Raw genomic sequence first — 111,308 nt, forward strand, 5'->3', positions numbered from 1 at the left:
AAGACGACGCTGACGGCAGCGATCACGACGGTGCTGACGAAGAAGTTCGGCGGCGAAGCGAAGGCATACGACCAGATCGACGCGGCACCGGAAGAAAAGGCGCGCGGCATCACGATCAACACCGCACACGTCGAGTACGAAACGGCTAACCGCCACTACGCACACGTCGACTGCCCGGGCCACGCTGACTATGTGAAGAACATGATCACGGGCGCAGCGCAGATGGACGGCGCGATCCTGGTTTGCTCGGCAGCAGACGGCCCGATGCCGCAAACGCGTGAGCACATCCTGCTGGCGCGTCAGGTTGGTGTTCCGTACATCATCGTGTTCCTGAACAAGTGCGACATGGTGGACGACGCTGAACTGCTCGAGCTGGTCGAGATGGAAGTTCGCGAACTCCTGTCGAAGTACGACTTCCCGGGCGACGACACGCCGATCGTGAAGGGTTCGGCCAAGCTGGCGCTGGAAGGCGACACGGGCGAGCTGGGCGAAGTGGCGATCATGAACCTGGCAGACGCGCTGGACACGTACATCCCGACGCCGGAGCGCGCGGTTGACGGTGCGTTCCTGATGCCGGTGGAAGACGTGTTCTCGATCTCGGGTCGCGGCACGGTGGTGACGGGTCGCGTCGAGCGCGGCATCGTGAAGGTCGGTGAGGAAATCGAAATCGTCGGTATCAAGCCGACGGTAAAGACGACCTGCACGGGCGTGGAAATGTTCCGCAAGCTGCTGGACCAGGGTCAGGCAGGCGACAACGTCGGTATCCTGCTGCGCGGCACGAAGCGTGAAGACGTGGAGCGCGGCCAGGTTCTGGCAAAGCCGGGTTCGATCACGCCGCACACGCACTTCACGGCTGAAGTGTACGTGCTGAGCAAGGACGAAGGCGGCCGTCACACGCCGTTCTTCAACAACTACCGTCCGCAGTTCTACTTCCGTACGACGGACGTGACGGGCTCGATCGAGCTGCCGAAGGACAAGGAAATGGTGATGCCGGGCGACAACGTGTCGATCACGGTGAAGCTGATTGCGCCGATCGCGATGGAAGAAGGTCTGCGCTTTGCAATCCGCGAAGGCGGCCGCACCGTCGGTGCTGGCGTCGTCGCCAAGATCATCGAGTAAGCCAGTTATTCGTTGATCGACAGTTTTGGGGCTGGCGCCAGCCGGCCCCAACAATGGTCTAGGGGTATAGCTCAACTGGCAGAGCGTCGGTCTCCAAAACCGAAGGTTGGGGGTTCGATTCCCTCTGCCCCTGCCAAAAAATAGCCACGTGTCCAGCGTGGCGTTTGTTTTAAGGTGTTATGGCGAATCCATCCGTCGAAACTGTAAATACCTCCGGCGATAAGCTGATGCTGGCCCTGGGCGTATTGTTGGTGTTGGCCGGATTCGTGGGCTTCTTCTGGCTCGGTGGCCAGCAATGGTATGTCCGCGGTGCCGCATTGGCGGTAGGTTTGATCGCCGGCGTGGCCGTCGGGCTGATGTCCGCGCCTGGCAAGAGCCTGATCGCTTTTGCCAAGGATTCGTACAAGGAAGTCCGGAAGGTCGTTTGGCCCACCCGCAAGGAAGCAACGCAAACCACACTCGTCGTGTTCGGTTTCGTGCTCGTGATGGCAATTTTCCTCTGGTTGAGCGACAAATCCATCGAGTGGGTGATTTTCTCGGCGATTCTGGGTTGGAAATGATATGAGCGATATTCCGGCATCCCCGAGCGGAAAGCGTTGGTACGTAGTGCACGCCTACTCCGGCATGGAGAAGAGCGTGCAACGTGCGCTTCAGGAGCGCATCGAACGTGCTGGCATGCAGGACAAATTCGGTCAGATCCTGGTTCCGACCGAAGAAGTGGTCGAAGTCAAAGGCGGCCACAAGGCTGTGACAGAGCGTCGTTTCTTCCCCGGCTACGTGCTGGTGGAAATGGAAATGACGGACGAAACGTGGCACCTCGTGAAGAATACCGCGAAGGTCACCGGTTTCGTCGGCGGTGCGCGTAACCGCCCGACGCCGATTTCCCCCAAGGAAGTCGAGAAGATCATGTCGCAGATGCAGGAAGGCGTCGAGAAACCGCGCCCCAAGACCTTGTTCGAGGTCGGCGAGATGGTGCGGGTCAAGGAAGGCCCGTTCACGGACTTCAATGGCACCGTCGAAGAAGTGAACTACGAAAAATCGCGTGTGCGTGTGTCGGTCACGATCTTCGGTCGCGCTACGCCGGTCGAACTCGAATTCGGCCAGGTCGAAAAAGTTTGATCCCGATTCGGTGGGCAGCCTCGGCTGCCCACCTTCGCGCTTACGGCCCGCGTCATGGCTGTTGAGGAGCGTCAGTAGCCAGCGGCGAACGCGCGTTATCACTCACCGAACGCCGCTTGGCGTTCCAACGAGGTTTTCAAATGGCAAAGAAGATTGTCGGCTTTATCAAGCTGCAGATTCCTGCAGGTAAAGCCAACCCGTCGCCGCCGGTCGGTCCGGCACTGGGCCAGCGCGGCCTGAACATCATGGAGTTCTGCAAGGCGTTCAACGCGCAGACTCAAGGCATGGAGCCGGGTCTGCCGGTGCCGGTGGTCATCACGGCATTCGCTGACAAGAGCTTCACGTTCGTGATGAAGACGCCGCCGGCGACCGTCCTGATCAAGAAGGCGGCGAAGGTGGACAAGGGCTCGAGCAAGCCGCACACCGACAAGGTCGGTTCGATCACGCGCGCTCAAGCTGAAGAAATCGCGAAGACCAAGATGCCGGACCTCACGGCAGCTGACCTGGACGCAGCCGTTCGCACCATCGCTGGTAGCGCACGCTCGATGGGCATCACCGTGGAGGGTGTGTAAATGGCTAAGATCTCCAAGCGCCGTCAGGCATTTGCCGCCAAGGTCGACCGTCAGAAGCTGTACGCGATCGAAGACGCTCTGTCGCTCGTGAAGGAATGCGCAAGCGCGAAGTTCGACGAGTCGATCGACGTTGCGGTCCAGCTCGGCATCGATGCAAAGAAGTCGGACCAGGTCGTTCGTGGTTCGGTCGTTCTGCCGGCCGGTACGGGCAAGTCGGTTCGCGTTGCCGTGTTCGCGCAAGGCGAGAAGGCTGAGCAAGCACGTGCAGCTGGCGCGGAAATCGTCGGTATGGAAGACCTGGCAGAGCAGATCAAGGCTGGCCAGATGGACTTCGATATCGTGATCGCTTCGCCGGACACGATGCGTATCGTCGGTACGCTGGGTCAGATCCTCGGCCCGCGCGGCCTGATGCCGAACCCGAAGGTCGGCACCGTGACGCCGGACGTCGCGACCGCCGTCAAGAACGCGAAGGCTGGTCAGGTCCAGTTCCGCGTCGACAAGGCCGGTATCATCCACGCGACGATCGGCCGTGCATCGTTCGAGCCGACCGCGCTGCGTTCGAACCTGTCGGCGCTGATCGAAGCGCTGCAGAAGGCGAAGCCGGCAACGAGCAAGGGCGTGTACCTGCGCAAGATCGCACTGTCGAGCACGATGGGCGTCGGCGTGCGTGTCGACCAAGCTACGCTGGCCGCGCAGTAAGCAAGAATTCGGGCCGCTTCGCATCGCGCAGCGGCCCTAAAGGGCTTTGGGCGGTTGTTCGTGCAGTTGGGCGGGCAACCGGTTATCAAAGACCGTTGGTGGGAGAGCAGCAGTCAGGCGATCCCTTAATTCAAGCCAACGCAGATGGCGAACCCGAAAAAGTTTTGCAGTGGTGAAGCCGCAGGCCGCGAAGCGATTCGCGGCGTGAGGTGGAAATACTCCTAACGAGGTCGGACGCCGTTGTTGAACGAGGTACGTGAGGTTTCGGCCATGCCGGCCGCGCCGAACGTATCGTTTCTGGAGGCTAACCGTGCCGCTTAATAGAGAAGACAAGCAAGCCGTCGTCGCTGAGGTTGCCGCGCAAGTCGCGAAGGCCCAGACCGTTGTGCTGGCTGAGTATCGTGGAATTGCGGTTGGCGATCTGACCAAGCTGCGCGCGAAAGCGCGTGAGCAACAGGTTTACCTGCGCGTTCTGAAGAACACGCTGGCGCGTCGCGCCGTTGAAGGTACGCCGTTTGCTCCGCTGGCAGAGCAGATGACTGGCCCCCTGATCTACGGCATCTCGGAAGATGCAATTGCTGCTGCGAAGGTCGTCAACGACTTCAGCAAGAGCAATGACAAGTTGGTCATCAAGGCTGGTTCGTTCGATGGCAAGGTGATGGACAAGGCTGGCGTGCAAGCGCTGGCAAGCATCCCGAGCCGTGAAGAACTGCTCTCGAAGCTGCTGTTCGTTATGCAATCGCCTGTTTCCGGCTTTGCGCGCGCTCTGGCCGCGCTGGCTGAGAAGAAGCAAGCCGAAGCTGCGTAATCGAACGTGCATCAGCGTCACTGATCGCTGGCTGTATCCGTATTCAATTTAGGAGTATTTCAAATGGCAATCGCAAAAGAAGACATCCTGGCAGCAGTCGAAGGGATGACCGTTCTGGAACTGAACGAACTGGTCAAGGCGTTCGAAGAGAAGTTTGGCGTGTCGGCAGCTGCTGTTGCAGTCGCTGGCCCGGCAGGCGGCGGCGCTGCTGCTGCTGCTGAAGAGCAGACCGAATTCACGGTCATGCTGCTCGAAGCAGGCGGCAACAAGGTTGCAGTCATCAAGGCAGTTCGCGAACTGACGGGCCTGGGCCTGAAGGAAGCGAAGGACCTGGTTGACGGCGCACCGAAGCCCGTCAAGGAAGCAGTGCCGAAGGCTGCTGCTGACGAAGCCAAGAAGAAGCTGGAAGACGCAGGCGCGAAGGCCGAAATCAAGTAAGTTTCGACGCGCTGTGCGAAGGCTGGCGGTATTTCCACCGCCGGCCTTTTTGTGCTTTGTGGGGACGTTATTCTGGCACTCTTTCGGGAGCCCGAATAATCACCCCCAGAGGCCAAAGATAACCGCCTAATCGTTGTCATTGCATGGCGATTGGCGCTTCTCTTTGTCTTCTGAAGCGACTGCAGAAGGCAAGTTTGGTCGGGTAGCGGGCAACACAGGCATCCGCTGCCGTCAGCCAGCGGTTGGTAGCGGCCAACCACCAAGCTTCTCGGCTCGTTCAAGCCGTCGGACGGCCATCGGGTCTCAGTCGGTGAACACTCGGGTTTGACACGTCCAGGTATTCCGCCTCGATAGCACCCGCCGTGATTCGGAGATCGTATGCAATATTCCTTCACCGAGAAGAAGCGCATTCGCAAGAGTTTCGCGAAGCGCCCCATCGTTCACCAAGTTCCTTTCTTGCTGGCTACCCAGCTTGAATCATTCAGCACGTTTCTGCAAGCCGATGTTCCGATGGCGCAACGCAAGCCTGAAGGTTTGCAAGCCGCTTTCACATCGGTATTTCCCATTGTTTCGCACAATGGTTTTGCGCGTCTCGAGTTCGTGAGCTACGCGCTGTCCTCGCCGGCGTTCAACATCAAGGAATGCCAGCAGCGAGGCTTGACGTACTGCTCCGCGCTGCGCGCGAAGGTGCGCCTCGTCATCCTCGACAAGGAATCGCCGAACAAGCCGGTCGTCAAGGAAGTGAAGGAGCAGGAAGTGTACATGGGCGAAATTCCGCTCATGACGCCGACGGGCTCGTTCGTCATCAACGGCACCGAGCGTGTGATCGTCTCGCAGCTGCACCGTTCGCCGGGCGTGTTCTTCGAGCACGACAAGGGCAAGACGCACAGCTCGGGCAAGCTGCTGTTCTCGGCACGGATCATTCCGTACCGCGGCTCGTGGCTCGACTTCGAATTCGATCCGAAGGACATCCTGTACTTCCGCGTCGACCGCCGCCGCAAGATGCCGGTCACGATCCTGCTGAAGGCGATCGGCCTCACGCCGGAACAGATCCTCGCGAACTTCTTCGTGTTCGACAACTTCACGCTGATGGACGAAGGCGCGCAACTCGAGTTCGTGCCGGAGCGCCTGCGCGGTGAAGTCGCGCGTTTCGACATCACGGACCGTGACGGCAAGGTCATCGTCCAGAAGGACAAGCGGATCAACGCGAAGCACATTCGCGATCTCGAAGCTGCGAAGACCAAGTACATTTCGGTGCCGGAAGACTACCTTCTCGGCCGCGTGCTGGCGAAGAACGTCGTCGACGGCGATACGGGCGAAGTGATCGCGAACGCGAACGAAGAGATCACGGAAAGCGTGCTCGACAAGCTGCGCGACGCGGGCATCAAGGACATCCAGACGCTCTACACGAACGACCTGGACCAGGGCCCGTATATCTCGTCGACGCTGCGTGTCGACGAAACGGCCGACAAGACGGCCGCGCGCATCGCGATCTACCGCATGATGCGTCCGGGCGAGCCGCCGACCGAAGAAGCGGTCGAGGCACTGTTCAACCGCCTGTTCTACAGCGAAGAAGCGTACGACCTGTCGAAGGTCGGCCGTATGAAGTTCAACCGCCGCGTCGGCCGTGACGAGATCACCGGCCCGATGACGCTGCAGGACGACGACATCCTCGCGACGATCAAGATCCTCGTCGAACTGCGCAACGGCAAGGGCGAAGTGGACGATATCGACCACCTCGGCAACCGTCGTGTGCGTTGCGTCGGCGAACTGGCGGAAAACCAGTTCCGTGCCGGCCTCGTGCGTGTCGAACGCGCGGTCAAGGAACGCCTCGGCCAGGCCGAAAGCGAAAACCTGATGCCGCACGACCTGATCAACTCGAAGCCGATTTCGTCGGCGATCCGCGAGTTCTTCGGTTCGTCGCAGCTGTCGCAGTTCATGGACCAGACCAACCCGCTGTCGGAAATCACGCACAAGCGCCGTGTTTCCGCACTGGGCCCGGGCGGTCTGACGCGCGAGCGCGCGGGCTTCGAAGTCCGTGACGTGCACCCGACCCACTACGGCCGCGTGTGCCCGATCGAAACGCCGGAAGGTCCGAACATCGGTCTGATCAACTCGCTCGCGCTGTACGCGCACCTGAACGAGTACGGCTTCCTCGAGACGCCGTACCGCAAGGTCGTGGACAGCAAGGTGACCGACCAGATCGATTACCTGTCGGCGATCGAAGAAGGCCGCTACATGATCGCGCAGGCGAACGCCGCGATCGACGAAACCGGTACGCTGATCGACGAACTCGTGTCGTCGCGTGAAGCCGGCGAAACGATGATGGTCACGCCGGACCGTATCCAGTACATGGACGTCGCGCCGTCGCAGATCGTGTCGGTTGCAGCCTCGCTGATTCCGTTCCTCGAGCACGACGACGCGAACCGCGCACTGATGGGCTCGAACATGCAGCGTCAGGCCGTGCCGTGTCTGCGTCCGGAGAAGCCGGTCGTCGGTACGGGCATCGAGCGCACCTGCGCGGTCGACTCGGGCACGACGGTTCAGGCGTACCGTGGTGGCGTCGTCGACTACGTCGACGCAGGCCGTATCGTGATTCGCGTGAACGACGACGAAGCAGTCGCGGGTGAAGTCGGTGTCGACATCTACAACCTGATCAAGTACACGCGTTCGAACCAGAACACGAACATCAACCAGCGTCCGATCGTGAAGATGGGCGACAAGGTCTCGCGCGGCGACGTGCTGGCCGACGGCGCCTCGACAGACCTGGGCGAGCTCGCGCTCGGCCAGAACATGCTGATCGCGTTCATGCCGTGGAACGGCTACAACTTCGAAGATTCGATCCTGATCTCGGAGAAGGTGGTTGCGGACGATCGCTACACGTCGATCCACATCGAAGAGCTGAACGTCGTTGCACGCGACACGAAGCTCGGGCCGGAAGAAATCACGCGCGACATCTCGAACCTGGCAGAAGTCCAGCTCGGCCGTCTCGACGAATCGGGCATCGTGTACATCGGTGCGGAAGTCGAAGCGGGCGACGTGCTGGTCGGCAAGGTCACGCCGAAGGGCGAAACCCAGCTGACGCCGGAAGAGAAGCTGCTGCGCGCGATCTTCGGCGAGAAGGCATCGGACGTGAAGGACACGTCGCTGCGCGTGCCGTCGGGCATGAGCGGTACCGTGATCGACGTCCAGGTCTTCACGCGTGAAGGCATCCAGCGCGACAAGCGTGCGCAACAGATCATCGACGACGAACTGAAGCGCTACCGTCTCGACCTGAACGACCAGCTGCGCATCGTGGAAGGCGACGCGTTCCAGCGTCTCGCACGCATGCTCGTCGGCAAGGTCGCGAACGGCGGTCCGAAGAAGCTCGCGAAGGGCACGAAGATCGACCAGGCTTACCTGGAAGACCTCGACCACTACCACTGGTTCGACATCCGCCTGGCGGACGACGAGGCAGCGGTTCAGCTCGAAGCGATCAAGAACTCGATCGAAGAGAAGCGTCACCAGTTCGACCTCGCGTTCGAAGAGAAGCGCAAGAAGCTCACGCAAGGCGACGAACTGCCGCCGGGCGTGCTGAAGATGGTCAAGGTGTACCTCGCGGTGAAGCGCCGCCTGCAGCCTGGCGACAAGATGGCAGGCCGTCACGGTAACAAGGGTGTCGTGTCGAAGATCGTTCCGATCGAAGACATGCCGTACATGGCCGATGGCCGTCCGGCAGACGTCGTGCTGAACCCGCTCGGCGTGCCGTCGCGGATGAACGTGGGTCAGGTTCTGGAAGTGCACCTCGGCTGGGCCGCGAAGGGTCTCGGCTGGCGTATCGGCGAAATGCTGCAGCGTCAGGCGAAGATCGAGGAACTGCGCATCTTCCTGACGAAGATCTACAACGAGTCGGGCCGCGCGGAAGATCTGGAAAGCTTCAGCGACGACGAGATCCTCGAACTGGCGAAGAACCTGCGCGAAGGCGTGCCGTTCGCCACGCCGGTGTTCGACGGTGCGACCGAAGAAGAAATGGCGAAGATGCTCGACCTGGCATTCCCGGACGAGATCGCCGAACAGCTCGGCATGAACCCGTCGAAGAACCAGGTTCGTCTGTACGACGGCCGCACGGGTGAAATGTTCGAACGTCGCGTGACGCTCGGCTACATGCACTACCTGAAGCTGCACCACTTGGTCGACGACAAGATGCACGCGCGTTCGACGGGCCCGTACTCGCTCGTCACGCAGCAGCCGCTGGGTGGTAAGGCGCAGTTCGGTGGCCAGCGTTTCGGTGAAATGGAAGTGTGGGCACTCGAAGCGTACGGCGCGTCCTACGTGCTGCAGGAAATGCTGACGGTGAAGTCGGACGACGTGAACGGCCGTACCAAGGTTTATGAAAACCTGGTCAAGGGCGATCACGTGATCGACGCCGGCATGCCGGAATCCTTCAACGTGCTGGTGAAGGAAATCCGCTCGCTCGGTATCGACATCGATCTCGACCGCAATTAATCGGACTACGGAGAGAAAGCAATGAAAGCTCTGCTCGATCTATTCAAGCAAGTCCAACAGGAAGAAGTTTTCGACGCGATCAAGATCGGTCTGGCCTCGCCGGACAAGATCCGTTCGTGGTCGTTCGGCGAAGTGAAGAAGCCGGAGACCATCAACTACCGTACGTTCAAGCCGGAACGCGATGGTCTCTTCTGCGCGAAGATCTTCGGGCCGATCAAGGACTACGAGTGCCTGTGCGGCAAGTACAAGCGCCTGAAGCACCGTGGCGTGATCTGCGAGAAGTGCGGCGTCGAAGTGACGCTGGCGAAGGTGCGCCGCGAGCGCATGGGCCACATCGAGCTGGCCTCGCCGGTCGCGCACATCTGGTTCCTGAAGTCGCTGCCGTCGCGTCTGGGCATGGTGCTCGACATGACGCTGCGCGACATCGAGCGCGTGCTGTACTTCGAAGCGTACGTGGTGATCGAACCGGGCATGACGCCGCTGAAGGCGCGGCAGATCATGACCGAAGAGGATTACTACAACAAGGTCGAGGAATACGGCGACGAATTCCGTGCCGAGATGGGCGCGGAAGGCGTGCGTGAACTGCTGCGCGCGATCAACATCGACGAGCAGGTCGAGACGCTGCGCACCGAGCTGAAGAACACCGGCTCGGAAGCGAAGATCAAGAAGTACGCGAAGCGCCTGAAGGTCCTCGAGGCATTCCAGCGCTCGGGCATCAAGCCCGAGTGGATGATCCTCGAAGTGCTGCCGGTGCTGCCGCCGGAACTGCGTCCGCTCGTGCCGCTGGACGGCGGCCGTTTCGCGACGTCGGACCTGAACGACCTGTACCGCCGCGTGATCAACCGTAACAACCGGTTGAAGCGTCTGCTCGAGCTGAAGGCGCCGGAAATCATCGTCCGCAACGAAAAGCGGATGCTGCAGGAAGCCGTCGACTCGCTGCTCGACAACGGCCGCCGCGGCAAGGCGATGACGGGCGCGAACAAGCGTCCGCTGAAGTCGCTCGCCGACATGATCAAGGGCAAGGGCGGTCGTTTCCGTCAGAACCTGCTCGGTAAGCGTGTCGACTACTCGGGCCGTTCGGTGATCGTGGTCGGCCCGACGCTGAAGCTGCACCAGTGCGGCCTGCCGAAGCTGATGGCGCTCGAGCTGTTCAAGCCGTTCATCTTCAACAAGCTGGAAGTGATGGGCGTTGCGACGACCATCAAGGCTGCGAAGAAGGAAGTCGAGAACCAGACGCCGGTCGTGTGGGACATCCTCGAAGAGGTGATCCGCGAACATCCGGTGATGCTGAACCGTGCGCCGACGCTGCACCGACTCGGTATCCAGGCGTTCGAGCCGGTGCTGATCGAAGGCAAGGCAATCCAGCTGCACCCGCTCGTTTGCGCGGCGTTCAACGCCGACTTCGACGGTGACCAGATGGCCGTTCACGTGCCGCTGTCGCTCGAAGCGCAGATGGAAGCGCGCACGCTGATGCTCGCGTCGAACAACGTGCTGTTCCCGGCCAACGGCGATCCGTCGATCGTGCCGTCGCAGGATATCGTGCTGGGTCTGTACTACGCGACCCGCGAAGCGATCAACGCGAAGGGCGAAGGCCTGTCGTTCACGGGCGTGTCGGAAGTGCTGCGCGCATACGAGAACAAGGAAGTCGAGCTCGCATCGCGCGTCAACGTGCGGATCACCGAAATGGTGCGCAACGAGGACACGTCGGAAGGCGCGCCGGAGTTCGTGCCGAAGATCTCGCTGTACGCGACGACCGTCGGCCGCGCGATCCTGTCGGAGATCCTGCCGCACGGCCTGCCGTTCTCGGTGCTGAACAAGCCGCTGAAGAAGAAGGAAATCTCGCGCCTGATCAACACGGCGTTCCGCAAGTGCGGTCTGCGCGCGACGGTGGTGTTCGCCGACCAGCTGATGCAGTCGGGCTTCCGTCTCGCGACGCGCGCCGGCATCTCGATCTGCGTCGACGACATGCTCGTGCCGCCGCAGAAGGAAACGATCGTCGGCGACGCCGCGAAGAAGGTGAAGGAGTACGACCGCCAGTACATGTCGGGTCTCGTCACCGCGCAGGAACGCTACAACAACGTGGTCGACATCTGGTCGGCGACGTCGGAAGCGGTCGGCAAGGCGATGATGGAGCAGCTGTCGACGGAGCCGGTGACGGACCGCGACGGCAACGAGACGCGCCAGGAATCGTTCAACTCGATCTACATGATGGCCGACTCGGGCGCCCGGGGTTCGGCGGTGCAGATTCGTCAGCTGGCCGGTATGCGCGGCCTGATGGCGAAGCCGGACGGCTCGATTATCGAGACGCCGATTACCGCGAACTTCCGCGAAGGCCTGAACGTGTTGCAGTACTTTATCTCGACCCACGGTGCACGTAAGGGTCTGGCTGATACGGCACTGAAGACTGCTAACTCGGGTTACCTGACGCGTCGTCTCGTCGACGTCACGCAGGATCTGGTCGTGGTCGAGGACGATTGCGGCACGTCGAACGGCGTCGCGATGAAGGCGCTGGTCGAAGGCGGTGAAGTCGTCGAAGCGCTGCGCGACCGTATCCTCGGCCGCGTCGCGGTGGCGGACGTCGTGAATCCGGAAACGCAGGAAACACTGTACGAATCGGGCACGCTGCTCGACGAAACGGCGGTCGAGGACATCGAACGTCTCGGCATCGACGAAGTGCGCGTGCGCACGCCGCTGACCTGCGAAACGCGTTACGGCCTGTGCGCAGCCTGCTACGGCCGCGACCTCGGCCGCGGCTCGCTCGTGAACGTCGGCGAAGCAGTCGGCGTGATCGCCGCGCAGTCGATCGGTGAACCGGGCACGCAGCTGACGATGCGTACGTTCCACATCGGTGGTGCGGCATCGCGTGCGGCAGTGGCTTCGTCGGTCGAAGCGAAGAGCAACGGTATCGTGCGTTTCACGGCGACGATGCGTTACGTCACCAACGCGAAGGGCGAGCAGATCGTCATCTCGCGTTCGGGCGAAGCGCTGATCACCGACGATTTCGGCCGCGAGCGCGAGCGTCACAAAGTGCCGTACGGCGCGACGCTGCTGCAGCTCGATGGCGCGACCATCAAGGCCGGCACGCAGCTCGCGACGTGGGACCCGATGACGCGTCCGATCATCACCGAGTACGGTGGTACGGTGAAGTTCGAGAACGTCGAGGAAGGCGTGACCGTCGCGAAGCAGATCGACGACGTGACCGGTCTGTCGACCCTCGTCGTGATCGACGTGAAGCGTCGCGGTTCGCAGGCGTCGAAGAGCGTGCGTCCGCAGGTGAAGCTGCTCGACGCGAACGGCGAGGAAGTGAAGATCCCGGGCACGGAACACGCGGTGCAGATCGGCTTCCAGGTCGGCGCACTGATCACCGTGAAGGACGGTCAGCAAGTGCAGGTGGGTGAAGTGCTGGCACGTATCCCGACCGAAGCGCAGAAGACGCGTGACATTACCGGCGGTCTGCCGCGGGTGGCGGAACTGTTCGAAGCGCGTTCGCCGAAGGATGCGGGCATTCTCGCGGAAGTCACCGGCACGACGTCGTTCGGCAAGGACACGAAGGGCAAGCAGCGTCTCGTCATCACGGATCTCGAGGGCAACCAGCACGAGTTCCTGATCGCGAAGGAAAAGCAGGTGCTGGTCCACGATGCTCAGGTCGTCAACAAGGGCGAAATGATCGTGGACGGCCCGGCCGATCCGCACGACATCCTGCGTCTGCAGGGTATCGAGGCGCTGTCGCGCTACATCGTCGACGAAGTGCAGGACGTGTACCGACTGCAGGGCGTGAAGATCAACGACAAGCACATCGAGGTGATCGTTCGCCAGATGCTGCGTCGTGTGCAGATCACCGACAACGGCGATACGCGCTTCATCCCGGGTGAACAGGTCGAGCGTTCGGACATGCTGGACGAGAACGATCGCATGATCGCCGAGGACAAGCGTCCGGCGTCGTACGACAACGTGCTCCTCGGTATCACGAAGGCGTCGCTGTCGACCGACTCGTTCATCTCCGCGGCATCGTTCCAGGAAACGACCCGCGTGCTGACCGAAGCGGCGATCATGGGCAAGCGCGACGATCTGCGTGGCCTGAAGGAAAACGTGATCGTCGGCCGTCTGATTCCGGCCGGTACGGGTCTCGCGTTCCACAAGGCACGCAAGGCGAAGGAATCGTCGGATCGCGAGCGTTTCGACCAGATCGCAGCGGAAGAAGCGTTCGACTTCGGTACGCCGAGCACGCCGAGCACGCCTGCGGAAGAGCCGCAACAGCATCCGGCAGCCGAGTAAGGCCTGGCGGCGCGAGCCGCCTCGCTACGCTGTCGCTGAAACCGCCCAGTTTCGACTGGGCGGTTTTTTTTGTCCGTCGTTCATGCGCATGACGGGCTTGCAACGGCGCCTGCCGCAGGCCCGTCATGCGTATGAACGGAACCCGTCCGGATGGCCAACGTTGCGCGATTCGCCGCGCGACTCGCGAGCGGGTTGTTAAAATCCGGGTCATCGTTTTGCCGCCCTCGTTCTCATTCATGTCCCGCGCCCTCGAAATCCTCGACGAAGTCTTTGGTTATTCCGCGTTTCGCGGCCAGCAGGGCGAGATCGTCGAGCACGTCGCCGGTGGCGGCGATTGCCTCGTGCTGATGCCGACGGGCGGCGGCAAGTCGCTGTGCTACCAGATTCCCGCGCTGCTGCGCCGCGAGGCCGGGCAGGGCGCCGGCATCGTCGTGTCGCCACTGATCGCGCTGATGCAGGACCAGGTCGCCGCGCTCTCGGAAGTCGGCGTGCGCGCCGCCTACCTGAACTCGACGCTGTCCGGCGCCGAGGCCGCAGCCACCGAGCGCGCGTTGCGCGAAGGCGAGATCGACCTGCTGTACGTCGCACCCGAGCGGCTGATGACCGCGCGCTTCCTCGACCTGCTCGAGCGCGCGAAGATCGGCCTGTTCGCAATCGACGAGGCGCATTGCGTGTCGCAATGGGGGCACGACTTCCGCCCGGAATACATCCAGCTGTCGGTGTTGCACGAGCGCTTCCCCGCGGTGCCGCGCATTGCGCTGACCGCGACCGCCGATGCGATCACGCGCGACGAGATCGTCCACCGCCTTGCGCTCGACGACGCGCGCGTGTTCGTGTCGAGCTTCGACCGGCCGAACATCCGCTACCGGATCGTCGAGAAGGACAACGCGCGCGCGCAGCTGCTCGATTTCATCCGCGCCGAGCACACGAACGCGGACGGCACGACCGACGCTGGCGTCGTGTACTGCCTGTCGCGCCGCAAGGTCGAGGAAACTGCCGAGTGGCTGAAGGCGCAGGGCGTGCGTGCGCTGCCTTACCACGCGGGCATGGAGTTCGAGGTGCGCCAGAAGCACCAGGAAATGTTCCAGCGCGAAGAGGGCATCGTGATGTGCGCGACGATCGCGTTCGGGATGGGGATCGACAAGCCGGACGTGCGCTTCGTCGCGCACCTCGACCTGCCGAAGAGCGTCGAGGGCTATTACCAGGAAACCGGCCGCGCAGGCCGCGATGGCCTGCCCGCGAATGCGTGGATGGCGTACGGCCTCGGCGACGTCGTCCAGCAGCGCAAGATGATCGACGAGTCCGAAGCGGACGACGCGCACAAGCGCGTGCAGACGTCGAAGCTCGACGCGTTGCTCGGTTTGTGCGAGACGATCTCGTGCCGCCGCGTGCGCCTGCTGAACTATTTCGGCGAGGCGAGCCAGCCATGCGGTAACTGCGACACCTGCCTCGAGCCGCCCGATTCGTGGGATGCAACCCGCGAGGCCCAGATGGCGCTGTCGTGCGCGTTCCGCGCGCAGCGCGCGAGCGGCTTCAACTTTGGCGCGAGCCACCTGATCGAAATTCTGCGCGGCAGCCGTAACGAGAAGATCCTGCAGCGCGGTCACGACACGCTCAGCACGTTCGGCATCGGCGCGTCATTGTCGGAGCCGGAATGGCGGGCGATCTTCCGTCAGCTCGTCGCGTACGGCTTTCTGGCCGTCGACCACGGCGGCTTCGGCGCGCTTGTGCTGACCGAGGCCGCGAAACCTGTGTTGAAGGGGGCGGAGAAGGTTACCCTGCGGCGCTACGTGAAGCCGCAGCGCACGCGGCAGTCGTCGAGCCGCAGCGGCACGCGGGTCGATCCGACGGCCGGCATGGGCACGCGCGAACGCGCGCGCTGGGACGCCCTGCGCGCATGGCGCGCGGAGACGGCCAAGGCCGACGGCGTGCCGGCCTACGTGATCTTTCACGATGCGACCCTCGCCGAGATCGCGCGCAACGCGCCAGAATCGATCGACGATCTGCGCCACATTCCAGGGATGGGCATCCGCAAGCTCGAGCGCTTCGGCGACGAGATCATCGACGTCGTCGAATCTGCCTGACGACGGCTTTCCGGTCTGCCTGCAGTACCAGCCGCCTCGCTGTGGAAAATCACGCAACCCGTTGACTTGTTTGGTATTTCCGGAATATGATGCTGGGTTCCGGTTCTCGGTAGGACAGGTTGCGAGCGAAAGTTCGTGCCCGTGTTCCGGATCCGGAGGTCAATCGCACCTCGATTCTCGCTTTGCCCGAAATCGATGTGCGGATTTTGTTCAATTTCAGGAATAAACAATGCCAACCATCAACCAACTGGTTCGCAAAGGCCGTCAGTCGGAAACGACGAAGAGCAAGAGCCCGGCCCTGCAGGACTGCCCCCAGCGTCGCGGCGTGTGCACCCGTGTGTACACGACGACGCCGAAGAAGCCGAACTCGGCACTCCGTAAGGTCGCCAAGGTTCGTCTGACGAACGGCTTCGAAGTGATTTCGTACATCGGCGGTGAAGGCCACAACCTGCAGGAACACTCGGTTGTGCTGATCCGCGGCGGCCGTGTGAAGGACTTGCCGGGTGTGCGTTACCACATGGTTCGCGGCTCGCTGGATACCCAGGGCGTCAAGGACCGTAAGCAAGCGCGCTCGAAGTACGGCGCGAAGCGTGCAAAGGCTGCCAAGTAAGCAGTTTTTGATCAGGGATCGCCGCAGGGCGGTCAAGGCGGGAGTGCCGGATTGCCGGTGCTGTCGAGTAAGTGGTCACCCGGCCAAGCTGGTTAGTCGTGAAGATGTGATCGGGTTTGTTGGTGGCCGCGGAGCTGGATGCAGCTCCAACTGAACAAGTAAAGGAAGAATCATGCCGCGTCGTCGCGAAGTCCCCAAGCGGGAAGTGTTGCCGGATCCGAAGTTCGGTAACGTTGATGTTGCCAAGTTCATGAACATGCTGATGCTGTCCGGCAAGAAGTCGGTCGCAGAACGCATCGTTTATGGCGCATTCGAACAGATCCAGACCAAGGGTGGCAAGGACCCGCTGGAAGTGTTCACGGTTGCGCTCAACAACGTGAAGCCGGTGGTGGAAGTGAAGAGCCGTCGCGTTGGTGGTGCCAACTATCAAGTTCCGGTCGAAGTGCGCCCGTCGCGTCGTATGGCATTGGCGATGCGCTGGCTGCGTGAGGCTGCGAAGAAGCGCAGCGAGAAGTCGATGGCTCTGCGTCTGGCAGGTGAGCTCTCCGAAGCGGCCGAAGGCCGTGGCGGCGCGATGAAGAAGCGCGATGAGGTTCACCGCATGGCGGAAGCCAACCGCGCGTTCTCGCATTTCCGTTTCTAAGCGCCAGGCTGGGCTTTTAGCGGAAAAAAATTCCGGGCGGGTGCGCTTTTCGAGCGCCTCGCCCGTTTGTGTTGAGGCGAGATGCGACAGGGTCGCATCGCGTCAATCCAGTAGAGGATCAAAGTGGCTCGCAAGACTCCTATCGAGCGCTACCGCAATATCGGTATCAGCGCTCACATCGACGCCGGCAAGACGACGACGACCGAGCGCATTCTGTTTTACACCGGTGTGAACCACAAGATCGGTGAAGTTCACGACGGCGCTGCCACGATGGACTGGATGGAGCAGGAACAGGAGCGTGGCATCACGATCACGTCCGCTGCTACCACGGCTTTCTGGAAGGGCATGGGCGGCAACTATCCGGAACACCGCATCAACATCATCGACACCCCGGGCCACGTCGACTTCACGATCGAAGTGGAGCGTTCGATGCGCGTGCTCGACGGCGCGTGCATGGTGTACTGCGCGGTGGGCGGCGTGCAGCCGCAGTCCGAAACGGTTTGGCGCCAGGCGAACAAGTACAAGGTGCCGCGTCTCGCGTTCGTCAACAAGATGGACCGTACCGGCGCGAACTTCTTCAAGGTCTACGACCAGCTCCGTCTGCGCCTGAAGGCGAACCCGGTTCCGGTCGTGGTGCCGATCGGCTCGGAAGAGAACTTCAAGGGTGTGGTCGATCTGCTGAAGATGAAGGCGATCATTTGGGACGAAGCGTCGCAAGGCACGAAGTTCGACTACGTCGACATCCCGGCCGAGCTCGCCGACACCTGCACCGAATGGCGCGAAAAGATGGTCGAAGCGGCTGCTGAAGCCAGCGAAGACCTGATGAACAAGTACCTGGAAGAAGGCGATCTGCCGGAAGCCGACATCGTCAAGGCGCTGCGCGACCGTACGATCGCGTGCGAAATCCAGCCGATGCTGTGCGGTACCGCGTTCAAGAACAAGGGCGTGCAGCGCATGCTCGACGCCGTGATCGACTTCCTGCCGTCGCCGGTCGACATCCCGCCGGTCAAGGGCGAGCTCGAGAACGGTGAAGAAGCAGAGCGCAAGGCGTCGGACGAAGAAAAGTTCTCGTCGCTCGCGTTCAAGATCATGACCGACCCGTTCGTCGGCCAGCTGATCTTCTTCCGTGTGTACTCGGGCGTCGTCAACTCGGGCGACACGCTGCTGAACTCGACCAAGGGCAAGAAGGAACGCCTCGGCCGTATTCTGCAGATGCACGCGAACCAGCGTGAAGAAATCAAGGAAGTCCGTGCAGGCGACATCGCCGCTGCGGTCGGTCTGAAGGAAGCGACCACGGGCGACACGCTGTGCGATCCGGCACACCCGATCGTGCTCGAGCGCATGGTGTTCCCGGAGCCGGTGATCTCGCAGGCTGTCGAGCCGAAGACCAAGGCTGACCAGGAAAAGATGGGCCTCGCGCTGAACCGCCTGGCACAGGAAGACCCGTCGTTCCGCGTTCAAACGGACGAAGAGTCGGGCCAGACCATCATTTCGGGCATGGGCGAGCTCCACCTCGAAATTCTGGTCGACCGGATGAAGCGTGAATTCGGCGTGGAAGCGACCGTCGGCAAGCCGCAGGTTGCGTACCGCGAAACGATCCGTTCGACGGCGAAGGACGTGGACGGCAAGTTCGTCAAGCAGTCGGGTGGTCGCGGCCAGTACGGTCACGCGGTCATCACGCTCGAGCCGAACGAGCAGGGCAAGGGCTACGAGTTCTTCGACGAGATCAAGGGTGGTGTGATTCCGCGCGAATACATCCCGGCGGTCGACAAGGGTATCCAGGACACGCTGAAGTCGGGCGTGCTGGCTGGCTTCCCGGTCGTCGACGTGAAGGTGCACCTGACGTTCGGTTCGTACCACGACGTTGACTCGAACGAAAACGCGTTCCGCATGGCCGGTTCGATGGCGTTCAAGGAAGCGATGCGCAAGGCGAACCCGGTCGTCCTCGAGCCGATGATGGCGGTTGAAGTCGAAACGCCGGAAGACTACATGGGCAACGTGATGGGCGACCTGTCGGGCCGTCGCGGCATCGTCCAGGGCATGGAAGACATGGTTGGTGGCGGCAAGATCGTCCGCGCCGAAGTGCCGCTGTCGGAAATGTTCGGCTACTCGACGTCGCTGCGCTCGCTGACGCAAGGTCGTGCAACGTACACGATGGAGTTCAAGCACTATGCTGAAGCTCCGCGCAACGTTGCTGACGCGATCATCAGCGCGAAGTCGAAGTAAATCTGCATCTACCAACCGATTATTTTTTTGAAAGAAGAGAGTCATGGCAAAAGGTAAATTCGAGCGGACCAAGCCGCACGTGAACGTTGGTACGATTGGTCACGTCGACCACGGCAAGACGACGCTGACGGCAGCGATCACGACGGTGCTGACGAAGAAGTTCGGCGGCGAAGCGAAGGCATACGACCAGATCGACGCGGCACCGGAAGAAAAGGCGCGCGGCATCACGATCAACACCGCACACGTCGAGTACGAAACGGCTAACCGCCACTACGCACACGTCGACTGCCCGGGCCACGCTGACTATGTGAAGAACATGATCACGGGCGCAGCGCAGATGGACGGCGCGATCCTGGTTTGCTCGGCAGCAGACGGCCCGATGCCGCAAACGCGTGAGCACATCCTGCTGGCGCGTCAGGTTGGTGTTCCGTACATCATCGTGTTCCTGAACAAGTGCGACATGGTGGACGACGCTGAACTGCTCGAGCTGGTCGAGATGGAAGTTCGCGAACTCCTGTCGAAGTACGACTTCCCGGGCGACGACACGCCGATCGTGAAGGGTTCGGCCAAGCTGGCGCTGGAAGGCGACACGGGCGAGCTGGGCGAAGTGGCGATCATGAACCTGGCAGACGCGCTGGACACGTACATCCCGACGCCGGAGCGCGCGGTTGACGGTGCGTTCCTGATGCCGGTGGAAGACGTGTTCTCGATCTCGGGTCGCGGCACGGTGGTGACGGGTCGCGTCGAGCGCGGCATCGTGAAGGTCGGTGAGGAAATCGAAATCGTCGGTATCAAGCCGACGGTAAAGACGACCTGCACGGGCGTGGAAATGTTCCGCAAGCTGCTGGACCAGGGTCAGGCAGGCGACAACGTCGGTATCCTGCTGCGCGGCACGAAGCGTGAAGACGTGGAGCGCGGCCAGGTTCTGGCAAAGCCGGGTTCGATCACGCCGCACACGCACTTCACGGCTGAAGTGTACGTGCTGAGCAAGGACGAAGGCGGCCGTCACACGCCGTTCTTCAACAACTACCGTCCGCAGTTCTACTTCCGTACGACGGACGTGACGGGCTCGATCGAGCTGCCGAAGGACAAGGAAATGGTGATGCCGGGCGACAACGTGTCGATCACGGTGAAGCTGATTGCGCCGATCGCGATGGAAGAAGGTCTGCGCTTTGCAATCCGCGAAGGCGGCCGCACCGTCGGTGCTGGCGTCGTCGCCAAGATCATCGAGTAATATCGACGATCCGCCGAGTGGTGTATCATTCGGCGTTTGGTAGTGCCCGGGACCGGGCGCCCACCCTCAGTGGGAGCCCGGTCTTACGTTCTTTTATTGATCTGGCGATGCAATATCGCCTCGCTCTTTTCAAGGAATTGTCATGCAGCAACAGAAAATCCGCATTCGTCTGAAGGCTTTCGACTATCGTCTGATCGATCAATCGGCTGCCGAAATCGTCGACACGGCGAAGCGGACTGGCGCAATCGTCCGTGGCCCGGTGCCGCTGCCGACGCGCATCCAGCGTTTTGACATCCTGCGTTCGCCGCACGTCAACAAGACGTCGCGCGATCAGCTCGAAATCCGTACCCACCAGCGCCTGATGGACATCGTCGATCCGACCGACAAGACGGTCGACGCGCTGATGAAGCTCGACCTGCCGGCTGGCGTCGACGTGGAAATCAAGCTGCAGTAAGGCTTCCAGCGCTGCTCGGCCCGCCGGACGGCGCTAAGTCATTGATTGCTTGCGAAAAACGAAGGGCCCGGCTATAATGCTTGGCTTTTCGCGTATTCGCGTAAAAAAGTCGGGCCTTGCGTGCCCGGCATTTTGTAAATCAGCCCCGACCAATCGCAGTCGGGAATGGAGAAAACGATGAGCCTTGGACTCGTAGGTCGCAAGGTTGGTATGACCCGTATCTTCACGGCTGAAGGGGATTCGATTCCCGTCACCGTGCTGGACGTGTCGGACAACCGCGTGACGCAGATCAAGACTGTTGAAACCGACGGCTACACGGCCGTGCAGGTTGCATTCGGCTCCCGTCGTGCATCGCGCGTGACGAAGCCGCTGGCAGGTCATCTTGCCAAAGCCGGTGTCGAAGCCGGTGAAATCCTCAAGGAATTCCGCATCGATGCGGCCAAGGCAGCTGAGCTGTCGAATGGCGCCATCGTTGGTCCGGACCTGTTCGAAGTGGGCCAGAAGGTCGACGTGCAAGGCGTGTCGATCGGTAAGGGCTACGCAGGTACGATCAAGCGTTACAACTTCTCGTCGGGCCGTGCCACGCACGGTAACTCGCGCTCGCACAACGTGCCGGGCTCGATCGGTATGGCGCAGGATCCGGGTCGTGTTTTCCCGGGTAAGCGCATGACGGGTCACATGGGTGACGAGACGGTGACGGTTCAGAACCTCGAAATCGCTCGTATCGATGCAGAGCGCAAGCTGCTGCTCGTCAAGGGCGCGATTCCGGGCGCGAAGGGCGGCAAGGTTTTCGTGACGCCGGCCGTGAAGACCAAGGGGGCGAAATAATGGAACTCAAGCTCCTGAACGCAAATGGTCAGGAAGGTGCAGTGGTTAACGCGTCGGACGTCGTGTTCGGCCGTGACTACAACGAAGCGCTGATCCACCAGGTCGTCGTTGCTTACCAGGCGAACGCTCGCCAGGGTAACCGCGCGCAGAAGGATCGTGAGCAAGTCAAGCACACGACCAAGAAGCCGTGGCGCCAGAAGGGTACGGGCCGTGCTCGTGCCGGTATGTCGTCGAGCCCGCTGTGGCGTGGCGGCGGTCGTATCTTCCCGAACTCGCCGGAAGAAAACTTCTCGCACAAGGTCAACAAGAAGATGCATCGCGCAGGTCTCTGCTCGATCTTCTCGCAGCTGGCCCGCGAAGGCCGTCTGTCGGTCGTCGAGGACATCGTTCTCGAAGCGCCGAAGACCAAGCTGCTGGCTGAAAAATTCAAGGCCATGGGTCTCGAATCCGTGTTGATCATCACCGACACGGTCGACGAAAACCTGTACCTGGCTTCGCGCAACCTGCCGCACGTGGCAGTTGTCGAGCCGCGCTACGCTGACCCGCTGTCGCTGATCTACTTCAAGAAAGTGCTGGTCACGAAGGCTGCGGTCGCCCAGATCGAGGAGTTGCTGTCATGAGCGAGATTCGCAAGAACGATCATCGTTTGATGCAGGTCCTGCTCGCACCGGTGATCTCGGAAAAGGCGACGCTGGTTGCCGACAAGAACGAGCAAGTCGTGTTCGAAGTCGCACCGGATGCCACGAAGCAGGAAGTGAAGGCGGCTGTCGAGCTGCTGTTCAAGGTTGAAGTTGATTCCGTCAACGTGCTGGTTCAGAAGGGCAAGCAGAAGCGCTTTGGCCGTTCGATGGGCCGCCGCAAGGACGTGAAGAAGGCGTACGTTTGCCTGAAGCCCGGCCAGGAAATCAACTTTGAAGCGGAGGCCAAGTAATCATGGCAATCGTGAAAGTTAAGCCGACATCGCCGGGTCGCCGCGCGATGGTCAAGGTGGTCAACAAGAATCTGCACAAGGGCAAGCCGTTCGCAGCGCTGCTCGACACGCAGAGCTCGACCGCCGGCCGTAACAACAACGGCCACATCACCACCCGTCACAAGGGCGGTGGTCACAAGCAGCACTACCGTATGGTCGATTTCCGTCGCACGAAGGACGGCATCCCGGCAAAGGTCGAGCGTCTCGAGTACGACCCGAACCGTAGCGCGAACATCGCGCTGGTGCTGTACGCAGACGGCGAGCGCCGCTACATCATCGCGCCGAAGGGCGTGACGGTTGGCCAGCAGCTGATGTCGGGCTCGGAAGCGCCGATCCGTGCAGGTAACACGCTGCCGATCCGCAACATTCCGGTCGGTACGACGATCCACTGCATCGAGATGCTGCCGGGCAAGGGCGCGCAAATGGCGCGTTCGGCCGGTACGTCGGCCATGCTGCTGGCGCGCGAAGGCGTCTACGCGCAGGTTCGTCTGCGTTCGGGCGAAATCCGCCGCGTGCACATCGAGTGCCGTGCAACGATCGGTGAAGTGGGCAACGAAGAGCACAGCCTCCGCCAGATCGGCAAGGCAGGCGCGAACCGCTGGCGCGGTATCCGCCCGACGGTGCGTGGCGTTGCAATGAACCCGGTTGATCACCCGCACGGTGGTGGTGAGGGCAAGACGGCTGCAGGTCGTGACCCGGTGAGCCCGTGGGGCACGCCGACGAAGGGTTACCGCACCCGCAGCAACAAGCGCACGACGACGATGATCGTCCAGCGCCGTCACAAGCGTTAAGGAGTAGGCAATGGCACGTTCTGTTAAAAAAGGTCCGTTCTGCGACGCCCATTTGCTGAAGAAAGTTGAGGCGGCTGCAGCTTCGCGTGACAAGAAGCCGATCAAGACCTGGTCGCGTCGTTCGACGATTCTGCCGGATTTCATCGGTCTGACGATCGCTGTTCACAACGGCCGTCAACACGTTCCGGTGTACATCTCGGAAAACATGGTCGGCCACAAGCTTGGCGAGTTCGCACTGACCCGTACGTTCAAGGGTCACGCGGCCGACAAGAAGGCCAAGAAATAAGGGGCAATCAAGATGGAAGTGAAAGCAATTCATCGCGGTGCCCGCATCTCGGCGCAGAAGACGCGCCTTGTGGCTGACCAGATCCGCGGTTTGCCGGTCGACAAGGCGCTGAACGTTCTGACGTTCTCGCCGAAGAAGGCGGCTGGCATCGTGAAGAAGGTTGTGCTGTCGGCAATCGCGAATGCGGAGCACAACGAAGGCGCCGATATCGACGAGCTCAAGATCAAGAGCATCTACGTCGACAAGGCTGCATCGCTCAAGCGGTTCACCGCGCGCGCCAAGGGCCGCGGCAACCGCATCGAGAAGCAATCCTGTCACATCACTGTGACGGTCGGGAATTAAGGAGCCATACGATGGGACAGAAAATTCATCCGACTGGCTTCCGCCTGGCTGTCAGCCGCAATTGGGCTTCGCGTTGGTACGCGAACAACAACAATTTCGCGGCGATGTTGCAGGAAGACATCGGTGTTCGTGAATACCTGAAGAAGAAGCTGAAGAACGCTTCGGTCGGCCGCGTCGTCATCGAGCGTCCGGCAAAGAACGCGCGCATCACGATTTTCAGCTCGCGTCCGGGTGTCGTCATCGGCAAGAAGGGCGAGGATATCGAACTGCTGAAGACGGAACTGCAACGCCGCATGGGCGTTCCGGTTCACGTCAACATCGAAGAGATCCGCAAGCCGGAAACCGATGCTCAGCTGATCGCTGACTCGATCACGCAACAGCTCGAGCGCCGGATCATGTTCCGCCGCGCGATGAAGCGTGCGATGCAGAACGCGATGCGTCTGGGTGCCCAGGGCATCAAGATCATGAGCGCCGGCCGTCTGAACGGTATCGAAATCGCTCGTACGGAGTGGTATCGCGAAGGTCGCGTGCCGCTTCACACGCTGCGTGCCGATATCGACTACGCGACCTCGGAAGCGAAGACGACCTACGGGATCATCGGCGTCAAGGTGTGGGTTTACAAGGGCGATACCCTTGGCCGCAACGACGCACCGGTGGTGGAAGAAGTAGCCGAAGACAAGCGTCCGCGTCGCAATGCGCGCCCGGGCGACCGTCGTCCGCGCCGTGACGGCGAAGGCGGCGCTCCGGGTGCTCGCCGTGGCGCACCGCGCCGTGGCGCCGGCAAGCCGGAAGACGGCAAGACTGGAGAATAACGATGCTGCAACCGAAACGCAGGAAGTATCGCAAAGAGCAGAAGGGTCGTAACACCGGCAAGGCGACGCGCGGCAACGCAGTGTCGTTCGGTGACTTCGGCCTGAAGGCGATCGGTCGCGGCCGTTTGACCGCGCGTCAAATTGAAGCGGCGCGTCGTGCCATGACGCGTCACATCAAGCGTGGCGGCCGCATCTGGATCCGTATCTTCCCGGACAAGCCGATCTCGCAAAAGCCGGCGGAAGTGCGTATGGGTAACGGTAAGGGTAACCCGGAGTACTACGTCGCAGAGATCCAGCCGGGCAAGATGCTGTATGAAATGGACGGCGTTACCGAAGAACTGGCACGCGAAGCGTTCCGTCTGGCTGCAGCGAAGCTGCCGCTGAAGACGGCGTTCATCGTGCGTCAGCTCGGCGCCTAAGGAGAAAACATGAAGGCTTCCGAACTTCTCCAGAAAGACCAGGCCGCGCTCAACAAGGAGCTGGCGGACCTGCTGAAGGCGCAATTCGGCCTGCGCATGCAACTCGCGACCCAGCAGCTCACGAACACGAGCCAGCTGAAGAAGGTTCGTCGCGACATCGCACGTGTGCGGACCGTCATGACTCAGAAGGCGAACCAGAAATGAACGATAGCGTGAAAACCTCGCTGAAGCGGACGCTGGTCGGTCGGGTCGTCAGCAACAAGATGGACAAGACCGTCACCGTGCTGATCGAGCACCGCGTCAAGCACCCGATCTACGGCAAGTATGTCGTGCGCTCGAAGAAGTACCACGCGCACGATGAAGCGAACACCTGCAACGAAGGCGATCTCGTCGAAATCCAGGAAACCCGTCCTGTTTCGAAGACGAAGGCCTGGACGGTGTCGCGTCTCGTCGAGGCAGCCCGCGTGATCTGAGCGGGCAGGCAGTAACAGGCACTTCGGCAACGAAGTGCTTGAAATCGCAAAGTTTTTGCTTGCGCGACCGGGATTATTTGTTATAATCTCGGTCTTCCCTCTTTATGGGAGCCCCGTCGCGGGCGAAATTGGTGGGGGAAGCGGACGGGCGCCAGCCTGCTCCGAAAGATTCACCGAATTGCGATGGCGGGTTTCGTTTGCCGTCGCTGCTGTTCCAACCCAAGCAGCCGATTGGCTGACGGGACCAAGACTGACCGTATGCATCATGGTGGTGCATCCGGATTAAGTTGGGAAAGACAAACCATGATCCAGACCGAATCTCGGCTTGAAGTAGCCGACAACACGGGTGCGCGTGAAGTCATGTGCATCAAGGTGCTCGGCGGCTCGAAGCGTCGTTATGCCAGCATTGGCGACATCATCAAGGTGAGCGTCAAAGAGGCAACGCCGCGCGGGCGTGTGAAGAAAGGCGAAATCTACAACGCCGTGGTGGTCCGCACCGCCAAGGGCGTTCGCCGTCAAGACGGCTCGCTGATCAAGTTCGACGGCAACGCCGCTGTGCTTTTGAATAACAAGCTCGAGCCGATCGGCACCCGTATTTTCGGGCCGGTCACGCGTGAGCTGCGTAGCGAACGATTCATGAAGATCGTTTCGCTGGCGCCGGAAGTGCTGTAAGGAGTCGCGATGAACAAGATTCGCAAAGGTGACGAAGTCATCGTCGTCGCAGGCAAGGACAAGGGCAAGCGCGGTGTCGTGCTGGCCGTCGGTGCCGAGCATGTGACGGTTGAAGGTATCAATCTCGTCAAGAAGCATGTGAAGCCCAACCCGATGAAGGGTACGACGGGTGGCGTGGAAGCGAAGACGATGCCCCTGCACATCTCGAACGTCGCACTGGTCGACGCGAATGGCAAGGCGTCGCGTGTTGGCATCAAGGTCGAGGAAGGCAAGAAGGTTCGCTTCCTGAAGACGACCGGTGCCGTACTGAGCGCCTGACGCAGCGGAGTAAAAAATGGCTCGTTTTCAAGAGTTTTACAAAGAAAAGGTTGTGCCCGGCCTGATCGAGAAGTTCGGTTACAAGTCGGTCATGGAAGTGCCGCGCATCACCAAGATCACGCTGAACATGGGTCTTGGTGAGGCTGTCGCTGACAAGAAGATCATCGAGAACGCCGTTGGCGACCTCACGAAGATCGCTGGTCAGAAGCCGGTCGTGACGAAGGCACGCAAGGCAATCGCAGGTTTCAAGATCCGCCAGGGCTACCCGATCGGCGCGATGGTGACGCTGCGTGGCCGCGCGATGTATGAATTCCTCGACCGCTTCGTGACCGTTGCCCTGCCCCGCGTGCGTGACTTCCGCGGTGTGTCGGGCCGTGCTTTCGATGGCCGCGGCAACTACAACATCGGTGTGAAAGAGCAGATCATTTTCCCCGAAATCGATTACGACAAGATCGACGCGCTGCGTGGGCTGAACATCAGCATCACGACGACCGCGAAGACCGACGACGAAGCGAAGGCACTGCTCGCCAGCTTCAAGTTCCCGTTCAGAAACTGAGGTTACCGTGGCTAAACTGGCACTGATCGAACGTGAAAAGAAGCGCGCCCGCCTGGTCGCGAAGTTCGCAGCAAAGCGCGAAGCGCTGAAGGCGATCATCGAAGACCAAAGCAAGTCGGAAGAAGAGCGCTACGAAGCACGCCTGGAGCTGCAGCAACTGCCCCGCAACGCAAACCCGACCCGCCAGCGCAACCGCTGCGCGATCACGGGCCGTCCGCGTGGCACGTTCCGCAAATTCGGCCTCGCGCGCAACAAGATTCGTGAAATCGCATTCCGTGGCGAGATTCCTGGCCTGACCAAGGCGAGCTGGTAATAGGAGAAACATAAATGAGCATGAGTGATCCTATCGCCGATATGCTGACTCGCATCCGCAACGGGCAGATGGTCGAGAAGGTATCGGTGTCGATGCCCTCGTCGAAAGTCAAGGTTGCAATCGCGCAAGTCCTGAAGGACGAAGGCTATATCGACGATTTCGCCGTGAAGGCGGAAGGTGCGAAGTCCGAACTGAACATCGCGCTGAAGTACTACGCTGGCCGTCCGGTCATCGAGCGCATCGAACGCGTGTCGAAGCCTGGCCTGCGCGTGTACCGTGGCCGTAACGACATTCCGCAGGTCATGAACGGCCTCGGCGTGGCAATCGTGTCGACGCCGAAGGGCGTGATGACCGACCGCAAGGCGCGCGCTACGGGCGTCGGCGGCGAAGTCATCTGCTACGTCGCTTAAAGCCGAGGAGAGAGAAACATGTCTCGAGTAGGTAAGAGCCCGATCGCGCTGCAAGGCGCGGAAGTCAAGCTGGCCGACGGTGCAATCACCGTCAAGGGCCCGCTGGGCACCATCACGCAAGCGGTCAACCCGCTCGTGAACGTGGCGAACAACGACGGCGTGCTGAATCTGTCGCCGGCGGACGAAAGCCGCGAAGCAAATGCACTGTCGGGCACGATGCGCGCGCTGATCGCGAACATGGTGCACGGCGTGACCAAGGGTTTCGAGCGCAAGCTGACGCTGGTTGGCGTTGGTTATCGTGCGCAAGCGCAAGGCGACAAGCTGAACCTGTCGCTGGGTTTCTCGCACCCGGTGGTGCACCAGATGCCGGAAGGCGTCAAGGCTGAAACCCCGACGCAAACCGAAATCGTGATCAAGGGGATCAACAAGCAACAAGTCGGTCAAGTGGCAGCGGAAGTCCGCGGCTACCGTCCGCCGGAGCCGTACAAGGGCAAGGGCGTGCGCTATTCCGACGAGGTTGTGATCCTCAAAGAAACGAAGAAGAAGTAAGGGTGCGCAATCATGGATAAGACTCAATCTCGCCTGCGCCGCGCTCGCCAGACGCGTATCAAGATCGCTGAGCTGCAGGTCGCGCGTCTCGCCGTGCATCGCACGAACACGCACATCTACGCTCAAGTGTTCTCGCCCTGCGGCACCAAGGTGCTGGCCAGCGCGTCGACGCTCGAAGCGGAAGTGCGCGCCGAGCTCGCCGACAAGTCGGGCAAGGGTGGCAACGTTGCTGCTGCGACGCTGATCGGCAAGCGTATTGCCGAGAAGGCAAAGGCCGCCGGCATCGAATCCGTCGCCTTCGACCGCTCGGGCTTCCGCTACCATGGCCGCGTCAAGGCGCTGGCTGAGGCAGCTCGCGAAGCTGGGCTCAAGTTCTAAGGAAGGAATTCGTCATGGCAAAGATGCAAGCGAAAGTTCAGGCTGACGAGCGCGACGACGGCCTTCGTGAAAAGATGATTTCGGTCAACCGCGTGACCAAGGTCGTGAAGGGTGGCCGTATTCTCGGCTTCGCCGCACTGACCGTGGTTGGCGACGGCGATGGCCGCATCGGTATGGGCAAGGGCAAGGCGAAGGAAGTGCCGGTTGCTGTCCAGAAGGCAATGGAACAAGCTCGCCGCAACATGTTCAAGGTGCCGCTCAAGAACGGCACGCTGCAACACGAAGTGCACGGCAAGCACGGCGCATCGGCTGTCCTCCTCGCCCCGGCGAAGGACGGTACCGGTGTGATCGCCGGCGGCCCGATGCGCGCAGTGTTCGACGTGATGGGCGTTCAGAACGTCGTGGCCAAGAGCCACGGTTCGACGAACCCGTACAACCTCGTCCGTGCGACGCTGGACGGCCTGCGCAAGCAGTCCACCCCGGCAGACATCGCGGCGAAGCGCGGCAAGTCCGTCGAAGATATTTTGGGCTAAGCCCGGGTGGTCACCATGTCTGAAAAAACTGTCAAGGTTCAGCTCGTCAAGAGCCTGATCGGGACCCGCGAATCGCACCGCGCGACCGTGCGTGGCCTGGGCCTGCGCCGACTCAATTCGGTCAGCGAGCTGCAGGACACGCCGGCGGTCCGCGGCATGATCAACAAGGTCTCGTACCTCGTTAAGGTCATCGCGTAAGCGGCCCTACGGATCAAGGAGTTGATATGGAATTGAATAACCTGAAGCCGGCCGCTGGCGCCAAGCACGCCAAGCGTCGCGTCGGCCGCGGCATCGGTTCGGGCCTCGGCAAGACGGCTGGCCGTGGTCACAAGGGTCAGAAATCGCGTTCGGGCGGCTTCCACAAGGTCGGCTTCGAAGGCGGTCAGATGCCGCTGCAACGTCGTCTGCCGAAGCGCGGCTTCACGTCGCTGACGAAGGAATTCGTCGGTGAAGTGCGTCTGGGCGACCTCGAGAAGCTGCCGGTCGATGAAGTCGATCTGCTCGCACTGAAGCAAGCCGGCCTGGTCGGCGAGCTGACGAAGAGCGCGAAGATCATCGCCACGGGCGAACTGAAGCGCAAGATCGTCGTGAAGGGTCTCGGCGCCACCAAGGGTGCGCGCGCTGCGATCGAAGCGGCTGGCGGTTCGTTTGCCGAGTGACACGCCTAGCGCGTCGTCTCTAGCATTTGCATCGGAGAAAGTACTTGGCTAACAGCCCGAGTCTTGCAAAACCCGGTCGAAGCACGGCGAAGTTCGGCGATCTGCGCCGGCGTGCAATGTTCTTGCTGCTGGCGCTGATCGTCTATCGCATCGGCGCGCACATTCCCGTGCCTGGCATCGATCCGGATCAACTGGCGAAGCTGTTCCAGAGCCAGGCGGGCGGCATCCTTGGCATGTTCAACATGTTCTCGGGTGGCGCGCTTTCCCGCTTCACGATCTTCGCGCTGGGGATCATGCCGTACATCTCGGCGTCGATCATCATGCAGTTGCTGGCGATTGTCTCGCCGCAGCTCGAAGCGCTGAAGAAGGAAGGGCAGGCAGGGCAACGGAAGATCACGCAGTACACGCGGTATTTCACCGTGGTGCTCGCGACCTTCCAGGCGTTCGGTATCGCGGCTGCGCTGGAAAACCAGCCGGGCCTCGTCATCGATCCCGGCATGCTGTTCCGGCTGACGACGGTCGTGACGCTGGTGACCGGCACGATGTTCCTGATGTGGCTGGGTGAGCAGATCACCGAGCGAGGTCTGGGCAACGGTATCTCGATCATCATCTTCGGCGGGATCGCAGCAGGGTTCCCGAATGCCGTCGGTGGGTTGTTCGAGCTGGTGCGTACGGGTTCGATGAGCATCATTTCGGCGATCATCATCGTCGTCCTGATTGCTGCGGTGACTTACCTGGTCGTGTTCATCGAACGCGGTCAGCGCAAGATCCTCGTGAACTACGCGAAGCGCCAGGTCGGCAACAAGATCTATGGCGGGCAGTCGTCCCACCTGCCGCTGAAGCTGAACATGTCGGGCGTGATTCCGCCGATCTTCGCGTCGTCGATCATCCTGTTCCCGGCAACGATTCTCGGCTGGTTCAGTACGGGTCAGCCGTCGGGAAGCTGGTTCTCCAATACGCTGCATGGCGTGGCGGAGGCGCTGAAGCCGGGCCAGCCGGTCTATGTGCTGCTGTACACGCTGGCAATCGTGTTTTTCTGCTTCTTCTACACCGCACTGGTGTTCAACAGCAGGGAAACCGCGGACAACCTGAAGAAGAGCGGCGCGTTCGTTCCGGGCATCCGTCCGGGTGAGCAGACCGCACGATATATCGACCGCATCCTCACGCGTCTGACGCTGGCCGGTGCGATCTACATCGTCTTCGTGTGTCTGCTGCCGGAATTCCTGGTGCTGCGCTGGAACGTGCCGTTTTATTTTGGTGGAACGTCGCTGCTGATCATTGTCGTCGTCACGATGGACTTCATGGCGCAGGTGCAGTCGTACGTTATGTCGCAACAGTATGAGTCACTGCTCAAGAAGGCCAACTTCAAGGGCGGCAACATCCCAACGCGGTAAAAAGGACCTATGGCCAAGGACGATGTAATCCAGATGCAGGGTGAGGTGATCGAAAACCTCCCGAATGCTACCTTCCGCGTGAAGCTGGAGAACGGCCATGTCGTGTTGGGGCATATCTCCGGAAAAATGCGGATGCACTACATCCGCATTCTCCCGGGCGACAAGGTGACGGTTGAATTGACGCCTTACGATCTGTCGCGTGCGCGGATCGTGTTCCGGGCGAAGTGATTTGAAAAAAGGGTAATATCATGAAAGTGATGGCATCGGTTAAGCGCATTTGCCGCAATTGCAAGATCATCAAGCGCAAAGGCGTCGTTCGCGTGATCTGCAGCTCGGATCCGCGCCACAAGCAGCGCCAAGGCTGACCGCGCGTTTGTTTGCGCTTTTTGTTTGAGGAAAAACAATGGCTCGTATCGCAGGGGTTAACATCCCGAATCACCAGCATACCGAAATTGGCCTGACGGCTATCTTCGGTATCGGCCGCACCCGTTCGCGCAGCATCTGCGTGGCAGCTGGCGTCGATTTTTCGAAGAAGGTCAAGGATCTGACCGACGCAGACCTTGAAAAGCTGCGTGAAGAAGTGGGCAAGTTTGTCGTCGAAGGCGATCTGCGCCGTGAAGTGACGATGAACATCAAGCGCCTGATGGATCTCGGCTGCTACCGTGGCGTTCGCCATCGCAAGGGCCTGCCGATGCGCGGTCAGCGTACGCGTACGAACGCACGTACTCGCAAGGGTCCGCGTCGTGCAGCGCAAGCGCTGAAGAAGTAAGCGGAACTGACAGTTACAGGAAAACGTAATGGCTAAGGCTTCGAACACCGCGGCGCAACGCGTTCGCAAGAAGGTTAAGAAGAACGTCGCTGAAGGCGTGGTTCACGTTCACGCGTCGTTCAACAACACGATCATCACGATCACCGATCGCCAGGGCAATGCACTGGCATGGGCGACGTCGGGCGGCCAGGGCTTCAAAGGCTCGCGCAAGTCGACGCCGTTCGCTGCTCAGGTTGCTGCTGAGTCGGCCGGTCGCGTGGCGATGGAATACGGCGTGAAGAATCTGGAAGTGCGGATCAAGGGCCCGGGCCCGGGTCGTGAGTCGGCAGTGCGCGCACTGCACGGCCTCGGCATCAAGATCACCGCGATTTCGGACGTCACTCCGATTCCGCACAACGGCTGCCGTCCGCCGAAGCGTCGCCGCATCTAACGATGTGCTGGCGCAATGCCTGTCGCCGCTTAGCGTCGACGGGCTGTGCTTTTTTGATTGACTAAGCCCACCGTTCGCCCCAAAGGGCGCGAACTAGCGCGGATCCTGTCCGCGTGAATGATTGATAAAGGAATGCAAAGTGGCACGTTATATCGGCCCCAAGGCCAAGCTGTCCCGCCGTGAAGGCACCGACCTGTTCCTGAAGAGCGCACGCCGCTCGCTCGCCGACAAGTGCAAGCTCGACAGCAAGCCGGGCCAGCACGGCCGTATCTCGGGCGCACGTACGTCCGACTACGGCACGCAGCTGCGTGAAAAGCAGAAGGTCAAGCGCATCTACGGCGTGCTGGAGCGTCAGTTCCGCCGCTACTTCGCCGAAGCCGACCGCCGCAAGGGCAACACGGGTGAAAACCTGCTGCAACTGCTCGAGTCGCGCCTCGACAACGTCGTGTATCGCATGGGCTTCGGCTCGACCCGCGCTGAAGCGCGTCAGCTGGTGAGCCACAAGTCGATCACCGTGAACGGCGTCGTCGCGAACGTCCCGTCGCAGCAAGTGAAGGCTGGCGACGTGGTCGCAATCCGCGAAAAGGCGAAGAAGCAGGCGCGTATCGTCGAAGCGCTGTCGCTGGCCGAGCAAGGCGGCATGCCGAGCTGGGTTGCAGTCGATGCGAAGAAGTTCGAAGGTACGTTCAAGCAAATGCCGGAACGCGCCGACATCGCCGGCGACATCAACGAAAGCCTGATCGTCGAATTGTACTCGCGTTAATCCGATTGACGGCCGAGGTACCCCGATTGCGTGCAGCAAGGGGTAGCCTCGGCTGTTTATTTTCAGGGTGTTACCGGTCAGCCTTATCGGTGTAACGAGCCGAGGGTATTGAAAAGGAAAACCTATGCAAACCAGTTTGTTGAAACCCAAGATCATCGCCGTGGAATCGCTGGGCGAGAACCATGCGAAGGTGGTCATGGAGCCGTTCGAGCGTGGCTACGGCCACACCTTGGGCAATGCGCTCCGCCGCGTGCTGCTGTCGTCGATGGTGGGCTACGCGCCGACCGAAGTGACGATCGCGGGCGTGGTGCACGAGTATTCGACGCTTGATGGTGTGCAAGAGGACGTCGTCAACCTGCTGCTGAACCTGAAGGGCGTGGTGTTCAAGCTGCACAACCGCGACGAAGTGACGGTAACCCTGCGCAAGGAAGGTGAAGGCGTCGTCACGGCCGGCGATATCGAGCTGGCGCACGATTGCGAAGTCATCAACCCGAATCACGTGATCGCGCATCTGTCGAAGGGCGGCAAGCTCGACGTGCAGATCAAGATCGAGAAGGGTCGCGGCTACGTGCCGGGCAACGTCCGTCGCTATGGCGAAGACACGGCCAAGATCATCGGCCGCATCGTCCTCGACGCGTCGTTCTCGCCGGTTCGCCGCGTGAGCTACGCAGTCGAAAGCGCACGTGTCGAACAGCGCACCGACCTCGACAAGCTCGTGATGAACATCGAAACGAGCGGCGTGATCACCCCGGAAGAAGCGATCCGCCAATCGGCGCGTATCCTGGTCGACCAGCTGTCCGTGTTCGCGGCACTGGAAGGCACGGAAACGGCAGCCGAAGCACCGTCGCGTGCGCCGCAGATCGATCCGATCCTGCTGCGTCCGGTGGACGATCTCGAGCTGACGGTTCGTTCGGCGAACTGCCTGAAGGCCGAGAACATCTACTACATCGGCGATCTGATCCAGCGCACGGAAAACGAGCTGCTGAAGACGCCGAACCTCGGTCGCAAGTCGCTCAACGAGATCAAGGAAGTGCTCGCTTCGCGCGGTCTCACGCTGGGCATGAAGCTCGAGAACTGGCCGCCGGCTGGTCTCGACAAGTAAGCCCGGTTGCTGTTGTAACTGGTCAAGATGCGGATTTTCTTTTAGAATCCGCATCTTGCTTTTTTCTGTTACCGGCCCGTGCACCCGTTGGGGTGCGATAGAAGAGCTGGATCAAAACTTTGAATCAAGGAAACTGAAATGCGCCATCGTCATGGTCTGCGGAAACTGAACCGCACGAGCAGCCACCGTCTGGCTATGCTCCGTAACATGTCCAACTCGCTGATCGAGCACGAAGTCATCAAGACGACGCTGCCGAAGGCGAAGGAACTCCGTAAAGTCGTCGAGCCGCTGATCACGCTCGGCAAGAAGCCGTCGCTCGCGAACCGCCGCCTGGCATTCAACCGCCTGCGCGATCGTGACTCGGTCGCGAAGCTGTTCGACGTGCTCGGTCCGCGTTTCGCGAACCGTCCGGGCGGCTACCTGCGCATCCTGAAGTTCGGCTTCCGCGTCGGCGACAACGCACCGATGGCTCTGGTCGAACTGATGGATCGTCCGGAAGTCGACGAAACGGAAAACGTGCAAGAAGCTGAATAAGCTTCCGGGCACGTCGCAGTAACAAAAAAGGGTCAAGCAATCGCTTGGCCCTTTTTGCTTGATGGCGCGGAATGCGGTCGACGGGGGTGTGGTCGATTGCCGCAGTCGGGCCGCCGGCACCATCGTGCCGGGTGCGCTACGATACGTGGCAAACAGCTGGTGAATGCGCCGGCGGACGAAACTGGAGGTGCGCGAATGGTCGTGGTGCTGATGCTGACGACGGTACCGGATGCGGCAACCGCCGACGCGCTCGCCGACGGCGCGCTGGCCGCGCGGCTTGCGGCCTGCGTGTCGCAGCTCGGTACGATCCGGTCGCGCTATCACTGGGAAGGCAAGGTCGAGACGGCCGAAGAGATCCAACTGCTGTTCAAGACGAGCCCGGTGCGCTCGTTGGAGCTGGAACGCTTCATCCAGTCGCACCATCCTTACGACACCCCTGAAATCGTCTCCTGGCAGGCTGCCGCGTCGCCGGCATACGGCCAATGGGTGACCAGCGAAACTCAACGTCTATTTCATGTTTAACGGTATGGCTGTTCGCGCGCGTGTCGACGCGCTGCGATTCTTCGCGTTCCTGCTGTCGTTCGCGCTCGCGATCGTGATGGGCGGGATGTCGCTCGCCCGCGCCGCCGACGATTTCCTCGATCCGTCGGTCGCGTTCAAGTTCAGTTCGAGCGAATCGCCCGGACAGGTTGACGTGCGCTTCAGGATCGCCGACGGCTATTACCTGTATCGGGAGCGGTTCGCATTCGCGGTCAAGAGCGGGCAGGCGACGCTCGGCGAACCGCAACTGCCGGCCGGTCACGTGAAGTTCGATCAGACGTTCCAGAAGGACGTCGAGACCTATCGCGGCGATCTCGTGATCCATGTGCCGGTCAAGCAGGCGGCCGGGCCGTTCGAGCTCACCGTGACGTCGCAGGGCTGTGCGGACGAGGGCATCTGCTATCCGCCCGCCGAGCATGTCGTGAAAGTCGGCGGCGACGCGCTGGGCGCGGCAACGGCCGCGCCGCGTTCGGGCCAGGATGCCGCGGCCGGCAACTGGTTCGACAAGGTCACGAGCGCCGAATACACGCAGTCGCTGCTCGAGGGGCACGGGTTCCTGACGATCGTCGCACTGTATTTCGTCGCGGGCGTCGTGCTGAGCCTGCTGCCCTGCTCGTACCCGATGATCCCGATCGTGTCGGCGATCATCATTGGCCAGGGCACGCGCGCGACCCATGCGCGCGGCTTTGCGCTGTCGCTGACGTACGTGGTCGGCATGGCGCTCGTCTACACGGCGCTCGGCGTCGCCGCCGCGCTGGTCGGGCAGAGCCTCGGCGCGTGGCTGCAGAATCCGTGGGTGCTGGGCAGCTTCGGCGTGCTGCTGACGGCGTTTGCGGTGTCGCTGATTTCGGGCGTGGATATCGCGTTGCCGCAGCGCTGGCAAAACGGCGCCGCGGACGCGTCGAGCGGCCGCAAGGGCGGGCACTTCGTCGCGGTCGCGGCAATGGGTGCGCTGTCGGCCCTCGTCGTCGGCGCCTGCATGACGGCGCCGCTGTTCGCGGTGCTCGCGTTCATCGCTCATACCGGCAACGCACTGCTCGGCGGCGCGGCGCTGTTCGCGATGGGGCTCGGGCTCGGCGTGCCGCTGCTGGTCGTCGGCGTCGGCGCGGGCGCATTGCTGCCGCGGGCGGGCGGGTGGATGGACAGCGTGAAGGTGTTCTTCGGCATCGTGCTGCTCGCGGCCGCACTGTGGATCGTCTGGCCGGTGCTCGGCGGCGCGTTCAAGATGGTGCTGGCCGCGCTGTGGCTGCTGATTGCAGCCGCGGCGCTGGGGCTGTTCACGCCGCATGCGGGCACGTCGTCCATCTGGCGGCGGCTCGGGCGCGGGCTCGGCGCAGCGCTGACGATCTGGGCGGCGGCCTTGCTCGTCGGGCTGGCCGCAGGGTCGACCGACCCGGTGAAGCCGCTGGCGGTGCTCGCCGCGCGTACGACCGCGTCCGTCTCGGGTGCGCCCGCAGGCGGAGCGTCCGCCGCGCAGGACGGGCCGGCCTTTGCATCGGTGGGGTCGAATGCCGATCTGGATGCGTTGCTGAAGGCTTCAGGCCGTCCGGTGATGCTCGACTTCTACGCCGACTGGTGCGTGAGCTGCAAGGAAATGGAGCATCTGACGTTCACCGATCCGCGCGTGCAGGCGCGGCTCGCGCAACTGCACCTGGTGCGCGCGGACGTCACCGCGAACAACCCGGACGATCAGGCGCTGCTCAAGCGCTTCAACCTGTTCGGGCCGCCGGGAATCATCTTCTTCGACCGTAATGGCAACGAAATCGGCCGGGTGGTCGGCTATCAGGCCGCGGATACGTTCCTGCGCAGTCTCGATCGCGCGGCCGTGCCGTCGGTGTGACCGGCACGCGCGCCGGGCCTCGAGGCGGTGAGGCTGTGAGGCGGCCCCCGCGATGCGCGGTGAACACCCACCGCCGCGGCGACCGAAACGGGCGGACGCCTGCTCCGCATGCGAAGCGACAGGCAAGAAAAAACGGCGACGCACCGAAGTGCGCCGCCGTTTCGCTTTGTGCGCGAAGGCGCTGCGGATCAGCGCTGGGCCTTCAGCAGTCGCGCGGCGTCGAGCGCGAAATAGGTCAGCACGCCATCGGCGCCGGCACGCTTGAATGCGAGCAGCGATTCGAGCACGACCTTGTCGTGATCGAGCCAGCCGTTCATCGCAGCGGCCTTCAGCATCGCGTATTCGCCGCTCACCTGGTACACGTAGGTCGGGAAGCGGAACTCGTCCTTCACGCGGCGCACGATGTCGAGGTACGGCATGCCGGGCTTGACCATCACCATGTCCGCGCCTTCCTCGATATCGAGGCGCACTTCGCGCAGCGCTTCGTCGCTGTTCGCCGGATCCATCTGGTAGGTCATCTTGTTGCCCTTGCCCAGATTCGAGGCCGAGCCGACCGCGTCGCGGAACGGGCCGTAGAACGCCGACGCGTACTTGGCCGAATAAGCCATGATGCGCGTGTGGATATGGCCTTCGCTTTCGAGCATTTCGCGGACCGCGCCGATGCGGCCGTCCATCATGTCCGACGGTGCGACGATGTCGACGCCGGCCTCGGCCTGCGCACGCGCCTGCTCGATCAGGATCTCGATGGTGTCGTCGTTGATCACGTAGCCGTTTTCGTCGAGAACGCCGTCCTGGCCGTGGCTCGTGTACGGATCGAGCGCGACGTCGGTCAGCACGCCGAGCTCGGGGAAGCGCTTCTTCAGCTCGCGCACCGCGCGTGGGATCAGGCCCTCGGGGTTGGCCGCCTCGCGGCCGTCGGGCGTCTTCAGCGACGGCTCGATGGCCGGGAACAGTGACAGCACCGGCACGCCCAGCTCGACGCATTGCTCGGCGACGTGCATCAGCAAGTCGACGGACACGCGCTCGACGCCCGGCATCGACGGCACCGGCTGGCGCTCGTTCGTACCGTCGACGACGAACACCGGATAGATCAGGTCGTCGGTGGTCAGGCGGTTTTCGCGCATCAGGCGGCGGGAGAAATCGTCGCGGCGCATCCGGCGCGGACGATGAAGCGGATGGAAGCTCATGGCAGTTGGGCAGAAATCAGGACAATAAGGGCCTTACGGAACCCTTAGGTTATTTTCTGGAGCGTTGGTATATGATAGCGATCGAGCGGCACGCCTTGCGTGACGCTCCCCGCTTCTCCTCCCTGAGCGGGTGCCTGTCGTTATTCGATTAGGCTGTTTGACCCGCCGTTAAACGGCGGGTTTTTTTATGCGCCGGTCGAATCGCAGGCACTGTCAGGTGCGCGCCGCCGTTTCCCGGCCGCGCGTTGCCCAGTCATTTTGCTACAGGCTCGGCATTTTCGTCGGCGACGGACGGCCGCAGCCAGCTCTCGATCAGCGCGTGCGCGTCGTCGAGCCCCGTGCGCTTGAGTGCGGAGAACAGCTGGACCGTCAGCTTGCCTTCGACGCCTGAGTCGCGATACGCATCGAGCCCCTTCTGCGTCGTCCGTAGCGCGTTGATGCTTTCCTGGCGCGTCAATTTGTCGCACTTCGTCAGCAGCGTGTGGATCGGCTTGCCGGTCGGCGCGAACCACTCGATCATCCGGCGATCGAGGTCGGTCAGCGGACGGCGGGAATCCATCATCAGGATCAGGCCGCACAGCTGCGAGCGGGTCGCGAGGTAGGTCGACAGCAGCATTTCCCAGTGCGCCTTCGCGGCGCCGGGCACTTCCGCGTAGCCGTAGCCGGGCAGGTCGACCAGATTCGCGACGGGTTCGGCCGCCGGGCCGACCGAGAAGTAGTTGATGTGCTGCGTGCGGCCGGGCGTTTTCGACGCGAACGCGAGCCGTTTCTGGTTGCACAGCACGTTGATCGCCGTCGATTTGCCGGCGTTCGAGCGGCCCGCGAACGCGATTTCCGGCTGCACCGTCGGCGGCAGGTCGCGCAGGTGGTTGACGGTCGTGTAGAAGCGGGCTTGATGGAGCAGAAAGGCCATGGGAACCGGGGACGGACGGGCGGCGCGAGCCGCTTGGTGGAGGCGGGGTAGCCCCGATAGGCGCGGGGGCTTTCAGCACGATATTGTACAATACGACGGTTTTACCGAAGGCCCCGGGCGCCCGTCTCGCGCGCTTCTGCGGCTTCTGCGGTAGACTGATCGCCGTCGTTTATTGCAGAACCTCAAATTCCCACAAGACGAAACAGGGTGTGCGAATGAATCGACTGTGCAAGTCTCTGATGGTGCTTCAGTTTGCAGCAGGGCTCGTAGGTTTCGTAGCAGAGGCAACAGCGGCAGATGCGGCAAAGCCGGATCTGGACCGCGGCAAGGCGATCGCGGGACAGGTTTGCGCAGCGTGTCATGGCGCCGACGGCAACAGCGCGTCGGGCAGTTTTCCGAAGCTTGCGGGCCAGCATCCCGAGTATCTGGTCAAGCAGCTGAACGACTTCAAGGCCCAGTCGGGCGCGAAGGGGCCGGCGCGCACCAATGCCGTGATGGTGGGTTTCGCGAGCGCGCTGAGCCCCGACGACATGCGCAACGTCGCCGCGTATTACGGTTCGCAGACGACGAAGCTCGGCACCGCGCATGACGCGGCGACCGTGCCGCTCGGGCAGAAGATCTACCGCGGCGGCATCGCGGACAAGGGGGTGCCCGCGTGTGCGAGTTGCCACGGGCCGACGGGGCAGGGGATGCCCGTCCAGTATCCGCGTCTGTCGGGCCAATGGGCGGATTACACGGTTGCCCAGTTGACGGCGTTCCAGCAGGGGGCTGGCGCCCGTAACAACAACGAGGCGATGCATCAGATCGCATCGCGACTGTCGGACAGCGAGATCAAGGCCGTGGCGGACTACATCGCCGGCCTGCGCTGAGCGTCAGTCGCGGACGGAGTGGCCGGGCGCCCGAAGGGCGGTCGGCGTCAGAACAAGAAAAGGGTGGGGCGCCGCATCGTTGCGGCCGCCTTGCCCTTTTTTGTTGTCAGTCGGAGTTTGAATGAGCGTTACCACGTCGGGGTTGCAGTCGAAGTCGGGCCAGGGCGCCACGAAGCGCGCAGTCGAGCTGTTGAGCTCGATGCGTTTCGCGATCGCATTGCTGGTGGTGCTGTCGATCGCGAGTATCGTCGGCACCGTCCTGACCCAGGACGACCCGTATCCGAACTACGTGAACCAGTTCGGGCCGTTCTGGGCGGACATCTTCCGTTCGCTCGGCCTGTACAACGTGTACAGCGCGTGGTGGTTCATGCTGATCCTGATCTTCCTCGTCGTGTCGATCTCGCTGTGCGTGATCCGCAATGCGCCGAAGATGCTCAAGGATGCGAAGAGCTGGAAGGACAAGGTGCGCGAAGGCAGCCTGCGCGCATTCCACCACAAGGCCGAATATGCGGCGAGCGGCACGCGCGCGGCGGCAACCGCGACGCTCGCCGCGTTCGTCGCGAAGGCCGGCTACAAGCACGTCGTGCGCGAAACCGACGGCGCGACGCTGATCTCCGCGAAGCGCGGCGCGCTGACGAAATGGGGCTACATCTCCGCGCATCTCGCGATCGTCGTGATCTGCATCGGCGGCCTGCTCGACAGCAACCTGCCGATCAAATTCCAGATGTGGATGTTCGGCAAGAGCCCCGTCAACACGAGCGCGACGATCAGCGAGATCTCGCCCGACCATCGGCTGTCGGCGTCGAACCCGACGTTCCGCGGCTATGCGTGGGTGCCTGAAGGCCAGTTCGTGTCGACCGCGATCCTGAACCAGCCGAACGGCTCGCTGATCCAGGACCTGCCGTTCTCGATCCAGCTCAACAAGTTCATCGTCGACTACTACACGACCGGGATGCCGAAGCTGTTCGCGAGCGACATCGTCGTGATCGATCGCGAGACCGGCAAGAAGATTCCGGCGCGCGTCGAGGTCAACAAGCCGTTCACGTACAAGGGCGTGTCGATCTACCAGTCGAGCTTCCAGGACGGCGGCTCACAGATGCAGATGACCGCGTTCCCGATGATGGGCGACACCGCGAAGACGTTCCCGCTGCAGGGCACGATCGGCAGCTCGGTGCCGCTGCCGGGCGCCAGCGGCGAGACGATCGAATTCTCCGACTTCCGTGCGATCAACGTCGAGAACATGGCCGACGCGAACGGCAAGCCGGACGTGCGCGGCGTCGCGAAGACCGAATCGCTGAAAGAAGCCTTCGACGAGCGGCTCGGCTCGGGCGCGAAGACGTCGAAGCCGATGCAACTGCACAACATCGGCCCGTCGGTGCAATACAAGGTGCGCGGCAAGGACGGCCAGGCGCGCGAGTTCAACAATTACATGCTGCCGGTCGACATGGGCGGCGAGCGGGTGTTCCTCGCCGGCGTGCGTGCGAGCCCGAACGATCCGTTCCGCTACATGCGGATTCCGGCGGACAGCCAGGATTCGATCGGCGAATGGATGCGCGTGCGCGCGGCGCTCGAGGATCCTGCGGTGCGTACGGAGGCGGCGGCCCGCTTCGCGCAGCATTCGCTGCCGGGCAGCGAAGCGGCGCTGCGCGGCCGTCTGCAGGAGAGCGCCGTGAAGGTGCTGACCCTGTTTGCGGCGAGCGACGACAGTGCCGGGCGCGGCGTCGACGGCCAGCCGATGGGCGGCTTCCAGGCGGTCGCGACGTTCATCGACCGCTCGGTGCCGAAGGCCGAGCAGGAGAAGGCGGCCAGCCTGATGCTGCGGATGCTCGAGGGCGCGATGTGGGAGGTCTGGCAGATCGCGCGCGAGCGCGTCGGCGAGCCGCCGGCCCAGCAGGGCGCGGATTCGGTGCGGTTCGTGCAGAGCGCGATCAACGCGCTGTCCGACAGCTTCCTGTATGGTGCGCCGGTCTATCTGCAGCTCGACTCATTCAAGCAGGTGCAAGCTTCGGTATTTCAGTTGACGCGCGCGCCGGGCAAGAATCTGGTGTATCTTGGCAGCCTGTTGCTCGTCGCCGGCATCTTCTCGATGTTCTACGTGCGCGAGCGGCGCCTCTGGTTCTGGCTCAAGGACGCCGGCTCCGGCGTCGATGTGGTGATGGCGATGTCCTCGGCCCGCAAGACCTTCGATTTCGAGAAAGAATTCGTGCAGACGCGCGACGCGGCCGGCGCCGCATTGCACGCCGCCCCTCGCGATGCCGCGCCGGCTGGTGCGGCATCGGCTTCCCGCCCGCCCGCTGGCGGCGGTTCCGAGAATTCCACCCGGTAACATCATGGATCTCACTCAAGTCTCTCCCGCCCGTGACGCGTCGTCCCAGGCCCCGGCTTTGGCGCCGCTGTTCGACGACCGACCGTTCCTCGCGCGCCTGTCGCCGCTCGACTGGCTGTTCGCACTGGCGCTGGTGCTCGGCGCGGGCTATGCGTTCGTGCACTACAACGCACACATGGATTACTACGACAAGGCGGTGCTGATCGGCACCGTCCCGGCGCTCGTCACGCTCGGCTGGCGCTGGAAGCCCGCGCGGCTGCTGATGGCGTCGATCGCGGTGCTCGCGCTGCTGTCGATCCAGATCTACCAGGGCGACCTCGCGCGCGCGGATTCGGCGTTCTTCCTCAAGTATTTCCTGTCGAGCCAGTCCGCAATCCTGTGGATGAGCGCACTGTTCGTGCTCGCGACGATCTTCTACTGGATCGGCACGCTGGCGCGCGCGGAGTCGGGCGGCGCGATCGGCCAGAAGCTCACGTGGGTCGCGGTGCTGATGGGCTTCACCGGCTTGATGGTGCGCTGGTACGAGTCGTACCTGATCGGCACCGACGTCGGCCACATTCCGGTGTCGAACCTTTACGAAGTGTTCGTGCTGTTCAGCCTGATCACCGCGCTGCTCTATCTGTACTACGAAGGCCACTACGGCACGCGTGCGCTCGGCGCATTCGTGCTGCTGATCATCAGCGCCGCGGTGGGGTTCCTGATGTGGTATTCGATCGCGCGCGACGCACAGCAGATCCAGCCGCTCGTGCCGGCGCTGCAGAGCTGGTGGATGAAGATCCATGTGCCGGCGAACTTCATCGGCTACGGCAGCTTCGCGCTGTCGGCGATGGTGTCGGTCGCGTACCTGATGAAGGAGCGCGGCGTGCTCGCCGATCGCCTGCCTGCGCTCGACGTGCTCGACGACGTGATGTACAAGTCGATCGCGGTCGGCTTCGCGTTCTTCACGATCGCGACGATCCTCGGCGCGCTGTGGGCGGCCGAGGCATGGGGCGGCTACTGGAGCTGGGACCCGAAGGAAACCTGGGCGCTGATCGTCTGGCTGAACTACGCGGCATGGCTGCACATGCGCCTGATGAAAGGCCTGCGCGGCACGGCCGCCGCATGGTGGGCGCTGACCGGGCTCGTCGTCACGACGTTCGCGTTCCTCGGCGTCAACATGTTCCTGTCGGGGCTGCACAGCTACGGCAAGCTGTAAGATTCGCGACGCTCGTCCGACCAAAGACCGCCGGTGCACAGTGTGCCCGGCGGTTTTCTTTTGTAACGGGCGGGGGATCCGGGCGTCGAACGGCGCATGATCGAGCGGGTCGAACGCGCATGGAGCGTGCACGGAGCGTGCATTGAGCGTGCAAGAGGCGCACGCAGGAGGAGCAGCACGATGTGGATCAAACGGCCATTCCGGAGCGCGTTGAGCGGTGACGACATTCCGCGCAACGAGATTACGCCGCGTGCGATATTCGAGAACCGCCGGCGCGTGCTGCAGGCGGCCGGCATCGCGGTGGCCGGCGGGGTGCTTGGCCGCAGCGGCGCGGCGTTCGCCGCGTACGCGTCGCCCGATGCGCGGGCAGCGAAACTGGCCGCGAAAGCCAATCCGAAGTTTGTCGTCGCCGACAAGGTGACGGCGTTCAAGGACATCACGTCCTACAACAACTTCTACGAGTTCGGCACCGACAAGGGCGACCCGGCGCAAAACGCCGGCACGCTGCACCCGCGTCCGTGGCGCGTGAGCGTCGAAGGTGAAGTGCAGCATCCGAAGGTGTTCGACCTCGACGAGCTGCTCAGGCTCGCGCCGCTCGAGGAGCGCGTGTATCGGCTGCGCTGTGTCGAAGGCTGGTCGATGGTGGTTCCGTGGATCGGCGTGCCGCTTGCCGAGCTGATCAAGCGCGTGCAGCCGACCGGCAACGCGAAATACGTGCAGTTCATCACGCTCGCGGATCCGTCGCAGATGCCGGGCCTGTCGACGCCGATCCTCGACTGGCCGTATTCGGAAGGACTGCGGATGGACGAGGCGATGCATCCGCTGACGCTGCTGACGATGGGTGTCTACGGGCAGGTGCTGCCGAACCAGAACGGCGCGCCGGTGCGGATCGTCGTGCCGTGGAAGTATGGCTTCAAGAGCGCGAAGTCGCTCGTGAAGATCCGCTTCGTCGACAAGCAGCCGCCGACCAGCTGGAACACCTATGCGCGCAACGAGTACGGGTTCTATTCGAACGTGAATCCGAACGTCGACCACCCGCGCTGGAGCCAGGCGACCGAGCGGCGCATCGGCGAGGACGGCTTCTTCACGCCGAAGCGCAAGACACTGATGTTCAACGGCTACGGCGACCTCGTCGCGTCGATGTATCAGGGCATGGACCTGAAGAGGTTCTTCTGACGCGACCGGTGAGTAACGACATGTCTCCATCGACACTCACGCCCGCGCGCGCCGCGGCGCCGCGGCCGGGCGGCGCCCGGACGGCGGCCGCGCCGCGCTGGGTCGCGCCTGCCAAGGTGCTGGTGTTCGCGGCCGGCCTGTATCCGCTCGCACGGGTCGTGCTGTTCGGCGTGACCGACCGGCTCGGCGCCAATCCGATCGAATTCGTCACGCGCTCGACCGGCCTGTGGACGCTCGTGATGTTGTGCATCACGCTCGGTGTCACGCCGCTGCGCCGCATGACCGGCGTCGCTGCGCTGCTGCGGTTTCGCAGGATGCTCGGCCTGTTCGCGTTCTTCTATGCGACGCTGCACTTCATGACCTACATCTGGTTCGACAAGTGGTTCGATCCAATGGCAATCCTGAAGGACGTCGGCAAGCGGCCGTTCATCACCGTCGGCTTCGCCGCGTTCGTATTGCTGATCCCGTTGGCCGCGACGTCGCCGCTCGCGATGGTGCGCAGGCTCGGCCGCCACTGGGCGGCGCTGCATCGCGCAATCTATGCGGTTGCGCTATTCGGCGTGTTGCATTTCTGGTGGATGAAGGCCGGCAAGCACGATCTCGCGCAGCCGAAGCTGTACGCGGCGATCGTCGCGGCGCTGCTCGGCTGGCGGCTGGTTGTGTGGGGATGGCGGCGCGCGCGCGGATGATGTGCTGCTGATGAGCGGCTGATGTGCGGGCTGACTACTGCGCGCTGGTCGGGCCGGATGCCGGCGCAGGGGCCGGCACGCCCGATGCGCCGCTCGACAGTTCCGGCGACAGCGTCAACGGCGTGCCGGACGTGTCGGGCACGCTGTCGGTAGCGGTTTCGTCGGTCGGCTTGACGTTCGCCGGCGGTGTATCCTGCTGCTGCTCGACCGGTTTCTGCGGCAGCGGCGGCACGGTGGGCAGATAGAGCGGACCACGTTGACCGCAGCCTGCAAGAATTGCCAAAGCCGCTACAATCGCGCTCATCCGGAAAACGACTCGCATGATCGTCCCTGAACAATTGAACCGATAGAGTTTAGCATGTCCGATACCGAATACCTGACCCGTGCCGAGGCCGTGCTGGCGGCCGTCGAGCGTACCGTGGACGCCGCCAACGACGGCGATCACGACATCGATCTGGAACGCAACGGCAGCGTCCTCACGCTGACGTTCGAGAACGGTTCGAAGATCATCGTCAACCTGCAGCCGCCGATGAAGGAAGTGTGGATTGCCGCGAAGGCAGGCGGTTTTCATTACCGCTACGTCGATGGCGCATGGCGCGATACGCGCAGCGGCACCGAATTCTTCTCGGCGCTGAGCGACTACGCGACGCAGCAGGCGGGGATCCCGATCACGTTCGGCGAGTGAGCGTCGGCGCCCGCGCGCGCCAATCGACGCAGCAAAGAAAAAGCGGCCCTCATTCAAGATGGGCCGCTTTTTTCATGTCCGGCGCGCCGCTCAGTGGCCGCGGAACAGGTTCATGATGTCCTGCTTCTCCTGCTCGTCGACGTGCGGCGCTTCCACGTCGGTCGTGTCCTGCACCGCCGGCGCCTGCGGCACGCCGACCGTCGACACGAAGCCGTGCCCCGGCGTGAACTCGTCGAAATACAGCTCGCTGCCGAGCGTGTCGACGCCGTCGGGCATCGTCGGCTTGAATTCGGGCACGCCCTTCAGCGCCGCGCCCATGTAGTCGATCCACACGGGCAGCGCGAGGCCGCCGCCGGTTTCGCGGTCGCCGAGGCTGCGCGGGTTGTCGTAGCCGATCCACGCAATCGCGGCGAGCGTGTGCTGGTAGCCGGCGAACCATGCGTCGTGCGAGTCGTTCGTCGTGCCGGTCTTGCCCGCGAGATCGCCGCGCTTGAGGGCGTTGGTTTTCGCGCCGGTGCCGCGCTGCGCGACGCTCTGCAGCAGGCTGTGCATCACGTATGCGTTGCGCGCGTCGATCGCGCGCGGCGCGTTCTGCTCGGCGATGAGCGGCTGCGCACGAGCGACGATCGCGCCGTTCGGATCGGTCACTTCGGCGATCAGGTACGGATTGACCCGGTAGCCGCCGTTCGCGAACACCGAATAGGCGCCCGCCATCTGCAGCGGCGTGACGAGACCCGCGCCGAGCGCCATCGGAAGGTAGGCCGGGTGGCGGTCGGCGTCGAAGCCGAAGCGCGTGATGTATTGCTGCGCGTACTTCGTGCCGATGTGATTCAGGATCCGGATCGACACGAGGTTGCGCGAGCGCTGCAGCGCGGTGCGCATCGACATCGGGCCTTCGAAGCCGCCGCCGTAGTTCTTCGGTTCCCACGGCTGGCCGCCGGTTTCGGCCGCGCTGAAATACAGCGGGCCGTCGTTGATCACCGTCGCCGGCCCGAGGCCCTTGTCGAGCGAGGCCGAATAGATGAACGGCTTGAACGACGAACCCGGCTGCCGCCACGCCTGCGTGACGTGGTTGAACTTGTTCTTGTTGTAATCGAAGCCGCCGACGAGCGAGCGGATCGCGCCGTCCTGCGGAACGATCGAGATGAACGCGCCCTCGATCTGCGGAAGTTGCGTGATCGTCCAGTTGCCCGTGTCGTTCTTCATCACACGAACGATGGCGCCCGGACGAATGCGGCGGTTCGGCTGCGCGTTGGCCGACAACGCACTCGCGGCAAAGCGCAGTCCGTCGCCGTCAAGCGTTGCCTGGCTGCCATCGATGAACGCGACCGTGATCTGGCGCGCGCTCGCGGCGGTCACGACCGCTGCGATCAGCTCGCCGTTGTCCGGGTGCTCGAGCAACGCATCGTCGATCTCCTGCTCGCGGTCGTCCGCGTTGGCCGGCAGCTCGATGAAGCCTTCCGGGCCGCGATAGCCGTGGCGCCGCTCGTAGTCCATGATCCCCTTGCGCAGCGCGCTGTAGGCGACCTGCTGGTCGGCGGAATCGATCGTCGTGATGACGTTGAAGCCGCGCGTGTACGTTTCGTCCTTGTACTGCGCATACATCATCTGGCGCACCATTTCCGCGACGTACTCGGCGTGCACGCTGTACTCGCGGGTCGGGCCCTTGACGACGAGCGGCTGCGCGATAGCCTCGTCGTACTGCTCGCGCGAGATGAAGTTCAGCTCGAGCATCCGCTGCAGGATGTACTGCTGGCGCACCTTTGCGCGCTTCGGATTGACGACGGGGTTGTACGCGGACGGTGCCTTCGGCAGGCCCGCCAGCATTGCGGCTTCCGCCAGCGTGATGTCCTTCAGGTCCTTGTTGAAGTAGATCTTCGCGGCGCTCGCGAAACCGTACGCGCGCTGGCCGAGATAGATCTGGTTCATGTAGACCTCGAGAATCTGGTCCTTCGTCAGCGCGCGCTCGATCCGGTACGCGAGCAGCATCTCGTAGATCTTGCGCGTGTAGGTCTTCTCGCTCGACAGGAAGAAGTTGCGCGCGACCTGCATCGTGATCGTGCTCGCGCCCTGCGACGCGTGGCCGTTCGTCAACGCGACGATGCCGGCGCGGAAGATCCCGGTGAGGTCGACGCCGCCGTGCTCGTAGAAGCGCGCGTCCTCGATTGCGAGGATCGCCTTCTTCAGCGAGTCGGGCACGTCCTTGAAGTGGACGATGTCGCGGCGCTCCTCACCGAATTCGCCGATCAGCACGTGATCGGACGTATAGATGCGCAGCGGAACCTTCGGACGATAGTCGGTGAGCGCGGCGAGCGACGGCATGTTGGGCGACGCGACCACGAGCGCGTAGCCGAGCACCAGGCCGCCGCACAGGACGAGCGCCACGCACACCGCGGCGAGGCCGAGCAGGACTTTCAGCCACCACGGGCGTTTCTTCGGCTCCGGGGCGGAGGGCGGGGACGTAGGGGACGTGGATTGCATAGGCATACCGGAATACAGTCCTGCGATTATAGCTGCCCGGTATGACCGGTCCTGACGCTGGGGCGCTGCTCCCCGGGGCATGGCCGCGGGGCGCCGTCCTTCCAGCATAGCTCGCCCGCGCGCGCGGTTAGCGCCGTTGGCCGTTCGGCCGACTGCCGGCGGCGCGTGCCGCTCTTCAGAATGAGAGCCTCGGTGTGCGGCATGGGCCGCAACGATTGCAGGAGGCTCGGATGACCGGACGATGGGTGGCGCGATTCGCGATGGGCAGGCGCACGGCGACGGGGATCGACGTCGGCGCGGACGAGGTGAGGGTGGCCGTGCTGAGCCGCGGCCGGCGCGGCGCGAACGTACGGGTCGAAGGGCTCGAGGCCGAGCCGCTCGGGCCAACTGAAGGGCTCGAGGACGCGCGCTGGGCGGCGGTCGGCCGGGCGCTGTCGGCGGCCGTGTCGCGGCTGGCGGCGCGTGGCGTGCGGTGCGACACGTGCGGCGTGATGGCGCTGCGGGACGACGAGATGCGCACCGCGACGCTCGATCTCGCGGGGCGCGACGATATCGCCGACGCGGCGCGGCAGGCTGCGGAGCGCATTTCCGGGCTGGCGCCGGACAGTCTCGCGTTCGACTGGCGCCCTGGGGACGGCGCGCGGCCCGCCGAGATCGCGATCGCGGCCGCGCCGCAGATCCTGCTGCAGCGGCGGGTCGACGCGGCTGCGCTCGCAGGCGTCGACCTGACGGCGGTCGACGGCGAGTCGATGGCGGCGCTCCGTGCGCTGCGCCATGCCGCAACGCGCGAACTGGATGCACACGAGCCGTATTGCGCGCTCTGGTTCGGCGAAGCGGGCGTGCGCGGCTGGTGGCTCGAGCGCGGGGCCGCCGTGCTGCAGTTCGCGTTTCCGGACCGCGCGCACGCAGCACTGCCCGATGCGCTGCGCAGCTTTGCGCGGCAGCCGGCCCATTGTGTGGTCGTCGGTGGCGACGACCGCTGCGTCGCGCGCTTCGGAACCTCGGTTGCCGAAGTCGGCGATCTGCTTGGCGCGATCGCGTTGCCGTTCGAATGCGCGCAGTGGGCGGCCGACGTCGCCGACGCGCAGTCCGGTGTGCCGCGCGGGCCGGCGTTTGCGGTGGCCTTTGGGCTGGCGCTGCGCGGGGTGTGGGAATGACCGCGCCAGACATCGTGACGGGCGCGCCCGCGGGATACGTGGCCGGACCGGCTTCGCTCGGCGGATTCAACCTGTTGCCGTATCGCGACCGCGTCGCGCGGGCGATGCGTCGCCGCCGGGCTGCCCAATGCGGCGCAGCGATCCTGCTCGGCGTGTCGGGCGTCGGCGTGTGGACGGGCGGCGCGGCGTGGCTGCGCATGCGTATCGATGCCGAGCGCGCGCGCGTCGACGCGCGCTTGCTGCGGCAGCAGCCGCAGGTCGATGTGGCCGTACGCGCCGCGCGAAGCGCCGACGCTGCCGCGCAACGCAGCGGGCAGGCCGCGACGCTCGCGGCGCCGTATCGGCAGGCGGTCGAGCTGCTCGCGCTGCTGGCGCGGGTTCGCGACGACGAAGTCCGTCTGGAGGCCTTGCGGGCGACGGCGTCCGGCGCGGAACTGGACGCGCGTGCCGCCAGCTACCGCGCGGCGGCACGGTGGTTTGCCCGCCTCGCGCACGATTCGCAACGGTGGCGTGTCGACGTCGACGCGTTGAAGCCGGCCCCGGTCGACCCGGCGGGCGCGGCGCGGATGCCGTTCCGGTTCTCCGTGCAACTGCGCTGGCAAGACGTGGCGCCGCGCCCGAAGCCGGCGGCGGTGCGCCGATGATCGCGATCGCACATCGATTCGGGTTCGACGGTGCGCGGCGCAACGGTGCATTGTGGCCTGGGCGTCCGGCCGCCTTGCACGCCGCACGCTGCGCCCTTGCGTTCGGTGCGGTGCTGACGGGCGGTATTCATCTGGCGGATGTGGCAGACTGGAGCGGCCTGGCCGGCAGCCGCGCGGCGCTCGCCGCGGCCAATGCGCGCGCTGCCGCGGCTGATCGCGTGCTTGCGGCCGCAACGCAGACGCGCGACCCGCAGGCGACGCCGGACGGCGGCGACCGCGAACCGGCATCGCCCGGCTGGGCTGCGCTGCTGCTCGAGCTCGCCGAACTGGCCACGTCGAGCGGGCTGCGGATCGTGTCGTTCGAGCCGGGGCCGCCGCCCGAGCAGCGCGGGAGGACGGACGAGCGGCGCACGGTGCGCATCGTCGCGGATGGCGGCTTTCCGGCGCTTCGGTGGCTGGTCGACCGCCTGGCGGCGTTGCCGGTGCTCGCCGTGCCGTCGGCGATGCGTGTCGAACGCGACACACGGGCGGCGCGCGTGGAGCTGGCGATCGACCTGTTTCCCGGGTTGCCTGGCGCTGTGGCGTCTGATGGCGACGCGTGGCTCGGTCCGGGTTCGACGGAGGCGGACCCGTTCGCTTCCGAAGATCATCTGGAACCGGGCGAGGCCGCGCCGTCGCGTCTGGCCGGCGTGATGCGGGACGCACGCGCCGGTCTCGCGCTGTTCGACGACGGTACGGGTGCGATTACTGCGGCGGCTGCCGGCGAGGTGGTCGGCGCGATGCGCGTGACGCGGATCGACGCGGAGTCGGTCATGCTCGCGACGGCGCATGGCCCGCACCGGATGGAGCTGAATGGCGGAGGCGGGCAATGGTGAGGAACGGATTGCGTGCCACGGTCGTCGTCTGGATCGGCGTGAGTGGCGCCGCTGCGTGGGGTGCGTTGCCGCCGCTGCCGGTCGCATGGCCAGCGATGGAATCGCATGCCGATGTGCTGCCGGACGTGCCTCTGCCGCAGGGCACGGTCACCAGTGTGGAAATCGCGTCGCCGGAGTCGTCGCCATCGCCGCCGCCATCGACGGAGCAGGGGCCGCCGCAGCCAGAGCCGCCGCCGCGTGTTGCCCCCGCGCTCGAAGGCCCGCCAGTTCCGTTGCCACCCCCCGCGCGCATGAGCGACGCAGCCGCGCGGCGTCCAGGAGATGCGGACGACGCACGCCGAATCTCGCTGAATCTCCAGGGTGTCGGCCTCGCCGCCGCATTCGACGCGTTTGCGCGTTTCACCGGGCTCAACATCATCGTCAGCGAACAGGTGCGTGGCACCGTGTCGTTACGTCTGAACAATGTCCGCTGGCGGGATGCGTTCGACATGCTGCTCGACACGCACGGGCTCGCGATGTCCCGGCGCGACAACGTGATCTGGGTCACGCCGGCGGCGGAGCTGGCCGCGCGGGAGCGCGAGCGCCACGACGCGCATGCGCGCGCTGCCGATCTCGAGCCGCTCGACAGCCGCACCTTCGTGCTGCACTACCCGCGCGCGCAGGACGTGCAGCGGCTCCTGACCGGCGCGGCGGGGCAGCGGCTGCTTTCCAGGCGCGGCGCGGCGGCGGCCGACGCACGCACGAACCTGCTGTTCGTCACCGATCTCGCGCCGCGCATTGCACAGATCGCCGCGTTGATCGACGCGATCGACCGGCCGTCGCGGCAGGTCCGGATCGAGGCGCGCATCGTCGAGGGCGAGCAGGGCTTCTCGCGCAACCTGGGCGCGCGCGTCGCGTTGCGCGCGCAGGGGCGGCCCGCGACGACGGGCGAAGGCGCGGCCGCGGGCGAGCGCAACGCGCTCGACCTGGCCGCCCGGCCGCTCGCCGGCTTCGACGCCGCCACGGCGGGTTTCACGCTGTTCGCCGCGCCGCTGAGCCGTGTGCTCGACGTCGAACTGAGCGCCCTCGAGGCGCAGGGGCGGGGACAGATCGTGTCGAGCCCGCGCGTCGTCACGGCGGATCGCGCGAAAGCGATCGTCGAGCAGGGGGCCGAGCTGCCATACCAGGCCAAGGTCGGTAATGGCGTGAGCGGCGTGCAGTTTCGCCGGGCGACGCTCAAGCTCGAGGTCGAGCCGCAGATCACGCCGGACGGGCGCGTCGTGCTCGACCTCGACGTGACGAAGGACAGCGTCGGCGAGCCGACGGCGGCCGGCCCCGCGATCCATACGAAACACGTGCAGACCCGCGTCGAAGTGGAGGACGGCGGGACGGTCGCGATCGGCGGGATTTACGAGCGCCTGGACCGGGACGATGTGACGCGCGTGCCGCTCTTGGGCAAAATACCGGTTCTGGGCGCGCTGTTTCGGCACCGGGCGCGGCGCGAACAGCGCAACGAGCTGGTCGTCTTCATCACCCCGACCGTGGTCGGCAGGCGGTGCGGCACGGCCGGCGCCGGCGTGCCGGACCCCGGCGATCCAGGCCCGGACGCCGCCGGCCCAGGCTCGACAAGGCAGGCGCTTTGCCAGTAAGCTGCGCCACACACCAGCAAGATTGAAGCAGAGGAAGCCGTTGCAAGCGCGGGACCCACACGCAAACGTATTTTTCGTCGGCCTTATGGGAGCGGGTAAGACCACCGTAGGCCGCGCGGTCGCGCGCCGGCTCGACCGGACGTTCTTCGACTCCGACCACGAGATCGAGGCACGCACGGGCGCGCGCATCCCGGTGATCTTCGAAATGGAAGGCGAGGCCGGGTTTCGCGACCGCGAAACGCAGGTGATCGCCGAGCTCACGCAGCGCGAGAACATCGTGCTCGCGACGGGCGGTGGCGCGGTGTTGCGACCCGAAAATCGCGATTGCCTGAAGGCACACGGCATCGTCGTCTATCTGCGCGCGAATCCGCACGATCTGTGGCTGCGCACGCGCAAGGACAAGAACCGGCCGCTCCTGCAGACCGAAGATCCGAAAGCGCGTCTCGAAGCGCTCTACGAGGTGCGGGATCCGCTGTACCGCGAATGCGCGGATTTCGTCATCGAGACGGGCCGCCCGTCGGTCAACGGGCTCGTCAACATGGTGCTGATGCAACTCGAACTGGCGGGCGTCGTCGCCAAGCCTATACAAGCATGATTACTGTCAACGTCGATCTGGGCGAACGCGCCTATCCGATTCATATTGGCGCCGGCCTGGTCGGCCGCACCGAACTGTTCGCTCCCCACATCAAGGGATCGTCCGTCACGATCGTCACGAACACGACGGTCGATCCGCTCTACGGCGACGCGCTGCGCGCGGCGCTCGCGCCGCTCGGCAAGCGCGTGTCGACGGTCGTGCTGCCGGACGGCGAGGCGTACAAGAACTGGGAAACGCTGAACCTGATCTTCGACGGCCTGCTGGCCGAACGCGCGGACCGCAAGACGACGCTCGTCGCACTCGGCGGCGGCGTGATCGGCGACATGACGGGGTTCGCGGCCGCATGCTACATGCGTGGCGTGCCGTTCATCCAGGTGCCGACCACGCTGCTGTCGCAGGTCGATTCGTCGGTCGGCGGCAAGACGGGCATCAACCACCCGCTCGGCAAGAACATGATCGGCGCGTTCTACCAGCCGCAGGCGGTGATCGCGGACATCGGCACGCTGACGACGCTGCCCGACCGCGAACTGGCGGCGGGCATCGCCGAGGTCATCAAGACGGGCGCGATCGCCGACGCCGCATTCTTCGACTGGATCGAGGCGAACATCGGCGCGCTGAATGGCCGTGAGCCCGGCGCGCTCGCCGAAGCGGTCAAGCGCTCATGCGAGATCAAGGCGAGCGTGGTCGCGGCGGACGAGCGCGAAGGCGGCCTGCGCGCGATCCTCAATTTCGGCCACACGTTCGGCCACGCGATCGAGGCCGGGCTCGGCTACGGCGAGTGGCTGCACGGCGAGGCGGTCGGCTGCGGAATGGTGATGGCGGGCGACCTGTCGGTGCGGCTCGGCCTGCTCGACGACGCGTCGCGGCAGCGCCTGAACGCGGTGATCGCCGCCGCGCATCTGCCGACCCGCGCGCCCGCACTCGGCGACGCGCGCTACATGGACCTGATGCGCGTCGACAAGAAGGCCGAGGCCGGCGCGATCAAGTTCATCCTGCTGAAGCGCTTCGGCGATACGCTGATCACGCCGGCGCCCGACGAAGCTGTGTTCGCTACACTGGCGGCGACGGCGGCGGCGGCGACGCAATAACCCGGCCCGGCTGCCCGGCGCCCTTGACGTGGAGGAGACGGTGAGCGAAACATCCAGCAGCATGTTGCCACGCCAGCCCCGGAGCGCAACCGCCGCGCCGGTGGCCGAGCCGCCGACGCTGGCGGCGCTGGAAGCGCATCTCGCCCCGTATGCCGCGCACGCGTCGCAGTCGCGTGGCCGGCGCCATCCGGAGCCGCCGCCCGCGGCCCGCACTGAATTCCAGCGCGATCGCGACCGCATCGTCCACTCGACCGCGTTCCGCCGTCTCGAATACAAGACCCAGGTCTTCGTCAATCACGAAGGCGACCTGTTCCGCACCCGCCTCACTCACAGCCTCGAAGTCGCGCAGATCGCGCGTTCGGTCGCACGCAACCTGCGGCTGAACGAGGATCTCGTCGAGGCGATCTCCCTCGCGCACGATCTCGGGCACACGCCGTTCGGCCACGCGGGGCAGGACGCGCTCAACGCGTGCATGCGCGAGCACGGCGGCTTCGAGCACAACCTGCAGAGCCTCGCTGTAGTCGACGAGCTCGAGGAACACTACGGCGCATTCAACGGCCTGAATCTCTGCTTCGAGACGCGCGAAGGGATCCTCAAGCACTGTTCGCGCGACAATGCGCGCAAGCTCGGTGCGCTCGGCGAACGCTTCCTGCAGGGGCGCCAGCCGTCGCTCGAGGCGCAACTTGCGAACATCGCCGACGAGATCGCGTACAACAACCACGACGTCGACGACGGCCTGCGCTCCGGGCTGATCACGATCGACCAGCTCGCGCAGGTCGCGCTGTGGCAGCGCCATTACGAGCAGGCGCTCGCCGAATTCCCGAGTCTCGATGGCCGCCGTCTCGTGCACGAGACGGTGCGCCGCATCATCAACACGCTGATCGTCGACCTGATCGACGAGACGACGCGCAATCTCGCGCGCGTCGCGCCGGCGTCGCTCGACGACGTGCGCGCGGCGCCGCCGCTCGTGTCGCACAGCGAAGCCGTCGCCGAACAGGCGGCGGCCCTCAAGCGCTTCCTGTTCAAGAACCTGTACCGCCATTACAAGGTGATGCGGATGGCGAGCAAGGCGCAGCGTGTCGTCGCGGGGCTGTTCGACGCGTTCCTCGACGATCCGCGCCTGCTGCCGCCGCCATACCAGTCCGACGACGCAGACAAGCAGCCGCGCCTCGTCGCGCATTACATCGCCGGCATGACCGATCGATTCGCCCTGAAGGAATACCAACGTTTGTTCGTCATCAGCGACAACTGATTGTCACAAACGATCACTAGACTGCGCCGGTTCAATGGCGATGGGGATGGTGTACCTGCTGTTGGTATCGTTTTCATAGGAGAAGTCGATGAAGAAGAAGCCCGTAGGGACGCTGGTTCGCTCGCTCGCGCTCGGGGGCGCATTGTTGTTCGGTGCGCAGCATGCGGCATTCGCGGTGACGGAGATCCAGTTCTGGCATGCGATGGAGGCCGCACTCGGCGAGCGGGTCAACGACATCGCGGCACAGTTCAACGCATCGCAAAGCGATTACAGGATCGTGCCGGTCTTCAAGGGCACCTACGACCAGGCGCTCGCGGCGGGCATTGCCGCGTATCGCAGCGGCAACGCGCCGGCGATCCTTCAGGTGTACGAAGTCGGCACCGCGACGATGATGCAGGCGAAGAAGGCAGTGGTGCCCGTCTACGACGTGTTCAGGCAGGCCGGCGTGCCGCTCGACGAAAAGGCGTTCGTGCCGACCATCGCGAGCTACTACAGCGACGCGAAGACGGGCCATCTGGTGTCGATGCCGTTCAACAGCTCGACGCCCGTGCTGTACTACAACAAGGATGCGTTCAGGAAGGCCGGGCTCGACCCGAACCAGCCGCCGAAGACGTGGGACGAGGTCAAGGCCGATGCCGAGAAGCTGCGCAAGTCGGGCATGGCGTGCGGCTTCACGACCGGCTGGCAAGGCTGGGTCCAGCTCGAGAACTACAGTGCGTGGAATGCGCTGCCGTTCGCGAGCCGCAACAACGGCTTCGACGGCACGGACGCAGTGCTCGAGTTCAACAAGCCGCAGCAGGTCGCGCACATCCAGTTCCTGCAGCAGATGGCGAAGGACGGCACATTCACGTATGCGGGCCGCAAGGACGAGGCGTCGGCGAAGTTCAACAGCGGCGATTGCGGGATCGTCACGACGTCGTCGGGCGCGCTCGCCAACATGCACAAGTATGCGAAGTTCGATTTCGCCACCGGCATGATGCCGTACGACGCGAACGTGAAGGGCGCGCCGCAGAACGCGATCATCGGCGGCGCGAGCCTGTGGGTGCTGGCCGGCAAGGATCCGGCGACCTACAAGGGCGTTGCGAAATTCCTCGCGTACCTGAGCTCGCCTGCAGTCGCCGCGAAGTGGCACCAGGACACGGGCTACCTGCCGGTCACGACGGCCGCATACGACCTGACGCGCCAGCAGGGCTTCTACGCGAAGAACCCGAGCGCGGAAACGGCGATCAAGCAGATGATGAACAAGCCGCCGCTGCCGTACACGAAGGGGCTGCGGCTCGGCAACATGCCGCAGATCCGCACGGTCGTCGACGAGGAACTCGAGCAGGTCTGGGCGCAGAAGAAGTCGCCGAAGGAAGGGCTCGATGCCTCGGTCACGCGCGGCGACGAGCTGCTGCGGCGCTTCGAGAAGTCGGGCAGCTGAGCACGCGCCGCATCGTGCCGCCGGCCGGTTGTGCGCTCGCGTGCGCTTGCGCGCGACGGCCGGTGGCCGGTCTTCATTCCCGTTTCGCCTGCCCGGATTCCCGCCATGCAATCCCGTTCCCGTTTCGGCGCGAGCCTGCTGCCGTACCTGCTGATCGCGCCGCAGCTCGCGATCACCGGTGTGTTCTTCCTTTGGCCGGCCGGCGTCGCGCTGTGGCAATCGACGCAGATGCAGGATGCGTTCGGCACGTCGAGCGAGTTCGTCGGCATTGCGAACTTCACGCGCCTGTTCGCCGATCCGCTGTATCTCGACTCGTTTCGCACGACGCTCGTGTTCAGCACGCTCGTGACAGTGAGCGGGCTCGTCGTGTCGCTGCTGCTCGCCGCATGCGCGGATCGCGTGGTGCGCGGCGCGCGCGCGTACCGAACGCTGCTGATCTGGCCGTACGCGGTTGCGCCGACGATCGCCGCGGTGCTGTGGGCGTTCCTGTTCAATCCGAGCATCGGCCTCGTCACCTACGCGCTCGCTAAGTCGGGAATCGTCTGGAATCACGCGCTGAACGGCGGGCAGGCGATGTTCCTGGTCGTGCTCGCGTCGGTGTGGAAGCAGGTGAGCTACAACTTCCTGTTCTTCTACGCAGGGCTGCAGGCGATCCCGCGCTCGCTGGTCGAGGCCGCCGCGATCGACGGTGCGGGCCCCGTGCGGCGCTTCTTCCACCTCGTGCTGCCGCTGCTGTCGCCGACGAGCTTCTTCCTGCTGGTCGTGAACCTCGTCTACGCATTCTTCGACACGTTCCCGGTGATCGACGCCGCGACCGCCGGCGGCCCCGCGCAGAGCACCAAGACGCTGATCTACAAGATTTTCGCGGAAGGCTTCCAGGGGCTCGACATCGGCAGCTCGGGCGCGCAGTCGGTCGTGCTGATGGCGATCGTCGTCGGGCTGACGGTGATCCAGTTCCGCTTCGTCGAGCGCAGGGTGCAATACGCATGATCGAGAATCGCAAGGGCTTCGACCTGTTCTGCCACGCGGTGCTGATCGCGGGCGTCGTGCTCATCGTGTTCCCCGTCTACGTCGCGTTCTGCGCGGCGACGATGAGCGCGCAAGAAGTGTTCACGGTGCCGCTGTCGCTCGTGCCGAGCACGCACCTGTTCGAGAACGTCGCGTACATCTGGCGGCACGGCAGCGGCGCCACGACGGCGCCGTTCGGCCGGCTGCTCGTCAACAGCTTCGCAATGGCGTTCGGCATCGCGGTCGGCAAGATCGCGGTGTCGATTCTGTCCGCATACGCGATCGTCTATTTCCGCTTCCCGTTCCGCAATACGGCGTTCTGGCTGATCTTCGTCACGCTGATGCTGCCGGTCGAGGTGCGGATCTTCCCGACCGTGCAGGTCGTGTCGACGCTGCAGATGACGAACACCTACGCGGGGCTCACGCTGCCGCTGATCGCGTCGGCAACCGCGACGTTCCTGTTCCGCCAGTTCTTCATGACGCTGCCCGACGAGCTGATGGACGCGGCGCGCATCGACGGCGCGGGGCCGTTGCGGTTCTTCTGGGACGTGGTCCTGCCGCTGTCGAAGACGAGCATCGCCGCGCTGTTCGTGATCACGTTCATCTACGGCTGGAACCAGTATCTGTGGCCGATCCTGATCACGACGGAGGCGTCGCTGTCGACGGCCGTGGTCGGCATCAAGACGATGATCGCGAGCGGCGATACCGCGACTGAATGGCATTACGTGATGGCGGCGACGCTGCTGGCGATGATTCCGCCGCTCGTCGTCGTGCTGGCGATGCAGCGCTGGTTCGTGCGCGGCCTCGTCGATTCTGAAAAATAACCACGGACACGCTACGAGGAGAAGGGCGACGTATGGCTGCGCTGAGCTTGAGGGGTGTCAGGAAATCCTATGACGGCAAACAGAACGTGTTGCACGGGATCGACGTCGAGATTGCCGACGGCGAATTCATCGTGCTGGTCGGGCCGTCCGGCTGCGGCAAGTCGACGCTGCTGCGGATGATCGCGGGGCTCGAGAGCGTGACGGACGGCGAGATCGCGATCGGCGAGCGGGTCGTCAACGCGCTCGAGCCGAAGGATCGCGACATCGCGATGGTGTTTCAGAACTATGCGCTGTATCCGCACATGACGGTCGCGCAGAACATGGGCTACGGGCTGAAGATCCGCGGCATCGAGCGCGCGACGATCGATACGCGGGTTGCCGCAGCCGCGAAGATCCTCGAGCTCGAGCCGCTGCTCGCGCGGCGTCCGCGCGAGCTGTCGGGCGGACAGCGGCAGCGGGTTGCGATGGGGCGTGCGATCGTGCGCGAGCCGTCGGTGTTCCTGTTCGACGAGCCGCTGTCGAACCTCGACGCGAAGCTGCGCGTGCAGATGCGGCTCGAGATCCAGCGGCTGCATGCGCGGCTCGCGACGACGAGCGTCTACGTGACGCACGACCAGATCGAGGCGATGACGCTCGCGCAGCGCGTGATCGTGATGAACCGCGGCTACGCGGAGCAGATCGGCGCGCCGGTCGACGTCTACGAGAAGCCGGCGACCGTGTTCGTCGCGGGCTTCATCGGCTCGCCGGCAATGAACCTGCTGCACGGGCGGCTGTCGGAAGACGGTGCGACGTTTACGGTCGCGGGCGGCGGCCCGGCACTGCCGGTCGCCGGCGTGCCCGGAATCGGCGTGGAGATCGCACCGGGCCGCGATTGGGTGCTCGGCGTGCGACCCGAGCACATGACGCCGCAGCCGGGCGTGCCGCACGTGACGCTGACGGTCGATTCGTGCGAGCTGCTCGGCGCGGACAACCTCGCGCACGGCCGCTGGGGCGCGCACGATGTCGCAGTGCGTCTGCCGCACGCGGACCGCCCCGCGCGCGGCACGGCGCTCGCGGTGGCGCTGCCCACGCACCGGCTGCATTTCTTCGATCCCGAGACCGGCAAGCGCGCCGGCTGAACCCAATCGACAGGTGTCCCGATGAGTTCCCATGCTGTCTGGCCGTACCCGCGTGTCGTCGCTCATCGCGGCGGCGGCACGCTGGCACCGGAGAATACCCTTGCGGCGCTCGACGAAGGCGCGCGGCGCGGGCACCGGATGGTCGAATTCGACGCAAAGCTGTCGGCGGACGACGTCACGTTCCTGCTGCACGACGACACGGTCGACCGGACCTCGAACGGCCACGGGGCGGCGGCGCGGATGCGCTATGCGGAACTCGCGGCGCTCGACGCGGGCAGCTGGTTCGACGCGCGGTTCGCGGGCGAGCGGATGCCGACGCTCGACGCTGCTGCGGCGCGCTGCCTCGCGCTCGGGCTCGCGGCGAATGTCGAGATCAAGCCGTGCGCCGGGCGCGAACGCGAGACCGGGCGGCGCGTGGCCGCCGACGCTGCGGCGTACTGGCGCGGCGCGGCGATGCCGCCGCTGTTGTCGTCCTTTTCGTTCGATGCACTGCAGCAGGCGCGTGACGCTGCGCCCGACCTGCCGCGCGGAATGCTGTACGAGACCGTGCCGGACGACTGGCGCGCGCAGGCGGTCGACGCGCTCGGCTGCGTGTCGCTGCATGCGGACCATCAATCGCTCGACGAGCCGCTGGTGCGCGCGATCAGGGCGGCCGGCCTGCGGATCCTCGCCTATACCGTCAACGACCTCGCGCGCGCGCAGCAGCTCGTGCGGTGGGGCGTCGACGCAATCTGCACGGACCGTATCGACCTGATCGGCCCGCAAGCGCTGGATGCAACGTCCAGCCCGGCTTCCAGTGATTGATCAATTCAACCGTGGCGCGGCCAGCGCACATGCGTGAGCGGCGCCAGGCCCCGGAGCGGGCCTGACGCGTAATAATCGACGCCCCGTCGGCATTTCGCTCGGGGCGTTTTACGTCACGGCGCGTTACGCAAGGAAAAATCCGCTACAAATTGCAGCGGGATTAACCATTCCCCAAATATTCGACTACGCTTAGAAGCGGTAGCCGACGTTCAGGTAGGTGACGATCGGGTTCAGGTTGATCTTGGCCTTCGACGTTTCGGTCAGCGTCCCGACCGGGGTCTGACGGGCCGTCGTGAAGGTCGCGGTGACGCTCAACGGCACATACGAGATCGACAGGCCTGCGAACCAGTGGTCGGTGAAGTTGTACGTGAAGCCGGCGTTGAACACGGGCGCCCACTGGTTGCTGGTCGTCGCGCTGGTCGGGCCACCGAGCACGCCGTTCTCGAACGTACCGTTCGTGAGCTTCGCGCCGGTGAACCAGACGTAAGTCGCGCCGATGCCGACATACGGCCGGAATTTGGCGTTGGCTTCGTTGAAGTTGTAGCGGAGCAACAATGCGGGGCTCCACTGGTATGCGGAGCCGAGCTTGCCGAAACTTTCGAACCGACCCTTGCCGGTGATGTCGAACTTCGGCGGTATCCCCATGTCGAGCTGGGTGGAGATGTGGTCGGTGATGAAGTAGCCGAATGCCAGCCCGAGCGTGTCGGCATCGCTGATGCCGGCGCCCGTGTTGGGAATGGACTGATTGATGGGCGTGCCACCGACTCCGTAGAGGAACAGCGGGTCGCTGCTGTCCTGCGGAGCAAGGTGGAACCACCCGGTGGTGACGTAAAAGCTACCTGCCGATTGCGCGTGCGCCGCACTGCTCGCCAACGTGAACGCGAGCGCAGCGGCCCCCGTAATGGCCAGTTTTCGTTTCATTTTGTCTCCTCCGATCAAAGGCGTGCTCATTATGACTACGGCGTTTAAAACCAAACAAGCTCGTAAGTTAGAGTTTTCTCCCTAGGATTCGCACGACCGTACGTTTCGGCGCACCGTGGGCAAAGGGTTCTACGGAAGTGCGCACCATCGGACCTTCGGGTATCTCCTAACGCGATCAAACGGACATTCAGCATGGCACGGCTAGCACGACTCTACGTTCCCGACCAGCCGCAGCACGTGATATTGCGCGGCCTGGATCAGCAACCCGCGTTCGTCGACGACCAGGACTACGAGCTCTTCATCGATTGTCTGAAGGCCGCGGCGCGCGATCACCACCTCGCGGTGCACGCATACGTGCTGCTGCCGCGCCAGGTGCAGCTTCTCGTGACGCCGAGCGACGAGGCCAGCCTGCCGAAGGCGATGCAGGCAGTCGGACGTCGCTACGTCGCCCATTTCAACCGACGCTATTCGCGGCGCGGCACCCTGTGGGAAGGCCGCTATCGCGCGACCGTGATCGAAGGCGAGCGCTATTTCCTGCTCGCGAGCCGCGTGGTCGAGTTGAGCCCCGTGCGCGCGCAGCTTGCCGCGACGCCGGATGCCTATCGGTGGTCGAGCTACCGGCATCACATCGGGCTCACCGTCGACAGCCTGATCACCGACCATCCGCTCTACTGGGCGCTCGGCAACACGCCGTTCGAACGCCAGCGCGCGTACAAGGAGCTGTGCGAGCAGCCGCTCGACGAGCGGCAGGCCGACCAGCTCCAGCAGGCGACGCTGAAGGGCTGGGTGCTCGGCGGCGAGAACTACCGCGAATGGGCGGCGCGTACCGCGAACCGGCGCGTGTCGCCGCTGCCGCGCGGGCGTCCTCGCAAGGTGCGTGAGAACACGCCGCCGATCCAGCAGTAAGGGCTGGCAGGCGGAACGGGAGGCGGCGCTGCGGGCGCCGCTTCTTTTTGCACCAAAATGATACGACCCCAATAAAACGGCACCAGATCGATGCATCGGTTTAATTGGGGCCGTATCACACGGTTTTTGTTGCTATTCCTTTGATTCGTCGCGTATATTCCGAATTCCGGTGGCCCGGGCGAAGCATGCCCCACCCACTGTCGGCCGCGCCGCCTCCCGCCGGGAAGCGGGAAACGGCGGCAACAAGAAAATGGTTCAACGGCCCTCGAGGCCCCTTTACGACGGTGTCCCCATGAACGACCACCAGCAGCCGCTCACCGCGGTGCCCGCCGCGCAAGGTCTGTATGACCCGCAAAACGAACACGACGCCTGCGGCGTCGGCTTCGTCGCACACATCAAGGGCAAGAAGAGCCACGAGATCATCGAACAGGGTCTGAAGATCCTCGAGAATCTCGACCACCGCGGCGCGGTCGGCGCCGATCCGCTGATGGGCGACGGCGCGGGCATCCTGATCCAGATTCCGGACGCGTTCTACCGCGAGGAAATGGCGAAGCAGGACGTCACGCTGCCGCCGGCCGGCGAGTACGGCGTGGGGATGATCTTCCTGCCGAAGGAAAACGCGTCGCGGATCGCGTGCGAGCAGGAGCTCGAGCGCACCGTGAAGGCAGAGGGCCAGGTCGTGCTGGGCTGGCGCGACGTGCCGGTCGACCACGCGATGCCGATCTCGCCGGCCGTGAAGGCGAGCGAGCCGCTGATCCGCCAGATCTTCATCGGCCGCGGCAAGGACATCATGGTGACGGACGCGCTCGAGCGTAAGCTCTACGTGATCCGCAAGACGGCCAGCCACCGCATCCAGGCGCTGAAGCTGAAGCACGGCAAGGAATACTTCGTGCCGTCGATGTCGGCGCGCACGATCGTCTACAAGGGCCTGCTGCTCGCGGGCCAGGTCGGCGTCTACTACCGCGACCTGCAGGACGCGCGCACCGTGTCGGCGCTCGCGCTCGTGCACCAGCGCTTCTCGACCAACACGTTCCCGGCATGGGAACTGGCTCACCCGTACCGGATGATCGCGCACAACGGCGAGATCAACACCGTGAAGGGCAACGTCAACTGGCTGAACGCGCGTACCGGCGCGATCGCGTCGCACGTGCTCGGCGACGACCTGCCGAAGCTCTGGCCGCTGATCTACCCGGGCCAGTCGGATACCGCATCGTTCGACAACTGTCTCGAGCTGCTCGTGATGGCGGGCTACCCGCTCGTGCACGCGGTGATGATGATGATCCCGGAAGCGTGGGAACAGCACACGCTGATGGACGAGAACCGCCGCGCGTTCTACGAATACCACGCCGCGATGATGGAGCCGTGGGACGGCCCCGCCGCGATCGCGTTCACCGACGGCCGCCAGATCGGCGCGACGCTCGACCGCAACGGCCTGCGCCCGGCGCGCTACATCGTGACCGACGACGATCTCGTGATCATGGCGTCGGAAGCCGGCACGCTGCCGATCCCCGAGTCGAAGATCGTCAAGAAGTGGCGCCTGCAGCCGGGCAAGATGTTCCTGATCGACATGGAACACGGCCGCATCATCGACGACAAGGAGCTCAAGGACAACCTCGCGAACGCGAAGCCGTACAAGAGCTGGATCGACGCCGTGCGCATCAAGCTCGACGAGATCGAGCCGAAGGCCGAGGAAGTTGCCGCAGGCCGCGTCGAGGGCGCCGCGCTGCTCGACCGCCAGCAGGCGTTCGGCTATACGCAGGAAGACCTGAAGTTCCTGATGGCGCCGATGGCGCAGCAGGGCGAGGAGGCGGTCGGCTCGATGGGCAACGACTCGCCGCTCGCGGTGATGTCGAACAAGAACAAGACGCTCTATCACTACTTCAAGCAGCTGTTCGCGCAGGTCACGAACCCGCCGATCGACCCGATCCGCGAGAACATGGTGATGTCGCTCGTGTCGTTCATCGGCCCGAAGCCGAACCTGCTCGACACGAACAACATCAACCCGCCGATGCGGCTCGAAGTGTCGCAGCCGGTGCTCGACTTCAAGGACATCGCGAAGATCCGCGCGATCGACCAGTACACGGGCGGCAAGTTCAGCTCGTACGAACTGAGCATCTGCTACCCGGTCGCGTGGGGCAAGGAAGGCATCGAGGCGCGCCTTGCGTCGCTGTGCGCGGAAGCCGTCGACGCGGTGAAGTCCGGCTACAACATCCTGATCGTGTCGGACCGCAAGACCGATGCCGAGCACGTCGCGATCCCCGCGCTGCTCGCGACCTCGGCGATCCACACGCACCTCGTCCAGCAGGGGCTGCGCACGAGCACGGGCCTCGTCGTCGAGACGGGCTCCGCGCGTGAGACGCACCACTTCGCGCTGCTCGCGGGCTACGGCGCGGAAGCCGTGCACCCGTACCTCGCGATGGAAACGCTCGCGAAGATGGCCGACGGCCTGACGGGCGACCTGTCGCCGGAGAAGGCCGTCTACAATTTCACGAAGGCGGTCGGCAAGGGCCTGCAGAAGGTGATGTCGAAGATGGGCATCTCGACGTACATGTCGTACACGGGCGCGCAGATCTTCGAAGCGCTTGGCCTCGCGACCGACCTCGTCGAGAAGTACTTCAAGGGCACGGCATCGAAGGTCGGCGGCATCGGCCTGTTCGAAGTCGCGGAAGAGGCGATCCGCCTGCACCGCGACGCGTTCGGCGACAACCCGGTGCTGCGCGACATGCTCGACGCGGGCGGCGAGTACGCGTACCGCGTGCGCGGCGAGGACCACATGTGGACGCCGGATTCGATCGCGAAGCTGCAGCACGCGACGCGCAGCAACTCGTACCAGACGTACAAGGAATACGCACACCTGATCAACGATCAGACGAAGCGCCACATGACGTTCCGCGGGCTGTTCGAATTCAAGGTGTCGCCGGCGAAGGCGATTCCGATCGACGAAGTCGAATCGGCGAAGGAGATCGTCAAGCGCTTCGCGACGGGCGCAATGTCGCTCGGCTCGATCAGCACCGAGGCGCACGCGACGCTCGCGATCGCGATGAACCGGATCGGCGGCAAGTCGAACACCGGCGAAGGCGGCGAGGACGACAAGCGCTATCGCAACGAGCTGCGCGGCATTCCGATCAAGTCGGGCGAGTCGCTGAAGTCGGTGATCGGCGACGAGATCGTCAGCGACATCCCGCTGAAGGATGGCGATTCGCTGCGCTCGAAGATCAAGCAGGTCGCGTCGGGCCGCTTCGGCGTGACGGCCGAGTATCTCGCGTCGGCCGACCAGATCCAGATCAAGATGGCGCAGGGCGCGAAGCCGGGCGAAGGCGGCCAGCTGCCGGGCCACAAGGTGTCCGATTACATCGGCAAGCTGCGCTACTCGGTGCCGGGCGTCGGCCTGATCTCGCCGCCGCCGCACCACGACATCTACTCGATCGAGGATCTCGCGCAACTGATCCACGACCTGAAGAACGTGAACCCGAGCTCGAGCATCTCGGTGAAGCTCGTGTCGGAAGTGGGCGTCGGCACGGTCGCGGCAGGCGTCGCGAAGGCGAAGGCCGATCACGTCGTGATCGCCGGCCATGACGGCGGCACCGGCGCGTCGCCGCTGTCGTCGGTCAAGCACGCAGGCACGCCGTGGGAACTCGGCCTTGCCGAAACGCAGCAGACGCTGGTGCTGAACCGCCTGCGCGGCCGCATCCGCGTGCAGGCCGACGGCCAGATGAAGACGGGCCGCGACGTCGTGATCGGCGCGCTGCTCGGCGCGGACGAATTCGGCTTCGCGACGGCGCCGCTCGTCGTCGAAGGCTGCATCATGATGCGCAAGTGCCACCTGAACACGTGCCCGGTCGGCGTCGCGACGCAGGACCCCGTGCTGCGCGCGAAGTTCTCGGGCCAGCCGGAACACGTCGTCAACTACTTCTTCTTCGTTGCCGAGGAAGTGCGCGAGATCATGGCGCAGCTCGGCATCGCGAAGTTCGACGACCTGGTCGGCCGCGCCGACCTGCTCGACACGCGCAAGGGCGTCGAGCACTGGAAGGCGAAGGGTCTCGACTTCTCGCGCGTGTTCTACCAGCCGGAAGACTGCGAGGAAGTCGCACCGCGTCACGTCGACGTGCAGGATCACGGCCTCGAGCGCGCGCTCGACCATGTGCTGATCGAGAAGGCGAAGGCCGCGATCGAGAACGGCGAACATGTGTCGTTCATCCAGCCGGTGCGCAACGTGAACCGCACGGTCGGCGCGATGCTGTCGGGCGTGATCGCGAAGAAGCATGGCCACGACGGTCTCGACGACGATGCGGTGCACATCCAGCTGAAGGGCACGGCCGGCCAGAGCTTCGGCGCGTTCCTCGCGAAGGGCGTGACGCTCGACCTCGTCGGCGACGGCAACGACTACGTCGGCAAGGGCCTGTCGGGCGGCCGGATCATCATCCGTCCGACCAACGACTTCCGCGGCAAGTCCGAGGAAAACATCATCTGCGGCAACACGGTGATGTACGGCGCGATCGAGGGCGAGGCCTTCTTCCGTGGCGTCGCGGGCGAACGCTTCTGCGTGCGCAACTCGGGCGCGACGGCGGTCGTCGAAGGCACCGGCGACCACGGCTGCGAATACATGACGGGCGGCACGGTCGTCGTGCTCGGCGAGACGGGCCGCAACTTCGCGGCCGGCATGTCGGGCGGCGTCGCGTACATGTACGACCCGGAAGGCACGTTCGCGGCGAAGTGCAACAAGTCGATGGTCGCGCTCGAGCCGGTGCTGCAGCAGGCCGAACAGGAGCGCACGGTCGACCGCGCGCTCTGGCACGCAGGCACGACGGACGAAGCGCTGCTCAAGGGGCTCGTCGAGCGTCACTTCCAGTTCACCGGTTCGCCGCGCGCGAAATCGCTGCTGGAAAACTGGGACGCGGCGCGGCGCCAGTTCGTGAAGGTGTTCCCGCACGAATACAAGCGCGCGCTGGGCGAGATCGGTGCGAAGAAGGCGGCGAAGGAAGAACTGGCCGCCTGAGCGACGAACGACATAGCAGAGGCCGCGCGCGCGTGACTGTCGCGCGCGCGGCTCCCCCACCCGATACACGGAATCAGAAGAGCACCTTATGGGCAAGGCAACCGGTTTTCTGGAGTTCGAACGCCGCCACGAGGCGTACGAAGCACCGCTCACGCGCGTGAAGCACTACAAGGAATTCGTCGCGGCGCTGTCCGACGCGGATGCGAAGGTGCAGGGCGCGCGCTGCATGGACTGCGGCATCCCGTTCTGCAACAACGGCTGTCCGGTCAACAACATCATCCCGGACTTCAACGACCTGGTGTATCGCCAGGACTGGCGTCAGGCGATCGAGGTCCTGCACTCGACCAACAACTTCCCGGAATTCACGGGCCGCATCTGCCCGGCGCCGTGCGAAGCCGCGTGCACGCTCGGGATCAACGACGATCCGGTCGGCATCAAGTCGATCGAGCACGCGATCATCGACAAGGCGTGGGCGGAAGGCTGGGTGGCACCGCAGCCGGCTGCGCACAAGACGGGCAAGAAGGTCGCAGTGGTCGGCTCGGGGCCTGCGGGCCTCGCCGCCGCGCAGCAGCTCGCGCGCGCGGGCCACGACGTGACAGTGTTCGAGAAGAGCGATCGGGTCGGCGGCCTGCTGCGTTACGGGATCCCCGACTTCAAGCTCGAGAAGTGGCTGATCGACCGCCGCATGCGCCAGATGGAAGCGGAAGGCGTGACGTTCCGCACCAGCGTGTTCATCGGCAAGGATGCGCTGCCCGACTCGATCGGCAACATGGCGAAGGAGACCATCTCGCCGGCGACGCTGAAGGAAGAGTTCGACGCGGTCGTGATCGCGGGCGGCTCGGAAACGCCGCGCGACCTGCCGGTGCCGGGCCGCGAGCTGGCCGGTATCCATTACGCGATGGACTTCCTGCCGCAGCAGAACCGCGTGAACGCCGGCGACAAGCTGGCCGACCAGCTGCTCGCGAAGGGCAAGCACGTCGTCGTGATCGGCGGCGGCGATACGGGTTCGGACTGCGTCGGCACGTCGAACCGTCACGGCGCGAAGGGCGTCACGCAGTTCGAGCTGCTGCCGCAGCCGCCGGAAGAGGAAAACAAGCCGCTCGTGTGGCCGTACTGGCCGATCAAGCTGCGCACGTCGTCGTCGCACGAGGAAGGTTGCGAGCGCGACTGGGCGGTCGCGACGAAGCGTTTCGAAGGCAAGAACGGCAAGGTCGAGAAGCTGATCGCGGCGCGCGTCGAGTGGAAGGACGGCAAGATGCAGGAAGTGCCGGGCTCGGAGTTCGAGATGAAGGCCGATCTGGTGCTGCTCGCAATGGGCTTCACGCAGCCGGCTTCTCCGGTGCTCGAGGCATTCGGCGTCGACAAGGACGCGCGCGGCAACGCGCGTGCGGCGACCGAAGGCGATCGCGCGTACTACACGTCGGTCGACAAGGTGTTCGCGGCGGGCGACATGCGCCGCGGCCAGTCGCTCGTCGTGTGGGCGATCCGCGAAGGCCGGCAGTGCGCGCGCTCGGTCGATGCGTACCTGATGGGGCATTCGGAACTGCCGCGGTAAGCGCAGTCCGTTAGCCGTCGAACCAGGCCGGGCGTCCGAGAGGGCGCCCGGTTTTTTTATGGCTGCCGCCGGGACGACGGCCAAACGTCAGGCGTCGGCATATGCCGACGCCTGATTACTTCTCCTGCCGACGGGCGGAATCATTTGGACGGCTCGGCTGAGTCAGGGGAAGCTGTTGGATTTTTCCGAAGCCGGTGATGCGACCCTTGCAATCGATCGTTGCGCCATATGTTCCTTCGCGCGCGCTCAGATTGAATCCCCACCAGCCAAGTGCGTCTGCGTGATATCGAGGATTGTTCTCAAACCGGACGTTCGTCAAGCGATATCCCCTCTCTTTGGCGAACACGAGAATCCTCGCCTCGAGTTCTGCGGCGGGTGCGTCGGGGCAACTGCCTTCGTCTTTCTCGTACCTTGCCCCCACGACGATGACAAGCAGCAGCAAAACAAGCACGATGGGCGTCGCGATAAGCCAGAGTGTCAACCGAATCATGCGCCGCATGAAAGTCGAAGTCATGATTGAGCAAGCTCCATGTCTGCTGACCATGTCGAAACGGATATCCGGGCCTGGTGGCGAAGTCCTGCGCTATTCGCGGCCCGGCCGCATTGCTCCGCCTTGTCCCGAAACCGGTGATACGACCGTCGCAATCGATCGTTGCGACGTAGCTTGCTTCGCGCGACCTCAGGTCGAATTCCCACCTGTCGAGCGTGTCGGCATGGTAGCGGCTCGTGCCGACGAATTCGACCTCGTCGGTGAGGATGCCGTGCTCCTTCGCAAACGCGAGAATCTTTGCTTCGAATGCCGCGACCGATGCGTTGGGGCAAATGCCTTCGTCCCTCTTCTGCGAGATCGCGGTTCCTGCTGAATTCACCAATGTACGATCGAGTGGCGCCCACCACGCTTTCGCGCGCCGGGCAATGAGCGCCGGCACTCCGCATTTTCGCGAAGCGTCGTCTAATCTGATCTCATCCGTCGCCGATTTTCCGTCATCCCGTTTTCTTTCGTTTTGTAATAATCATTTCGAATTGTCATATCATGTCGCCCCTCGGGCCGCGGAGTGCGGCCGACATGACTGACCCCATTTAAAAGGACACTGGATGGAAGCACTCGTGCAAGGGTTGATCGACGCCGTCAACGGCGTGTTGTGGAACTACGTGCTGATCGCGCTGCTGCTCGGCGTGGGCGCATGGTTCACGCTGCGGTTCCGGATGATCCAGCTGAAGGCGCTGTTCCTCAGCATGCGCCTCGTCGGCAGCAAGGGCGAGCCGGGCAGCATCTCGTCGTTCCAGGCGTTCGCGACCGGCCTTGCGAGCCGCGTCGGCACCGGCAACATCGCCGGCGTCGCGGTCGCGCTGACGGTCGGCGGGCCGGGCGCGATCTTCTGGATGTGGATCACGGCCCTGGTCGGGATGTCGTCCGCGTTCGTCGAGGCGACGCTCGCGCAGATCTTCAAGGTCTCGCATCCGGACGGCTCGTTTCGCGGCGGCCCTGCGTACTACATCCAGACCGGCCTGCGCTCGCGCGGCTTCGGCGTGCTGTTTTCGCTGTCGCTGATCCTTGCGTTCGGTTTCGTGTTCAACGCGGTGCAGTCGAACGCGATCGCCGATGCGTTTCACGTGTCGTTCGGCTGGAGCCGCGCCGCAGTCGGTTTCGGCCTCGTGCTGCTGACTGCGCCGATCATTTTCGGCGGGATCCGCCGGATCGCGACCGTTGCGCAGGTGATCGTGCCGCTGATGGCGATCGGCTACCTCGCGCTCGCGGTCTACGCGGTCGCGACGCACATCGCGATGGTGCCCGGCGTGATCGCGCTGATCGTGAAGAGCGCGTTCGGCCTCGAGCAGGCGGCGGGCGGCCTGACCGGCTATGCGGTCAGCCAGGCGATCGCGATCGGCGTGAAGCGCGGGCTGTTCTCGAACGAAGCGGGGATGGGCAGCGCGCCGAACGCGGCGGCGACGGCCAGCACCCGGCATCCGGTCACGCAGGGGCTGATCCAGATGCTCGGCGTGTTCGTCGACACGATCGTGATCTGCAGCGCGACCGCGTTCGTGATCCTGCTGTCGGGCCAGTACGAGATCGGCACCGGGATGGAAGGCGCGGCGCTCACGCAGCGTGCGATCTCGAGCCACGTCGGCGACTGGGGCGGCATCTACATGGCGGTCGCGATCTTCTTCCTCGCGTTCTCGTCGGTGATCGGCAATTACGCGTACGCGGAAGGCAACGTCGAGTTCATCACGAAGCGGCGGGGCGTGCTGCCGCTGTTCCGCATCGCGGTGCTCGGGATGGTGATGTTCGGCAGCGTCGGCCAGCTTCCGCTCGTGTGGGCGATGGCCGACACGAGCATGGGCCTGATGGCGATCATCAACCTGATCGCGATCGTCGCGCTCGGCAAGTACGCGCACGCCGCATGGCGCGATTACCGCCGCCAGCGCGCGGCAGGCGCCACCGACCCGGTGTTCACGCGCAACACGATTCCGGAACTCGCACGCGTGCTGCCGGCCGACGTCTGGGGCGAGCACGGCCCGCTGCCGCAACGTCCGGCGGCGGCGCCCGAAGCCGGGGCCGCACCCGGCGTCGCGGTGCGCTGACCATGGACGGCGACCGGCTCCGTGCATTCGTCGCGCTGATGCCCGACGCGGCATCGCGCGATGCGTTGCACGCGTTGCCGGTCGCGCGCGGCGCGCGGCGCACGCAGCCCGAACAGCTTCACGTGACGCTCGCGTTTCTCGGCGCGATCGAGCGCGATCGGTGCGACATGCTCGCCGCGCGGCTGCCGACGCTGGCGGCCGCGAACGCGCTGCCGCGGCAGCAGGTCGAGCGGCTCGCGTGGTGGCCGAGCCTGCCGAAGGCGCGCCTGATCGTCGCGGAGCTCGGCGCCGAACCGGCGCTGGTCGCGCTGAACGATGCGCTCGTCGCGGCGTTGCGGGATCTCGGCCTGCCGACCGAGCGCCGGCCGTTCCGGCCGCACGTGACGCTCGCGCGGCTGCCGCACTATGCGGTCGGGCAGCCCGCGCACGGCGGCGTGTTGCGCGAGCCGGTCGCGTTGCGTTTCGATGCGCTCACGCTGTTCGAGAGCCACTTGTCGCGCGACGGCGCGTCACACCGGCCGATCGTGTCGGCGGAAATCGTGCTGGCGGATAAGGGGGAGGGCGGAGAACCTGCTTGTACCAATTAGAGCAGGCTCGTGCCGGTCACGCGTGGCGCGTCGACGGGAATGGCCGACCGGGGCGGGCCGATGCTGGCGGCCGGCTGGCGGCGGCCGAAATGCCGGAATGCCCGGGGGTTGCCGCCAGCCAACAACGATTACGCGGCGACCCTGTCGCTGTCGCTCACGCGTTCGACGTTGATCGTGCCGCCGTGGTACGCCGCGAGCGATTCGCGGTGCGCGATGCTGACGATCGCGGCCTGCGGCAGCCGCTCGTTGAACAGGTGATAGAGGCGCGCTTCGTTGTCTGCGTCGAGCGCGCTCGTCGCTTCGTCGAGGAACAGGAAGTCGGGCTTGTGCAGCAGCACGCGCGCGCCCGCGAGACGCTGCTGTTCGCCCGGCGACAGCACGCGCGTCCAGTGCGCGGTTTCGCCGAGCCGGTCGACATACTCCTCGAGCCGGCACGCGCGCAGCGCGTCGCGGCATGCTTCGTCGCTGAACACGTCGGCGGTGGCCGGGTAGGTGAGCGCGGCCTTCAGCGTGCCGATCGGCAGATAGCTCGTTTGCGGCACGAACATCATCCGCGCGCCGACCGGTGCGTCGATCGCGCCGTCGCCGAACGGCCACAGGCCCGCGAGCGCGCGCATGAACGTGCTCTTGCCCGAACCCGACTTGCCGATTACGAGCCAGCGCGAGCCGGGCTCGATCGTGACGGTGCCGATGTCCGCGAGCGCGTTGCCGTTCGGCAGCGCGAGCTTCAGCGACGACGTCGACAACTGCTCGCTGTCGACGTAGTGGAGGTTGATGCCGCCGTGCTCGGTCGCGGGCGACACGCTTTCCTTCAGGTGCGACGCGCCCATCACGCGCTTGAATTCGCGCAGACGGTTGACCGTCGCGCGCCATTCGACGAGGGTGCTGTAGCTGTTGATGAACCAGGAGAACGAGTCGCTGACGGTGTTGAACGCGGACGAGATCTGCATCAGCACGCCGAACGAGAACGCGCCCGCGAAGTAGCGCGGCGCGGCGACGACGAGCGGGAAGATGATCGCGATCTGGCCGTAGAAGCTCAGCACGAACGTGAGCCGCTTCGTGTACTTCATCACGCGCCACCAGTTGTCGCGGATCCGCATGAACAGGTTGTGCGCGTTGCCGTTCTCGGTGTTCTCGCCGTCGTAGAACGCGATCTGCTCGGCGTTCTCGCGCACGCGGATCAGCCCGAAGCGGAAATCCGCCTCGACGCGCTGCTGCTGGTAGTTGATCGACACGAGCGGATGGCCGACCTTCTGGATGATCAGCGAGCCGACCACCGCGTACAGCGCGGCTGCCCACACCATGTAGCCGGGGATCGCGATCGGCGTGCCGCCGAGCATGAACGTCAGCGCGCCCGCGAGCGACCACAGGATCGTGATGAACGACACGAGCGTGACGACCGTCGACAGCAGGTCGAGCGACAGCGACAGCGTGGTCGTCGCGAACGACTGCAGGTCGTCGGTGATCCGCTGGTCGGGGTTGTCGGCGAGGCGGTCGCGTTCGATCCGGTAGAACGCGCGGTCGCCGAGCCACTGGCCGAGGAAGCGCTCGGTGAGCCACTGGCGCCAGCGGAAGCCGAGCATCTGCCGCAGGTAGCGGCCATACACGGCGAGGATGATGAAGCCGAACGCGAGCGCCGAGAACTGCATCAGCAGGTTCGGGAAGTCGTGGACGTCCTTCGATTGCAGTGCGTTGTAGAACTCCGCGTTCCATTTGTTGAGCCGCACGTTGATCCAGACGACGCAGAGGTTGATCACGATGATCGTGGCGAGCAGCCCCCACGCGATTTTCCATTCGGACGAGACCCAGTAGGGCTTGATGAGGCTCCACGCGGATACCGGGCGCTCGTCCTGCGGTGCGTCGTGGGCGGTGTGGGTCGATTGGGTCATGTGCTTCCTGATGAGTAGCCGGCGCGCGCCAGGTGAAGCCGCGCGCGCCGCGGAACGGCATGCCGGGAAAAGGCGCCCATCGCGCGGGCGTTCCGGATGGTGACCCGCGCGTCTTAAACGGCCCTTAACGGCCGGCGGTGACACGGCGGCCGGCACGTGAAACGCGTGCCGGCCTGCGGGCATTGTGCCAGACCGGCGTGCGGCATCGGTGAAATTGCCGACCGGGGACAGTTTGCGGCCGTTTCCGCTTTTATGGTCTAATGGCCGTCGACGAAACAGGGGTGCTTCGTGCGCAGCCGGCAGATGGTCCGGGCGGCGCGGCGAGGCTGAGAGAGACCCTTTGCACCCGATCCGGGTAATACCGGCGCGGGAAGTTTCCGATCCCGCCGGGCCGTGCTGGCTGCCTCCCCATTGCCAGCGCCCTGTCCCGCCCGGCCGGCCTTTGCTGCCGGTTTCGTCCTTTTGGGTACGCGCACTGCGCGTTACGGAAGGATGCGATGACCGTTCAATCTTCAGTCTTTTGTACCACCGTCCCGCGTGCATTCGCACGGGGCCGCGCACGTGCGTCCGCACGGCACGCATGCGTGTTCCGCGAGGAGGGCGCGCGATGACCGTCACGAATTCCCGGCCGGATTTCGCAGTACTGGGCGGCGGCCTCGTCGGCCGCCTGATTGCATGGCGGCTGGCCGGCGACGGCCACCGGGTCGCGCTCTACGAGCGCGGCGGCCCCGACGGCGAGCAGTCGGCCGCCTGGATTGCGGCCGCGATGCTCGCGCCGCTCGCCGAGGCGGCCAGCGCGGAGCTGCTGATCACCGAGCTGGGCGCCGCGTCGCTCGCCCGGTGGCCGCAATGGCTCGCCGAGCTGCCGGAACCGGTGTTCTTCCAGCATCACGGCACGCTCGTCGTCTGGCATCACGCGGATCGCGCCGAAGCGCCGCTGTTCGAGCGGCGTGTGCGTGCGAACGCGCCGGCCGAGTTGCTCGACGGCGGCTTCGTCACGCTCGCCGGCGCGCAGGTCGACGCCGCGGAGCCCGCGCTCGCGGGCCGCTTCGCGCGCGGGCTGCTGCTGCCGCGCGAAGGCCAGCTCGACAACCGCCAGGTGCTGCGCGCGCTCGCGGCGGGCCTCGCGCAGCGCGGCGTCGACACGCACTGGCACGTCGCGATCGACGCGCACAACCGGCCCGGCGCGCACTTCACGATCGACTGCCGAGGGCTCGGCGCCAAGCCCGTGCTGCCCATGCTGCGCGGGATCCGCGGCGAGGTCGCGCGCGTGCATGCGCCGGGCATCGGGCTGACGCGGCCCGTGCGGCTTCTGCATCCGCGCTATCCGCTGTACATCGCGCCGAAACAGGATGACCTGTACGTGATCGGCGCGACCGAAGTGGAGGGCGAGGACATGTCGCCCGTCAGCGTGCGTTCCGCGCTCGAGCTGTTGAGCGCCGCGTTCTCCGTGCACCCGGCATTCGGCGAGGCGCGCATCCTCGAGCTGAATGCGCAGTGCCGGCCGACGCTGCCCGATCATCGCCCGGCGCTGATCTGGGACGGCGCGGCGACGCTCGCGGTCAACGGCCTGTACCGGCACGGCTTCATGATCGCGCCGGAAGTCGCGCATGCCGCGGTCGCGCTCGCCGAGGCGGCGCTGACGGGCGCGCTCGGCGGCACGGGCGCGTTCGCCGCGTGGCGCGGCGCCGCGCGCTGGCCGGATCTTCTTCATCACCGCGACGACGCGCGCCAGCCGGCCTGACGCGCGCCGCCTTCCCGAATTCGACGAAGCACGCCATGGATATCCAGATCAATCAACAGACCCTGATGCTGCCCGACGGCGCGACGGTTGCCGATGCGCTCGCCGCATTCGGCGCGCGGCCGCCGTACGCGGTGGCGCTGAACGGCACGTTCGTCGCGCGCACCCAGCACGCGGCGCGCGCGCTCGCGGCGGGCGACAAGCTCGACGTCGTGCACCCCGTCGCGGGCGGCTGAGCGCCCGCCGGTTCGTCCCCCCGACCTTTCCAGGAACACGAGATGACGTCCCTCACCTCCGCCGACGCGCTGACGCTGTACGGCGAAACCTTCGCAAGCCGCGTGCTGATCGGCACGTCGCGCTATCCATCGCTGCAGTCGCTGTCCGATTCGATTGCCGCCGCGCGGCCCGGGATGGTGACGGTCGCGCTGCGCCGCCAGATGTCGGGCGGCACCGCCGAAGCCGGTTTCTTCGACCTGCTCAAGCGTCACGCGGTGCCGCTGTTGCCGAACACGGCCGGCTGCCAGACCGTTGCCGAGGCGTTGACCACCGCGCACATGGCGCGCGAGGTGTTCGAGACCGACTGGATCAAGCTCGAGCTGATCGGCGACGACTACACGCTTCAGCCCGATCCGGTCGGTTTGATCGAGGCCGCCGCGCAGCTGGTCAAGGACGGCTTCAAGGTGCTGCCGTACTGCACCGAGGATCTCGTGATCGGCCGGCGCCTGCTCGACGTCGGCTGTGAGGCGCTGATGCCGTGGGGCGCGCCGATCGGCACCGGCAAGGGCGTCGTGAACCCGTACGGGCTGCGCGTGCTGCGCGAGCGGCTGCCGGACGTGCCGCTGATCGTCGACGCGGGGCTCGGCGTGCCGTCGCACGCGTGCGAGGTGATGGAGTGGGGCTTCGACGGCGTGCTGCTGAACACGGCCGTGTCGCAGGCGACCCATCCGGAGATCATGGCGCGCGCGTTCGCGCAGGGCGTCGAGGCCGGCCGCGCCGCGTATCTCGCGGGGCCGATGGACGCGCGCGAAACCGCGCACGCGAGCACGCCGGTGGTCGGCATGCCGTTCTGGCACCAGGACGGAGGCGGTGCATGAGCGCGGGATTCGCCGCGGCATTCTGGCCGCCTGCCGACGAACTCGCGGAAGCGGCCGAACGGATCCGCGCGCGGCTCGGCGACTGGCCGCGCGCGACGGCGCCGTGGCGCCTGTGCGTCGCGCCGCCCGACGCGCTCGCGGACGGCGACGTGCTGATCGCATCGGAGGGCGACCACGCGACGCGAATGCATGCGCTGGTCGCGTCGCCCGGCGTCGCCGTGATCGAGTTCGGCGAACGCCACGCGGTGCTGCACTGCGCGGGCGAGCGCCATGCGCTCGATGCCGCGCACCCGCTCGCGGACGACTGGATCGCCGCGCTGGCCGCCTTCGTCGATTGCGGCTTTGCGCCGCTTGACGCGCTGGTGCTCGCGCTCGCGTGGCGCGACGGCGACGAGATGCGCACGGCCGACGCGTGGCCCGTCGACGCCGCGCGGTTTCCGCGTATCGCCGGGCTGCCGGCCGCGCCCGAGCCGGCGTTCCCGCCGTGCCCGGCGCGGCTCGGGCTGTATCCGGTCGTGCCGAGCGCCGAATGGGTCGAGCGGGTGCTCGACTGCGGCGTGTTGACCGTACAGCTGCGCGTGAAAGGCGCCGCACCCGACGTGCTGCGCGCCGAGATCGCGCGCGCGGTCGCGGCGGGGCGTCGTCATCCGGATGCGCGCGTGTTCATCAACGATCACTGGCAGATCGCCGCAGATGCCGGCGCGTACGGCGTACATCTGGGCCAGGAAGACCTCGAGACCGCCGATCTCGCCGCGATCGCGCGCGCGGGCCTGCGGCTCGGGCTGTCGAGTCACGGATATTACGAAATGTTGCGTGCGCTGTACGTGCGCCCGAGCTATCTCGCGCTCGGGCCCGTGTTTGCGACCCGGACCAAGGCTGTTGCCGCACCGCCGCAGGGGCTCGCCCGGATCGCGCGCTACGCGGCCTTCGCGGGCCCGCAGGTGCCGCTCGTCGCGATCGGCGGCGTCGCGCAGGACACCTTGCCGGCCGTACTGGCGACGGGCGTCGGCAGCGTCGCGGTGGTCAGCGCGGTGACGGGCGCCGCCGACTATCGCGCGGCGCTTGTTGCGTTGCGGCAAATGTTCACAGGATAATTTGACAATCGTTGACCGGACGGCCGAGGGCAGCGTCACGACATGATTCCAATGCAGGCCCTATAATTCGGCGTTCTGCGTAAAAGGACTGTCAGCTCCGTGAGCCCCTCTCCCTCCGAGACACTGCTGGAACTCCGCGACGTCGATTTCGGTTACGGCGATCGCCTCGTGCTGTCGAACCTGAACCTGCGCTTCGCGCGCGGGCAGGTGGTCGCGGTCATGGGCGGCTCGGGCTGCGGCAAGACCACCGTGCTGCGCCTGATCGGCGGGCTCGTGCGCGCGCGCCGCGGCCAGGTGCTGTTCGACGGCGCGGACGTCGGCGCCCAGACGCGCGACGGCCTGTATGCGCTGCGCCGCCAGATGGGGATGCTGTTCCAGTTCGGCGCGCTGTTCACCGACATGTCGGTGTTCGAGAACGTCGCGTTCGCGCTGCGCGAGCACACCGACCTGCCCGAGGAACTGATCCGCGATCTCGTGCTGATGAAGCTCAACGCGGTCGGCCTGCGCGGCGCGCGCGACCTGATGCCGTCCGAGGTGTCGGGCGGCATGGCGCGGCGTATTGCGCTGGCGCGCGCGATCGCGCTCGATCCGCAGCTGATCATGTACGACGAGCCGTTCGCGGGCCTCGACCCGATCTCGCTCGGCATCACCGCGAACCTGATCCGCACGCTGAACCACGCGCTCGGCGCGACGTCGATCCTCGTCACGCACGACGTGCCGGAATCGTTCGCGATCGCCGACTACGTCTACTTCCTGGCCAATGGCGGCGTGCTCGCGCAGGGCACCCCCGACGAGCTGCGCGCATCGACCGACCCGAGCGTGCGCCAGTTCATCGACGGCGCGCCGGACGGCCCGTTCAAATTTCATTACACGAGCCCGCCCCTTGGCGCGGACTTCGGGCTCGGCGGAGGGCGCGCATGATCAGCGCGATCGGACGTTACGTCATCGGCGGCCTCGAGCGCGCGGGCTACGGCACGCGCCTGTTCGTGCGCCTCGTGCTGGAATTCTTCCCGCTGCTGCGTCGGCCGCGGCTCGTCACGAAGCAGATCCACTTCCTCGGCAACTACTCGTTCGTGATCATCGCGGTGTCGGGCCTGTTCGTCGGCTTCGTGCTCGGCCTGCAGGGCTACTACACGCTGAACCGCTACGGGTCCGAGCAGGCGCTCGGCCTCCTCGTCGCGCTGTCGCTCGTGCGCGAGCTCGGCCCGGTCGTCACGGCGCTGCTGTTCGCGGGCCGCGCGGGCACGTCGCTGACCGCCGAGATCGGCCTGATGAAGGCGGGAGAGCAGCTGACCGCGCTCGAGATGATGGCCGTCGACCCGATCAAGACGGTGATCGCGCCGCGCATGTGGGGGGGCATCATCACGATGCCGCTGCTGGCCGCGATCTTCAACGCGGTGGGCGTGCTCGGCGGCTACTTCGTCGGGGTCGTGCTGATCGGCGTCGATCCGGGCGCGTTCTGGTCGCAGATGCAGGGCGGCGTCGAAGTCTGGGCCGACGTCGGCAACGGCGTGCTGAAGAGCATCGTGTTCGGGTTCGCCGTGACCTTCATTGCACTGTTTCAAGGGTACGAGGCGAAGCCCACGCCTGAAGGCGTGTCGCGCGCGACCACCAAGACGGTCGTGTTCGCGTCGCTCGCGGTACTCGGCCTCGATTTTCTGCTGACCGCGCTGATGTTCAGCTAAGCCTCAGCCAAGCCAAATTTTGGGATGACGATGAAAAAGACTGCTCTCGACTTCTGGGTCGGCCTGTTCGTGGTGGTAGGTTTCCTCGCGGTGCTGTTCCTCGCGCTGAAGGTCGGCAACATGAGCTCGCTGTCGTTTCAGCCGACTTACGCCGTGAAGATGAAATTCGACAACATCGGCGGTCTGAAGCAGCGCGCGGCGGTGAAGAGCGCGGGCGTCGTGGTCGGCCGCGTACAGTCGATCGGCTTCGACACGAACACCTACCAGGCGCTTGTGACGATCGGTCTCGACAAGCAATACCAGTTCCCGAAGGATTCGTCCGCGAAGATCCTGACGTCGGGCCTGCTCGGCGAGCAGTACATCGGCCTCGAGCCGGGCGGCGATTCCGAGATGCTGAAGGCGGGCGACACGGTCACGATGACGCAGTCGGCGATCGTGCTCGAGAACCTGATCGGCCAGTTCCTGTACAGCAAGGCAGCGGACGCGGGCGGCGCGAAGCCGGCCTCCGGCGCTTCCGCCGCGCCTGCACCGGCGCCGGCCGCCGCGTCGGGTGCTGCTGCGCAATAACCACACGAACCACACGAGAGAATTCAAGAGGGTAACGATCATGCAGACGATTCGCATCAGCCACGCCGCGCTCGCGGTGGCAGCGGTGACTGCGCTGAGCGGCTGCGCCACCGTGCAGACGCCGACCAAGGGCGATCCGCTCGAAGGCTTCAACCGGACGATGTACAAGTTCAACGATACCGTCGACACGTACGCGCTGAAGCCGGTCGCGCAGGGCTACCAGAAGGTCGTGCCGCAGCCGGTGCGCGACAGCGTGACGAACGTCTTCTCGAACGTTGGCGACCTCTACATCGCGGCGAACAACATCGTGCAGCTGCGGATTGCCGACGGTGTCGGCGACCTGATGCGCGTCGTGATCAACACGGTGTTCGGCGTCGGCGGCCTGTTCGACGTCGCGACGATCGCGAAGCTGCCGAAGCACACGGCCGATTTCGGCGTCACGATGGGCCGCTACGGCGTGCCTGCGGGCCCGTACCTCGTGCTGCCGCTGCTCGGGCCGAGCACGGTGCGCGACGCGGCGGGCCTCGGCGTCGACTACGTCGGCAATCCGCTCACCTACGTGAAGCCGGACGGCCTGAGCTGGGGCGTCTATGGCGTGAACCTGGTCAACACGCGCGCGAACCTGCTCGGCGCGGGCGACGTGCTCGAGGCGGCGGCGATCGACAAGTATTCGTTCGTGCGCAACGCGTACCTGCAGCGCCGCCAGATGCTGATCAGCAACGCGCGCGGTGAAGCGGGCGCGTCGTCGGGCAGCGAAGCGCTGCCGAAGTACGACCTGCCGGACGAGGGTTCGGCAGCGCCGGCAGCGACGGGCGCTGCGGGGGCCGCAGGAGCGGCAATCAGCGGCGGTGCGGCACCGGCGAGCGCCGCGGCGCCTGCCGCTGCGTCCGCGCCCGCGGGGGCATCCGGCACCGCAGCACCGGCGCCGGGGTCGGAAGCGGCCGGCTCGCCGAATCCGGCCAGCGAAACGAGCGTGCCGCCGATGCAGGTGGCGCCGCCCGCGCCCGGCGGGCTGCGCTTCCCGAGCATCCGGCTGCATTGATCGGACTTACATTCGTTACAGGCGGAAACGATTCAGTCGGTAGCAGTCGCGAACTTGCGCGTAAGCTACGGGCTCCAACCTTCGCATCGACTCACTCATGCAGGTCAAACTTATGAAGAAACTGTTCCTGATCCCCGTTTTCGCGGCGCTGTTCTCGTTCGGCGGCGCGGCCCATGCGCAAGTCGACCAGTCGAACCCGCAGGCGCTGATCAAGAGCGCGACGCAGCAGGTGCTCGATGAAGTGAAGCAGCAGACGATCAAGCAGGGCGACACGAACCGCATTATCTCGATCGTCAACAGGGACATCCTGCCGTACACGGATTTCCGCCGCACCACGCAGCTCGCGATGGGCCGCCACTGGCGCGAAGCGTCGCCGGCGCAGCAGCAGCAGGTGCAGGAGCAGTTCAAGCTGCTGCTGATCCGCACGTACTCCGGCGCGATCGCGCAGCTGAAGCCGGACCAGCAGATCCAGTACCCGCCGTTCCGCGCGAGCGCGGATGATACCGATGTCGTGGTCCGTACGGTCGCGATGAACAACGGCCAGCCGGTCCAGATCGACTACCGTCTGTACAAGACGCAGCAGGGCTGGAGGGTGTATGACCTGAACGTGCTCGGCGCGTGGCTGATCCAGACGTACCAGCAGCAGTTCAACGAGAAGATCCAGCAAAGCGGCGTGGATGGCCTGATCCAGTTCCTGTCGCAGCGCAACCAGGAGCTTGCCGCGAGCAAGCAGGCATCGTGAGCGGCTTCGAAGCCGGCTCCTCGCTGACCCACGCAAGCGCGAAGGCCGCGCTCGCGGCGGGTCTCGCGCAGATCGGCGCGGGCGCAACCGCCGTCGACTGCGCGGCACTGACGCAGTTCGACTCGTCCGCGCTCGCCGTGCTGCTCGCATGGCAGCGTGCCGCGCGCTCGCGCGGCGCCACCCTCGACATCCGCAACCTCCCTCCGAAGCTCGCCAGCCTCGCACAGGCGTACGGCGTCGATACGCTCGTCAACGGGCGACATTGACGCTCGCTCGCTGATCCGCGCCGCGCCCGCCGTCGGGCGCCGGCTCTGGATGGCCGTCCCCGATGGCCGTCTCCTCCCGTCGGTTTGCCCTATAATCAAGCGTTTTGCGGGGCTGCCAATCGGCCCCCTTTTTCTTTCGCAGCAAGCACAGAATAGGCGTCGCGGCCGTTGCGCCGCGCACAGTCATGTCAGCCATAGAAATCCGTCACGTCAAGAAGCGCTACAAGTCGCTTCAGGCGCTCAAGGGCGTCAGCCTGTCGGTCGAAGAAGGCGAGTTTTTCGGTCTGCTTGGCCCGAACGGCGCAGGCAAGACCACGCTCATCAGCATCCTCGCCGGGCTTGCCCGGGCCGATGAAGGCAGCATCTCGGTGCGTGGCCACGACGTCGTCAAGGACTTCCGGGGCGCGCGCCGCGCGCTTGGTGTCGTGCCGCAGGAGCTCGTGTTCGACCCGTTCTTCACGGTGCGCGAGACGCTGCGGATCCAGTCCGGCTACTTCGGGCTGCGCCACAACGACGACTGGATCGACGAAGTGATGGCCAATCTCGACCTGACCGAGAAGGCTGACGCGAACATGCGCGCGCTGTCGGGCGGGATGAAGCGCCGCGTGCTCGTCGCGCAGGCGCTCGTGCACCGGCCGCCCGTGATCGTGCTCGACGAGCCGACCGCCGGCGTCGACGTCGAGCTGCGCCAGACGCTGTGGAAATTCATCTCGCGCCTGAACCGTGAAGGCCACACGATCGTGCTGACCACCCACTACCTCGAGGAAGCCGAGTCGCTGTGCGACCGCATCGCGATGCTGCGCCGGGGTGAAGTGGTCGCGCTCGACCGCACCGATGCGCTGCTGCAGCGCTTCGCGGGCCTGCAGCTTTACCTGCGCGTCGCGGGCGGCTCGCTGCCCGGCGAGCTGCGCGCGCTGGAAACCGATCCGGCCGCCCGTGCGCCCGGCGAGCACCTGCTGCGGCTCGCGAGCTACGACGAGGTCGAGCGGATCCTTGCGTCGTGCCGCGCCGCGGGCTGCACGTTCGACGAGATCGAGGTCAGGAAGGCCGACCTCGAGGATGTGTTCGTCCAGGTGATGAACGGGGCCGAGGCGATCGAGGGTCTGGCATGAAACAACAACCCCCACGCTCACTTCGTTCGCCCGGGGGGGCGCAGCCCCCCCGTTCCCGCCAAACGCCTGAGCCCGGTACTATTGGGCGAGCGCTGGGCAGCGGTTTTCAAACGCTGTTCTACAAGGAAATCCTGCGGTTCTGGAAGGTGTCGTTTCAGACGGTGCTCGCGCCCGTCGTCACGGCGCTGCTGTACCTGACGATCTTCGGCCACGCGCTGACGGGCCGCGTCCAGGTGTATCCGGGCGTCGAGTACGTGAGCTTCCTCGTGCCGGGCCTCGTGATGATGAGCGTGCTGCAGAACGCGTTCGCGAACAGCTCGTCGTCGCTGATCCAGTCGAAGATCACCGGCAACCTCGTGTTCATGCTGCTGCCGCCGCTGTCGTACCGGGACATCTACGGCGCGTACGTGCTCGCGTCCGTCGTGCGCGGGCTCTCGGTCGGTGCGGGCGTGTTCGTCGTGACGGTCTGGTTCATCCCGATGCAGTTCGCGGCGCCCGCGTTGATCCTCGCGTTCGCGCTGCTCGGCGCGGCGATCCTCGGCACGCTCGGCCTGATCGCCGGGATCTGGGCCGAGAAGTTCGACCAGCTCGCCGCGTTCCAGAACTTCCTGATCATGCCGCTGACGTTCCTGTCCGGCGTGTTCTATTCGACGCATTCGCTGCCGCCCGTGTGGCGCGAAATCTCGCGTCTCAACCCGTTTTTCTACATGATCGACGGCTTTCGCTACGGGTTCTTCGGCGCGTCCGACGTCAACCCGCTCGCGAGCCTCGCGATCGTCTCCGGTTTCTTCGTGCTGCTCGCGCTGTTCGCGATGCGGCTGCTCGCGACCGGCTACAAACTGCGTCATTGATATGAAACCGCCGCCGTGCGCCGCTCTTGCGAGCGCGCGCGGCGCCGCGCGCGCCTCGGCGCGCACCGACAGGAGCATCACCATGTTGCCGACTCCCGAACAGGTCAAGCAATACATCGCGGGCGGGCTCGCCTGCACGCATCTGGAAGTCGAAGGCGACGGCCAGCACTTCTTCGCGACGATCGTGTCGCCGGCGTTCGAGGGCAAGCGGCCGATCCAGCGCCACCAGCTCGTCTATGCGGCGCTCGGCGATCGCATGAAGCAGGAAATCCACGCGCTCAGCATGAAGACGCTGACGCCCGCCGAATGGCAGAACGCATAACCGGAACCACTGAGTGCAAGTCACCGTCAACGAGCGCGACGCCGTCGAGAGCGTCGCCACGGCACACCCGGCCGGCAATCGGGATTCGCAGGGACATGGGATGGACAAGCTCGTGGTCGAGGGTGGCCGCCGGCTGTCCGGCGAGATCGTCGTGTCGGGTGCGAAGAACGCGGCACTGCCGATTCTGTGCGCGAGCCTGCTCACGGCCGATCCGGTCCACCTCGACAACGTGCCGAACCTGCAGGACGTCCGCACCACGCTGAAGGTCCTGAACCAGATGGGCGTGAAGAGCGAGATGACGGGCAGCCACGTGCAGCTCGACGCGTCGCGCGTCGACAACCTCATCGCGCCGTACGAGCTCGTGAAGACGATGCGCGCATCGATCCTCGTGCTCGGGCCGCTCGTCGCGCGCTTCGGCGAGGCGAAGGTGTCGCTGCCGGGCGGCTGCGCGATCGGCGCGCGGCCGGTCGACCAGCACATCAAGGGCCTGCAGGCGATGGGCGCCGAGATCAACATCGAGCATGGCTTCATCGAGGCGCGCGCGAAGCGGCTGAAGGGCGCGCGCATCGTCACCGACATGATCACGGTGACGGGCACCGAGAACCTGCTGATGGCCGCGACGCTCGCCGACGGCGAGACGGTGATCGAGAACGCCGCGCGCGAGCCGGAGGTGAGCGATCTCGCGCACCTGCTCGTCGAGATGGGCGCGAAGATCGACGGGATCGGCACCGACCGGCTCGTGATCCAGGGCGTCGAGCGGCTGCACGGCGCGCGCCACGCGGTGATTCCGGACCGCATCGAGGCCGGCACGTTCCTGTGCGCGGTCGCGGCCGCGGGCGGCGACGTGACGCTGACGGGCGTGCGCCCGCACATCCTCGACGCGGTGGTCGACAAGCTGCGCGAGGCCGGCGTGTCGATCGAGGAAGGCGGGCACTGGCTGCGCGTGAAGATGGACCGCCGGCCGTCCGCGGTGACGATCCGCACGTCCGAATACCCGGCGTTCCCGACCGACATGCAGGCGCAGTTCATGGCGCTGAACTCGGTCGCGACGGGCACCGCGCAGGTCGTCGAGACGATCTTCGAGAACCGCTTCATGCACGTGCAGGAGCTGAACCGGCTCGGCGCGAACATCACCATCGACGGCAACACGGCGCTCGTGACGGGCGTCGACAAGCTGTCGGGCGCGAAGGTGATGGCGACCGACCTGCGCGCGTCCGCGAGCCTCGTGATCGCCGGCCTGCGCGCCGACGGCGAGACGCTCGTCGACCGCATCTACCACCTCGACCGGGGTTACGACCGGATGGAAGCCAAACTGACTGCGGTCGGCGCGAACGTGCGCCGCATTGCCGGGAGCCTTGCATGAACGCGCCGTTGACCCCGCCGTTGACTCTTGCACTGTCGAAGGGACGGATTTTCGAGGAAACCCTGCCGCTGCTCGCCGCCGCCGGCGTGCACGTGGCCGAGGATCCGGAAACGTCGCGCAAGCTGATCCTGCCGACGACCGACCCGAACCTGCGCGTGATCATCGTGCGCGCGAGCGACGTGCCGACCTACGTCGAATACGGCGCGGCCGATTTCGGCGTGGCCGGCAAGGACGTGCTGCTCGAGCACGGCGGCTCGGGCCTGTACCAGCCGATCGACCTGAACATCGCGCGCTGCCGGATCTCGGTCGCGGTGCCCGCGGGCTTCGACTACGCAAAAGCGGTGCGCCAGGGCGCGCGCCTGCGCGTCGCGACGAAGTACGTCGAGACGGCGCGCGAACACTTTGCCGCAAAGGGCGTGCACGTCGACCTGATCAAGCTGTACGGCTCGATGGAGCTCGCGCCGCTCGTCGGCCTCGCCGATGCGATCGTCGACCTCGTCAGCTCGGGCGGCACGCTGCGCGCGAACAATCTGGTCGAGGTCGAGGAGATCATGCCGATCTCGTCGCGCCTCGTCGTGAACCAGGCTGCGCTGAAGCTTAAGCGCACGGCGCTCAAGCCGTTCCTCGACGCGTTCGAACGCGCGTCGTTGGGCGGCGCATAAGCGCATCACCGAAACGGAACCCTCCATGTCCATCACCATCCGCAAACTCGATTCGACGAGCGAAGGCTTCGGCGCCGCGCTGCGTGCGGTGCTCGCGTTCGAAGCGAGCGAAGACGAAGCGATCGAGCGCTCGGTCGCGCAGATCCTCGCCGACGTGAAGTCGCGCGGCGACGCCGCGGTGCTCGACTACACGAACCGCTTCGACCGGCTGAGCGCCGGCAGCGTCGCCGCGCTGGAGTTGCCGCAGGACGCGCTGCAGGCGGCGCTCGACGGCCTCGAGCCGAAGGCCCGTGCGGCGCTCGAGGCGGCCGCGGCACGCGTGCGCGCGTACCACGAGAAGCAGAAGATCGAGTGCGGCAGCCATAGCTGGCAGTACACGGAGGCGGACGGCACGGTGCTCGGCCAGAAGGTCATGCCGCTCGACCGCGTCGGCCTGTACGTGCCGGGCGGTAAGGCCGCGTATCCGTCGTCGGTGCTGATGAACGCGATTCCCGCGCGCGTCGCGGGCGTCGGCGAGATCGTGATGGTCGTGCCGACCCCGGACGGCGTGAAGAACGACCTCGTGCTCGCCGCGGCGCTGCTCGGCGGCGTCGACCGCGTGTTCACGATCGGCGGCGCGCAGGCCGTGGCCGCGCTCGCGTACGGCACCGAGACCGTGCCGGCCGTCGACAAGATCTGCGGGCCCGGCAATGCTTACGTCGCGTCGGCGAAGCGCCGCGTGTTCGGCACGGTCGGCATCGACATGATCGCCGGGCCGTCGGAGATCCTCGTGCTGTGCGACGGCACGACCGATCCGAACTGGGTCGCGATGGACCTGTTCTCGCAGGCCGAGCACGACGAGCTCGCGCAGTCGATCCTGCTGTGCCCGGACGCATCGTTCATCGAGCGCGTCGAGAAGGCGATCGACGAACTGCTGCCGACGATGCCGCGCGAGGCCGTGATTCGCGCGTCGCTCGAAGGCCGCGGCGCGCTGGTCAAGGTGCGCGACATGGCGGAAGCGTGCAGGATCGCGAACGACATCGCGCCCGAGCACCTCGAGATTTCGGCGCTGGAGCCGCAGCAGTGGGGCCAGCTGATTCGCCACGCGGGTGCGATCTTCCTCGGCCGCTACACGAGCGAGAGCCTCGGCGACTACTGCGCGGGCCCGAACCACGTGCTGCCGACGTCGCGCACGGCGCGCTTCTCGTCGCCGCTCGGCGTGTACGACTTCATCAAGCGCTCGAGCCTGATCGAAGTCAGCGCGGAAGGCGCGCAGACGCTCGGCGAGATCGCGTCCGAACTCGCGTACGGCGAAGGGCTGCAGGCGCACGCGAAGAGCGCAGAGTACCGGATGAAGGGGACGAGCGACCGCCAGAACTGAGCGTTCGGCTCGACGCAGGAGACGCAGGGCAGGGCGGCAGCCGCCGCCTTGCCGGCCAATTGACGCCGGCGCGATGCACGCCGGCTTGCATACCATGACAACGCCACAAGACATCATCCGCCGGGACGTGCTCGCAATGACGAGCTACCCGGTGCCGGACGCGAGCGGGTTCGTGAAGCTCGACGCGATGGAGAATCCGTACCCGCTGCCGGCGCCGCTCGCGGCGGCCCTCGGCGAACGCCTCGCGCAGGTCGCGCTGAACCGCTATCCGGCACCGCGCCCCGCCGCGCTGCTCGACAAGCTGCGCCACGCGATGGGCGTGCCCGCCGCGTGCGACGTGCTGCTCGGCAACGGCTCCGACGAGATCATCAGCATGTTGTCGGTCGCGTGCGCGAAGCCGGGCGCGAAGGTGCTCGCGCCGGTGCCGGGCTTCGTGATGTACGAGATGTCGGCGAAGTTCGCACAGCTCGAGTTCGTCGGCGTGCCGCTCGCGGCCGACCTGACGCTCGACGTCGACGCGATGCTCGCGGCGATCGCCGAGCATCGGCCTGCGCTCGTCTACCTCGCGTATCCGAACAACCCGACCGGCACGCTGTACGACGACGCGGGCATCGAGCGGATCATCGCGGCCGCGCAGCACAGCCTGATCGTGATCGACGAGGCGTACCAGCCGTTCGCCGAGCGCAGCTGGATGCCGCGCGCGGCGGAGTTCGACAACGTCGTCGTGATGCGCACGGTGTCGAAGCTCGGCCTCGCGGGCATCCGCCTCGGCTATCTGGTCGGGCTGCCCGCGTGGCTCGCGGAGTTCGACAAGGTGCGCCCGCCGTACAACATCAACGTGCTGACGCAGGCGACCGCCGATTTCCTGCTCGACCACCTCGACGTGCTCGATGCGCAGGCGGCCGAGCTGCGCGCCGAACGCACGCGCCTCGCGCAGGCGGTGGCCACGCTGCCGGGCGCGACGGTGTTCCCGAGCGCCGGCAATTTCCTGCTGGTGCGCGTGCCGGATGCGGCCGCCGTGTTCGACGCGCTGCTCACCGAGCGGGTGCTCGTCAAAAACGTGAGTAAAATGCACCCATTGCTGGCCGAATGCGTGCGGCTGACCGTCGGTTCTCCCGACGAAAACGCGCGCCTCATGGCAGCATTGAAACTCGCGCTGCCCGGTCACGCCTGACGGCACCGCGGCGCGAAAGCGATCAATCCCCATTTACATCGACTCAGTCAAGGAATTGCCATGCGTGTGGCGGAAGTCGTTCGCAATACCAGCGAAACGCAGATCCGTGTGAAGCTCAACCTCGACGGCACCGGCCAGCAGAAGCTCGCGACCGGCGTGCCGTTCCTCGACCATATGCTCGACCAGATCGCACGACACGGTCTGTTCGACCTCGACGTCGAGGCGCACGGCGACACGCATATCGACGACCACCATACGGTCGAGGACGTCGGCATCACGCTCGGCCAGGCCGTCGCGAAGGCGATCGGCGACAAGAAGGGCATCCGCCGCTACGGCCATTCGTACGTGCCGCTCGACGAGGCGCTGTCGCGTGTCGTGATCGACTTCTCGGGCCGGCCGGGTCTCGAATTCCACGTGCCGTTCACGCGCGCGCGGATCGGCACGTTCGACGTCGACCTGTCGATCGAATTCTTCCGCGGTTTCGTGAACCATGCGGGCGTCACGCTGCACGTCGACAACCTGCGCGGGATCAACGCGCACCACCAGCTCGAGACGGTGTTCAAGGCCTTCGGCCGCGCGCTGCGGATGGCGGTGGAGCTTGACGAACGCGCGGCGGGGCAGATCCCGTCGACCAAAGGCAGCCTGTGAACTTCACCTTCTGACCGGACGGACGCCCAGGACAACCTCACGGCTTCGGCGCGCTGCGCCGGCTTGCGATGGATCTGCTCAAATCGTTCATTTCGCTGCTCGCGCTGATCAACCCGGTCGGCGCGGTGCCGTTTTTCCTGAGCCTCACGGCGCAGCAGACGGACGACGAGCGGCGTCGCACGATCCGGATCGCGTCGGTGTCGGTGTTCTGCGTGATCACGGTGACGACGTTGCTCGGGCAGCAGATCATCGACTTCTTCGGCATCTCGGTCGGGTCGCTGGAGGTGGGTGGCGGGATCATCATGCTGCTGATGGCGATCAGCATGCTGAACGCGCAGGCCGGCAACACGCGCTCGACGCCGGAGGAGCGCCACGAAGCCGAGCAGAAGGACAACATCGCGGTGGTGCCGCTCGCGATCCCGCTGCTGACGGGCCCCGGCTCGATCAGCACGGTGATCATCTACGCGGCGAACTCGCGTCACTGGTATGAACGGGCGGGGCTCGTCGCGATCGGCGCGATCCTGGCCTGCCTGTGTTTCGTCGCGATGCGGCTCGCCGAGCCGATCGCGAACTGGATCGGCCGCACCGGCATCAACATCGCCACGCGGCTGATGGGTCTGATGCTGTCGGCGCTGGCGGTGGAATTCATCGTCAACGGACTGAGGGCGCTACTGCCTGCACTGAGATGAAAACTTCGATTGCGATTGTGGATTATGGGATGGGCAACCTGCGCTCGGTCGCGCAGGCGCTCAAGCAGGCCGAACCGGCCGCCGACGTGGCGATCGTCGACACGCCGGCCGCGATCCGCGCGGCCGACCGCGTCGTGCTGCCCGGTCAGGGCGCGATGCCGGACTGCATGCGCTGCCTCGGCGAATCGGGCCTGCAGGACGCGGTGATCGAGGCGTCGCGCACGAAGCCGCTGCTCGGCGTGTGCGTCGGCGAGCAGATGCTGTTCGACTGGAGCGCCGAAGGCGACACGAACGGCCTCGGCCTGCTGCCCGGCAAGGTCGTGCGCTTCGAGCTCGACGGCCAACTGCAGGACGACGGCTCGCGCTTCAAGGTCCCGCAGATGGGCTGGAACCGCGTGCGCCAGTCGCAGCCGCACCCGCTGTGGGACGGCGTGCCGGACGATGCGTACTTCTACTTCGTGCACAGCTACTACGTGAGCCCGGACAACCCGGCGCACACGGTCGGCGAGACGGTCTACGGTGCGCCGTTTACGTCCGCGGTCGCGCGGGACAACCTCTTCGCGACCCAATTCCATCCGGAGAAAAGTGCGGAAGTCGGGTTGCGTCTGTATCGCAACTTCGTACACTGGAAACCGTGAACGTGGTGCGCGAGCACGGTCGGCCGGCGCGAAACGCCATGCCGCATGGGGCTCCGAGCGCCGAAAGAGTTGTACTAAACTAGCGAGACCGCGCGGCACTGGAAGGGCCAGTGTGCGCCCGGCTCTTTTTCTTTTCCCAGACGACAACCGATTGCTATGTTGCTGATTCCGGCCATCGATCTTAAAGACGGTCAGTGTGTGCGCCTCAAACAGGGCGATATGGACCAGGCCACGATTTTCTCCGAGAACCCCGCGGCGATGGCCCGCAAGTGGGTCGATCTCGGCGCCCGGCGGCTTCATCTCGTCGACCTGAACGGCGCGTTCGCCGGCAAGCCGAAGAATCTCGAGGCGATCGAGGCCATCCTCGACGAAGTGGGCGACGAGATCCCCGTGCAGCTCGGCGGCGGCATCCGCAGCCTCGAGACGATCGAGAAGTATCTCGATGCCGGCCTGTCGTACGTGATCATCGGCACGGCGGCCGTGAAGGATCCGGGCTTCCTGCAGGATGCGTGTACCGCGTTCGCGGGCAGCATCATCGTCGGCCTCGACGCGAAGGACGGCAAGGTCGCGACCGACGGCTGGAGCAAGCTGACGGGCCACGAGGTGATCGACCTCGCGCAGAAGTTCGAGGACTACGGCGTCGAATCGATCGTCTATACGGACATCGGCCGCGACGGCATGCTGCAGGGCGTCAACATCGAGGCGACCGTGAAGCTCGCGCAGGCGGTCGGCATTCCGGTGATCGCAAGCGGCGGCCTGTCGAACCTCAACGACATCGAGAAGCTCTGCGAAGTGGAAGGCGAGGGCGTCGAAGGCGTGATCTGCGGCCGCGCGATCTACTCCGGCGATCTCGACTTCGCGGCCGCGCAGAAACGCGCGGACGAACTGAACGGCGAACTCGACAACGCCTGATTCCGGCTGTCATTCCTTCGCCCGGGGCGTTCCCTGGCCGGGCGCCCCCAGCCAGGCGCTCCTGACAGGGCGCCGTCAGGCGGGCGCCCCCAACCGCGGCACTTAGTGCAACATCATGGCTCTAGCTAAACGCATCATCCCCTGTCTGGACGTGACCGCCGGGCGTGTCGTCAAGGGCGTCAACTTCGTCGAACTGCGCGATGCCGGCGATCCGGTCGAGATCGCCCGCCGCTACGACGAGCAGGGCGCCGACGAACTCACGTTCCTCGACATCACCGCGACGTCCGACCAGCGCGACCTGATCCTGCCGATCATCGAGGCGGTCGCGTCGCAGGTCTTCATCCCGCTGACGGTCGGCGGCGGCGTGCGCGCCGTCGAGGACGTCCGCCGCCTGCTGAACGCGGGCGCGGACAAGGTCAGCATGAACTCGTCGGCAGTGGCGAATCCGCAGCTCGTGCGCGACGCGGCCGACAAGTACGGCTCGCAGTGCATCGTCGTCGCGATCGACGCGAAGCGCGTGTCCGCCGACGGCGATGCGCCGCGCTGGGAAGTGTTCACGCACGGCGGCCGCAAGGGCACCGGCCTCGACGCGATCGAATGGGCGCGCAAGATGGCCGAGCTCGGCGCGGGCGAGATCCTGCTGACGAGCATGGACCGCGACGGCACGAAGTCGGGCTTCGACCTCGCGCTCACGCGCGGCGTGTCGGACGCGGTGCCGGTGCCGGTGATCGCGTCGGGCGGCGTCGGCTCGCTGCAGCACCTGGCGGACGGCATCAAGGAAGGCCGCGCGGATGCGGTGCTCGCGGCGAGCATCTTCCACTACGGCGAACACACGGTCGGCGAGGCGAAGCGCTTCATGGCCGATCAAGGCATTCCGGTGAGGTTGTGATGAGCACGGATAACGCAATGCCGGCGTGGCTCGACAAGGTCCGCTGGGACGACAACGGCCTCGTGCCGGTGATCGCGCAGGAAGCGTCGACGAACGACGTGCTGATGTTCGCGTGGATGAACCGCGAGGCGTTGGCGAAAACGATCGAGACGCAGCGCGCCGTCTACTATTCGCGTTCGCGCAAGCGCCTGTGGTTCAAGGGCGAGGAGTCGGGCCACGTGCAGCACGTGCACGAGGTGCGCCTCGATTGCGACGAGGACGTCGTGCTGCTGAAGGTCGAGCAGGTGTCGGGCATCGCGTGCCACACCGGCCGGCATTCGTGCTTCTTCCAGAAATTTGAAGGCACCGTCGAAGGCGGCGACTGGGTCGCGGTCGAACCGGTGCTGAAAGACCCCGAACACATCTACAAATGACGCAAACGACCGAAGACACGCTGCTGCGTCTCGCAGCCGTGATCGACAGCCGCAAGGGCGGCGATCCCGATCAATCGTATGTATCGCGCCTCTTTCACAAGGGCGACGACGCGGTGCTGAAGAAGATCGGCGAGGAAGCGACCGAAGTCGTGCTCGCCGCGAAGGACGTGCGCCAGGGCGGCGCGCCGACCGCGCTCGTCGGCGAGGTGGCGGACCTGTGGTTTCATTGCCTCGTGATGCTGTCCCATTACGACTTGAGCCCGGCCGACGTGATCGCCGAGCTTGAGCGCCGTGAAGGGATGTCGGGCATCGAGGAAAAGGCGCTGCGCAAGCGTCGCGAGCGCGAGGAAAACGGCGGCTGACGCATCGTTGCGCGCGGCGGGGCGCTACACTGTAAGAATTGTCATCTGACGGGAGTAGCATCATGACCGATACGCCAAGCCAGTTTCCGCCGCCGTCAGTGTCGGGGGCGGCGGAAAGCGAGCGTCTGAACGGCCTGCGTACGCTGACCCACGTGCTGTACGGCCTCTATGCGTTGCACTGGCTGACGGGCGGCATCACCGGCATCATCGCGATCATCATCAACTACGTGAAGCGCGACGACGTGGCTGGCACGCCGTATGCCGATCATTTCGAGTGGCAGATCCGCACGTTCTGGCGCGCGTTGATCGCCTACGTGATCGGGTTCGCGCTCGCATTCGTCGTCATCGGTTTCGCGGTGATGTTTGCGACGTGGATCTGGACGCTGTACCGTATCATCAAGGGTTGGCTGTACCTGAACGACAACAAGGCGCTCGACTCGCGCGCGTGGTTCTGACGCGCGGCCGCGGCGAGCCCTTCAGGAGCAACATGAGTCACGATCCGAACTGCCTGTTCTGCAAGATTGCGGCAGGCGAAATCCCGAGCACGAAAGTGCACGAGGACGATGAATTCGTCGCATTCCGCGACATCCGCCCGGCGGCCGAGACTCACGTGCTCGTGATTCCGCGCAAGCATCTGCCGACGCTGTCGGCGGCGGACGAAGCCGATGCGCCGCTGCTCGGCCGGATGATGGTGCTGGTCGCGCGGCTCGCCGAGCAGCTCGGCGTCGCGTATACGGGCGGCGAAACCGGGTTCCGCACGGTGATCAATACGGGCCCGGGCGGCGGGCAGGAGGTGTATCACCTGCACGCGCATATCCTGGCCGGTCCGCGCCCCTGGCACCGGATGGGTTGACGGCACGGGGCGTTTCCCGCGTCGATAGTCGAAGCCGGCGCATTGCCGGCGATTTGCGCCGCGTGCGGCGAGGTTGAGGAGAGTTTCATCATGGGTGGATTGAGCATTTGGCACTGGCTGATCGTGCTGCTGATCGTCGCGCTGGTTTTCGGCACGAAGAAGCTGCGCAACATCGGCAACGACCTCGGCAGCGCCGTGAAGGGGTTCAAGGACGGCATGAAGGACGGCGAGACGCCATCCGATCCGCAGCAGCTGCCGCGTTCGGGCACGGTGGACGTCAACGCGAAGGAAACGACGCGTTCCGATTCGAACAAGGCATAACGTCGGTTCGCCGGCACGCTGACGGGCATTCTCCATGCTGGATCTCGGTCTTTCGAAGATGGCGCTGATCGGCGTCGTCGCGCTCGTGGTGCTCGGCCCCGAGCGCCTGCCGCGTGTCGCACGCACGGCGGGCGCGCTGTTCGGCCGCGCGCAACGCTACATCAACGACGTGAAGGCCGAGGTCTCCCGCGAGATCGAGCTCGACGCGCTGCGCACGATGAAGAGCGATTTCGAGACGGCCGCACGCAACGTCGAGACCACGATTCACGACAACCTGCGCGAACACGAGCAGGACCTGAATGCCGCGTGGAATTCGGCGGTCGGCGGCGCGACCGATTCGACCGGCGGCAGCGACGCGCCCGCTGCGCCGACCTGGCGCGGCAGCGCGGTCGCCCTGACGCCGAAACGCCGTAACTGGCGGGTCAAGCAGACGGCGACGCCCGTCTGGTACAAGCGCGCCACCACGCGCCGCACGCACGTGCAGTCCGGCGCCGCGCGCGTCGCGCGCCACCAGCCGGCGAGCCTGCGCCGGCCGGCACGCTTCTTCTGAGCCGAGCACATGCTCGCTCGTCAATCCAACCGAGGGCCGGTGTGAGCGACCCCCAGCAGAATCCGGACGAAGGCCCGGAAGAAACCTTCATCTCCCATCTCGTCGAGCTCCGCGACCGTATCATCCGCGCGGGGCTGTCCGTGATCGTCGTGTTCCTCGGGCTCGTCTACTGGGCGCCGGACATCTTCCGGCTGCTCGCGCGGCCGCTGATGGAGAACCTGCCGAAGGGCGGCAAAATGATCGTCACGGACGTCACCGGCTCGTTCTTCGTGCCGATGAAGGTGACGATGCTCGTCGCGCTCGTGATCGCGCTGCCGGTCGTGCTGTACCAGATCTGGGCGTTCGTTGCGCCCGGGCTGTACCAGCACGAGAAGAAGCTCGTCGCGCCGCTCGTCGGCAGCAGCTACTTCCTGTTCCTGTGCGGGATGGCGTTCGCGTACTTCCTCGTGTTTCCGACGATCTTTCGCGTGATGGCGCACTACAACGCGCCGCTTGGCGCGGAGATGTCGACCGATATCGACAATTACCTGAGCTTCGTGCTCGGGATGTTCATCGCGTTCGGGGTGACGTTCGAGGTGCCGATCGTCGTCGTGCTGCTCGTCCGGATGGGCCTCCTGACCATCAAGAAGCTGAAGGAGATCCGTCCTTACGTGATCGTCGGCGCGTTCGTCGTCGCCGCGGTCGTCACGCCGCCGGACGTGTTTTCGCAGCTGATGCTCGCGTTGCCGCTGGTGCTGCTATACGAGATCGGGATTGTCGCCGCACGATTCTTCGTGCCGAAGCCGACGGAAGCCGAGGCCGAGAACGGCGAAGCCGCGAGCTGACGGCGCGGATCGCGCTCCGCTCAAACAGAAAGGGCAGCCAAGCGGCTGCCCTTTTGCTTGCCACCGACGCGGCGGTGCGCCGCTTGCGGCGTCACTCCGTGTCGCTGTCCTGCTCGTCGAGCGCCTGCTTCGGCGGCGGCGGGCGCTTGCCGATCACGACCTTCAGGTCGAACTCCTTGCCCTTGCGCACGACGTGCACCTTGGCCGTCGCGCCCGGTTTGATCTGCGCGACGACGTTGAGCAGCTTCGTCGTATCGGTGATTTCCTCGCCGTTGACCGACACGAGGATGTCGCCCGGCCGGATGCCGGACTTGTCGGCCGGCCCGCCCTGCAGCACGCCCGCGACGATCGCGCCCGACTTCTGCTGCAGCCCGAACGACTCGGCGATCTCCGGCGTGACGTCCTGCGGCTCGACGCCGATCCAGCCGCGCGTGACCGAGCCCGTCGTGATGATGCTCTCGAGCACCGTGCGCGCGGTCGAGACCGGAATCGCGAAGCCGATCCCGAGCGAGCCGCCCGAGCGCGAGTAGATCGCCGTGTTGATGCCGAGCAGGTTGCCGTTCACGTCGACGAGCGCACCGCCGGAGTTGCCGGGGTTGATCGGCGCGTCCGTCTGGATGAAGTTCTCGAACGTGTTGATGCCGAGGTGATTGCGGCCGAGCGCGCTGATGATTCCCATCGTCACCGTCTGGCCGACGCCGAACGGGTTGCCGATCGCGAGCACGACATCGCCGACGCGGGACTGGTCGGAGCGGCCGAGCGTGATCGTCGGCAGGTTCGTCATGTTGATCTTCAGCACGGCGAGATCGGTTTCCGGATCGCTGCCGATCACCTTCGCGGTGGCCGTGCGGCCGTCGGCGAGTGCGACTTCGATCTGGTCGGCGCCGTCTACGACGTGCTGGTTCGTTAGAATGTAACCTTCCGGGCTCACGATAACGCCGGAGCCGAGGTTGGCCGCGGGCTCGTCCTGCTGCTTGCGGGCGTTGCGGTCACCGAAGAAATAGCGGAACAGCGGATCCTTCGCGCGCGGATCGGGCGGCAAAGAGCCGTCCTTGCTGGAGAAGACGTTGACGACGGCCGGCATCGCCTTCTGCGCGGCGTCGGCATACGACGTGGTCGCGGGGGCGCCGCCGATGCCCGGGGCGACTTCCCGCAGTGCAACGATCGGCGTGGCGAGCTGCTTGCCGAGCTGTCCTTGCCGTTGCAGCCATTGCGGCTTGAGCGTCACGACGATGAACATCAGCGCGAGCAGCACCGTGACTGCCTGCGCGAAGAACAGCCAGAAGCGTCTAAGCATCTGAATGGACTAGAGGTTTATATGGATCGGATCGAACTCGAATTGTACTTGAACAATACCCTTGAAACCGCGCGGTTCAAGGACTATTGCCCGAATGGCCTGCAAGTCGAAGGCCGCCGCAAGATCGAAAAGATCGCGACCGGCGTGACCGCGTCGATCGCGTTTCTCGAAGCGGCGGTCGAATGGGGGGCGGATGCCGTGCTCGTCCATCACGGCTATTTCTGGCGCAACGAGGCGCCGCAGATCACCGGCCGCAAGTATCAGCGCCTGAAGCTGCTGCTCGCGAACGACCTGAACCTGTTCGCGTTCCACCTGCCGCTCGACGCGCATCCGGATTTCGGCAACAACGCGCAGCTCGGCGAGAAGCTCGGGCTGATCGGCGAAGCGCACTTCGGTGAAGGCGACCTCGGCTGGATGGCGACGCTGCCGATGCCGGTGACGCTCGAGCACTTCGTCGCGAAGGTCGAGCGACTGCTCGGCCGTACGCCGCTCGTGCTCGGCGACCCGGACATGCAGCTGCGCCGCATCGCCTGGTGCACGGGGGCCGCGCAGAGCTATTTCGACGCGGCGATCGAGGCCGGCGCCGACGTGTTCCTGACCGGCGAAGTGTCGGAGCCCGTCACGCACGCGGCCGCGGAGAGCGGCGTCGCGTTCGTTGCGGCGGGGCACCATGCGACCGAGCGCTACGGAATTCAGGCGCTCGGCACCCATTTATCCGAGCGTTTCGATCTCGAACATCTTTTCATCGATATCCATAACCCGGTCTGAGCGGCCGGTTTGCGGCGGCGCATCGCAAACACGCAATGAAGCGAGTGCTTAAAAGTAGTTTGATTTAATCACTCCGATAGTGGGGGAAAACCCTTGACTATCAAATACTTCGAAGGGATTTTCATCTCCGGGCCTTGTAAATGGCGACTCCATTCGAGCAAACTAGCGGCGGAATGGAAAGTCGAGACGGAAAATCCAACTCAGAAGTGGGGCGTGTGATGCGAGACAAGGAAGACAAGCGCGTCGACAGCGGCCGCCGTACCTGGCTGATTGCGACATCCGTAGCAGGTGGCGTTGGAGGCGTCGCCACCGTCGTACCGTTCGCGGCGTCGCTGGCGCCGTCGGCGAAAGCAAAGGCGGCCGGTGCGCCGGTCGAGGTCGACATCAGCGCGCTGAAGCCTGGCGAGATGATCACCGTGCCGTGGCGCGGCAAGCCCGTCTGGGTGCTGAATCGCACCGACGCGATGCTCGCCGACGTGGTCAAGGCCGACAAGGAAGTCGCCGACCCGACATCCCAATCCCCCTATTCGATGCCGTTGCCCGCGTACTGCGCGAACGAATATCGCGCGCGGGCCGATCGCAAGAACATCCTCGTCGTGATGGCCGTGTGCACGCACCTCGGCTGCACGCCTTCCCAACGTTTCTCGCCGGGTCCGCAGCCGAACCTGCCGGATGACTGGCCGGGCGGCTTCCTGTGCCCGTGCCACGGTTCGACCTACGACCTCGCCGGCCGCGTCTTCAAGAACAAGCCGGCGCCGCAGAACCTCGACATCCCGCCCTACATGTTCACGTCGGCGACGACGCTCGTGATCGGCAAGGACGAGAAAGGAGAAGCGTAAATGGCGACGGAACACAACGAAGTCACGACGACAGGTCTCACCGGCTGGATCGACTCGCGCTTTCCGTGGACGGTCATGATCAAGAAGCACATGACCGAGTACTACGCGCCGAAGAACTTCAACTTCTGGTACTTCTTCGGCTCGCTCGCGCTGCTCGTGCTCGTCAACCAGATCGTCACCGGCATCTTCCTGACGATGAACTACAAGCCCGACTCGACGCTCGCGTTCGCGTCGGTCGAGTACATCATGCGCGAAGTGCCGTGGGGCTGGCTGATCCGCTACATGCACTCGACGGGCGCGTCGATGTTCTTCGTCGTCGTCTACCTGCACATGTTCCGCGGGCTGATGTACGGGTCGTACCGCAAGCCGCGCGAACTCGTGTGGATCTTCGGCTGCGCGATCTTCCTGTGCCTGATGGCCGAGGCGTTTTTCGGCTACCTGCTGCCGTGGGGCCAGATGTCGTTCTGGGGCGCGCAGGTGATCGTGAACCTGTTCTCGGCGATCCCGTTCGTCGGCCCGGACCTGTCGCTGTGGATCCGTGGCGACTACGTCGTGTCCGACGTCACGCTGAACCGCTTTTTCGCGTTCCACGTGATCGCGATTCCGCTCGTGCTGGTCGGCCTCGTGGTCGCGCACCTCGTCGCGCTGCACGAAGTGGGGTCGAACAACCCGGACGGCATCGAGATCAAGGCGAAGAAGGACGCGAACGGCATCCCGCTCGACGGCATCCCGTTCCACCCGTACTACTCGGTGCACGATTTCCTCGGCGTGTGCGGGTTCCTGATCGTGTTCGCGCTGATCGTGTTCTTCTCGCCGGAAATGGGCGGCTACTTCCTCGAGTCGAACAACTTCATCCCGGCGAACCCGCTGCAGACGCCGCCGGAAATCGCGCCGGTCTGGTACTTCACCGCGTTTTACGCGATGCTGCGCGCGACCACCGACCCGTTCAAGATCGTGCTGATGATCGTGATCGCGGCGCTCGGCGTGCTCGCGCTGATCCGCGCGCGCGGCAAGTGGAAGATCGGGCTGCCGGTGCTGTCGGCGGCGATCGTCGTGTTCATGTACCTGACGGAATCGAAGTTCTGGGGCGTCGTGGTGATGGGCTCGGCGGTGGTGTCGCTGTTCTTCCTGCCGTGGCTCGACCGCAGCCCGGTGAAGTCGATCCGCTACCGCCCGCTGTTCCACAAGGTGTTCCTCGGGATCTTCGTCGTCGCGTTCCTGACCCTCGCGTTCCTCGGCACGCGGCCGCCATCGCCGGTCTCGACGATGATCGCGCAGCTGTGCGCGCTGATCTACTTCGCGTTCTTCCTCGGCATGCCGGTCTGGACGCCGCTTGGCACGTTCAAGCAGCCGCCGGAGCGGGTGCGCTTCAAGCCCCATTAACGTGAGCGAGGAGAGAACGACATGAAGAAACTGCTTTCGACACTCGCGCTGATCGGGGCGACCGCCTGTGCGTTGTTCGCGGCGCCGGTGCCGGCCGCGGAAGGTAATTTTCCGCTCGACCGGGCGCCCGATAACACGGAAAATCTCGTTTCGCTTCAGCATGGCGCGCAATTGTTTGTAAACTATTGCCTGAACTGCCACAGCGCGAACCTGATGCGCTACAACCGTCTGACGGATCTGGGCATTCCCCAGAAGGAGATCGAGCAGAATCTCCTGTTCACGACCGACAAGGTCGGCAACACGATGTCCGTCGCGATGCGGCCCGAAGACGCGAAGAACTGGCTCGGCGTGACGCCGCCCGACCTGTCGGTCGAGGCGCGCGCGCGCAGCCGCGACTGGCTGTATACGTATCTGCGGAGCTTCTACCGCGACGATGCACGGCCGACCGGCTGGAACAACGCGGTGTTCGAGAACGTCGGCATGCCCCATGTGCTCTGGCAGCTGCAGGGGCAGCGCATCGCGAAATTCGAAGAAAAGACGGACGAGGAGACGGGCGAGAAGGTGCGCGCGCTCGTCGGCTTCCAGCAGGTGACCCCGGGGACGCTGTCGCCGGTGGATTATGATGCTGCTGTAGCCGACCTGGTGGCGTACATGACGTGGATGTCCGAGCCGGCCCAGCAGACCCGCAAACGCCTCGGCGTCTGGGTGCTGGTGTTTCTCGGTGTCCTGACTTTCCTGGCCTGGCGGCTCAATGCCGCGTACTGGAAAGATATCAAGTAATCACGCCTGACCGGCGTGGGGCCGGCGCAACGGGGAACCCGCAGGCGGGTTTCGCCGCGCGCCGGCCCTCGGCTTTTTTGAGGAAATGCAAATATGATGGTTCTGTATTCCGGCACGACTTGCCCGTTTTCCCAGCGTTGCCGGCTGGTGCTGTTCGAGAAGGGCATGGACTTCGAGATCCGCGACGTCGACCTGTTCAACAAGCCGGAAGACATCTCGGTGATGAACCCGTATGGCCAGGTGCCGATCCTCGTCGAGCGCGACCTGATCCTGTACGAATCGAACATCATCAACGAGTACATCGACGAGCGCTTCCCGCACCCGCAGCTGATGCCGGCGGATCCGGTGCAGCGCGCGCGTGCGCGCCTGTTCCTGCTCAACTTCGAGAAGGAGCTGTTCGTCCACGTCAGCACGCTCGAGAACGAGAAGGGCAAGGCGGCCGAGAAAAACCACGAGAAGGCACGTCTCGCGATCCGCGATCGCCTGACGCAGCTCGCGCCGATCTTCGTGAAGAACAAGTACATGCTCGGCGAAGAGTTTTCGATGCTCGACGTCGCGATCGCGCCGCTGCTGTGGCGTCTGGATCACTACGGGATCGAGCTGTCGAAGAATGCGGCGCCGCTGATGAAGTATGCGGAACGGATCTTCAGCCGTCCGGCCTATATCGAAGCACTGACGCCGTCCGAAAAGGTCATGCGTCGTTGATGATGCAATGAAGGCATGACGGAGCGGGGCGCGCGCAGCGTCGCGCGACCTGCTCCGGTTCGAGGATTGTGATGCAAGAGATTTCAACGAAGCCTTATCTGCTGCGCGCGTTGTACGAGTGGTGCACCGATAACGGTTACACGCCGCACATCGCGGTGAGGGTCGACAGTTCGACGCGTGTGCCGCGTCAGTTCGTGCGTGACGGCGAGATCGTGCTCAACATCAGCTTCGAGGCGACGAGCCAGTTGCAGATGGGCAACGAGTGGATCGAGTTCACCGCGCGGTTCTCCGGCAAGGCGCACAAGCTCGAGATTCCGGTCGCCAACGTGCTCGCGATCTACGCGCGCGAGAACGGCCAGGGCATGGCGTTCCAGGTCGATGCGGTTGCGGGCGAGGGCGAGGATTCGGGCGCGTTCGATGAGGACGCCCGCGCGGACGAGCCGCAAGGCGACGATCACGGCGCAGCGGCGGGGCTCACGGCCGTGACCGACAGCGGCGCGAACGAGGAACCGTCGGAAGGCGCGGACGAACCGCCGAAATCGGACGGCGATGGAGCGAAGGGCAGCAGACCTCGCCTCAAGATCGTGAAATGAGGTAGAATCTCGGGCTTACGCCGGCTTAGCTCATCTGGTAGAGCAGTTGATTTGTAATCATCAGGTGGCGGGTTCGAGTCCTGCAGCCGGCACCATATCAAGCAAGGGGTTACGAGAGTATTCTTGTAACCCCTTGTTCATTTCTAACGCCGTGTAGGCGTCATGTAGGCATTTCATGCCATCTTGGCCGCGCTACGCGGCTGCCGTCAGAGCGGGCGCCGACCGGGACTTTTCTCAATTGAGATGGTCAAGCTGCTTCACTTGGCCAGCCGATAGCCGCCCTCTGATGTCTGTGTCCCGATAGGCGTCGGACGATTACGCCGCTCCTCACCCCGCCGATAGTACCTACGTTAGTTCGGTTCCCATCGCGTCCCCTTGCCGGTCTGGTAGTCCTTATGGCGTTTGAGCTGCGCTTTGACCAATGCACACAGCAGCTCAAGTCTGGTCACGGCGGTCACACGCCATCACGCGGTTTTCTCCCGGTGGTGGGACACAAATACCCCACCACCCGACTTTTGCGCCCCACTGGCACCCCACCTGATTCTGTCGGTGCTGACAGCGACGCCACGTAAGGCGAAATGCTCAGACGCACAAAGGCAATTTCAGCAAACTATTAACGCCCCCTGCGCCGCAATTGTTGCTCCAAGCCCGTGGAGCCTTGGTCTAAGCCGGTGACGGGGCAAGCCCCGCCACCGGCTTAGACCGGGATAAATCGCGCCCGGGCCGGCCTACGTCCGCCCCGACCGCTCAACCCGGCCCTTGTGAGGGCCACCGGCTGACCAGTTCAATGACCACCAGCGCCGAAAAAGTCTACAGAAAGGAGCGCGCAAAGGGCGGACGCCCTTGCGACTCGAAATCCGGCCCGTGGCGGCGATTCCGGCGATACGGCAAGGCACATCCCTACCTCCGCGCCTTCAGCGGCTCAGAGAGCCAACTTCTCGAGTAATCACTGCAACGCTCGACTGAGGGTTTTTTATCTCATTTAGGCAGGTCGCGTAGCGACGCATCAGGCCCGTAGGGCTCGATCGCGGGGAGCCGGTGGACGGGTGCGGAATCCCGGCCAGCAGGGCCGGGACTGTCCACGCCCTTGCGGTGTGGACAGCGCAGCCGTCCACGGGCGGGAGCGGGTGGACCTCGTACCAAAGGAGCGCCAGCGATCTAGCTGACGGCTGATGCTAGTCGCGGCTACAACCCGGCCGCCGGGAATTTAGGCGTCTTGTGCAGTTCGACCCAATATTCGTTGATACGGTCCGGTTCGACATCAAGCCGACGAAGCCAAGCCTCGGTCGCAACCTGCGTGTTCAACAGGGGAGCGGTGCTAGTCGCCGTCCCGGTCTGTAACGTGCCGAGCGCATCAGCAATGATCGGGCGTAGAGCATTGTTCAGCAGCACGTACGCGGGCGGAGGCTCAGGAGGATGGCCTGGCTCGCCGGCAATGCCCGTCTGCGGCGCAACGCCAGCCTGAATGATCAAGCCGCCGTCGTCGTAGGTCTGCTTGCGGAACCAGTCCGGCGGCAGGCCCAGTTTGTCTCGCCCCCCCAATTCCCGCACGAGGTCAGCATTGATTGCCGTCAACCAGTCCACCGTCTTGATGCGATCGGTGAGCCGGCGGAGGTTCCGACGCATCGGGTCGCCGACGTCCAGACCGGGGCCGAATTTTCGCGCCCAAAAATATTCCGACGCCTCATTCGGGCCACGCTGCAACAGCGACAGGTTCGTGGCATACCCCGCGTGCCCGTGCACCGCGTCGAGCTCATCGACCGCTTGCGCGAAGTGCGCTTGGAACACGTCCGGACAGAGCGTCAGAAAGGCTTGCGGGACAGAGAACGTCGCAACGTCGATGCCTCGGTTCATCGAGGCCTGCCAGTCCTCAAGACAGAAGGTCGAAAATTCCATCGTGCCGGCCTCTTGTTTGTCCTCTGCGTTAGAGAGGGCCAGTACGAACGGAGCATCGGCCGGGATGCTCGTCGCCAAGGAGGCGAGCGAAGGCCCCTTTTCAAACTCGACCGGCTGCTTGCCGTCCTGGTACAGCCAGCGGAGCGGAGAGCCTTTGGACGGGTCGCGGCCGGCGGCCTTTTCAGCCGCGCGCTGATACGTTTGCAGCGCATCGTTGTATCGCTGGAAGCAGGCAATCAGCGCCTTGCGTTTGGCCGGCGTGTGGCCGCCCTTGAAGTAGATAACAGCACGCACGGCAAGGGCCGCGCCTACGATCGCTCGCTGGTGCTTCGGCTCAAATGCGCCGAACGGAAGCGTTCCCGCTCGGTTCGGGTCGTTGGCCCACGCGATCAGTTCGTCCTTCGTCATTGGCATGATGCTTACAAGGGAAACGGAGTCGGCGGCAGCGCCGGGGGAATGAACGGTGGAAACGGACTGCCCGAGCGCGCATTGGAGCCTCCGCCGAGGATGCTCTCAAGGTCCGTTTGAGTCTGCTTTGCGGTCGATCGCTGAGATTGCTCATCGGCGTCACCGCAACCACAATCATCTGGCGTGATGCCGGCGTATTTCGATTCGTCGCCGGCGATGTCCATGTACGCGGCTTCCTGTGTCTTCGAAAACTCGTCGGGCGGGAACTTCATCTCCACCACCGTCCTGATGTTCGACTGTACAGGAGGTTTGGACGGATCGTTCACGATCACGACGTCGGGCCGGCGGAACCAGGTTTTGTCCTCTTGCTTGTACGCATCCATACCGCCCGGCCAGTATTTCTGAATCCACGCCGGAAGCCACGGATGCGGGGTCGACGGGTCCGACGCGCGCATGATCGGCGTCGGGGGCTCGTTCCGCATGTCGTACGAGACTTCCGGCAGGTACGGTGTCGTTTCGCCGGTCAGTACCTTCGAGGCGACGTTCTTAGCGCGCAGTCGCTGCGCGACGCACGATTGGCGGAGGATCTTCGCGTCACGACTGTAGACGCCTATGGATTTGCAGCGACACAGAGCGTCGCAGAGCACCGCGCGGTCTTCCGGGGATAGGTTGCTCTTGGTCATCCCGACCTGCGTGGTTTTCCCCTGGCCAGCCCCCATGTTGCCAGATGCCGAATTCGTCATTGGTCGCTCGCCGGGACATGTTCGAAGGTCAGCGACGACGCTTGGTGGCTGCTCAGCCAGTCGGTATAGCCGCTCTCGTCCGTTGTGCCTCGGATCGTTTGGCCGTCGGCAGACGTAACGGTGTATGGGTGATTCGCGAGGGGTTCACGCGACTGGTCGTCGACAAGTTGGAAGCGCCCGCGATATGCGCCGTCGTCTTGCGCGATCGTCTGCGAGACAACGCTTTTCCCCGCGCCGACCGGCCCGCCTGCGCCAGACGTCGACTGAACCGTCGCCATACCTTGTGACGCGATCAGCGTCGCGCCACAGGCTGTCTTGTCGCCTTCTGTCGCTACGGCTCGGCCACCGAATGTCATGCTGCGCACTCGGACGCCGACAATAGGATAGACGCCGCCACACTTCGGACACGACACCATGTCGCCCTCGAGCGCGAGCGGCTTACCGAAAACGATATTGGTCGACGTGCAGGCGAGCACTCGACCACCATGGCTGGTCGTGTCGCCTTCGCGAATGAATGCAGAACTCATGCAGAATCCTCACAGGAAATCTGTGGCGAATGTAGCACATCCGCTTTTTCTTGTTCCTACCCATGCTTCTATTGGCGACGTTTCATTTCTAGCGTATTGCTTCGCGCGGAATCTCTTATAATTAGCCTTGATTCTGGAATGCCAAAAATTCCCGAAAAGTCTTATCCAGCAAGGCTTTGACTTGCTGCTGAATCAATTGCCGGAGAGGACATGAGCATGGTCGTAATCAAAGACCGTGCGGCGCTCATGCAGCGCCTCATGGATGCGGTCATTCAGGGCTATCACAGCTATACATTCGGCACCGTCAAAACAGAGCGTGTACACGCTCTCTGCGAAAAATTCTCCGAACGCTATCTGGTTGCGCTCAATCGCAACCAGCTTGCCTATCGGCGCGCTAAAGGCCTTGGGAATGCCCGGCTAATACTCGCTGATCTAGCAGTTTGCTGAAGTACCTCGCGCCTCGTCATCGCGCGGGACAGCTGACGCGTTGATACGAGAGCCAATCCTGTAGCCCTGGAGGTCATGCGCGGCGCCGACACATTCACCGAAAGCCTGTTCACGGTTCGCAAGCTGGACGATTTCGTTTCGGCTACGCATCCGCTGCGTGCGATCCGCCAGATGGCGAACGAGGCGCTAGCGAAGCTGGATCGGTTGTTCGCGCAGATGTACGAGGTTGACGCGAAGGGTGGGCGGCCGAGTATCGCGCCGGAGAAGTTGCTCCGGGCCATGCTGATCCAAGTGCTCTATAGCGTTCGCTCGGAGCGCCAACTCATGGAGCAGGTGCAATACAACCTGCTGTTTCATTGGTTCATTGGTCTGTCGATGGACGATGCGGTATTCGTATCTGAAACATATACCTTGGTCATCCAGCCTCCAGCGCTACGGGGGCTTTAGTCTCCAGGGCTGATACCGGCTGCTGCAGGAACCCGGCGGCGCGCGAGTGACTGAATAATCCTTCCGCCAAACCCCAATAAACGAGCGACGCAAAGCGTAGTGGCTTCTCGGGCTCCATTGGTTCGGGCTCGGCAGTTTTCCATCCCAGCTTCCCAATCTGGATGTTCAACGACTTGTACAGCGAGTCGCTAACCAGTTCCAGATCCTTGAGGCGTCGCAGGGCTACCTGCATGGAGACGCCATACCCGCGTTTCGCGAGCAACAGTTCCTGAAGGAGCACGCGATGACGCGGGTTGCGCCCGAAGTCAGCCTTGACCCTCTCCTTGGGGTACAGCAATGCACCCGAGAAGCGGTGACAGCACGCTTCCTTCTCCTTCTCAGGCATGTGCTCCGGAAGTGCCATGACCCAATGACCGAGTTCATGAGCAGCCGTAAATCGTTGGCGCTCGCCTGGGCGCTGCCGGTTCAATGCAATCAAGACGTGCTTCTTGTCTCGAGTCGCAACGCAAGCACCGTCGAACTTATCTATACCTTCCAGCAGCGCAACCTTGATGCCATGCTCTTCCAGCAACTCAGTAAAGTTGGCGATGGCATCACTGCCCAAACGCCATTCCTCGCGAATTCGCTCTGCGGCCAACTCCGCTTCCTCGCGGTTGGCAACCGGCAGGGATTCGGTAGGCAAAGGCTCTATGGAAACGTTCGCCGCGTCGAAGCATCGTTCGAGCGCGAGATACCGTTCCAGATGATCGCGAGCCTGCTCGATGACGGCCTTTTGGTCGCGCACCGGCATGTCTGAAAGCTTGCGGAACTCAACAGGAGCCAAGTCGATCGCATCGGCTCGGAAGAAATATTCCGGCTTCACGTCTAGCGCGCGGGCGAGTTGAAGTACCCGGGTTGAGTTCGGCACAACCTCGCCCTTCTCGAACTTGTTCAAGGCCTGCTTGGTGATGTCGCCCATGCGTTGCGCGAGCGCCTCGAGGCTGAGGCCACGGAGTAACCTGGCGCGTTGGATGCGGTCACTGATCATGATGATTCTCCTTGGTTGACAAGTTATGTTTTGTATTGGAGTTTGTCAGCCAAGACATAATGGGGGCGGAGCCGATTCCTCTGGTCGATGTTGGCAATGGATGGCGCTACTCGAACAGATATGAACGGACAGTCGCCAAGGCGTCGGACAGCATGGCAATCAGTGCGGCTAGATCAAAGAATTAGACGCCGATTCAACCATCGGGATGCGCTCATATTAGTTCGTTTTACTTATTGAGATGCCTGATTGGCCGAACGGCATATCTGCCGCGCTGGAAAACGGTCAATGCATCCGTGCGTTCAGCCTGTCAGTCATCAAAGATCGTGGACGAATGATGCTTCCGAGATGTGCGCTCGGGTTAGATGTGTGCAACTGAACTGCGCGTCACGTGTCTCCCGGCATTCGCGCGATTGACCACTATGGCCGTCCAAATCGAAAAGAAGGGGCGCCGCGATCCCTCGCGGCGCCCCTCCTCAGACATCTTCAGATCGAGCCACGACCCCGACGCATTCGGGGTTCACAACCCGGCCCCGAGCTCAGTTGTTGTACTGCCACGTGTTGATGTAGTAATCGCCACCTGCCTGCCAGCCAAGCTGGACCTGCACGGCCGATTCCGCGTTGACGTTGTTTCCGGTCGACGTCAGCTGATCGACAAAACCGCTGATGGTGCTCGAGTATGTTGCCCCGTTGACCTTCGGCGTGGCCCAGGTCATCACGTCATAGGGCTGCGCCTGATACATCTCGACGCCGTTCGTGTACTGCGCGGCGCTCTGCGAATTGATCGCGACCCACGGATTCGGATACACGAGACCCGCTGCCGGCACCGTCCAGTCGAAGTTGGCCGTCGGCATCGTCATGGACGACGCGGTCGACGTACCCGAGCCGCCAGCCGTCAGCAGGTTCGCGATCACGTCGCTGCCCAGCGTCTGCCACGGAACGGTCGTCCCGGTCGCGGCGTTCATGTTCGACGCGATGTTGAGCACCTTCTGCGGCGTACCGATCTGCTGGCCGGCGGCATCGAACAGCGTGATCGTGTACACACCATGCTGCCGGATCGTCGATACGTTGATGGGTGCCGGCGAGTAGTCCGGCGTGGTCGGCTTGAACGAGCTGGCGGCGCCCGACAGCGACGCCCACGACCACTTGTACTGCGTGCTCATGCCGACGTCCGGCCACGACGGCATGCTGGTCGGAGCCTGGGCAGGCGGCGCGGTGACGGCTTTGAGCGGGAACGTCAGATAAGGTCCGATGCCGGCGTTCGGACTGAGCATGTAGATTCCGCTTGCCGGCAGGCCGGGGCCGGTCACCAGCGCCGATCCGACGTACTGGTTCGCACCGTTGACCGTCACGTTCACCGGAATCTGGATGTTCAGGCCGGATTCGAAACGGCCATTGCCGGCGTCCGCCGCATTCGTGAACTGCACGCGACCGACGAACGACGCCATGTAGAGATCGTATTGCGCCTGATTGCCGATGATGTCCCAGCTTCCGTTCGGCAGTTGCTGCACGATGTCGCTTGCAAAGTTCGGCGTGCCGTCCGCCTCCGTGATGAGGAAGTACACGAGTGCGGCCGGATTCTTGATCGCAGGCAGCGTGCCCGCCGGCAGGAAAGCGACGGTCTTCACGCCCTGGAGCGTCGTCCCCTTCCTGAACAGCGAATGGCGCGTGCCGAAGCTTGCGTAGCCGTCGTTCAGGTAGCTCGCATCGATGGCCGACGCACACGCCTGACTGGTCGCGCCGGGCGAAGCCTGCATCGCGCTCATGCACTGACCGAGCTGCGAGACGAGTGTTGCCAGATAGTTCGCGGGCTGCGACGGGGCGCGCAGCGGCGCTGCGATAGTCGTGCCCTGATTCAGCGCAATCGCCGTGTCCGGATCGGCCAGGCTCGTGATCTGCAGGCCGGTGCCTTTGGTTGCCGGCCCGACGGCGACCGAGTCGATTACGGCGTCGGCGCCGCTCTGGTTCGGCGTGAAGATGCCCCCGACCGGATCGAACGACGCGGCGGACAGTCCGTTCGCGGCGAGGATCGGTGCGAGCGCCGAGTCGAGCGTGGCCACCGCCGTCGACACGGATGACGACGTGACGGCAGCCAGACCGCCCGATTGCGTCAGCATGAGCGGGTTGCCGCCCGACGTGAGAAGCGCCGCGACTGCGGTGGTCAACGGCGTGACGTTGGCCGTTACCGGCGCACCATTGCTGGTTGCCGTGCTGGCAACGATCGAATACAGGGTTCCGGACGCGCCCGACGGATCGGTCGCGGTAATCACGAACGGTGCGGTGAGGCCGCTGATCGACACACTATACGTGCCGTTGCTGCCGGAAGTCGCCGTGGCCGTTTTGCCCGTGGCGTCCATGATCGTGATCGGTGCGCCCACGAGCGCGTTGCCGATCGCGACCGTGCCGCTCATCGAGCTTGCGGCCGTGGTGCCCGAGTTGCCGGACGAGCTGGACGA

The 111,308-nt window shown here is 64.6% G+C and carries 119 protein-coding genes, 2 tRNA genes, 1 pseudogene and 1 riboswitch (1 of these 123 running past the window's edge); of the genes and pseudogenes, 109 read left to right on the forward strand and 13 right to left on the reverse strand.

The features are described 5' to 3' along the window. From tuf (DID96_RS10540) to dsbD, 46 genes are all read left to right on the forward strand, one after another. On the forward strand, positions 1-1,119 hold a 1,119-nt coding region (tuf, locus tag DID96_RS10540; protein WP_124599302.1), incomplete at its 5' end, for an elongation factor Tu. Between the two features lie 60 nt (positions 1,120-1,179). Continuing rightward, positions 1,180-1,255: transfer RNA gene (locus tag DID96_RS10545), tRNA-Trp, on the forward strand. 43 nt (positions 1,256-1,298) lie between these two features. Further along, the gene (gene secE, locus DID96_RS10550; RefSeq protein WP_124599303.1) at positions 1,299-1,679 is read left to right on the forward strand and encodes a preprotein translocase subunit SecE; all 381 of its coding nucleotides are present in this window, start codon (positions 1,299-1,301) and stop codon (positions 1,677-1,679) included. 1 nt (position 1,680) lies between these two features. Then, the gene (gene nusG / locus DID96_RS10555) at positions 1,681-2,238 is read left to right on the forward strand and encodes a transcription termination/antitermination protein NusG (protein ID WP_060001114.1); all 558 of its coding nucleotides are present in this window, start codon (positions 1,681-1,683) and stop codon (positions 2,236-2,238) included. A 140-nt stretch (positions 2,239-2,378) separates the two neighbouring features. After that, positions 2,379-2,810, forward strand: a complete 432-nt coding sequence (rplK, locus tag DID96_RS10560) for a 50S ribosomal protein L11 (protein ID WP_006753591.1) — start codon at positions 2,379-2,381, stop codon at positions 2,808-2,810. Further along, entirely contained in the window at positions 2,811-3,509 is a 699-nt protein-coding gene (rplA, locus tag DID96_RS10565) for a 50S ribosomal protein L1 (protein WP_006482906.1), read from the forward strand. Between the two features lie 310 nt (positions 3,510-3,819). Next, positions 3,820-4,317 carry a 50S ribosomal protein L10 gene (gene rplJ / locus DID96_RS10570; RefSeq protein WP_038715103.1) on the forward strand — a complete coding sequence of 166 codons (498 nt, stop codon included), beginning with the start codon at positions 3,820-3,822 and terminating at the stop codon, positions 4,315-4,317. Between the two features lie 63 nt (positions 4,318-4,380). Next, complete coding sequence (gene rplL, locus DID96_RS10575; protein WP_011350669.1) at positions 4,381-4,755, forward strand: 50S ribosomal protein L7/L12; 375 nt, start codon at positions 4,381-4,383, stop codon at positions 4,753-4,755. 378 nt (positions 4,756-5,133) lie between these two features. Next, the gene (gene rpoB, locus DID96_RS10580; RefSeq protein WP_124599304.1) at positions 5,134-9,240 is read left to right on the forward strand and encodes a DNA-directed RNA polymerase subunit beta; all 4,107 of its coding nucleotides are present in this window, start codon (positions 5,134-5,136) and stop codon (positions 9,238-9,240) included. Between the two features lie 21 nt (positions 9,241-9,261). Next, a complete protein-coding gene (rpoC, locus tag DID96_RS10585; RefSeq protein ID WP_124599305.1) occupies positions 9,262-13,515 on the forward strand; it encodes a DNA-directed RNA polymerase subunit beta' in 4,254 nt (1,417 codons plus the stop codon). A gap of 236 nt (positions 13,516-13,751) precedes the next feature. Continuing rightward, a complete protein-coding gene (recQ, locus tag DID96_RS10590; RefSeq protein WP_124599306.1) occupies positions 13,752-15,599 on the forward strand; it encodes a DNA helicase RecQ in 1,848 nt (615 codons plus the stop codon). A gap of 229 nt (positions 15,600-15,828) precedes the next feature. Beyond that, on the forward strand, positions 15,829-16,209 hold the full coding sequence (gene rpsL / locus DID96_RS10600) for a 30S ribosomal protein S12 (RefSeq protein WP_006400662.1): 381 nt from the start codon (positions 15,829-15,831) through the stop codon (positions 16,207-16,209). A 172-nt stretch (positions 16,210-16,381) separates the two neighbouring features. Further along, entirely contained in the window at positions 16,382-16,852 is a 471-nt protein-coding gene (rpsG, locus tag DID96_RS10605) for a 30S ribosomal protein S7 (protein WP_006477195.1), read from the forward strand. A gap of 123 nt (positions 16,853-16,975) precedes the next feature. Next, a complete protein-coding gene (gene fusA / locus DID96_RS10610; RefSeq protein WP_124599308.1) occupies positions 16,976-19,078 on the forward strand; it encodes an elongation factor G in 2,103 nt (700 codons plus the stop codon). Between the two features lie 43 nt (positions 19,079-19,121). Then, complete coding sequence (gene tuf, locus DID96_RS10615; protein ID WP_017333531.1) at positions 19,122-20,312, forward strand: elongation factor Tu; 1,191 nt, start codon at positions 19,122-19,124, stop codon at positions 20,310-20,312. 142 nt (positions 20,313-20,454) lie between these two features. Beyond that, positions 20,455-20,766, forward strand: a complete 312-nt coding sequence (gene rpsJ, locus DID96_RS10620) for a 30S ribosomal protein S10 (RefSeq protein WP_004199280.1) — start codon at positions 20,455-20,457, stop codon at positions 20,764-20,766. A gap of 177 nt (positions 20,767-20,943) precedes the next feature. Next, positions 20,944-21,594 carry a 50S ribosomal protein L3 gene (gene rplC, locus DID96_RS10625; RefSeq protein ID WP_124599309.1) on the forward strand — a complete coding sequence of 217 codons (651 nt, stop codon included), beginning with the start codon at positions 20,944-20,946 and terminating at the stop codon, positions 21,592-21,594. After that, positions 21,594-22,214, forward strand: coding sequence for a 50S ribosomal protein L4 (rplD, locus tag DID96_RS10630; RefSeq protein ID WP_042582908.1), 621 nt, complete (start codon positions 21,594-21,596; stop codon positions 22,212-22,214). Before rplC ends, rplD begins: the two co-directional genes overlap by 1 nt. Then, complete coding sequence (gene rplW / locus DID96_RS10635) at positions 22,211-22,525, forward strand: 50S ribosomal protein L23 (RefSeq protein WP_004199275.1); 315 nt, start codon at positions 22,211-22,213, stop codon at positions 22,523-22,525. The genes rplD and rplW overlap by 4 nt, the downstream gene beginning before the upstream one ends. A 2-nt stretch (positions 22,526-22,527) precedes the next feature. Continuing rightward, entirely contained in the window at positions 22,528-23,355 is an 828-nt protein-coding gene (gene rplB / locus DID96_RS10640) for a 50S ribosomal protein L2 (protein WP_124599310.1), read from the forward strand. A gap of 10 nt (positions 23,356-23,365) precedes the next feature. Continuing rightward, positions 23,366-23,641, forward strand: coding sequence for a 30S ribosomal protein S19 (gene rpsS / locus DID96_RS10645; RefSeq protein ID WP_004199273.1), 276 nt, complete (start codon positions 23,366-23,368; stop codon positions 23,639-23,641). A gap of 12 nt (positions 23,642-23,653) precedes the next feature. Then, a complete protein-coding gene (rplV, locus tag DID96_RS10650) occupies positions 23,654-23,983 on the forward strand; it encodes a 50S ribosomal protein L22 (protein ID WP_004199272.1) in 330 nt (109 codons plus the stop codon). Positions 23,984-23,994: 11 nt separating this feature from the next. Continuing rightward, positions 23,995-24,795 (forward strand): 30S ribosomal protein S3, encoded by an 801-nt coding sequence (gene rpsC, locus DID96_RS10655; RefSeq protein ID WP_006400654.1) that lies wholly within the window; start codon positions 23,995-23,997, stop codon positions 24,793-24,795. Between the two features lie 2 nt (positions 24,796-24,797). Further along, positions 24,798-25,214, forward strand: a complete 417-nt coding sequence (rplP, locus tag DID96_RS10660; RefSeq protein ID WP_006752927.1) for a 50S ribosomal protein L16 — start codon at positions 24,798-24,800, stop codon at positions 25,212-25,214. Positions 25,215-25,223: 9 nt separating this feature from the next. Then, positions 25,224-25,418: a 50S ribosomal protein L29 gene (gene rpmC / locus DID96_RS10665; protein ID WP_006400652.1), complete on the forward strand. Its 195-nt coding sequence runs from the start codon at positions 25,224-25,226 to the stop codon at positions 25,416-25,418. Next, positions 25,415-25,687: a 30S ribosomal protein S17 gene (gene rpsQ, locus DID96_RS10670; RefSeq protein ID WP_006752928.1), complete on the forward strand. Its 273-nt coding sequence runs from the start codon at positions 25,415-25,417 to the stop codon at positions 25,685-25,687. Before rpmC ends, rpsQ begins: the two co-directional genes overlap by 4 nt. Before the next feature lie 303 nt (positions 25,688-25,990). After that, positions 25,991-26,359, forward strand: a complete 369-nt coding sequence (gene rplN, locus DID96_RS10675) for a 50S ribosomal protein L14 (protein WP_004197951.1) — start codon at positions 25,991-25,993, stop codon at positions 26,357-26,359. A 9-nt stretch (positions 26,360-26,368) separates the two neighbouring features. Then, complete coding sequence (gene rplX / locus DID96_RS10680; protein ID WP_017333544.1) at positions 26,369-26,677, forward strand: 50S ribosomal protein L24; 309 nt, start codon at positions 26,369-26,371, stop codon at positions 26,675-26,677. 16 nt (positions 26,678-26,693) lie between these two features. Beyond that, the gene (gene rplE / locus DID96_RS10685) at positions 26,694-27,233 is read left to right on the forward strand and encodes a 50S ribosomal protein L5 (RefSeq protein WP_004202757.1); all 540 of its coding nucleotides are present in this window, start codon (positions 26,694-26,696) and stop codon (positions 27,231-27,233) included. 7 nt (positions 27,234-27,240) lie between these two features. Continuing rightward, entirely contained in the window at positions 27,241-27,546 is a 306-nt protein-coding gene (gene rpsN, locus DID96_RS10690; protein ID WP_006400648.1) for a 30S ribosomal protein S14, read from the forward strand. Between the two features lie 14 nt (positions 27,547-27,560). Further along, positions 27,561-27,956 (forward strand): 30S ribosomal protein S8, encoded by a 396-nt coding sequence (gene rpsH, locus DID96_RS10695; RefSeq protein WP_011350677.1) that lies wholly within the window; start codon positions 27,561-27,563, stop codon positions 27,954-27,956. Between the two features lie 18 nt (positions 27,957-27,974). Next, a complete protein-coding gene (gene rplF / locus DID96_RS10700) occupies positions 27,975-28,505 on the forward strand; it encodes a 50S ribosomal protein L6 (protein WP_124599311.1) in 531 nt (176 codons plus the stop codon). 12 nt (positions 28,506-28,517) lie between these two features. Further along, positions 28,518-28,883 (forward strand): 50S ribosomal protein L18, encoded by a 366-nt coding sequence (gene rplR / locus DID96_RS10705; protein ID WP_006400645.1) that lies wholly within the window; start codon positions 28,518-28,520, stop codon positions 28,881-28,883. A gap of 14 nt (positions 28,884-28,897) precedes the next feature. Then, positions 28,898-29,416, forward strand: coding sequence for a 30S ribosomal protein S5 (gene rpsE / locus DID96_RS10710; RefSeq protein ID WP_008343875.1), 519 nt, complete (start codon positions 28,898-28,900; stop codon positions 29,414-29,416). 15 nt (positions 29,417-29,431) lie between these two features. Then, entirely contained in the window at positions 29,432-29,614 is a 183-nt protein-coding gene (rpmD, locus tag DID96_RS10715; RefSeq protein ID WP_006400644.1) for a 50S ribosomal protein L30, read from the forward strand. 26 nt (positions 29,615-29,640) lie between these two features. Next, on the forward strand, positions 29,641-30,075 hold the full coding sequence (rplO, locus tag DID96_RS10720; RefSeq protein WP_059759907.1) for a 50S ribosomal protein L15: 435 nt from the start codon (positions 29,641-29,643) through the stop codon (positions 30,073-30,075). Between the two features lie 44 nt (positions 30,076-30,119). Continuing rightward, positions 30,120-31,469, forward strand: coding sequence for a preprotein translocase subunit SecY (gene secY / locus DID96_RS10725; protein ID WP_124599312.1), 1,350 nt, complete (start codon positions 30,120-30,122; stop codon positions 31,467-31,469). Between the two features lie 9 nt (positions 31,470-31,478). Continuing rightward, positions 31,479-31,697 (forward strand): translation initiation factor IF-1, encoded by a 219-nt coding sequence (gene infA / locus DID96_RS10730; RefSeq protein WP_004521905.1) that lies wholly within the window; start codon positions 31,479-31,481, stop codon positions 31,695-31,697. Between the two features lie 20 nt (positions 31,698-31,717). Then, positions 31,718-31,834, forward strand: coding sequence for a 50S ribosomal protein L36 (rpmJ, locus tag DID96_RS10735; protein ID WP_004199844.1), 117 nt, complete (start codon positions 31,718-31,720; stop codon positions 31,832-31,834). 38 nt (positions 31,835-31,872) lie between these two features. Then, a complete protein-coding gene (gene rpsM, locus DID96_RS10740) occupies positions 31,873-32,238 on the forward strand; it encodes a 30S ribosomal protein S13 (RefSeq protein WP_006400641.1) in 366 nt (121 codons plus the stop codon). 28 nt (positions 32,239-32,266) lie between these two features. Then, a complete protein-coding gene (rpsK, locus tag DID96_RS10745) occupies positions 32,267-32,668 on the forward strand; it encodes a 30S ribosomal protein S11 (protein WP_004197937.1) in 402 nt (133 codons plus the stop codon). Between the two features lie 139 nt (positions 32,669-32,807). Beyond that, positions 32,808-33,431 carry a 30S ribosomal protein S4 gene (gene rpsD, locus DID96_RS10750; RefSeq protein ID WP_124599313.1) on the forward strand — a complete coding sequence of 208 codons (624 nt, stop codon included), beginning with the start codon at positions 32,808-32,810 and terminating at the stop codon, positions 33,429-33,431. Positions 33,432-33,555: 124 nt separating this feature from the next. Further along, a complete protein-coding gene (locus DID96_RS10755) occupies positions 33,556-34,533 on the forward strand; it encodes a DNA-directed RNA polymerase subunit alpha (protein WP_006765411.1) in 978 nt (325 codons plus the stop codon). A 138-nt stretch (positions 34,534-34,671) separates the two neighbouring features. Further along, on the forward strand, positions 34,672-35,067 hold the full coding sequence (gene rplQ / locus DID96_RS10760; RefSeq protein WP_124599314.1) for a 50S ribosomal protein L17: 396 nt from the start codon (positions 34,672-34,674) through the stop codon (positions 35,065-35,067). 195 nt (positions 35,068-35,262) lie between these two features. Continuing rightward, positions 35,263-35,589: a divalent-cation tolerance protein CutA gene (cutA, locus tag DID96_RS10765; protein WP_124599315.1), complete on the forward strand. Its 327-nt coding sequence runs from the start codon at positions 35,263-35,265 to the stop codon at positions 35,587-35,589. Continuing rightward, complete coding sequence (dsbD, locus tag DID96_RS10770) at positions 35,582-37,447, forward strand: protein-disulfide reductase DsbD (RefSeq protein ID WP_124599316.1); 1,866 nt, start codon at positions 35,582-35,584, stop codon at positions 37,445-37,447. The genes cutA and dsbD overlap by 8 nt, the downstream gene beginning before the upstream one ends. Before the next feature lie 188 nt (positions 37,448-37,635). Here the strand turns inward: dsbD and hemB are convergent, their stop codons facing one another. Together hemB and yihA are read right to left on the reverse strand one after the other, a co-directional pair. Next, complete coding sequence (gene hemB / locus DID96_RS10775; protein ID WP_124599317.1) at positions 37,636-38,634, reverse strand: porphobilinogen synthase; 999 nt, start codon at positions 38,632-38,634, stop codon at positions 37,636-37,638. 253 nt (positions 38,635-38,887) lie between these two features. After that, on the reverse strand, positions 38,888-39,547 hold the full coding sequence (gene yihA / locus DID96_RS10780; protein WP_124599318.1) for a ribosome biogenesis GTP-binding protein YihA/YsxC: 660 nt from the start codon (positions 39,545-39,547) through the stop codon (positions 38,888-38,890). A gap of 215 nt (positions 39,548-39,762) precedes the next feature. On the opposite strand from yihA, the gene DID96_RS10785 reads away from it, so the two are divergent. The 5 genes from DID96_RS10785 (at position 39,763) to msrQ (ending at position 45,802) form a co-directional block, all read left to right on the forward strand. Continuing rightward, complete coding sequence (locus tag DID96_RS10785) at positions 39,763-40,416, forward strand: cytochrome c (protein WP_124599448.1); 654 nt, start codon at positions 39,763-39,765, stop codon at positions 40,414-40,416. Positions 40,417-40,537: 121 nt separating this feature from the next. Then, positions 40,538-42,742 carry a cytochrome c biogenesis protein ResB gene (locus tag DID96_RS10790; protein WP_124599319.1) on the forward strand — a complete coding sequence of 735 codons (2,205 nt, stop codon included), beginning with the start codon at positions 40,538-40,540 and terminating at the stop codon, positions 42,740-42,742. Between the two features lie 4 nt (positions 42,743-42,746). Further along, a complete protein-coding gene (ccsB, locus tag DID96_RS10795) occupies positions 42,747-43,937 on the forward strand; it encodes a c-type cytochrome biogenesis protein CcsB (protein ID WP_124599320.1) in 1,191 nt (396 codons plus the stop codon). A 180-nt stretch (positions 43,938-44,117) separates the two neighbouring features. Further along, positions 44,118-45,113 (forward strand): protein-methionine-sulfoxide reductase catalytic subunit MsrP, encoded by a 996-nt coding sequence (gene msrP, locus DID96_RS10800; RefSeq protein WP_124599321.1) that lies wholly within the window; start codon positions 44,118-44,120, stop codon positions 45,111-45,113. A gap of 20 nt (positions 45,114-45,133) precedes the next feature. Next, a complete protein-coding gene (msrQ, locus tag DID96_RS10805; protein WP_124599322.1) occupies positions 45,134-45,802 on the forward strand; it encodes a protein-methionine-sulfoxide reductase heme-binding subunit MsrQ in 669 nt (222 codons plus the stop codon). Between the two features lie 34 nt (positions 45,803-45,836). On the opposite strand, the gene lptM is transcribed toward msrQ, so the two are convergent. Continuing rightward, positions 45,837-46,124 carry an LPS translocon maturation chaperone LptM gene (gene lptM, locus DID96_RS10810; protein ID WP_124599323.1) on the reverse strand — a complete coding sequence of 96 codons (288 nt, stop codon included), beginning with the start codon at positions 46,122-46,124 and terminating at the stop codon, positions 45,837-45,839. A gap of 36 nt (positions 46,125-46,160) precedes the next feature. On the opposite strand from lptM, the gene cyaY reads away from it, so the two are divergent. Continuing rightward, positions 46,161-46,487, forward strand: a complete 327-nt coding sequence (cyaY, locus tag DID96_RS10815) for an iron donor protein CyaY (protein ID WP_124599324.1) — start codon at positions 46,161-46,163, stop codon at positions 46,485-46,487. 90 nt (positions 46,488-46,577) lie between these two features. Here the strand turns inward: cyaY and DID96_RS10820 are convergent, their stop codons facing one another. Next, entirely contained in the window at positions 46,578-48,968 is a 2,391-nt protein-coding gene (locus DID96_RS10820; protein ID WP_124599325.1) for a penicillin-binding protein 1A, read from the reverse strand. A gap of 230 nt (positions 48,969-49,198) precedes the next feature. Here DID96_RS10820 and DID96_RS10825 point away from each other — a divergent pair, with 230 nt between their 5' ends. The 12 genes from DID96_RS10825 (at position 49,199) to ugpQ (ending at position 61,384) form a co-directional block, all read left to right on the forward strand. Further along, positions 49,199-50,125 carry a competence protein ComA gene (locus DID96_RS10825; RefSeq protein ID WP_124599326.1) on the forward strand — a complete coding sequence of 309 codons (927 nt, stop codon included), beginning with the start codon at positions 49,199-49,201 and terminating at the stop codon, positions 50,123-50,125. After that, positions 50,122-50,769: a fimbrial protein gene (locus DID96_RS10830; protein ID WP_124599327.1), complete on the forward strand. Its 648-nt coding sequence runs from the start codon at positions 50,122-50,124 to the stop codon at positions 50,767-50,769. The genes DID96_RS10825 and DID96_RS10830 overlap by 4 nt, the downstream gene beginning before the upstream one ends. After that, complete coding sequence (locus tag DID96_RS10835; RefSeq protein WP_124599328.1) at positions 50,766-51,644, forward strand: pilus assembly protein; 879 nt, start codon at positions 50,766-50,768, stop codon at positions 51,642-51,644. The genes DID96_RS10830 and DID96_RS10835 overlap by 4 nt, the downstream gene beginning before the upstream one ends. Beyond that, complete coding sequence (locus DID96_RS10840) at positions 51,638-53,272, forward strand: type IV pilus secretin PilQ (RefSeq protein ID WP_124599329.1); 1,635 nt, start codon at positions 51,638-51,640, stop codon at positions 53,270-53,272. Before DID96_RS10835 ends, DID96_RS10840 begins: the two co-directional genes overlap by 7 nt. Before the next feature lie 40 nt (positions 53,273-53,312). Beyond that, positions 53,313-53,867: a shikimate kinase AroK gene (gene aroK, locus DID96_RS10845; RefSeq protein ID WP_124599330.1), complete on the forward strand. Its 555-nt coding sequence runs from the start codon at positions 53,313-53,315 to the stop codon at positions 53,865-53,867. Further along, positions 53,864-54,955 carry a 3-dehydroquinate synthase gene (gene aroB / locus DID96_RS10850; RefSeq protein WP_124599331.1) on the forward strand — a complete coding sequence of 364 codons (1,092 nt, stop codon included), beginning with the start codon at positions 53,864-53,866 and terminating at the stop codon, positions 54,953-54,955. The genes aroK and aroB overlap by 4 nt, the downstream gene beginning before the upstream one ends. Positions 54,956-54,995: 40 nt before the next feature. Beyond that, entirely contained in the window at positions 54,996-56,207 is a 1,212-nt protein-coding gene (locus DID96_RS10855; RefSeq protein WP_124599332.1) for a deoxyguanosinetriphosphate triphosphohydrolase, read from the forward strand. An 88-nt stretch (positions 56,208-56,295) separates the two neighbouring features. Further along, positions 56,296-57,630 (forward strand): sn-glycerol-3-phosphate ABC transporter substrate-binding protein UgpB, encoded by a 1,335-nt coding sequence (ugpB, locus tag DID96_RS10860; RefSeq protein ID WP_124599333.1) that lies wholly within the window; start codon positions 56,296-56,298, stop codon positions 57,628-57,630. Between the two features lie 105 nt (positions 57,631-57,735). Continuing rightward, entirely contained in the window at positions 57,736-58,620 is an 885-nt protein-coding gene (gene ugpA / locus DID96_RS10865) for a sn-glycerol-3-phosphate ABC transporter permease UgpA (protein WP_124599334.1), read from the forward strand. Continuing rightward, a complete protein-coding gene (ugpE, locus tag DID96_RS10870) occupies positions 58,617-59,462 on the forward strand; it encodes a sn-glycerol-3-phosphate ABC transporter permease UgpE (RefSeq protein WP_124599335.1) in 846 nt (281 codons plus the stop codon). The genes ugpA and ugpE overlap by 4 nt, the downstream gene beginning before the upstream one ends. Before the next feature lie 32 nt (positions 59,463-59,494). After that, positions 59,495-60,580: a sn-glycerol-3-phosphate import ATP-binding protein UgpC gene (locus DID96_RS10875; protein WP_124599336.1), complete on the forward strand. Its 1,086-nt coding sequence runs from the start codon at positions 59,495-59,497 to the stop codon at positions 60,578-60,580. A gap of 21 nt (positions 60,581-60,601) precedes the next feature. After that, positions 60,602-61,384 (forward strand): glycerophosphodiester phosphodiesterase, encoded by a 783-nt coding sequence (gene ugpQ / locus DID96_RS10880; protein WP_124599337.1) that lies wholly within the window; start codon positions 60,602-60,604, stop codon positions 61,382-61,384. A 189-nt stretch (positions 61,385-61,573) separates the two neighbouring features. Here the strand turns inward: ugpQ and DID96_RS10885 are convergent, their stop codons facing one another. After that, entirely contained in the window at positions 61,574-62,305 is a 732-nt protein-coding gene (locus DID96_RS10885) for an OmpW family protein (RefSeq protein ID WP_124599338.1), read from the reverse strand. Between the two features lie 192 nt (positions 62,306-62,497). On the opposite strand from DID96_RS10885, the gene DID96_RS10890 reads away from it, so the two are divergent. The 3 genes from DID96_RS10890 to DID96_RS10905 all read left to right on the forward strand — a co-directional run bounded on the left by DID96_RS10890 (position 62,498) and on the right by DID96_RS10905 (position 69,762). Further along, complete coding sequence (locus DID96_RS10890; protein WP_124599339.1) at positions 62,498-63,211, forward strand: transposase; 714 nt, start codon at positions 62,498-62,500, stop codon at positions 63,209-63,211. Between the two features lie 292 nt (positions 63,212-63,503). After that, complete coding sequence (locus DID96_RS10900; RefSeq protein WP_124599340.1) at positions 63,504-68,207, forward strand: glutamate synthase-related protein; 4,704 nt, start codon at positions 63,504-63,506, stop codon at positions 68,205-68,207. 88 nt (positions 68,208-68,295) lie between these two features. After that, on the forward strand, positions 68,296-69,762 hold the full coding sequence (locus DID96_RS10905; protein WP_124599341.1) for a glutamate synthase subunit beta: 1,467 nt from the start codon (positions 68,296-68,298) through the stop codon (positions 69,760-69,762). Between the two features lie 115 nt (positions 69,763-69,877). On the opposite strand, the gene DID96_RS10910 is transcribed toward DID96_RS10905, so the two are convergent. Continuing rightward, on the reverse strand, positions 69,878-70,276 hold the full coding sequence (locus DID96_RS10910) for a hypothetical protein (RefSeq protein WP_124599342.1): 399 nt from the start codon (positions 70,274-70,276) through the stop codon (positions 69,878-69,880). Here DID96_RS10910 and DID96_RS10915 point away from each other — a divergent pair. From DID96_RS10915 to thpR, 3 genes are all read left to right on the forward strand, one after another. Next, positions 70,260-70,625 carry a hypothetical protein gene (locus DID96_RS10915; protein ID WP_124599343.1) on the forward strand — a complete coding sequence of 122 codons (366 nt, stop codon included), beginning with the start codon at positions 70,260-70,262 and terminating at the stop codon, positions 70,623-70,625. The two genes, DID96_RS10910 and DID96_RS10915, sit on opposite strands and share 17 nt — an antisense overlap. 232 nt (positions 70,626-70,857) lie before the next feature. Then, a complete protein-coding gene (locus tag DID96_RS10920) occupies positions 70,858-72,345 on the forward strand; it encodes a sodium:alanine symporter family protein (RefSeq protein ID WP_124599344.1) in 1,488 nt (495 codons plus the stop codon). 2 nt (positions 72,346-72,347) lie between these two features. Next, the gene (gene thpR / locus DID96_RS10925) at positions 72,348-72,932 is read left to right on the forward strand and encodes an RNA 2',3'-cyclic phosphodiesterase (protein WP_124599345.1); all 585 of its coding nucleotides are present in this window, start codon (positions 72,348-72,350) and stop codon (positions 72,930-72,932) included. Between the two features lie 128 nt (positions 72,933-73,060). On the opposite strand, the gene DID96_RS10930 is transcribed toward thpR, so the two are convergent. Then, positions 73,061-74,821, reverse strand: coding sequence for an ABC transporter ATP-binding protein/permease (locus tag DID96_RS10930; protein ID WP_124599346.1), 1,761 nt, complete (start codon positions 74,819-74,821; stop codon positions 73,061-73,063). 267 nt (positions 74,822-75,088) lie between these two features. Then, positions 75,089-75,211: riboswitch (TPP riboswitch) on the forward strand. Positions 75,212-75,428: 217 nt separating this feature from the next. Here DID96_RS10930 and DID96_RS10935 point away from each other — a divergent pair. From DID96_RS10935 to tatC, 29 genes are all read left to right on the forward strand, one after another. Then, a complete protein-coding gene (locus DID96_RS10935) occupies positions 75,429-76,565 on the forward strand; it encodes an FAD-dependent oxidoreductase (protein WP_124599347.1) in 1,137 nt (378 codons plus the stop codon). A gap of 35 nt (positions 76,566-76,600) precedes the next feature. Beyond that, positions 76,601-76,798 carry a sulfur carrier protein ThiS gene (thiS, locus tag DID96_RS10940; protein ID WP_124599348.1) on the forward strand — a complete coding sequence of 66 codons (198 nt, stop codon included), beginning with the start codon at positions 76,601-76,603 and terminating at the stop codon, positions 76,796-76,798. Between the two features lie 42 nt (positions 76,799-76,840). Beyond that, positions 76,841-77,656, forward strand: coding sequence for a thiazole synthase (locus DID96_RS10945; RefSeq protein ID WP_124599349.1), 816 nt, complete (start codon positions 76,841-76,843; stop codon positions 77,654-77,656). Further along, on the forward strand, positions 77,653-78,750 hold the full coding sequence (thiE, locus tag DID96_RS10950) for a thiamine phosphate synthase (protein WP_124599350.1): 1,098 nt from the start codon (positions 77,653-77,655) through the stop codon (positions 78,748-78,750). Before DID96_RS10945 ends, thiE begins: the two co-directional genes overlap by 4 nt. Before the next feature lie 99 nt (positions 78,751-78,849). Beyond that, positions 78,850-79,671, forward strand: a complete 822-nt coding sequence (locus DID96_RS10955; RefSeq protein WP_124599351.1) for an ABC transporter ATP-binding protein — start codon at positions 78,850-78,852, stop codon at positions 79,669-79,671. Then, complete coding sequence (mlaE, locus tag DID96_RS10960; protein ID WP_124599352.1) at positions 79,668-80,435, forward strand: lipid asymmetry maintenance ABC transporter permease subunit MlaE; 768 nt, start codon at positions 79,668-79,670, stop codon at positions 80,433-80,435. The genes DID96_RS10955 and mlaE overlap by 4 nt, the downstream gene beginning before the upstream one ends. Before the next feature lie 24 nt (positions 80,436-80,459). Beyond that, positions 80,460-81,002 carry an outer membrane lipid asymmetry maintenance protein MlaD gene (gene mlaD / locus DID96_RS10965; protein WP_124599353.1) on the forward strand — a complete coding sequence of 181 codons (543 nt, stop codon included), beginning with the start codon at positions 80,460-80,462 and terminating at the stop codon, positions 81,000-81,002. Between the two features lie 40 nt (positions 81,003-81,042). Next, the gene (locus DID96_RS10970) at positions 81,043-82,044 is read left to right on the forward strand and encodes a VacJ family lipoprotein (protein WP_124599354.1); all 1,002 of its coding nucleotides are present in this window, start codon (positions 81,043-81,045) and stop codon (positions 82,042-82,044) included. 112 nt (positions 82,045-82,156) lie between these two features. After that, positions 82,157-82,786: a phospholipid-binding protein MlaC gene (locus DID96_RS10975; RefSeq protein ID WP_124599449.1), complete on the forward strand. Its 630-nt coding sequence runs from the start codon at positions 82,157-82,159 to the stop codon at positions 82,784-82,786. Further along, on the forward strand, positions 82,783-83,052 hold the full coding sequence (locus tag DID96_RS10980) for a lipid asymmetry maintenance protein MlaB (RefSeq protein WP_124599355.1): 270 nt from the start codon (positions 82,783-82,785) through the stop codon (positions 83,050-83,052). The genes DID96_RS10975 and DID96_RS10980 overlap by 4 nt, the downstream gene beginning before the upstream one ends. A gap of 185 nt (positions 83,053-83,237) precedes the next feature. Next, the gene (locus DID96_RS10985) at positions 83,238-84,164 is read left to right on the forward strand and encodes an ABC transporter ATP-binding protein (RefSeq protein ID WP_124599356.1); all 927 of its coding nucleotides are present in this window, start codon (positions 83,238-83,240) and stop codon (positions 84,162-84,164) included. Beyond that, a complete protein-coding gene (locus DID96_RS10990; protein WP_260463846.1) occupies positions 84,161-85,015 on the forward strand; it encodes an ABC transporter permease in 855 nt (284 codons plus the stop codon). The genes DID96_RS10985 and DID96_RS10990 overlap by 4 nt, the downstream gene beginning before the upstream one ends. A gap of 82 nt (positions 85,016-85,097) precedes the next feature. After that, positions 85,098-85,337 (forward strand): BolA family protein, encoded by a 240-nt coding sequence (locus DID96_RS10995; protein ID WP_006406983.1) that lies wholly within the window; start codon positions 85,098-85,100, stop codon positions 85,335-85,337. Positions 85,338-85,350: 13 nt separating this feature from the next. Beyond that, a complete protein-coding gene (gene murA, locus DID96_RS11000) occupies positions 85,351-86,700 on the forward strand; it encodes a UDP-N-acetylglucosamine 1-carboxyvinyltransferase (protein WP_124599357.1) in 1,350 nt (449 codons plus the stop codon). A gap of 8 nt (positions 86,701-86,708) precedes the next feature. After that, on the forward strand, positions 86,709-87,362 hold the full coding sequence (gene hisG, locus DID96_RS11005; RefSeq protein WP_124599451.1) for an ATP phosphoribosyltransferase: 654 nt from the start codon (positions 86,709-86,711) through the stop codon (positions 87,360-87,362). 25 nt (positions 87,363-87,387) lie between these two features. After that, complete coding sequence (gene hisD, locus DID96_RS11010; protein WP_124599358.1) at positions 87,388-88,722, forward strand: histidinol dehydrogenase; 1,335 nt, start codon at positions 87,388-87,390, stop codon at positions 88,720-88,722. Between the two features lie 94 nt (positions 88,723-88,816). Further along, positions 88,817-89,896 (forward strand): histidinol-phosphate transaminase, encoded by a 1,080-nt coding sequence (gene hisC / locus DID96_RS11015; protein WP_124599359.1) that lies wholly within the window; start codon positions 88,817-88,819, stop codon positions 89,894-89,896. Between the two features lie 60 nt (positions 89,897-89,956). Continuing rightward, positions 89,957-90,544, forward strand: coding sequence for an imidazoleglycerol-phosphate dehydratase HisB (gene hisB / locus DID96_RS11020; protein WP_017333600.1), 588 nt, complete (start codon positions 89,957-89,959; stop codon positions 90,542-90,544). A 68-nt stretch (positions 90,545-90,612) separates the two neighbouring features. After that, positions 90,613-91,233, forward strand: a complete 621-nt coding sequence (locus tag DID96_RS11025) for a YchE family NAAT transporter (protein ID WP_017333601.1) — start codon at positions 90,613-90,615, stop codon at positions 91,231-91,233. Then, positions 91,230-91,871, forward strand: coding sequence for an imidazole glycerol phosphate synthase subunit HisH (hisH, locus tag DID96_RS11030; protein ID WP_124599360.1), 642 nt, complete (start codon positions 91,230-91,232; stop codon positions 91,869-91,871). Before DID96_RS11025 ends, hisH begins: the two co-directional genes overlap by 4 nt. A gap of 156 nt (positions 91,872-92,027) precedes the next feature. Continuing rightward, positions 92,028-92,783 carry a 1-(5-phosphoribosyl)-5-[(5-phosphoribosylamino)methylideneamino]imidazole-4-carboxamide isomerase gene (gene hisA, locus DID96_RS11035; protein WP_124599361.1) on the forward strand — a complete coding sequence of 252 codons (756 nt, stop codon included), beginning with the start codon at positions 92,028-92,030 and terminating at the stop codon, positions 92,781-92,783. 115 nt (positions 92,784-92,898) lie between these two features. Continuing rightward, positions 92,899-93,672 carry an imidazole glycerol phosphate synthase subunit HisF gene (gene hisF, locus DID96_RS11040; RefSeq protein WP_124599362.1) on the forward strand — a complete coding sequence of 258 codons (774 nt, stop codon included), beginning with the start codon at positions 92,899-92,901 and terminating at the stop codon, positions 93,670-93,672. After that, positions 93,672-94,085, forward strand: coding sequence for a phosphoribosyl-AMP cyclohydrolase (gene hisI, locus DID96_RS11045; protein WP_059778492.1), 414 nt, complete (start codon positions 93,672-93,674; stop codon positions 94,083-94,085). Before hisF ends, hisI begins: the two co-directional genes overlap by 1 nt. Continuing rightward, positions 94,082-94,447, forward strand: a complete 366-nt coding sequence (locus tag DID96_RS11050) for a phosphoribosyl-ATP diphosphatase (RefSeq protein ID WP_084900054.1) — start codon at positions 94,082-94,084, stop codon at positions 94,445-94,447. Before hisI ends, DID96_RS11050 begins: the two co-directional genes overlap by 4 nt. A 62-nt stretch (positions 94,448-94,509) precedes the next feature. Next, positions 94,510-94,902, forward strand: a complete 393-nt coding sequence (locus tag DID96_RS11055; protein ID WP_124599363.1) for a hypothetical protein — start codon at positions 94,510-94,512, stop codon at positions 94,900-94,902. 32 nt (positions 94,903-94,934) lie between these two features. Beyond that, a complete protein-coding gene (locus DID96_RS11060; protein WP_124599364.1) occupies positions 94,935-95,300 on the forward strand; it encodes a histidine triad nucleotide-binding protein in 366 nt (121 codons plus the stop codon). A 90-nt stretch (positions 95,301-95,390) separates the two neighbouring features. Continuing rightward, positions 95,391-95,621, forward strand: coding sequence for a Sec-independent protein translocase subunit TatA (gene tatA / locus DID96_RS11065; protein WP_124599365.1), 231 nt, complete (start codon positions 95,391-95,393; stop codon positions 95,619-95,621). 34 nt (positions 95,622-95,655) lie between these two features. Next, positions 95,656-96,171, forward strand: a complete 516-nt coding sequence (gene tatB, locus DID96_RS11070) for a Sec-independent protein translocase protein TatB (RefSeq protein WP_124599366.1) — start codon at positions 95,656-95,658, stop codon at positions 96,169-96,171. 41 nt (positions 96,172-96,212) lie between these two features. Beyond that, the gene (gene tatC / locus DID96_RS11075; RefSeq protein ID WP_124599367.1) at positions 96,213-96,995 is read left to right on the forward strand and encodes a twin-arginine translocase subunit TatC; all 783 of its coding nucleotides are present in this window, start codon (positions 96,213-96,215) and stop codon (positions 96,993-96,995) included. 91 nt (positions 96,996-97,086) lie between these two features. Here tatC and DID96_RS11080 read toward each other — a convergent pair whose 3' ends face one another. Continuing rightward, entirely contained in the window at positions 97,087-98,292 is a 1,206-nt protein-coding gene (locus tag DID96_RS11080) for a Do family serine endopeptidase (protein ID WP_124599368.1), read from the reverse strand. A 21-nt stretch (positions 98,293-98,313) separates the two neighbouring features. Between DID96_RS11080 and DID96_RS11085 the strand changes: the two genes are divergently transcribed. The 7 genes from DID96_RS11085 to DID96_RS11115 all read left to right on the forward strand — a co-directional run bounded on the left by DID96_RS11085 (position 98,314) and on the right by DID96_RS11115 (position 103,455). Next, a complete protein-coding gene (locus tag DID96_RS11085; RefSeq protein ID WP_124599369.1) occupies positions 98,314-99,060 on the forward strand; it encodes a Nif3-like dinuclear metal center hexameric protein in 747 nt (248 codons plus the stop codon). 218 nt (positions 99,061-99,278) lie between these two features. Then, complete coding sequence (gene petA, locus DID96_RS11090; RefSeq protein WP_124599370.1) at positions 99,279-99,899, forward strand: ubiquinol-cytochrome c reductase iron-sulfur subunit; 621 nt, start codon at positions 99,279-99,281, stop codon at positions 99,897-99,899. Next, positions 99,900-101,282, forward strand: coding sequence for a cytochrome bc complex cytochrome b subunit (locus tag DID96_RS11095; RefSeq protein WP_124599371.1), 1,383 nt, complete (start codon positions 99,900-99,902; stop codon positions 101,280-101,282). 21 nt (positions 101,283-101,303) lie between these two features. Beyond that, positions 101,304-102,062, forward strand: coding sequence for a cytochrome c1 (locus tag DID96_RS11100; protein ID WP_124599372.1), 759 nt, complete (start codon positions 101,304-101,306; stop codon positions 102,060-102,062). A gap of 93 nt (positions 102,063-102,155) precedes the next feature. Next, entirely contained in the window at positions 102,156-102,767 is a 612-nt protein-coding gene (locus DID96_RS11105; protein WP_006400565.1) for a glutathione S-transferase N-terminal domain-containing protein, read from the forward strand. Between the two features lie 71 nt (positions 102,768-102,838). Beyond that, positions 102,839-103,360, forward strand: coding sequence for a ClpXP protease specificity-enhancing factor (locus DID96_RS11110; protein ID WP_124599373.1), 522 nt, complete (start codon positions 102,839-102,841; stop codon positions 103,358-103,360). Positions 103,361-103,379: 19 nt separating this feature from the next. Continuing rightward, a tRNA-Thr gene (locus tag DID96_RS11115) sits at positions 103,380-103,455 on the forward strand. A 1,090-nt stretch (positions 103,456-104,545) separates the two neighbouring features. Here the strand turns inward: DID96_RS11115 and DID96_RS11120 are convergent. The 3 genes from DID96_RS11120 to DID96_RS11130 are packed head-to-tail and all read right to left on the reverse strand — an operon-like array spanning position 104,546 to position 106,934. Beyond that, a complete protein-coding gene (locus DID96_RS11120) occupies positions 104,546-105,664 on the reverse strand; it encodes a DUF3396 domain-containing protein (protein ID WP_185732218.1) in 1,119 nt (372 codons plus the stop codon). A gap of 11 nt (positions 105,665-105,675) precedes the next feature. Next, positions 105,676-106,347, reverse strand: a complete 672-nt coding sequence (locus DID96_RS11125; RefSeq protein WP_260463847.1) for a VRR-NUC domain-containing protein — start codon at positions 106,345-106,347, stop codon at positions 105,676-105,678. Positions 106,348-106,403: 56 nt separating this feature from the next. Continuing rightward, entirely contained in the window at positions 106,404-106,934 is a 531-nt protein-coding gene (locus DID96_RS11130) for a PAAR domain-containing protein (protein ID WP_124599376.1), read from the reverse strand. A 210-nt stretch (positions 106,935-107,144) separates the two neighbouring features. On the opposite strand from DID96_RS11130, the gene DID96_RS11135 reads away from it, so the two are divergent. After that, positions 107,145-107,381 carry a hypothetical protein gene (locus DID96_RS11135; protein ID WP_260463848.1) on the forward strand — a complete coding sequence of 79 codons (237 nt, stop codon included), beginning with the start codon at positions 107,145-107,147 and terminating at the stop codon, positions 107,379-107,381. A gap of 75 nt (positions 107,382-107,456) precedes the next feature. Further along, positions 107,457-107,792: pseudogene (locus DID96_RS11140) on the forward strand (transposase); the annotation flags it as partial. Between the two features lie 4 nt (positions 107,793-107,796). Here the strand turns inward: DID96_RS11140 and DID96_RS11145 are convergent. Continuing rightward, positions 107,797-108,855 (reverse strand): helix-turn-helix domain-containing protein, encoded by a 1,059-nt coding sequence (locus DID96_RS11145; RefSeq protein ID WP_124599377.1) that lies wholly within the window; start codon positions 108,853-108,855, stop codon positions 107,797-107,799. A 536-nt stretch (positions 108,856-109,391) separates the two neighbouring features. Next, entirely contained in the window at positions 109,392-110,969 is a 1,578-nt protein-coding gene (locus DID96_RS11150) for a cell wall anchor protein (protein ID WP_260463849.1), read from the reverse strand. Between DID96_RS11150 and DID96_RS38835 the strand changes: the two genes are divergently transcribed. After that, on the forward strand, positions 110,968-111,308 hold the 5' portion of the coding sequence (locus DID96_RS38835) for a hypothetical protein (RefSeq protein WP_260463850.1). The gene runs 208 nt beyond the window's last position; the window shows 341 of its 549 coding nt (coding positions 1-341); its start codon is at positions 110,968-110,970; its stop codon lies beyond the right edge, outside the window. The genes DID96_RS11150 and DID96_RS38835 overlap by 2 nt on opposite strands.

Origin of the sequence: Burkholderia sp. Bp8963 (assembly GCF_003854275.1) — a bacterium.
Lineage (GTDB): Bacteria > Pseudomonadota > Gammaproteobacteria > Burkholderiales > Burkholderiaceae > Burkholderia.

Bases quoted from the DNA above. Each gene is read 5' to 3' on its own strand.
- secE (WP_124599303.1), top strand. From the start codon at position 1,299: ATGGCGAATCCATCCGTCGAAACTGTAAATACCTCCGGCGATAAGCTG.
- nusG (WP_060001114.1), top strand. From the start codon at position 1,681: ATGAGCGATATTCCGGCATCCCCGAGCGGAAAGCGTTGGTACGTAGTG.
- rplK (WP_006753591.1), top strand. From the start codon at position 2,379: ATGGCAAAGAAGATTGTCGGCTTTATCAAGCTGCAGATTCCTGCAGGT.
- rplA (WP_006482906.1), top strand. From the start codon at position 2,811: ATGGCTAAGATCTCCAAGCGCCGTCAGGCATTTGCCGCCAAGGTCGAC.
- rplL (WP_011350669.1), top strand. From the start codon at position 4,381: ATGGCAATCGCAAAAGAAGACATCCTGGCAGCAGTCGAAGGGATGACC.
- rpoB (WP_124599304.1), top strand. From the start codon at position 5,134: ATGCAATATTCCTTCACCGAGAAGAAGCGCATTCGCAAGAGTTTCGCG.
- rpoC (WP_124599305.1), top strand. From the start codon at position 9,262: ATGAAAGCTCTGCTCGATCTATTCAAGCAAGTCCAACAGGAAGAAGTT.
- recQ (WP_124599306.1), top strand. From the start codon at position 13,752: ATGTCCCGCGCCCTCGAAATCCTCGACGAAGTCTTTGGTTATTCCGCG.
- rpsL (WP_006400662.1), top strand. From the start codon at position 15,829: ATGCCAACCATCAACCAACTGGTTCGCAAAGGCCGTCAGTCGGAAACG.
- rpsG (WP_006477195.1), top strand. From the start codon at position 16,382: ATGCCGCGTCGTCGCGAAGTCCCCAAGCGGGAAGTGTTGCCGGATCCG.
- tuf (WP_017333531.1), top strand. From the start codon at position 19,122: ATGGCAAAAGGTAAATTCGAGCGGACCAAGCCGCACGTGAACGTTGGT.
- rpsJ (WP_004199280.1), top strand. From the start codon at position 20,455: ATGCAGCAACAGAAAATCCGCATTCGTCTGAAGGCTTTCGACTATCGT.
- rplC (WP_124599309.1), top strand. From the start codon at position 20,944: ATGAGCCTTGGACTCGTAGGTCGCAAGGTTGGTATGACCCGTATCTTC.
- rplD (WP_042582908.1), top strand. From the start codon at position 21,594: ATGGAACTCAAGCTCCTGAACGCAAATGGTCAGGAAGGTGCAGTGGTT.
- rplW (WP_004199275.1), top strand. From the start codon at position 22,211: ATGAGCGAGATTCGCAAGAACGATCATCGTTTGATGCAGGTCCTGCTC.
- rplB (WP_124599310.1), top strand. From the start codon at position 22,528: ATGGCAATCGTGAAAGTTAAGCCGACATCGCCGGGTCGCCGCGCGATG.
- rpsS (WP_004199273.1), top strand. From the start codon at position 23,366: ATGGCACGTTCTGTTAAAAAAGGTCCGTTCTGCGACGCCCATTTGCTG.
- rplV (WP_004199272.1), top strand. From the start codon at position 23,654: ATGGAAGTGAAAGCAATTCATCGCGGTGCCCGCATCTCGGCGCAGAAG.
- rpsC (WP_006400654.1), top strand. From the start codon at position 23,995: ATGGGACAGAAAATTCATCCGACTGGCTTCCGCCTGGCTGTCAGCCGC.
- rplP (WP_006752927.1), top strand. From the start codon at position 24,798: ATGCTGCAACCGAAACGCAGGAAGTATCGCAAAGAGCAGAAGGGTCGT.
- rpmC (WP_006400652.1), top strand. From the start codon at position 25,224: ATGAAGGCTTCCGAACTTCTCCAGAAAGACCAGGCCGCGCTCAACAAG.
- rpsQ (WP_006752928.1), top strand. From the start codon at position 25,415: ATGAACGATAGCGTGAAAACCTCGCTGAAGCGGACGCTGGTCGGTCGG.
- rplN (WP_004197951.1), top strand. From the start codon at position 25,991: ATGATCCAGACCGAATCTCGGCTTGAAGTAGCCGACAACACGGGTGCG.
- rplX (WP_017333544.1), top strand. From the start codon at position 26,369: ATGAACAAGATTCGCAAAGGTGACGAAGTCATCGTCGTCGCAGGCAAG.
- rplE (WP_004202757.1), top strand. From the start codon at position 26,694: ATGGCTCGTTTTCAAGAGTTTTACAAAGAAAAGGTTGTGCCCGGCCTG.
- rpsH (WP_011350677.1), top strand. From the start codon at position 27,561: ATGAGCATGAGTGATCCTATCGCCGATATGCTGACTCGCATCCGCAAC.
- rplF (WP_124599311.1), top strand. From the start codon at position 27,975: ATGTCTCGAGTAGGTAAGAGCCCGATCGCGCTGCAAGGCGCGGAAGTC.
- rplR (WP_006400645.1), top strand. From the start codon at position 28,518: ATGGATAAGACTCAATCTCGCCTGCGCCGCGCTCGCCAGACGCGTATC.
- rpsE (WP_008343875.1), top strand. From the start codon at position 28,898: ATGGCAAAGATGCAAGCGAAAGTTCAGGCTGACGAGCGCGACGACGGC.
- rpmD (WP_006400644.1), top strand. From the start codon at position 29,432: ATGTCTGAAAAAACTGTCAAGGTTCAGCTCGTCAAGAGCCTGATCGGG.
- rplO (WP_059759907.1), top strand. From the start codon at position 29,641: ATGGAATTGAATAACCTGAAGCCGGCCGCTGGCGCCAAGCACGCCAAG.
- infA (WP_004521905.1), top strand. From the start codon at position 31,479: ATGGCCAAGGACGATGTAATCCAGATGCAGGGTGAGGTGATCGAAAAC.
- rpmJ (WP_004199844.1), top strand. From the start codon at position 31,718: ATGAAAGTGATGGCATCGGTTAAGCGCATTTGCCGCAATTGCAAGATC.
- rpsM (WP_006400641.1), top strand. From the start codon at position 31,873: ATGGCTCGTATCGCAGGGGTTAACATCCCGAATCACCAGCATACCGAA.
- rpsK (WP_004197937.1), top strand. From the start codon at position 32,267: ATGGCTAAGGCTTCGAACACCGCGGCGCAACGCGTTCGCAAGAAGGTT.
- DID96_RS10755 (WP_006765411.1), top strand. From the start codon at position 33,556: ATGCAAACCAGTTTGTTGAAACCCAAGATCATCGCCGTGGAATCGCTG.
- rplQ (WP_124599314.1), top strand. From the start codon at position 34,672: ATGCGCCATCGTCATGGTCTGCGGAAACTGAACCGCACGAGCAGCCAC.
- cutA (WP_124599315.1), top strand. From the start codon at position 35,263: ATGGTCGTGGTGCTGATGCTGACGACGGTACCGGATGCGGCAACCGCC.
- dsbD (WP_124599316.1), top strand. From the start codon at position 35,582: ATGTTTAACGGTATGGCTGTTCGCGCGCGTGTCGACGCGCTGCGATTC.
- hemB (WP_124599317.1), bottom strand. From the start codon at position 38,634: ATGAGCTTCCATCCGCTTCATCGTCCGCGCCGGATGCGCCGCGACGAT.
- yihA (WP_124599318.1), bottom strand. From the start codon at position 39,547: ATGGCCTTTCTGCTCCATCAAGCCCGCTTCTACACGACCGTCAACCAC.
- DID96_RS10785 (WP_124599448.1), top strand. From the start codon at position 39,763: ATGAATCGACTGTGCAAGTCTCTGATGGTGCTTCAGTTTGCAGCAGGG.
- DID96_RS10790 (WP_124599319.1), top strand. From the start codon at position 40,538: ATGAGCGTTACCACGTCGGGGTTGCAGTCGAAGTCGGGCCAGGGCGCC.
- ccsB (WP_124599320.1), top strand. From the start codon at position 42,747: ATGGATCTCACTCAAGTCTCTCCCGCCCGTGACGCGTCGTCCCAGGCC.
- msrP (WP_124599321.1), top strand. From the start codon at position 44,118: ATGTGGATCAAACGGCCATTCCGGAGCGCGTTGAGCGGTGACGACATT.
- msrQ (WP_124599322.1), top strand. From the start codon at position 45,134: ATGTCTCCATCGACACTCACGCCCGCGCGCGCCGCGGCGCCGCGGCCG.
- lptM (WP_124599323.1), bottom strand. From the start codon at position 46,124: ATGCGAGTCGTTTTCCGGATGAGCGCGATTGTAGCGGCTTTGGCAATT.
- cyaY (WP_124599324.1), top strand. From the start codon at position 46,161: ATGTCCGATACCGAATACCTGACCCGTGCCGAGGCCGTGCTGGCGGCC.
- DID96_RS10820 (WP_124599325.1), bottom strand. From the start codon at position 48,968: ATGCAATCCACGTCCCCTACGTCCCCGCCCTCCGCCCCGGAGCCGAAG.
- DID96_RS10825 (WP_124599326.1), top strand. From the start codon at position 49,199: ATGACCGGACGATGGGTGGCGCGATTCGCGATGGGCAGGCGCACGGCG.
- DID96_RS10830 (WP_124599327.1), top strand. From the start codon at position 50,122: ATGACCGCGCCAGACATCGTGACGGGCGCGCCCGCGGGATACGTGGCC.
- DID96_RS10835 (WP_124599328.1), top strand. From the start codon at position 50,766: ATGATCGCGATCGCACATCGATTCGGGTTCGACGGTGCGCGGCGCAAC.
- DID96_RS10840 (WP_124599329.1), top strand. From the start codon at position 51,638: ATGGTGAGGAACGGATTGCGTGCCACGGTCGTCGTCTGGATCGGCGTG.
- aroB (WP_124599331.1), top strand. From the start codon at position 53,864: ATGATTACTGTCAACGTCGATCTGGGCGAACGCGCCTATCCGATTCAT.
- ugpB (WP_124599333.1), top strand. From the start codon at position 56,296: ATGAAGAAGAAGCCCGTAGGGACGCTGGTTCGCTCGCTCGCGCTCGGG.
- ugpA (WP_124599334.1), top strand. From the start codon at position 57,736: ATGCAATCCCGTTCCCGTTTCGGCGCGAGCCTGCTGCCGTACCTGCTG.
- ugpE (WP_124599335.1), top strand. From the start codon at position 58,617: ATGATCGAGAATCGCAAGGGCTTCGACCTGTTCTGCCACGCGGTGCTG.
- DID96_RS10875 (WP_124599336.1), top strand. From the start codon at position 59,495: ATGGCTGCGCTGAGCTTGAGGGGTGTCAGGAAATCCTATGACGGCAAA.
- ugpQ (WP_124599337.1), top strand. From the start codon at position 60,602: ATGAGTTCCCATGCTGTCTGGCCGTACCCGCGTGTCGTCGCTCATCGC.
- DID96_RS10885 (WP_124599338.1), bottom strand. From the start codon at position 62,305: ATGAAACGAAAACTGGCCATTACGGGGGCCGCTGCGCTCGCGTTCACG.
- DID96_RS10890 (WP_124599339.1), top strand. From the start codon at position 62,498: ATGGCACGGCTAGCACGACTCTACGTTCCCGACCAGCCGCAGCACGTG.
- DID96_RS10900 (WP_124599340.1), top strand. From the start codon at position 63,504: ATGAACGACCACCAGCAGCCGCTCACCGCGGTGCCCGCCGCGCAAGGT.
- DID96_RS10905 (WP_124599341.1), top strand. From the start codon at position 68,296: ATGGGCAAGGCAACCGGTTTTCTGGAGTTCGAACGCCGCCACGAGGCG.
- DID96_RS10915 (WP_124599343.1), top strand. From the start codon at position 70,260: ATGAAAGTCGAAGTCATGATTGAGCAAGCTCCATGTCTGCTGACCATG.
- DID96_RS10910 (WP_124599342.1), bottom strand. From the start codon at position 70,276: ATGACTTCGACTTTCATGCGGCGCATGATTCGGTTGACACTCTGGCTT.
- DID96_RS10920 (WP_124599344.1), top strand. From the start codon at position 70,858: ATGGAAGCACTCGTGCAAGGGTTGATCGACGCCGTCAACGGCGTGTTG.
- thpR (WP_124599345.1), top strand. From the start codon at position 72,348: ATGGACGGCGACCGGCTCCGTGCATTCGTCGCGCTGATGCCCGACGCG.
- DID96_RS10930 (WP_124599346.1), bottom strand. From the start codon at position 74,821: ATGACCCAATCGACCCACACCGCCCACGACGCACCGCAGGACGAGCGC.
- DID96_RS10935 (WP_124599347.1), top strand. From the start codon at position 75,429: ATGACCGTCACGAATTCCCGGCCGGATTTCGCAGTACTGGGCGGCGGC.
- thiS (WP_124599348.1), top strand. From the start codon at position 76,601: ATGGATATCCAGATCAATCAACAGACCCTGATGCTGCCCGACGGCGCG.
- DID96_RS10945 (WP_124599349.1), top strand. From the start codon at position 76,841: ATGACGTCCCTCACCTCCGCCGACGCGCTGACGCTGTACGGCGAAACC.
- thiE (WP_124599350.1), top strand. From the start codon at position 77,653: ATGAGCGCGGGATTCGCCGCGGCATTCTGGCCGCCTGCCGACGAACTC.
- mlaE (WP_124599352.1), top strand. From the start codon at position 79,668: ATGATCAGCGCGATCGGACGTTACGTCATCGGCGGCCTCGAGCGCGCG.
- mlaD (WP_124599353.1), top strand. From the start codon at position 80,460: ATGACGATGAAAAAGACTGCTCTCGACTTCTGGGTCGGCCTGTTCGTG.
- DID96_RS10970 (WP_124599354.1), top strand. From the start codon at position 81,043: ATGCAGACGATTCGCATCAGCCACGCCGCGCTCGCGGTGGCAGCGGTG.
- DID96_RS10975 (WP_124599449.1), top strand. From the start codon at position 82,157: ATGAAGAAACTGTTCCTGATCCCCGTTTTCGCGGCGCTGTTCTCGTTC.
- DID96_RS10985 (WP_124599356.1), top strand. From the start codon at position 83,238: ATGTCAGCCATAGAAATCCGTCACGTCAAGAAGCGCTACAAGTCGCTT.
- DID96_RS10990 (WP_260463846.1), top strand. From the start codon at position 84,161: ATGAAACAACAACCCCCACGCTCACTTCGTTCGCCCGGGGGGGCGCAG.
- DID96_RS10995 (WP_006406983.1), top strand. From the start codon at position 85,098: ATGTTGCCGACTCCCGAACAGGTCAAGCAATACATCGCGGGCGGGCTC.
- hisD (WP_124599358.1), top strand. From the start codon at position 87,388: ATGTCCATCACCATCCGCAAACTCGATTCGACGAGCGAAGGCTTCGGC.
- hisC (WP_124599359.1), top strand. From the start codon at position 88,817: ATGACAACGCCACAAGACATCATCCGCCGGGACGTGCTCGCAATGACG.
- hisB (WP_017333600.1), top strand. From the start codon at position 89,957: ATGCGTGTGGCGGAAGTCGTTCGCAATACCAGCGAAACGCAGATCCGT.
- DID96_RS11025 (WP_017333601.1), top strand. From the start codon at position 90,613: ATGGATCTGCTCAAATCGTTCATTTCGCTGCTCGCGCTGATCAACCCG.
- hisH (WP_124599360.1), top strand. From the start codon at position 91,230: ATGAAAACTTCGATTGCGATTGTGGATTATGGGATGGGCAACCTGCGC.
- hisA (WP_124599361.1), top strand. From the start codon at position 92,028: ATGTTGCTGATTCCGGCCATCGATCTTAAAGACGGTCAGTGTGTGCGC.
- hisF (WP_124599362.1), top strand. From the start codon at position 92,899: ATGGCTCTAGCTAAACGCATCATCCCCTGTCTGGACGTGACCGCCGGG.
- hisI (WP_059778492.1), top strand. From the start codon at position 93,672: ATGAGCACGGATAACGCAATGCCGGCGTGGCTCGACAAGGTCCGCTGG.
- DID96_RS11050 (WP_084900054.1), top strand. From the start codon at position 94,082: ATGACGCAAACGACCGAAGACACGCTGCTGCGTCTCGCAGCCGTGATC.
- DID96_RS11055 (WP_124599363.1), top strand. From the start codon at position 94,510: ATGACCGATACGCCAAGCCAGTTTCCGCCGCCGTCAGTGTCGGGGGCG.
- DID96_RS11060 (WP_124599364.1), top strand. From the start codon at position 94,935: ATGAGTCACGATCCGAACTGCCTGTTCTGCAAGATTGCGGCAGGCGAA.
- tatA (WP_124599365.1), top strand. From the start codon at position 95,391: ATGGGTGGATTGAGCATTTGGCACTGGCTGATCGTGCTGCTGATCGTC.
- tatB (WP_124599366.1), top strand. From the start codon at position 95,656: ATGCTGGATCTCGGTCTTTCGAAGATGGCGCTGATCGGCGTCGTCGCG.
- DID96_RS11080 (WP_124599368.1), bottom strand. From the start codon at position 98,292: ATGCTTAGACGCTTCTGGCTGTTCTTCGCGCAGGCAGTCACGGTGCTG.
- DID96_RS11085 (WP_124599369.1), top strand. From the start codon at position 98,314: ATGGATCGGATCGAACTCGAATTGTACTTGAACAATACCCTTGAAACC.
- petA (WP_124599370.1), top strand. From the start codon at position 99,279: ATGCGAGACAAGGAAGACAAGCGCGTCGACAGCGGCCGCCGTACCTGG.
- DID96_RS11095 (WP_124599371.1), top strand. From the start codon at position 99,900: ATGGCGACGGAACACAACGAAGTCACGACGACAGGTCTCACCGGCTGG.
- DID96_RS11100 (WP_124599372.1), top strand. From the start codon at position 101,304: ATGAAGAAACTGCTTTCGACACTCGCGCTGATCGGGGCGACCGCCTGT.
- DID96_RS11105 (WP_006400565.1), top strand. From the start codon at position 102,156: ATGATGGTTCTGTATTCCGGCACGACTTGCCCGTTTTCCCAGCGTTGC.
- DID96_RS11110 (WP_124599373.1), top strand. From the start codon at position 102,839: ATGCAAGAGATTTCAACGAAGCCTTATCTGCTGCGCGCGTTGTACGAG.
- DID96_RS11120 (WP_185732218.1), bottom strand. From the start codon at position 105,664: ATGACGAAGGACGAACTGATCGCGTGGGCCAACGACCCGAACCGAGCG.
- DID96_RS11125 (WP_260463847.1), bottom strand. From the start codon at position 106,347: ATGACCAAGAGCAACCTATCCCCGGAAGACCGCGCGGTGCTCTGCGAC.
- DID96_RS11130 (WP_124599376.1), bottom strand. From the start codon at position 106,934: ATGAGTTCTGCATTCATTCGCGAAGGCGACACGACCAGCCATGGTGGT.
- DID96_RS11135 (WP_260463848.1), top strand. From the start codon at position 107,145: ATGAGCATGGTCGTAATCAAAGACCGTGCGGCGCTCATGCAGCGCCTC.
- DID96_RS11145 (WP_124599377.1), bottom strand. From the start codon at position 108,855: ATGATCAGTGACCGCATCCAACGCGCCAGGTTACTCCGTGGCCTCAGC.
- DID96_RS11150 (WP_260463849.1), bottom strand. From the start codon at position 110,969: ATGCTGACGCAATCGGGCGGTCTGGCTGCCGTCACGTCGTCATCCGTG.